Origin of the sequence: Tenacibaculum sp. SZ-18 (assembly GCF_002813915.1) — a bacterium.
Classification (GTDB): Bacteria; Bacteroidota; Bacteroidia; order Flavobacteriales; family Flavobacteriaceae; genus Polaribacter.
Genome location: NZ_CP019335.1, coordinates 835,074 through 950,416, shown reverse-complemented (window position 1 = coordinate 950,416; position 115,343 = coordinate 835,074). Strand labels below are relative to the sequence as shown.

Annotated in this window: 121 protein-coding genes and 3 tRNA genes (2 of these 124 cut by a window edge); 31 read left to right on the top strand and 93 right to left on the bottom strand. The window is 31.1% G+C overall.

Annotated features, from left to right (window positions below; genetic code table 11):
* Positions 1 to 1,038, top strand: partial view of a T9SS type A sorting domain-containing protein gene (locus BTO06_RS04360; RefSeq protein WP_100924134.1) — the 3' portion only. The gene continues 696 nt to the left of window position 1, outside the view; the window shows 1,038 of its 1,734 coding nt (coding positions 697-1,734); its start codon lies off the left edge, out of view; the stop codon is at positions 1,036 to 1,038.
* 5 nt (positions 1,039 to 1,043) lie between these two features.
* On the opposite strand, the gene BTO06_RS04355 is transcribed toward BTO06_RS04360, so the two are convergent.
* The 5 genes from BTO06_RS04355 to BTO06_RS04335 all read right to left on the bottom strand — a co-directional run bounded on the left by BTO06_RS04355 (position 1,044) and on the right by BTO06_RS04335 (position 4,059).
* On the bottom strand, positions 1,044 to 1,868 hold the full coding sequence (locus BTO06_RS04355) for a TylF/MycF/NovP-related O-methyltransferase (RefSeq protein ID WP_100924133.1): 825 nt from the start codon (positions 1,866 to 1,868) through the stop codon (positions 1,044 to 1,046).
* A 92-nt stretch (positions 1,869 to 1,960) separates the two neighbouring features.
* Positions 1,961 to 2,683: a pirin family protein gene (locus BTO06_RS04350; protein ID WP_100924132.1), complete on the bottom strand. Its 723-nt coding sequence runs from the start codon at positions 2,681 to 2,683 to the stop codon at positions 1,961 to 1,963.
* A 7-nt stretch (positions 2,684 to 2,690) separates the two neighbouring features.
* The gene (locus BTO06_RS04345; RefSeq protein WP_100924131.1) at positions 2,691 to 3,131 is read right to left on the bottom strand and encodes a MarR family winged helix-turn-helix transcriptional regulator; all 441 of its coding nucleotides are present in this window, start codon (positions 3,129 to 3,131) and stop codon (positions 2,691 to 2,693) included.
* Between the two features lie 2 nt (positions 3,132 to 3,133).
* Entirely contained in the window at positions 3,134 to 3,664 is a 531-nt protein-coding gene (locus tag BTO06_RS04340; protein ID WP_100924130.1) for an NADPH-dependent FMN reductase, read from the bottom strand.
* Entirely contained in the window at positions 3,661 to 4,059 is a 399-nt protein-coding gene (locus BTO06_RS04335; protein WP_100924129.1) for an OsmC family protein, read from the bottom strand. The genes BTO06_RS04340 and BTO06_RS04335 overlap by 4 nt, the downstream gene beginning before the upstream one ends.
* Positions 4,060 to 4,232: 173 nt before the next feature.
* Here BTO06_RS04335 and BTO06_RS18945 point away from each other — a divergent pair, with 173 nt between their 5' ends.
* Together BTO06_RS18945 and BTO06_RS04325 are read left to right on the top strand one after the other, a co-directional pair.
* Complete coding sequence (locus BTO06_RS18945) at positions 4,233 to 5,186, top strand: bifunctional helix-turn-helix transcriptional regulator/GNAT family N-acetyltransferase (protein WP_100924128.1); 954 nt, start codon at positions 4,233 to 4,235, stop codon at positions 5,184 to 5,186.
* A 125-nt stretch (positions 5,187 to 5,311) separates the two neighbouring features.
* Positions 5,312 to 6,214 carry a DMT family transporter gene (locus BTO06_RS04325; RefSeq protein ID WP_100924127.1) on the top strand — a complete coding sequence of 301 codons (903 nt, stop codon included), beginning with the start codon at positions 5,312 to 5,314 and terminating at the stop codon, positions 6,212 to 6,214.
* Positions 6,215 to 6,478: 264 nt separating this feature from the next.
* Here BTO06_RS04325 and BTO06_RS04320 read toward each other — a convergent pair whose 3' ends face one another.
* The 5 genes from BTO06_RS04320 to BTO06_RS04300 form a co-directional block, all read right to left on the bottom strand.
* Positions 6,479 to 6,829, bottom strand: coding sequence for a hypothetical protein (locus tag BTO06_RS04320; protein WP_100924126.1), 351 nt, complete (start codon positions 6,827 to 6,829; stop codon positions 6,479 to 6,481).
* 61 nt (positions 6,830 to 6,890) lie between these two features.
* On the bottom strand, positions 6,891 to 7,340 hold the full coding sequence (locus tag BTO06_RS04315) for a hypothetical protein (protein ID WP_100924125.1): 450 nt from the start codon (positions 7,338 to 7,340) through the stop codon (positions 6,891 to 6,893).
* Positions 7,341 to 7,344: 4 nt separating this feature from the next.
* Positions 7,345 to 9,045 carry a hypothetical protein gene (locus BTO06_RS04310; RefSeq protein ID WP_100924124.1) on the bottom strand — a complete coding sequence of 567 codons (1,701 nt, stop codon included), beginning with the start codon at positions 9,043 to 9,045 and terminating at the stop codon, positions 7,345 to 7,347.
* A gap of 51 nt (positions 9,046 to 9,096) precedes the next feature.
* Positions 9,097 to 9,621, bottom strand: a complete 525-nt coding sequence (locus BTO06_RS04305; protein WP_100926707.1) for a hypothetical protein — start codon at positions 9,619 to 9,621, stop codon at positions 9,097 to 9,099.
* Between the two features lie 2 nt (positions 9,622 to 9,623).
* Positions 9,624 to 10,859: a DUF6638 family protein gene (locus tag BTO06_RS04300; protein WP_100924123.1), complete on the bottom strand. Its 1,236-nt coding sequence runs from the start codon at positions 10,857 to 10,859 to the stop codon at positions 9,624 to 9,626.
* Between the two features lie 1,566 nt (positions 10,860 to 12,425).
* On the opposite strand from BTO06_RS04300, the gene BTO06_RS04295 reads away from it, so the two are divergent.
* Together BTO06_RS04295 and BTO06_RS04290 are read left to right on the top strand one after the other, a co-directional pair.
* Positions 12,426 to 13,334: a helix-turn-helix domain-containing protein gene (locus BTO06_RS04295; RefSeq protein ID WP_100924122.1), complete on the top strand. Its 909-nt coding sequence runs from the start codon at positions 12,426 to 12,428 to the stop codon at positions 13,332 to 13,334.
* A gap of 97 nt (positions 13,335 to 13,431) precedes the next feature.
* A complete protein-coding gene (locus tag BTO06_RS04290; protein ID WP_100924121.1) occupies positions 13,432 to 14,340 on the top strand; it encodes a helix-turn-helix domain-containing protein in 909 nt (302 codons plus the stop codon).
* Here BTO06_RS04290 and BTO06_RS04285 read toward each other — a convergent pair.
* The 7 genes from BTO06_RS04285 to aceB form a co-directional block, all read right to left on the bottom strand.
* Complete coding sequence (locus BTO06_RS04285) at positions 14,333 to 18,820, bottom strand: PAS domain-containing protein (protein WP_100924120.1); 4,488 nt, start codon at positions 18,818 to 18,820, stop codon at positions 14,333 to 14,335. The two genes, BTO06_RS04290 and BTO06_RS04285, sit on opposite strands and share 8 nt — an antisense overlap.
* A 249-nt stretch (positions 18,821 to 19,069) precedes the next feature.
* Positions 19,070 to 21,022, bottom strand: a complete 1,953-nt coding sequence (locus tag BTO06_RS04280) for an AAA family ATPase (RefSeq protein WP_100924119.1) — start codon at positions 21,020 to 21,022, stop codon at positions 19,070 to 19,072.
* Positions 21,023 to 21,291: 269 nt separating this feature from the next.
* Positions 21,292 to 21,642 (bottom strand): hypothetical protein, encoded by a 351-nt coding sequence (locus BTO06_RS04275; protein ID WP_157811732.1) that lies wholly within the window; start codon positions 21,640 to 21,642, stop codon positions 21,292 to 21,294.
* Positions 21,643 to 21,652: 10 nt separating this feature from the next.
* Complete coding sequence (locus tag BTO06_RS04270) at positions 21,653 to 22,699, bottom strand: hypothetical protein (protein ID WP_100924117.1); 1,047 nt, start codon at positions 22,697 to 22,699, stop codon at positions 21,653 to 21,655.
* Positions 22,700 to 22,785: 86 nt separating this feature from the next.
* Positions 22,786 to 24,126, bottom strand: a complete 1,341-nt coding sequence (locus BTO06_RS04265) for a coiled-coil domain-containing protein (protein ID WP_100924116.1) — start codon at positions 24,124 to 24,126, stop codon at positions 22,786 to 22,788.
* Positions 24,127 to 24,358: 232 nt separating this feature from the next.
* Positions 24,359 to 25,981 (bottom strand): isocitrate lyase, encoded by a 1,623-nt coding sequence (locus BTO06_RS04260; RefSeq protein ID WP_100924115.1) that lies wholly within the window; start codon positions 25,979 to 25,981, stop codon positions 24,359 to 24,361.
* A gap of 87 nt (positions 25,982 to 26,068) precedes the next feature.
* Entirely contained in the window at positions 26,069 to 27,664 is a 1,596-nt protein-coding gene (aceB, locus tag BTO06_RS04255) for a malate synthase A (RefSeq protein WP_100924114.1), read from the bottom strand.
* 126 nt (positions 27,665 to 27,790) lie between these two features.
* Here aceB and BTO06_RS04250 point away from each other — a divergent pair, with 126 nt between their 5' ends.
* From BTO06_RS04250 to BTO06_RS04235, 4 genes are all read left to right on the top strand, one after another.
* Positions 27,791 to 29,275, top strand: a complete 1,485-nt coding sequence (locus BTO06_RS04250) for a helix-turn-helix domain-containing protein (RefSeq protein WP_100924113.1) — start codon at positions 27,791 to 27,793, stop codon at positions 29,273 to 29,275.
* Between the two features lie 58 nt (positions 29,276 to 29,333).
* Positions 29,334 to 30,977 carry an acyl-CoA carboxylase subunit beta gene (locus BTO06_RS04245; protein ID WP_100924112.1) on the top strand — a complete coding sequence of 548 codons (1,644 nt, stop codon included), beginning with the start codon at positions 29,334 to 29,336 and terminating at the stop codon, positions 30,975 to 30,977.
* 41 nt (positions 30,978 to 31,018) lie between these two features.
* Positions 31,019 to 31,741: a YebC/PmpR family DNA-binding transcriptional regulator gene (locus BTO06_RS04240; RefSeq protein WP_100924111.1), complete on the top strand. Its 723-nt coding sequence runs from the start codon at positions 31,019 to 31,021 to the stop codon at positions 31,739 to 31,741.
* Between the two features lie 126 nt (positions 31,742 to 31,867).
* Entirely contained in the window at positions 31,868 to 33,058 is a 1,191-nt protein-coding gene (locus BTO06_RS04235) for a site-specific integrase (RefSeq protein WP_100924110.1), read from the top strand.
* Positions 33,059 to 33,088: 30 nt separating this feature from the next.
* Here the strand turns inward: BTO06_RS04235 and BTO06_RS04230 are convergent, their stop codons facing one another.
* Entirely contained in the window at positions 33,089 to 33,808 is a 720-nt protein-coding gene (locus BTO06_RS04230; protein ID WP_157811731.1) for an SOS response-associated peptidase, read from the bottom strand.
* 58 nt (positions 33,809 to 33,866) lie between these two features.
* On the opposite strand from BTO06_RS04230, the gene BTO06_RS04225 reads away from it, so the two are divergent.
* Positions 33,867 to 34,160 carry a hypothetical protein gene (locus tag BTO06_RS04225; RefSeq protein ID WP_100924108.1) on the top strand — a complete coding sequence of 98 codons (294 nt, stop codon included), beginning with the start codon at positions 33,867 to 33,869 and terminating at the stop codon, positions 34,158 to 34,160.
* Positions 34,161 to 34,246: 86 nt separating this feature from the next.
* Here BTO06_RS04225 and BTO06_RS04220 read toward each other — a convergent pair whose 3' ends face one another.
* From BTO06_RS04220 to BTO06_RS04140, 17 genes are all read right to left on the bottom strand, one after another.
* Positions 34,247 to 35,269 (bottom strand): hypothetical protein, encoded by a 1,023-nt coding sequence (locus BTO06_RS04220; RefSeq protein ID WP_100924107.1) that lies wholly within the window; start codon positions 35,267 to 35,269, stop codon positions 34,247 to 34,249.
* A gap of 201 nt (positions 35,270 to 35,470) precedes the next feature.
* Positions 35,471 to 36,040, bottom strand: coding sequence for a hypothetical protein (locus BTO06_RS04215; RefSeq protein ID WP_100926706.1), 570 nt, complete (start codon positions 36,038 to 36,040; stop codon positions 35,471 to 35,473).
* 80 nt (positions 36,041 to 36,120) lie between these two features.
* Positions 36,121 to 36,858, bottom strand: a complete 738-nt coding sequence (locus BTO06_RS04210) for a hypothetical protein (protein WP_100924106.1) — start codon at positions 36,856 to 36,858, stop codon at positions 36,121 to 36,123.
* Positions 36,859 to 37,004: 146 nt separating this feature from the next.
* A complete protein-coding gene (locus tag BTO06_RS04205; protein WP_100924105.1) occupies positions 37,005 to 37,577 on the bottom strand; it encodes a TlpA family protein disulfide reductase in 573 nt (190 codons plus the stop codon).
* 155 nt (positions 37,578 to 37,732) lie between these two features.
* The gene (locus BTO06_RS04200) at positions 37,733 to 38,284 is read right to left on the bottom strand and encodes a hypothetical protein (protein ID WP_100924104.1); all 552 of its coding nucleotides are present in this window, start codon (positions 38,282 to 38,284) and stop codon (positions 37,733 to 37,735) included.
* 71 nt (positions 38,285 to 38,355) lie between these two features.
* A complete protein-coding gene (locus BTO06_RS04195; RefSeq protein WP_100924103.1) occupies positions 38,356 to 38,721 on the bottom strand; it encodes an FEKKY domain-containing protein in 366 nt (121 codons plus the stop codon).
* A 210-nt stretch (positions 38,722 to 38,931) separates the two neighbouring features.
* Complete coding sequence (locus tag BTO06_RS04190; RefSeq protein ID WP_100924102.1) at positions 38,932 to 39,471, bottom strand: hypothetical protein; 540 nt, start codon at positions 39,469 to 39,471, stop codon at positions 38,932 to 38,934.
* Positions 39,472 to 39,635: 164 nt separating this feature from the next.
* A complete protein-coding gene (locus tag BTO06_RS04185; RefSeq protein ID WP_100924101.1) occupies positions 39,636 to 40,100 on the bottom strand; it encodes a hypothetical protein in 465 nt (154 codons plus the stop codon).
* Positions 40,101 to 40,283: 183 nt separating this feature from the next.
* Complete coding sequence (locus BTO06_RS04180; protein ID WP_100924100.1) at positions 40,284 to 40,757, bottom strand: hypothetical protein; 474 nt, start codon at positions 40,755 to 40,757, stop codon at positions 40,284 to 40,286.
* A gap of 148 nt (positions 40,758 to 40,905) precedes the next feature.
* Positions 40,906 to 41,526, bottom strand: coding sequence for a hypothetical protein (locus tag BTO06_RS18400; RefSeq protein ID WP_157811730.1), 621 nt, complete (start codon positions 41,524 to 41,526; stop codon positions 40,906 to 40,908).
* A gap of 1 nt (position 41,527) precedes the next feature.
* Positions 41,528 to 41,752, bottom strand: coding sequence for a hypothetical protein (locus BTO06_RS04170; protein ID WP_100924098.1), 225 nt, complete (start codon positions 41,750 to 41,752; stop codon positions 41,528 to 41,530).
* A gap of 1,364 nt (positions 41,753 to 43,116) precedes the next feature.
* Entirely contained in the window at positions 43,117 to 43,587 is a 471-nt protein-coding gene (locus BTO06_RS04165; protein WP_157811729.1) for an OmpA family protein, read from the bottom strand.
* Positions 43,588 to 43,787: 200 nt separating this feature from the next.
* Complete coding sequence (locus BTO06_RS04160; RefSeq protein ID WP_232731511.1) at positions 43,788 to 44,162, bottom strand: hypothetical protein; 375 nt, start codon at positions 44,160 to 44,162, stop codon at positions 43,788 to 43,790.
* A gap of 99 nt (positions 44,163 to 44,261) precedes the next feature.
* Positions 44,262 to 44,846, bottom strand: a complete 585-nt coding sequence (locus BTO06_RS04155; protein WP_100924095.1) for a hypothetical protein — start codon at positions 44,844 to 44,846, stop codon at positions 44,262 to 44,264.
* Positions 44,847 to 44,983: 137 nt separating this feature from the next.
* Positions 44,984 to 46,138 carry a hypothetical protein gene (locus BTO06_RS04150; RefSeq protein ID WP_157811728.1) on the bottom strand — a complete coding sequence of 385 codons (1,155 nt, stop codon included), beginning with the start codon at positions 46,136 to 46,138 and terminating at the stop codon, positions 44,984 to 44,986.
* Between the two features lie 218 nt (positions 46,139 to 46,356).
* Entirely contained in the window at positions 46,357 to 48,132 is a 1,776-nt protein-coding gene (locus BTO06_RS04145) for a zincin-like metallopeptidase domain-containing protein (RefSeq protein WP_157811727.1), read from the bottom strand.
* A 572-nt stretch (positions 48,133 to 48,704) separates the two neighbouring features.
* Positions 48,705 to 49,424 (bottom strand): SOS response-associated peptidase, encoded by a 720-nt coding sequence (locus BTO06_RS04140; RefSeq protein WP_157811726.1) that lies wholly within the window; start codon positions 49,422 to 49,424, stop codon positions 48,705 to 48,707.
* A gap of 58 nt (positions 49,425 to 49,482) precedes the next feature.
* Between BTO06_RS04140 and BTO06_RS04135 the strand changes: the two genes are divergently transcribed.
* Complete coding sequence (locus tag BTO06_RS04135; protein WP_100924091.1) at positions 49,483 to 49,776, top strand: hypothetical protein; 294 nt, start codon at positions 49,483 to 49,485, stop codon at positions 49,774 to 49,776.
* A 51-nt stretch (positions 49,777 to 49,827) separates the two neighbouring features.
* Here BTO06_RS04135 and BTO06_RS04130 read toward each other — a convergent pair whose 3' ends face one another.
* The 28 genes from BTO06_RS04130 to BTO06_RS18395 all read right to left on the bottom strand — a co-directional run bounded on the left by BTO06_RS04130 (position 49,828) and on the right by BTO06_RS18395 (position 71,910).
* Positions 49,828 to 50,433 carry a hypothetical protein gene (locus BTO06_RS04130; RefSeq protein WP_100924090.1) on the bottom strand — a complete coding sequence of 202 codons (606 nt, stop codon included), beginning with the start codon at positions 50,431 to 50,433 and terminating at the stop codon, positions 49,828 to 49,830.
* Between the two features lie 172 nt (positions 50,434 to 50,605).
* A complete protein-coding gene (locus BTO06_RS04125) occupies positions 50,606 to 51,181 on the bottom strand; it encodes a hypothetical protein (RefSeq protein WP_100924089.1) in 576 nt (191 codons plus the stop codon).
* 53 nt (positions 51,182 to 51,234) lie between these two features.
* On the bottom strand, positions 51,235 to 52,350 hold the full coding sequence (locus BTO06_RS04120; protein ID WP_100924088.1) for a restriction endonuclease subunit S: 1,116 nt from the start codon (positions 52,348 to 52,350) through the stop codon (positions 51,235 to 51,237).
* Positions 52,343 to 54,205 carry an HsdM family class I SAM-dependent methyltransferase gene (locus BTO06_RS04115; RefSeq protein WP_100924087.1) on the bottom strand — a complete coding sequence of 621 codons (1,863 nt, stop codon included), beginning with the start codon at positions 54,203 to 54,205 and terminating at the stop codon, positions 52,343 to 52,345. The genes BTO06_RS04120 and BTO06_RS04115 overlap by 8 nt, the downstream gene beginning before the upstream one ends.
* A 182-nt stretch (positions 54,206 to 54,387) precedes the next feature.
* Positions 54,388 to 55,209, bottom strand: a complete 822-nt coding sequence (locus BTO06_RS04110) for a hypothetical protein (RefSeq protein WP_100924086.1) — start codon at positions 55,207 to 55,209, stop codon at positions 54,388 to 54,390.
* A gap of 35 nt (positions 55,210 to 55,244) precedes the next feature.
* Positions 55,245 to 55,751 carry a hypothetical protein gene (locus BTO06_RS04105; RefSeq protein WP_100924085.1) on the bottom strand — a complete coding sequence of 169 codons (507 nt, stop codon included), beginning with the start codon at positions 55,749 to 55,751 and terminating at the stop codon, positions 55,245 to 55,247.
* Between the two features lie 26 nt (positions 55,752 to 55,777).
* Positions 55,778 to 56,182: a hypothetical protein gene (locus BTO06_RS04100; protein ID WP_157811725.1), complete on the bottom strand. Its 405-nt coding sequence runs from the start codon at positions 56,180 to 56,182 to the stop codon at positions 55,778 to 55,780.
* Between the two features lie 116 nt (positions 56,183 to 56,298).
* On the bottom strand, positions 56,299 to 56,973 hold the full coding sequence (locus BTO06_RS04095) for a hypothetical protein (protein WP_100924083.1): 675 nt from the start codon (positions 56,971 to 56,973) through the stop codon (positions 56,299 to 56,301).
* 224 nt (positions 56,974 to 57,197) lie between these two features.
* The gene (locus tag BTO06_RS04090) at positions 57,198 to 59,708 is read right to left on the bottom strand and encodes an ArdC family protein (RefSeq protein WP_100924082.1); all 2,511 of its coding nucleotides are present in this window, start codon (positions 59,706 to 59,708) and stop codon (positions 57,198 to 57,200) included.
* Complete coding sequence (locus tag BTO06_RS04085; RefSeq protein ID WP_100924081.1) at positions 59,708 to 60,178, bottom strand: hypothetical protein; 471 nt, start codon at positions 60,176 to 60,178, stop codon at positions 59,708 to 59,710. Before BTO06_RS04085 ends, BTO06_RS04090 begins: the two co-directional genes overlap by 1 nt.
* Before the next feature lie 7 nt (positions 60,179 to 60,185).
* Entirely contained in the window at positions 60,186 to 60,797 is a 612-nt protein-coding gene (locus BTO06_RS04080) for a hypothetical protein (protein WP_100924080.1), read from the bottom strand.
* A 30-nt stretch (positions 60,798 to 60,827) separates the two neighbouring features.
* Positions 60,828 to 61,826 (bottom strand): hypothetical protein, encoded by a 999-nt coding sequence (locus BTO06_RS04075; protein WP_100923414.1) that lies wholly within the window; start codon positions 61,824 to 61,826, stop codon positions 60,828 to 60,830.
* 2 nt (positions 61,827 to 61,828) lie between these two features.
* Positions 61,829 to 62,329 carry a hypothetical protein gene (locus BTO06_RS04070; RefSeq protein WP_100924079.1) on the bottom strand — a complete coding sequence of 167 codons (501 nt, stop codon included), beginning with the start codon at positions 62,327 to 62,329 and terminating at the stop codon, positions 61,829 to 61,831.
* 21 nt (positions 62,330 to 62,350) lie between these two features.
* Positions 62,351 to 62,638, bottom strand: coding sequence for a hypothetical protein (locus BTO06_RS04065; RefSeq protein ID WP_100924078.1), 288 nt, complete (start codon positions 62,636 to 62,638; stop codon positions 62,351 to 62,353).
* A 48-nt stretch (positions 62,639 to 62,686) separates the two neighbouring features.
* Positions 62,687 to 63,262 carry a glycoside hydrolase family 108 protein gene (locus BTO06_RS04060; protein ID WP_100924077.1) on the bottom strand — a complete coding sequence of 192 codons (576 nt, stop codon included), beginning with the start codon at positions 63,260 to 63,262 and terminating at the stop codon, positions 62,687 to 62,689.
* Positions 63,262 to 63,621, bottom strand: a complete 360-nt coding sequence (locus BTO06_RS04055; protein WP_100924076.1) for a hypothetical protein — start codon at positions 63,619 to 63,621, stop codon at positions 63,262 to 63,264. Before BTO06_RS04055 ends, BTO06_RS04060 begins: the two co-directional genes overlap by 1 nt.
* 3 nt (positions 63,622 to 63,624) lie before the next feature.
* Entirely contained in the window at positions 63,625 to 64,398 is a 774-nt protein-coding gene (locus BTO06_RS04050; RefSeq protein ID WP_100923409.1) for a hypothetical protein, read from the bottom strand.
* A gap of 2 nt (positions 64,399 to 64,400) precedes the next feature.
* Complete coding sequence (locus BTO06_RS04045; protein WP_100923408.1) at positions 64,401 to 64,589, bottom strand: hypothetical protein; 189 nt, start codon at positions 64,587 to 64,589, stop codon at positions 64,401 to 64,403.
* Positions 64,589 to 65,491, bottom strand: a complete 903-nt coding sequence (locus BTO06_RS04040) for a hypothetical protein (protein WP_100924075.1) — start codon at positions 65,489 to 65,491, stop codon at positions 64,589 to 64,591. Before BTO06_RS04040 ends, BTO06_RS04045 begins: the two co-directional genes overlap by 1 nt.
* 16 nt (positions 65,492 to 65,507) lie before the next feature.
* Entirely contained in the window at positions 65,508 to 65,783 is a 276-nt protein-coding gene (locus BTO06_RS04035) for a hypothetical protein (RefSeq protein ID WP_100924074.1), read from the bottom strand.
* 2 nt (positions 65,784 to 65,785) lie between these two features.
* A complete protein-coding gene (locus tag BTO06_RS04030) occupies positions 65,786 to 66,133 on the bottom strand; it encodes a hypothetical protein (protein ID WP_100923405.1) in 348 nt (115 codons plus the stop codon).
* Between the two features lie 70 nt (positions 66,134 to 66,203).
* Entirely contained in the window at positions 66,204 to 66,794 is a 591-nt protein-coding gene (locus BTO06_RS04025) for a hypothetical protein (protein WP_100923404.1), read from the bottom strand.
* Positions 66,795 to 66,833: 39 nt separating this feature from the next.
* Entirely contained in the window at positions 66,834 to 67,274 is a 441-nt protein-coding gene (locus BTO06_RS04020; RefSeq protein WP_100924073.1) for a hypothetical protein, read from the bottom strand.
* A gap of 25 nt (positions 67,275 to 67,299) precedes the next feature.
* A complete protein-coding gene (locus BTO06_RS04015) occupies positions 67,300 to 68,748 on the bottom strand; it encodes a transglutaminase-like domain-containing protein (RefSeq protein ID WP_100924072.1) in 1,449 nt (482 codons plus the stop codon).
* A gap of 126 nt (positions 68,749 to 68,874) precedes the next feature.
* On the bottom strand, positions 68,875 to 69,078 hold the full coding sequence (locus BTO06_RS04010) for a hypothetical protein (RefSeq protein WP_100924071.1): 204 nt from the start codon (positions 69,076 to 69,078) through the stop codon (positions 68,875 to 68,877).
* Between the two features lie 963 nt (positions 69,079 to 70,041).
* Positions 70,042 to 70,263 (bottom strand): hypothetical protein, encoded by a 222-nt coding sequence (locus BTO06_RS04005; protein ID WP_100924070.1) that lies wholly within the window; start codon positions 70,261 to 70,263, stop codon positions 70,042 to 70,044.
* A gap of 5 nt (positions 70,264 to 70,268) precedes the next feature.
* Entirely contained in the window at positions 70,269 to 71,585 is a 1,317-nt protein-coding gene (locus tag BTO06_RS04000) for a DNA cytosine methyltransferase (protein ID WP_100924069.1), read from the bottom strand.
* A 184-nt stretch (positions 71,586 to 71,769) separates the two neighbouring features.
* Positions 71,770 to 71,910: a hypothetical protein gene (locus BTO06_RS18395; RefSeq protein ID WP_157811724.1), complete on the bottom strand. Its 141-nt coding sequence runs from the start codon at positions 71,908 to 71,910 to the stop codon at positions 71,770 to 71,772.
* Positions 71,911 to 71,981: 71 nt separating this feature from the next.
* Between BTO06_RS18395 and BTO06_RS03995 the strand changes: the two genes are divergently transcribed.
* Both BTO06_RS03995 and BTO06_RS03990 read left to right on the top strand, forming a co-directional pair.
* A complete protein-coding gene (locus BTO06_RS03995) occupies positions 71,982 to 72,218 on the top strand; it encodes a hypothetical protein (RefSeq protein WP_100924068.1) in 237 nt (78 codons plus the stop codon).
* Between the two features lie 125 nt (positions 72,219 to 72,343).
* Positions 72,344 to 72,553 (top strand): hypothetical protein, encoded by a 210-nt coding sequence (locus tag BTO06_RS03990; protein ID WP_100924067.1) that lies wholly within the window; start codon positions 72,344 to 72,346, stop codon positions 72,551 to 72,553.
* Positions 72,554 to 72,562: 9 nt separating this feature from the next.
* On the opposite strand, the gene BTO06_RS03985 is transcribed toward BTO06_RS03990, so the two are convergent.
* The 11 genes from BTO06_RS03985 to BTO06_RS03930 form a co-directional block, all read right to left on the bottom strand.
* Positions 72,563 to 72,916: a hypothetical protein gene (locus BTO06_RS03985; protein WP_100924066.1), complete on the bottom strand. Its 354-nt coding sequence runs from the start codon at positions 72,914 to 72,916 to the stop codon at positions 72,563 to 72,565.
* A 2-nt stretch (positions 72,917 to 72,918) separates the two neighbouring features.
* The gene (locus tag BTO06_RS03980; protein WP_100924065.1) at positions 72,919 to 73,098 is read right to left on the bottom strand and encodes a hypothetical protein; all 180 of its coding nucleotides are present in this window, start codon (positions 73,096 to 73,098) and stop codon (positions 72,919 to 72,921) included.
* A 244-nt stretch (positions 73,099 to 73,342) separates the two neighbouring features.
* A complete protein-coding gene (locus BTO06_RS03970; RefSeq protein WP_100924063.1) occupies positions 73,343 to 73,534 on the bottom strand; it encodes a hypothetical protein in 192 nt (63 codons plus the stop codon).
* A gap of 4 nt (positions 73,535 to 73,538) precedes the next feature.
* Complete coding sequence (locus BTO06_RS03965) at positions 73,539 to 73,853, bottom strand: hypothetical protein (RefSeq protein WP_157811723.1); 315 nt, start codon at positions 73,851 to 73,853, stop codon at positions 73,539 to 73,541.
* A gap of 24 nt (positions 73,854 to 73,877) precedes the next feature.
* Positions 73,878 to 74,510, bottom strand: coding sequence for a recombinase family protein (locus BTO06_RS03960; protein ID WP_100924061.1), 633 nt, complete (start codon positions 74,508 to 74,510; stop codon positions 73,878 to 73,880).
* Positions 74,511 to 74,704: 194 nt separating this feature from the next.
* Complete coding sequence (locus BTO06_RS03955) at positions 74,705 to 75,298, bottom strand: hypothetical protein (protein ID WP_100924060.1); 594 nt, start codon at positions 75,296 to 75,298, stop codon at positions 74,705 to 74,707.
* The gene (locus BTO06_RS18390) at positions 75,285 to 75,425 is read right to left on the bottom strand and encodes a hypothetical protein (RefSeq protein WP_157811722.1); all 141 of its coding nucleotides are present in this window, start codon (positions 75,423 to 75,425) and stop codon (positions 75,285 to 75,287) included. The genes BTO06_RS03955 and BTO06_RS18390 overlap by 14 nt, the downstream gene beginning before the upstream one ends.
* Positions 75,412 to 75,741 carry a hypothetical protein gene (locus BTO06_RS03950; RefSeq protein WP_100924059.1) on the bottom strand — a complete coding sequence of 110 codons (330 nt, stop codon included), beginning with the start codon at positions 75,739 to 75,741 and terminating at the stop codon, positions 75,412 to 75,414. The genes BTO06_RS18390 and BTO06_RS03950 overlap by 14 nt, the downstream gene beginning before the upstream one ends.
* A 304-nt stretch (positions 75,742 to 76,045) precedes the next feature.
* Positions 76,046 to 77,884 (bottom strand): hypothetical protein, encoded by a 1,839-nt coding sequence (locus BTO06_RS03940; RefSeq protein ID WP_100924057.1) that lies wholly within the window; start codon positions 77,882 to 77,884, stop codon positions 76,046 to 76,048.
* Between the two features lie 92 nt (positions 77,885 to 77,976).
* Positions 77,977 to 78,288, bottom strand: coding sequence for a hypothetical protein (locus tag BTO06_RS03935; RefSeq protein ID WP_100924056.1), 312 nt, complete (start codon positions 78,286 to 78,288; stop codon positions 77,977 to 77,979).
* Positions 78,289 to 78,291: 3 nt separating this feature from the next.
* On the bottom strand, positions 78,292 to 78,477 hold the full coding sequence (locus BTO06_RS03930; RefSeq protein ID WP_100924055.1) for a hypothetical protein: 186 nt from the start codon (positions 78,475 to 78,477) through the stop codon (positions 78,292 to 78,294).
* A gap of 592 nt (positions 78,478 to 79,069) precedes the next feature.
* Between BTO06_RS03930 and BTO06_RS03920 the strand changes: the two genes are divergently transcribed.
* Complete coding sequence (locus tag BTO06_RS03920) at positions 79,070 to 79,441, top strand: helix-turn-helix domain-containing protein (RefSeq protein ID WP_100924053.1); 372 nt, start codon at positions 79,070 to 79,072, stop codon at positions 79,439 to 79,441.
* 13 nt (positions 79,442 to 79,454) lie between these two features.
* Here the strand turns inward: BTO06_RS03920 and BTO06_RS03915 are convergent, their stop codons facing one another.
* The 9 genes from BTO06_RS03915 to BTO06_RS03880 all read right to left on the bottom strand — a co-directional run bounded on the left by BTO06_RS03915 (position 79,455) and on the right by BTO06_RS03880 (position 85,254).
* The gene (locus BTO06_RS03915; protein WP_100924052.1) at positions 79,455 to 79,661 is read right to left on the bottom strand and encodes a hypothetical protein; all 207 of its coding nucleotides are present in this window, start codon (positions 79,659 to 79,661) and stop codon (positions 79,455 to 79,457) included.
* Positions 79,654 to 80,040, bottom strand: a complete 387-nt coding sequence (locus BTO06_RS03910; RefSeq protein ID WP_100924051.1) for a hypothetical protein — start codon at positions 80,038 to 80,040, stop codon at positions 79,654 to 79,656. The genes BTO06_RS03915 and BTO06_RS03910 overlap by 8 nt, the downstream gene beginning before the upstream one ends.
* A 160-nt stretch (positions 80,041 to 80,200) precedes the next feature.
* The gene (locus BTO06_RS03905; protein ID WP_100924050.1) at positions 80,201 to 80,407 is read right to left on the bottom strand and encodes a hypothetical protein; all 207 of its coding nucleotides are present in this window, start codon (positions 80,405 to 80,407) and stop codon (positions 80,201 to 80,203) included.
* 164 nt (positions 80,408 to 80,571) lie between these two features.
* Positions 80,572 to 80,748 carry a hypothetical protein gene (locus BTO06_RS18385; protein WP_157811721.1) on the bottom strand — a complete coding sequence of 59 codons (177 nt, stop codon included), beginning with the start codon at positions 80,746 to 80,748 and terminating at the stop codon, positions 80,572 to 80,574.
* Between the two features lie 432 nt (positions 80,749 to 81,180).
* Positions 81,181 to 82,620 carry a tyrosine-type recombinase/integrase gene (locus BTO06_RS03900; RefSeq protein WP_100924049.1) on the bottom strand — a complete coding sequence of 480 codons (1,440 nt, stop codon included), beginning with the start codon at positions 82,618 to 82,620 and terminating at the stop codon, positions 81,181 to 81,183.
* A 215-nt stretch (positions 82,621 to 82,835) separates the two neighbouring features.
* Positions 82,836 to 82,909 (bottom strand) — tRNA-Arg (locus tag BTO06_RS03895).
* Positions 82,910 to 82,925: 16 nt separating this feature from the next.
* A tRNA-Pro gene (locus BTO06_RS03890) sits at positions 82,926 to 83,000 on the bottom strand.
* A 24-nt stretch (positions 83,001 to 83,024) separates the two neighbouring features.
* Positions 83,025 to 83,107 (bottom strand) — tRNA-Ser (locus tag BTO06_RS03885).
* An 86-nt stretch (positions 83,108 to 83,193) separates the two neighbouring features.
* The gene (locus BTO06_RS03880; protein ID WP_100924048.1) at positions 83,194 to 85,254 is read right to left on the bottom strand and encodes an HD family phosphohydrolase; all 2,061 of its coding nucleotides are present in this window, start codon (positions 85,252 to 85,254) and stop codon (positions 83,194 to 83,196) included.
* 102 nt (positions 85,255 to 85,356) lie between these two features.
* Between BTO06_RS03880 and BTO06_RS03875 the strand changes: the two genes are divergently transcribed.
* Complete coding sequence (locus BTO06_RS03875; RefSeq protein WP_100926705.1) at positions 85,357 to 86,532, top strand: acetyl-CoA C-acyltransferase; 1,176 nt, start codon at positions 85,357 to 85,359, stop codon at positions 86,530 to 86,532.
* Between the two features lie 20 nt (positions 86,533 to 86,552).
* On the top strand, positions 86,553 to 87,320 hold the full coding sequence (locus tag BTO06_RS03870) for a C40 family peptidase (RefSeq protein ID WP_100924047.1): 768 nt from the start codon (positions 86,553 to 86,555) through the stop codon (positions 87,318 to 87,320).
* A gap of 50 nt (positions 87,321 to 87,370) precedes the next feature.
* Here the strand turns inward: BTO06_RS03870 and BTO06_RS03865 are convergent, their stop codons facing one another.
* Entirely contained in the window at positions 87,371 to 88,615 is a 1,245-nt protein-coding gene (locus BTO06_RS03865; protein WP_100924046.1) for a tetratricopeptide repeat protein, read from the bottom strand.
* 33 nt (positions 88,616 to 88,648) lie between these two features.
* Positions 88,649 to 91,135, bottom strand: coding sequence for a DNA gyrase subunit A (gene gyrA, locus BTO06_RS03860; protein WP_100924045.1), 2,487 nt, complete (start codon positions 91,133 to 91,135; stop codon positions 88,649 to 88,651).
* 302 nt (positions 91,136 to 91,437) lie between these two features.
* Between gyrA and BTO06_RS03855 the strand changes: the two genes are divergently transcribed.
* The 5 genes from BTO06_RS03855 to BTO06_RS03835 all read left to right on the top strand — a co-directional run bounded on the left by BTO06_RS03855 (position 91,438) and on the right by BTO06_RS03835 (position 98,115).
* Entirely contained in the window at positions 91,438 to 93,999 is a 2,562-nt protein-coding gene (locus BTO06_RS03855; RefSeq protein ID WP_100924044.1) for an ATP-dependent Clp protease ATP-binding subunit, read from the top strand.
* Positions 94,000 to 94,083: 84 nt separating this feature from the next.
* On the top strand, positions 94,084 to 95,043 hold the full coding sequence (locus tag BTO06_RS03850) for a septum formation inhibitor Maf (protein WP_232731510.1): 960 nt from the start codon (positions 94,084 to 94,086) through the stop codon (positions 95,041 to 95,043).
* Between the two features lie 56 nt (positions 95,044 to 95,099).
* Complete coding sequence (locus BTO06_RS03845) at positions 95,100 to 96,752, top strand: ArnT family glycosyltransferase (protein ID WP_100924043.1); 1,653 nt, start codon at positions 95,100 to 95,102, stop codon at positions 96,750 to 96,752.
* Positions 96,745 to 96,942, top strand: a complete 198-nt coding sequence (locus tag BTO06_RS03840; RefSeq protein ID WP_100924042.1) for a hypothetical protein — start codon at positions 96,745 to 96,747, stop codon at positions 96,940 to 96,942. The genes BTO06_RS03845 and BTO06_RS03840 overlap by 8 nt, the downstream gene beginning before the upstream one ends.
* Positions 96,943 to 97,005: 63 nt before the next feature.
* Positions 97,006 to 98,115, top strand: a complete 1,110-nt coding sequence (locus tag BTO06_RS03835) for an ArnT family glycosyltransferase (RefSeq protein ID WP_232731509.1) — start codon at positions 97,006 to 97,008, stop codon at positions 98,113 to 98,115.
* A 254-nt stretch (positions 98,116 to 98,369) separates the two neighbouring features.
* On the opposite strand, the gene BTO06_RS03830 is transcribed toward BTO06_RS03835, so the two are convergent.
* From BTO06_RS03830 to BTO06_RS03810, 5 genes are all read right to left on the bottom strand, one after another.
* A complete protein-coding gene (locus BTO06_RS03830; RefSeq protein WP_100924040.1) occupies positions 98,370 to 98,954 on the bottom strand; it encodes a phosphatase PAP2 family protein in 585 nt (194 codons plus the stop codon).
* Position 98,955: 1 nt separating this feature from the next.
* Positions 98,956 to 100,005 (bottom strand): peptidylprolyl isomerase, encoded by a 1,050-nt coding sequence (locus BTO06_RS03825; protein WP_100924039.1) that lies wholly within the window; start codon positions 100,003 to 100,005, stop codon positions 98,956 to 98,958.
* Positions 100,006 to 100,066: 61 nt separating this feature from the next.
* Complete coding sequence (locus BTO06_RS03820; RefSeq protein ID WP_100924038.1) at positions 100,067 to 100,864, bottom strand: FKBP-type peptidyl-prolyl cis-trans isomerase; 798 nt, start codon at positions 100,862 to 100,864, stop codon at positions 100,067 to 100,069.
* A complete protein-coding gene (gene gldI, locus BTO06_RS03815; RefSeq protein WP_100924037.1) occupies positions 100,851 to 101,396 on the bottom strand; it encodes a gliding motility-associated peptidyl-prolyl isomerase GldI in 546 nt (181 codons plus the stop codon). Before gldI ends, BTO06_RS03820 begins: the two co-directional genes overlap by 14 nt.
* Positions 101,386 to 102,414 (bottom strand): DHH family phosphoesterase, encoded by a 1,029-nt coding sequence (locus BTO06_RS03810; protein ID WP_100924036.1) that lies wholly within the window; start codon positions 102,412 to 102,414, stop codon positions 101,386 to 101,388. Before BTO06_RS03810 ends, gldI begins: the two co-directional genes overlap by 11 nt.
* 236 nt (positions 102,415 to 102,650) lie before the next feature.
* On the opposite strand from BTO06_RS03810, the gene BTO06_RS03805 reads away from it, so the two are divergent.
* Both BTO06_RS03805 and BTO06_RS03800 read left to right on the top strand, forming a co-directional pair.
* The gene (locus tag BTO06_RS03805) at positions 102,651 to 103,070 is read left to right on the top strand and encodes a nucleoside-diphosphate kinase (RefSeq protein ID WP_100924035.1); all 420 of its coding nucleotides are present in this window, start codon (positions 102,651 to 102,653) and stop codon (positions 103,068 to 103,070) included.
* 98 nt (positions 103,071 to 103,168) lie between these two features.
* Positions 103,169 to 103,570, top strand: a complete 402-nt coding sequence (locus BTO06_RS03800) for a hypothetical protein (RefSeq protein WP_100924034.1) — start codon at positions 103,169 to 103,171, stop codon at positions 103,568 to 103,570.
* On the opposite strand, the gene BTO06_RS03795 is transcribed toward BTO06_RS03800, so the two are convergent.
* Positions 103,571 to 103,867 carry a DUF721 domain-containing protein gene (locus tag BTO06_RS03795; RefSeq protein WP_100924033.1) on the bottom strand — a complete coding sequence of 99 codons (297 nt, stop codon included), beginning with the start codon at positions 103,865 to 103,867 and terminating at the stop codon, positions 103,571 to 103,573.
* A 12-nt stretch (positions 103,868 to 103,879) separates the two neighbouring features.
* Complete coding sequence (recF, locus tag BTO06_RS03790; RefSeq protein WP_100924032.1) at positions 103,880 to 104,968, bottom strand: DNA replication/repair protein RecF; 1,089 nt, start codon at positions 104,966 to 104,968, stop codon at positions 103,880 to 103,882.
* Positions 104,969 to 105,069: 101 nt separating this feature from the next.
* Between recF and BTO06_RS03785 the strand changes: the two genes are divergently transcribed.
* The 8 genes from BTO06_RS03785 to BTO06_RS03750 all read left to right on the top strand — a co-directional run bounded on the left by BTO06_RS03785 (position 105,070) and on the right by BTO06_RS03750 (position 112,577).
* Positions 105,070 to 105,855, top strand: coding sequence for a tetratricopeptide repeat protein (locus BTO06_RS03785; protein WP_100924031.1), 786 nt, complete (start codon positions 105,070 to 105,072; stop codon positions 105,853 to 105,855).
* 87 nt (positions 105,856 to 105,942) lie between these two features.
* On the top strand, positions 105,943 to 106,449 hold the full coding sequence (gene ribH / locus BTO06_RS03780; RefSeq protein ID WP_100924030.1) for a 6,7-dimethyl-8-ribityllumazine synthase: 507 nt from the start codon (positions 105,943 to 105,945) through the stop codon (positions 106,447 to 106,449).
* A 172-nt stretch (positions 106,450 to 106,621) separates the two neighbouring features.
* Positions 106,622 to 106,918: a hypothetical protein gene (locus BTO06_RS03775; RefSeq protein ID WP_100924029.1), complete on the top strand. Its 297-nt coding sequence runs from the start codon at positions 106,622 to 106,624 to the stop codon at positions 106,916 to 106,918.
* Positions 106,919 to 106,931: 13 nt separating this feature from the next.
* Positions 106,932 to 108,791, top strand: coding sequence for a DNA mismatch repair endonuclease MutL (gene mutL / locus BTO06_RS03770; RefSeq protein WP_100924028.1), 1,860 nt, complete (start codon positions 106,932 to 106,934; stop codon positions 108,789 to 108,791).
* Between the two features lie 3 nt (positions 108,792 to 108,794).
* The gene (locus tag BTO06_RS03765) at positions 108,795 to 109,514 is read left to right on the top strand and encodes a rhomboid family intramembrane serine protease (RefSeq protein WP_100924027.1); all 720 of its coding nucleotides are present in this window, start codon (positions 108,795 to 108,797) and stop codon (positions 109,512 to 109,514) included.
* 6 nt (positions 109,515 to 109,520) lie between these two features.
* Positions 109,521 to 110,372, top strand: coding sequence for a rhomboid family protein (locus BTO06_RS03760; protein WP_100924026.1), 852 nt, complete (start codon positions 109,521 to 109,523; stop codon positions 110,370 to 110,372).
* Positions 110,372 to 111,394, top strand: coding sequence for an endonuclease/exonuclease/phosphatase family protein (locus tag BTO06_RS03755; protein WP_100924025.1), 1,023 nt, complete (start codon positions 110,372 to 110,374; stop codon positions 111,392 to 111,394). The genes BTO06_RS03760 and BTO06_RS03755 overlap by 1 nt, the downstream gene beginning before the upstream one ends.
* A gap of 43 nt (positions 111,395 to 111,437) precedes the next feature.
* Positions 111,438 to 112,577 (top strand): geranylgeranyl reductase family protein, encoded by a 1,140-nt coding sequence (locus BTO06_RS03750; protein WP_100924024.1) that lies wholly within the window; start codon positions 111,438 to 111,440, stop codon positions 112,575 to 112,577.
* A gap of 86 nt (positions 112,578 to 112,663) precedes the next feature.
* On the opposite strand, the gene BTO06_RS03745 is transcribed toward BTO06_RS03750, so the two are convergent.
* On the bottom strand, positions 112,664 to 115,343 hold the 3' portion of the coding sequence (locus BTO06_RS03745) for a M36 family metallopeptidase (protein ID WP_100924023.1). Its footprint extends 1,133 nt past the window's final position; only the last 2,680 of its 3,813 coding nucleotides appear in the window; its start codon lies off the right edge, out of view; the stop codon is at positions 112,664 to 112,666.

Sequence of the window (115,343 nt, the reverse complement as noted above, 5' to 3'; positions counted from 1 at the left end):
TCAAATAAACTCGACGAATACGAACGAATAATGAAAGTTGTACAACCTGATATTGTGGGCTTTGTTGAAAGTTCTAATACTAGTACAAGTTATATTAAATCTTTATTTGATTCATGGCTTCCTTTAGGAAATTCAGATGGATGGTTTGTTAGAAAACATGGAGGTGAAGTAACTGTTTCTAAATGGGAAATAATACAAGAATGGGATTTAAGAAGACAATTTCCGGTATTAATTGATTTACCAGATAGTTATGGAGCTGATTTATTATACACAAATGCCCACCTAAATTGCTGCGGAGCTGACGATGCGAGACAAGATCAAGCTGACCAATATGCAGCGTTTATATTAGATGCTAAAGCTGCAGGAGGAAATATTACTTTACCAGAAGATACTCCGATTGTATATTCAGGAGATTTAAATTTAGTTGGTTTATCTCAGCAACTTAAAACATTATTAACTGGTGATATACAAGATACTTTTACCTATGGATCTGGTGGACCATTAGATTGGGATAATTCAGATTTAAAAGAAGAAAATGCTTTGCAAAGCGATATTAGAATGGGATATACATGGAGATCTGATGGATCTTCTTATCCTCCGGGTAAATTAGACTTCATGATTTTTTCTGATCATGTGTTAACTTCTGAAAAGTCATTTGTAATTCAAACAGAGGTGATGAGTACCGAACGATTAAACTTATATGGTTTACAAAAATTTGACACAAGTACTGCGTCCGATCATTTTCCTGTTGTAACAGATTTTTCTATTAAAAATAGTACGTTAAGTAATGCTGAAGTAAGTTTACTTAAAAATGCTATTTATCCAAATCCGAGTTTTGATGAGTTAAATATTCAACTTAATACTGAAGGAAATTATGCGATAACAATTTTCAATTCTATTGGAACAAATGTATTATCAACGAAGATTTCTTCTTCTAGTATTAAGCTAAATATTGATTCTTTTGCAACTGGTTTATATCATTTAAAAATCGGCAATGATAAGGGTGAGCAACAAATGGTAAAATTCATTAAAAAGTAAATGATTTAACTCTTTTGCCAGTAGACACCAGTCCAATCGATTGTTTTTATTTCGTCGGTAATATTGTGTTCTTTTCTAAAATCAAGAACAGCTTGTTTACAAGCTTTCACGGCACCCCAATCATCAATGATAATAAAACCTCCTTTAGAAAGTTTGTGGTACAAGTTTACCAATCCATCCATAGTTGATTCGTACATATCGCCATCTAATCTAATAATCGATAATTTTTCAATTGGAGCTACTGGTAAAGTATCTTTAAACCATCCTCTTAAGAACTTTACATTATCATCAAGTAAATTATATTTTCTAAAATTATTTTGCACCACTTCAAGAGGAATGGCTAGTTCTTCTTTTGTATCGTGCAAATCACCTTTATCAGCAGCATACTTATCTGGATTTGGTTTTGGTAAACCTTGAAAAGAGTCTGCGACCCAGACATTTCTATCTGTAATACCTGCATCAATTAAAAGTGCCTTCATAAAAATAGTGGCACCTCCGCGCCAAACTCCCGTTTCAATTAAATCACCAGGAACATTGTTTTTAACAACTTCTTCAAAACAAAATTGAATATTATCGAGCCTTTTACGACCAATCATTGTATCTGCATAAGAAGGCCAATCTTTTCCAATCTCACGAGTATCAGTATTGTTAAACTTACAAATTGCTAGATGCCATTTTCTAAGAAACAAATCTAACTTACGAACCATTGCTAACTTCCAACTGTAATTATTATCATCTAACGGAATGTATTCCCCATGTTCAAGAAGTTCTGGATTTACAGCATCTAACAATTGCTTTTTAATATGATCAATATATACTGGATTACTCATGATTTTGGCTACTTAATTTGTTGTTTAAAAAAAATACAATATAGTTCTCAAACATAACAAATATTAAGTAGGTTTTAAAATCCTACTTCCATTTAATTGATCATAGGAATCTCTATAAAAAGTAATTCTGATTTCGAATTAGAATTTACATTAAAACTAGAAGTATCGGATATACCGAGTGCGTCTCTTTGATTCAACAAATAATCGTCAATAGCGACTTCTCCGCTGATATTCATCACATAAACTCCATTTTTATCTGACTTTAAATCGTATTTAAAACTTGAATTCTTATCTAAATCTATTCGAGATAGTTTTGCATTCTGATGTATTTTTAATCCACTTTCATCTCCATCTTCTAACGAACTAACTAAGACTTGAAGTTTATTCTTTCTTTCTACTGAACTAAATGTTGCCTGATTATACCTTGGAGAAACTCCCATTTTATCAGGAATAATCCAAATTTGAAAAAGATTTAAATGATCCTCTGTCGATCCATTCATTTCAGAATGATAAATTCCAGTTCCCGCAGACATTACCTGAACTTCATTTGGTTCGACGAATAACCATTCATTTGACATACTATCTTTATGTTTTAGTTTTCCACTTAATGGAATAGTAATAATTTCCATATTCTGATGGGGATGTGTACCAAAACCAGTACCAGGAGCAATGATATCGTCATTTAAAACTCGTAATGCTCCAAAATTCATTCTTTCTGGGTTATAAAAATTTGCAAAACTAAAAGAATGACTTGCTTTTAACCATCCATGGTTTGCAAAACCTCTAGTATCTGCACTAAACTTTTCTAATTTCATGATTATACTATCTAATTTTATCTAATAAATCGCTCAAAATACCTGCTTCTTCTTCACTTAACCTTTCAATTAAATCAAAATCTGTCATCGATTTATCCAATTCTGATAATAATAAAAGTCCTTCTTCTGTAATATTTACATAAACGACTCTTCTATCACGATCACAACGCGATCTTTCAATAAGATGTTTTTCAAGAAGCTTATCCATTAATCTAGTAACATTAGGAGCTCGATCAACCATTCTATCTTTTACAATTTGAACCTTAGTTTTTTCAGCTGCTCCTCTTAAGATTCGAAGTATATTATATTGCTGTGGAGAAATACCATAAGGTTTAAAAAACTCAACTTCTCTTGCATTAATCCAACTTGCTGTATACTTTATATTTAAAAAAGCTTTTAGCTTATTATTTTCAAACTTTGTATTAATATCCTTAGATATATCTCCCATAATTAAATTGTATTTTCAAAAGCGCTTACCGCTGCTGATAATTGTGAATCTAATTCTTCATTAACAATAACTCCTTCTTTGAAGTTATCGTAAAAACTACCTAAAGAAAACTTGGTAATTCCTGCCGCTCCCATGTGCGGAAATGTTCCTTCTGCAGCTGCTAAAACTGTTGCTCCTCCTCTACCACCTGGAGAAGTTGACATTAACAATACTTGTTTGTTTCTAAAAACCTCTCTGTTCTTTCTTGAAATCCAGTCAAATAAATTTTTAAACGTGGCAGCGTAAGATCCATTATGTTCTGCTAATGAAACGATAAATCCATCGTACTTATCTAGCTCACTATTAAAGCTTTCTGCTCCTTTTGGATATTCGTTATTCTTTTCAAAATCTTCACTAAACAATGGAACCTCAAAATCGTTTAAATCTAAAACTGTTACCTCTGCAGAAGTAATTTTTGCCCCTGCATAAGTTGCTAATTGTTTATTTATCGATGTACTACTTGTACTACCTGCAAATGCTGCTATTTTTTTCATATGATATTACTTTCTATTAAATTTTCTCCTTTTATTATTCTCGCAACAGGACATTTTCCTGCTATTTCTTTTAATCTATTTTTTTGTTCCTCAGTTGGTTCTTTTTCAAAGGAAATATCTTCCACAAAAACTTGAGAGACTCCATTCTCAGTTTGTACCGATTTTTGTGTAATATTTACCGATATTTCGCCTAACTCCCAACCTTTACGCTGTGAATACATGCGTAAAGTTATAGCTACACAACTCCCTAATGCTGTAAGTAAATACTCAACAGGTGTTGGTGCGTTATCATCTCCTCCAACAGTTAAAGGTTCATCTACTACAGCAAAGTGTTTACGCATTTTTGACTCCGCTAAATAGTCGCGGTTTGATAATTTTACTTCAGCTTTATTCATTTATTTTTTTATGGAATAGTTTATTGCTTAATACAGCACAAAGTTACAAAATGTAATTTTATTTTCCAAGGAAAATAAAATTATGGAAAATAATTTAATTGCATACTTTATCTTAAAGAATAGAAATATATTTTTAATTTCGCATAACCACTTATATAAATTAAAATAATAGTATGGATGCATTACAAGGTATTGGTGAAATCGGAATAGGATCAAGACTTAAAAGATTAAGTGAATACATGATGAAAGAAACACAAGTAGTTTACGACAATCTTGGTGTAGACTTCGATCCGTATTTATTTCCAACAGTTAAAGTAATTCTTCACAAAAAAGAAGTTACCAATACTGAGATAAATAAAAGTTTAAAAACATCACAACCAGCAACAACTCAAGTTATAAACAAACTTGAGAAAAAAGGATTAATTGTATTAAACAAACATCCTAGCGACAAACGTAAAAAGGTTATTTCTTTATCTAAAAAAGGAAATGATTTAGTTGAAGATATTCAGCCTTTATGGAAAAGTATAGAGCATACAATAAAAGAGTATACTAGAATTACATCAGACTCTTTGATAGAACATATAAACTGTTTAGAGAAAAAATTTATTGAAAAAAGCTTTAGTGACGCTATTATGGAACATTACATATTAAACTACAAACAACAATTAGAAATTACAAATTTTAATAAGGAATACGCTCAGTATTTCTATGAACTAAACATAGAATGGCTAAAAACTTATTTCTATGTTGAACCTTTTGATGAAGAAGTTTTAAGTAAACCACAAAAATATATTATTGACAAAGGAGGATATATTTTCTTTGCAAAATTAAATGATGAAGTTGTTGGTACCGTCGCTTTAATGCCTTTAGACGATGACGGAACATTTGAATTAACAAAAATGGCTGTTTCTCCAAAAAATAGAGGTTACAAAATTGGTCAACAATTAATGACAAAGTGTATTAATTTCGCGAAGGAGAATAACTTCAACAAACTACTACTCTATTCTAATACCAAACTTGAAAATGCTATATATATTTATAGAAAGTTCGGTTTTATTGAAGTACAACTGGAAGAAAACTCTCCGTACAAACGAAGCGATATAAAAATGGTGTATAAAGGTTTATAATATTTTTATAACTCCTTATACAACTCAATCGGTATCGTAGAATCTTAACGATTACTTATAAATCATAAGGCCTAAATCATTCATAATAGCTAGTTTTGCAGCTTCGAAATTAAAAAACGATAATCATGTGGATGTATTTAGGTCTTTTAGCTGCACTTTTTCTAGGTTTACACAACTTATGTAAAAAACATGCAGTTCAAAATAATGAAGTATATCCTGTACTTTTAGGAACCTTAATTAGTGGACTTTTACTTTTATTACCTTTTTATATTGGTTCACATTTTTTTCCTGAAGTAACTCAAAAAGCTGGATTCATTATTCAAGATATTCCATTACAAAAACATGGCTTTATTTTCATAAAGTCGATGATTATGTGTTCTTCTTGGATTTTAGCATACCAAGCTTTAAAACATTTACCTTTAACTATTGTTGCTCCTATTCGTTCCGGAGGACCATTTTTTACTTTTTTAGGAGCCATATTCATTTATCAAGAAAGACCAAGTTTATATCAATGGATAGGTTTCTTCTTAATTATTTTTTCTGTGTACTTATATTCTCAAGTAGGAAAAAAAGAAGGAATTATTTTTAAAAGCAACAAATGGATTTATGCTATTATTGGAGCAACCTTTTTAGGAGCTTCAAGTGGTTTATATGATAAGTTTCTTATTCAGAAAATTAGTTTAAACCCACAAACATTACAGTTTTGGTTTTGTTTTTATTGTATTTTAATATTACTAATTGTTTTAAGTATTATTTGGTTTCCTAAGGTTGAGAAACGAAAAGCTTTTAAATGGCGTTGGTCAATTCCCGCTGTTGGAATTTTATTACAAACTGCCGATTACTTTTATTTCAAAGCACTTCAAGATCCTGAAGCATTGATTATGTTATTATCTGCAATTAAAAGAAGTCAACTTATAATTGCTGTGGTTCTAGGTGGAATTTTATTTAAAGAGAAAAATAAACGTAAAAAGCTCTTACCATTAGCCGGAATTATGCTTGGTGTTGCGCTGATTTTGTATTCTAGGTAATTACATATCAAAATGATCCCTTAAGTACCCTGAAACCATTTTTGAAGTATTACAGTTATTGAAGAGTGATTTATCAATATTATATTCAAGAAACTTTCTGAAATCATCTATTTTTTTTATGTCTCGTTCAGTACTAAATAAACTGAGGTTTATAATATAATCTTCAAATACCAATTTTCTGATATGACAATAATATGTATTAGAATAATCAAACTCATAAGCAAACAAAACACAGCCCTGCTTTTTATTGAAAGATTTATCTTTTCACACCAAATTTCTTCCTTGTTCTACTTCGATTAACTTATATTTCAACTTGTACAGATCAGAAAACTCCAGATAATCCTTTTCTTTCTTGTTAAACCTTCTAGCAGTAACCATAATAAAATTAGAAGAATTTTTATCTTTTAAATATAAATCTGATTTAGGTATAAAACCCCCACCATTTTGTATTTCCATCTCTTTTTCAAATCTTCTTCTATCATAACTTTCATAGTAATCAGGAAAACGAACCTCTTTTTCAAGAAAATCAAAACTTTTAGAATTTTCAATCTTCCCACCTTTACAACCTAAAAAAATGAAAAGAAGTAATACCAACGATTTATAAAATTTATTCATCCTTTTGATCTATCTTGTTTTATAAAGCTTTAATACAAAATCTTTCTCTAAAAAATCTCTTTTACTTCATCTCATCCTTTATACTTATTAAGGAATGATGGTTTAAATTAATTCCAACTAAAAATAATACAACGAAAAAATAATTTACCCAAGCTATAGCAAAAGCATAAAACAAAAACATCATTGTAATCAATTCATACATTAAATGGAGATAATCATAATTTCTTAGGTTAATCTTTTCTATCAACTCCAATCTATCATCTAAAGATTTTCTTTTCATTAAAAACAACTCATGAATCAAAAATATAATGACCACTGTTCCAATAATAAGAATGGAAAAATATTCTTGTGTTAAATCTAAAAGATTAAACCCTAACAATCTTAGTAAAGAAAATATATTCAGTGAATGAAATATTGAAATCAACGAGATAGTTGCAATATATGGATGACGCCAATTAGTTTTAGAGACATAATAATATCTTGCGCTTAATATCTTTGAATATAAATTCATCTAATTATTCCTTCTTCTCCAAAGCCTTAATAGAATCAATCTGCTTTTGAAGCTTTTCAATTACTTTATCGTTTTTATTATCATTCAACTTTATATTGATAGAATCTAGTACCGAATTCTTTTGATCTTTAAAAACGTTTGAGTTTATTTTGAAATATTCATTAGAAGTTTCACTTTCTTTCCAGGCCTCACCTAATTGTTCAAATACATTTCCATCCCATTTACTTGGGCGCTTTGCATCAATCCAAACTACATCTCTATATTCACTGTCGATTAAAGCTAAATCAGGAGTTGCTGAACCATCAAATTTACTAGATTCATCTCTTATGGCAGAAATTGTGCTTAAGAAGAACATACGTTTTCTACCAGCGATTTCTTTAATATATGGTCGAAATTCTACAGGTTTATTTACTGACCAATCAAACTCTTTACGAGATTCGATAACTTTTAACGGCATTGCAGAAACACCTGCATATCCTTGCTTCTTAGAAGCGTGATCATAATAATATAATTTATCTGTACCATCTGCAGGAATAAAAACACTATATGTTAAACTGGTTCTTTCCTCTCCAACAGGTTCTAATCCAAACCAGTGATATAATCCTGTGTACGCGTCTGATTTTGTATCAGAGAAATCAAAATCAGTTACAAAAGGTTGTTGGTTTTGATCGTCTGGTAAGTCTGGAATTTTGATAGCTGTTTCCATATTCCATGGTAATGGATCACTAAATCCTCCAAGGAACTTTAAAGATTCTGCTTGCAAACGAGAAACTTTTTCGGCCAGTGTATTTTGTTTTGTTAAATACGGATAATTACGCATTTCTTCGGGAGAAATATAAGTTCCTTTTCCAATTAAAATACGTTCGACATAATCATTAAAATCGTGAGCTCCATTTTCAATTACCATAACCCCACCAAAACTTGGATATGGAAAAAAGAATCCTTTCCATTTAATTAAACTCACTACTTGAACCCAGGCGCCTTTATCATTTTTCATGTAATAAGTGTCACTCGGTTCCATATTAAATAATTGAAAAATATTGAAACGTTGTACAACAGCGTTATATGTATTTCTACTAAACTTTAAAGATTCTCCTATAGAGAAAGTAACTGGAATTCTGTTCTCACTTGAAAAACGAGGAAACGGTGTTGTACTTGAAACTGCAAAAACTTCTTCCGTATTATCTGTTATTCCTTGCCATGCATACTTCTCTGTTGGTTGAATTGCCATTGTCCATTTATTCACAGTATCAATTCTAACTAAGTGCGGTAAAGAAACATCTTTGGTTTCTCCTACAGATTCGTTCGCCATTGAAAATATATTCATCAATGGCTGAATTCTTTCATTACGTGTTAATGGTAATTCTTTAATTTCAGCTCGATTTAAACTATTGAATACATTATAGGTTTTAATGTAATCGTACATTTTTAAATGCCATCCGATAAAATATACACTACCTAAAAACAAAATTATTCCAAATAAAGTAAGTAATCTTCCACCGGTACTCGCTGTTCTTCTGAACTTTCTTAACCCGAAAAATACTACTGTAAAACATAATAAAATGATAAAAATATATTTACGTAAAAAAAGTAAACCAGGTTGAAAATCATCTCGTAAAATGAATAGTAAGAGTAACAGTATTAGTGAAATAAAAATTACAATAAACTTTTGCTTTCCTCCTTTATTCCAATAGTTTTTAATCATTTTTTTAGGTTTTGGTTGAGCTTCTTCCTTTTTAATAGAAATTGAATTTCTTTATAGCAATCCTTTATCTTTCAAACGCTCACGAGCACTTTTTTGTTCATTCGTTGGTTTTTTATCATTTTTTATCTCTTCTAATAATTCTTCTTTCTTTTCAGGCTTTAAATCTTCAATAAAGTCTTTTCCCTTAACAATTGTTTCTTTTACAATATCTCCTAAAGAATCTGAATGTTCATCAATCACTTCTCCAGATTTAAAAATAAAACCTGCGATATATGTTCCCGCAATAGTCCCTACAATCAAAGACATAAATAGAGAAATTGTAGTAATACTTATTACTGGTAATAAAAATTGAACAATAATAATTCCTAATAAGAAAAGTGATGTTATGAACACCAAACGCAATACAAACGATTGTTGATAAACGAATCCTTTTGTATCTGTTTCTTTCATTTGTAAATCTTTCGAATATATTAATTTATTGAAAAAACGATACAATTGATTTCCGTTGGATTCTCTCCAATACAACACAATTCCAAATAATATTGCTGCTACAAAAAGTATTAATTCTAGTGTCATGTTTATATATTTTTCTTTATAGTTTCTATTACCCAATCTTTTAATGAACTACTCCATTTTTGATACAAATCATAAAAGATTTCTTTATCATACCAATATAAGAATAGTACATCTTTTGGTGAGATACTCACCAATAACTTCCATACCAAATCTTGCTCATTTGGACCTAAAGATGAATGCGGACTATGTAAAGCAATATAAATGTCTTTATCAACAAAGTCAGTTACCTTAGTTTTTGGATCGGATTTCTTTTTTTCCAAATATCTATCTAATCCCATTACTCTTTTTCTAGCTGAAATACCGATTTTATTTAAATATCCTTTAAACAACACACTGTCGTTTAAAATATTTTTCGTAACATGAGTTTCTTCATTTATAAATTCTGCTAATACATATTTCTTAATACGATCGTATCGTTGCAAAGTGACTTCGGAATGAACATTACATTCAATTATTAAATGAGATGTTAACTTTTCAATTAATTCGTAATGTGAAATATGATACATGGAAACATTATGAGTAGTATCTTGAATTGCTACTTGATAGGCATTCATATTTTCGAAAACTAAAATTGGAGACAAAAAACTTTTTAATACGTAAATACCTCCAAAAGCCTCTGTGTAAAAAGATTCAGTTTCATAGATAATATTCTCCAAACTAATCTCTCTTTCTCTAAGATCTCCATACTTGTTAGCAGAATCGAGCAAACGTTGATGAATTGTTTCATCAATAAAATTATTATCAGTATTAAATAATTCAACTAATTGTAGTTGTTCTTCCTTTGCTTTATCTAAATCATCAACTAATCTAAACTTAACTGTAATTCTCTTATACTTTAAAACATCTAATGGTTCATAGAAAACATCAATATTCTGATCAAAATCGACACATATTGCAGAATCCCGAGTTATATTCTCAATTCTACTTTGATGTTTTTTAAAAACTTGTTTCATTAATTCTCTATCGAAAGAATGATATGGATTATATACTGGTAATCCTTTTTGTAAAGGTGTAATAATTATACAATGAGGGTTTGCTTCTCCATGATTTAGATAATGTATTTCATCTTTTTCTTCAGCTATTTCTGGACTCCAACCAATTCCATCAATAAAAAAGGAAGTTAACTTGGTTGCTGTAAAACCGAGTTTGATTAAACATTTATTATATCGTTCCACTAATTTTCCATTCACCGGAATTAGTTCTCCTTTATATAAGTCTGCTTCTTTTAGTTTATGCATTGTTTTGGTAATGGATTTCAAATATAAAATAACCAATTGTTATAATATAGTAAGCCCGAAAAGAAATTTAGATTAAAACCAATTATGTAATTGTAAGAAGCTAAAATTCTTCAATAGTTACAAATTATGTCATAGAAATTTATAAAAACACATTTTAAAACACTAAAAAACAACACATAACATATTTTTGTTTTCTTTTTTGTGTAATTTGTGTTAGTAAGAAGGTAACGATTAATTTAATTTTATCTCAAAATGAAATTAAACCCCCGATTGATTTCATGTATGTATAGAGTATTAATAAATTGAAGGGATTAATACTACCAATGTTGATTAAGAAAAGACTGTTTTTTGTTCCCCCAGTAAAAACAGTCTTTTTGTTGTTTACATCTTTCTTAAAGATTTATAAATGTTAACAATAACTTAAAATTAACTTATAACTGATGTATCCTTGATTTGTATTCTTCTTTGTGAAATTTGTGTTAGTCAACAATTTAACTATCTAGTAAATTTGAATCAGAGAACAATTATTCCCCCGATTGCTCTCGAATAAAAAGAGTATTAATAAATTTAGGGATTATTATTATTACTATTACTGTTGAACAGAAAGACTGTTTTTTCCCTCACAAGAACAGTCTTTTTTTTAATGAACATATAGAATTCCCCCGATGCTATCAACCCAAAATTAAGACGTTGTCTTTTTGTTTGCCAAACTATAAATATTGTGTCTCTGAAAAGGAATTTACTATTTATTTTTTTCAAAATACGATTATATCCCCGATTGATTTAAAACATAAATAAGTGTAAACAGATTAAAAAGATTAATACTATTCATGTTGATTAAGAAAAGACTGTTTTTTGTTTCACCACAGAAAAAACGGTCTTTTTTTTATTCCCATTATTATCATTAAATATTTACAATAAATTAAAACTCATTTATAATTAAAGTGCACTTGATTTGTTTTCTCCTTTGTGAAATTAGTGTTAGTCCACAAGTGAACTATCTAGTAAATTTGAATCAGAGAACAATGATTTCCCCCGATTGATCTCAAATAAAAAAGTATTGATAAATTTAGGGATTATTTTTATTACTATTACTGTTGAACAAAGAAGACTGTTTTTCCCCCAGAAAAACAGTCTTCTACATTTATTTATCTTTTTGAAGGATGAAGAGAGAATAAAAGAAATTCCCTCAAAATTATTGCAGTTATACCCTATTGACCTATACATCCATATTTTCAAAAAAAGCAATTACAAACTGATTAGTAGTGCTTTTCGATAAATAAATTCGAACTAAATATAATGAAAATTAATCAAACAAACATTTTTTTAAAAAAACATCACAAATCAACTATGTTACCACCAACATAAAATAAACTTTTCTTTAGCCCTTTAAAATCTCATTCAACAATTAAAAGCAAACGAATTCAAATCACTCAACAAATAGGAATTTTGTTTACTACCACATATTTAACATGAATAAAGTACTGAAAAACAATTTTTTAACATCTTTTTATTTTTTTTAATCTTCACTTTTTTGTAAATTCCAAAAAAAAAGAATCTGTGAAAATGAATTATACAAATATTACTACGGTCTCTGAACTATTCGATATTTTAAGCCTAGAAAAACCTCATAATCGTAATATTGCCGTTATAGATACAAACAATATTGATTTTTCAAAACTATTTTTTCAGGAAGAATATGTTTTAAACTTTTATACAATTACATTAAAGGATTGTCATAATGGAATCTTTTTCAACAAAAGAAACTTCAACTTTGATAATGGTGTTATTGGATTTACGAAACCTAACCAAGTAGTTAATTTGTCTTGCACCTCACAATTAAACTCTTTAAACGGTTGGATTTTAGTATTTGATAAAAATTTGCTTGAAACTACTCCGCTATTCGATAAAGTAGATAATTATAAGTTTTTTGATTACCAAATTAACGAAGCTATTTCGATTTCTGAAGCTGAACAAAAAACGATAACCGACTGCGTAAACTTTATTAAAAATGAAATTCAATCGAATTTTGACAATCATTCATCAGCAGTTATTACATCAATACTTGAAGTTTTATTAAATTTATGTAAACGTTTCTTTGAAAGGCAATTCAATATTTCCACGACTCGCGATAATCATATCGTAACAAAAATTGATAATTTCTTGAAGTTTTACTACGAAAATGAATTATTTGAGGAAAAGGGTATTCCACAAGTTGAGCATATTGCAAAGTATGTTAAACTTTCACCTAACTACCTTTGTAATCTTCTAAAAAAGGAAACTGGAAAAAACACCAAAGATTATATAAACTATTTTGTAGTTGAAAAGTCTAAACACTTATTGAGAAATCAGCAAGCATATTCAATCAGTGAATTAGCACATAAACTAGGTTTTAATTATCCACATTATTTCAGTAGACTTTTCAAGGCAAAAACAGGCAAAACACCACAAGAGTATAGGAAACAAGAATTTTAAAGGTTAAATAGTTTTACAAAAATGCTAGTAATCTTCGTATTAATGTTTATAAACTTCGAATTTTATAACGATATTTGTCCAAATTAACCTTTTATATATGAGGCATAGTACCTCAAAAATTAAAACAATATCTGATTTTCATCATATCTTTAATTTATCCAAACCAAAGCATCCTTCAATAAGCTTTGTCGGTTTAGATGAATTTAAAAATGGTGTTAAGGGTCTTAAAATGAGACTGGAGGTAGACTTATTTGTTATTACCCTAAGAGATGGGAGTTGTGGTGAAATGTTTGACAGGAAACCCTATGACTTCACAGAAAGTGTTATTACATTTAGACAACCAAATAAATCGGGAAAACTTGACCAAAATTGTACAAAAGCATCAGAAGGGTGGTTTTTAGTCTTTAGCTTAGATTTTATTAGAAATACTGTTCTTTATGATAAAATCGATGACTTCAACTTTTTCTTTTACAAATACTCTGAAGCACTACATTTGTCGGCAGATGAACAAAGACTTATTGAAAATTGTGTTGGACTGATTGTAAAAGAAATCGATCAAAGAATAGATATACATAGTCATGGTGTTATTATTTCTACTTTAGTACTCTTATTTAATTTATGCTCTCGATTTTATGAGCGTCAGTTTACCACAAGATCAGTTTTTAATACTGAAATAATACACAATGTTAACTTTATTTTAAATGACTATTACAAAGAAGGGTTATTAAAAACCTTCGGTTTACCTAAGAATTCATTTATTGCCGAGAATGTTAATTTATCTTCAAACTACTTAAACGATTTACTACTTAAAGAGACAAAGAAAAACACTAAAAATTATGTGATTGAATTCGTGATTGAAAAAGCAAAAACTCTTTTAGTAAAAACGGAATCTCCAATTGAAACTATCTCACAAGATTTAGGATTTAAAATTTTAAGTTACTTTGAACGTAGCTTTAAATTAAATACAGGTATGTCACCATTAGAATTTAGACAGTTATTCAAGTAAAGTACTTTACTTCTCCATTTTTAAATCTAGTGATATCTATATGACTTCCAACTGCTCTAAGTGGCTCGCCATCTTTGCCCCATTCAATTACATTCCCTTTGAAATATATCCAAATTAACCTTCCATTTTTATGATAGTACCTTACTTCTTTTGTGTAAGGCACTTTTCCTTTTGACTTTACATGCTGATCAAATAATTCAAGTACTCCAGGAATGTCTTCAGGATGCATTTGTTGTTTCCACCAATTCGGTGAGTTCGCCACTTCTTCGTCTGAAAATCCAAACATTGATAAAAAAGATGGACTGTAATACTCATAGTTATCATTAACATGCCAATCCCAATAGCCAACAAAGCTACTATCAATGATGCTGCTATACATTTTATTTGTTTTGGAAAGTTTTTCCTCCACTTCTTTAATTTTGGTAATGTCAACGTGACTTCCAACTAGTCGAATTGGTTTTCCATTGTCCCCCCATTCCATAACTTTTCCTTTACATCGAACCCAAACTATAGAACCATTCTTATGGAAATAACGAACTTCGTTAAATAACGGTACTTTACCTTTTGATTCCATATGTGCTTGTGCATTATCAAGTACACCTTGTAAATCATCGGGATGAATTTGATTTTGCCACCATCCAAAGTCATTAGGCACTTCATGATCTTCAAAACCAAACATAGCTTTAAAAGACGGACTATAATAAGCTATGTCTTCTTGAATATACCAATCCCAATAACCAGCTAAAGTAGCTTCAATTATACTATTATACATAACATTATTTTCATACAACTTTAACTCAGCTTCCTTAATATGAGTAATATCAACATGACTCCCAATTATCCTAAGAGGTTCTTTATTTTCATCCCACTCAATGACTTTACCTTTACAATATACCCAAACTATTGATCCGTTCTTATGATAATAACGAGCCTCGCTAGAAAAAAGCCCTTCATTTTTATTCTTTACATGTTCCTCTATAACTTGGAATGTCTTACTTAAATCTTCAGGATGTATTTGTTTTTGCCACCAGTCAGGTGTATTTTCTACTTCGTTATTTTCAAAACCAAACATTGATTTGAAAGATGGACTATAGTAAATATGATCGTCTTTCGTATGCCAATCCCAATAACCCGCCAAAGTTGTTTCCAGTATAATATTATACATTAAGTTGGATTCTTTCAGCTTTTCCTCTGCTGCTTTTATTTTTGAAATATCCGTAGCTATACCGAGATACTTTACTTTTTTTGTACCCTGTATTCTTTCAAAAATAATCTCTTTTGATAAAAACCAACGATAATCTCCGTCTTTATGTCTAATTCTGTATTCAAAATCAAGAACCTCATTATCTTTTGAATTAGAAATAGCTTCATGGTGTTCTAACATTCTCTCAAAATCATCGGGATGTATAATCTCATAAATTAAACTAGACTTTAGATTTTTAATATCTTCTTTATCATAACCTAATACCTTATGCAATTTTTTATTTATATATTCATTTTCTTCTGTCAATTGATTATAAATATGTGTAATTCCTGGTAAAACTTCAACTATTTTTGACAAGAAATTAGATTTTTCCAACAATTCTTTTTCCGTATTCTTGACATGGGTAATATCACTAGCAACTCCAATAACCCTCATATTGCCAGATGGTAATCTATCAAACACTGTTTCTTTGGAAAGCAACCATCGATATTTTCCATCTTTATGCAAAACCCTGTATTCAATATCATGAGTAATATGATCGTCAGAATTTTGAATTTTAGCTAGATTTTCATACACCTTAGAAAGATCATTCGGATGAACAATTTTTGATAATAAATCCTTTCCAAATTCTTGTACTTCTTCTTTAGAATATCCTAAGACAGATGCAATATCTCTATTTGCATAATCATTTTGATTCGTTTCATGATTGTATACATATATTAGACCTGGCATTAAATTCGTTAACTCAGTTAAGAATTTTCCTTTATCTAATAATTGAAGTTCTGTAATTTTTTGTTTGTTGATATCTACAAAAGAAATTACAACTCCTTTGATTTTATTGTGATCACTAATAAAAGGATTGATTCTTTTTAAATACCAAGAATCATTAATTAGTTGAACTTCCTCTTCATAAATATCGCCTGTACTAATTACACTTGAAATATTATCTATTAAAGTCTGTTGATGTTCTTCTTTTAAATTTGATTTAAAATTAACAATTGATCTCCCTATATCAAAGTCCGTAATATTTATAAATTTTCTTAGCGAAGGCGAAAACCTTCTTATAATTAGATTTTCGTCCAAAAACAATACACCAATATCAACTGAAAGTAGCAGATTTTCCAAATCTTCATTCAACTGAACTAATTCTAATATTTTTTCTTGATGTTCGGCATTAACGGTATGTAATTCTTCATTCACACTTTGCAACTCTTCGTTTGTAGTTTGCATTTCCTCATTTGAAGCTAACAACTCTTCATTTGTTGATTGTAACTCTTCGTATGAAACTTCAATTTCATTAACTTTTGACCGAAGATTTGCCTTTGTATCTCTAAGTTCTTCCTCTAAAGAAGCGATAATATTATAATCAATATTTGGTTTTGTAGTAGTGGAAATTGATGCAATATCGCAAAATGGATCTTCTTTTTTAAATACAACTAGATATAATTTACGATAACTCGCTAATTTCTTAACGGGAGAAACAATTAAACTAACAACCACTTTTTTATTTCCTTTTTCGAAAGAAATATTATCGTATCTAACCTTTTCTTTATCTTGTTCAACTCTCGCTAAAGCAGTACTTAATGCTAAAGCTACTTCTTGTGGTAGCATTTTTAACACATTAAACGAACGGATTTTATTCTCTGGTAGTTCTATAAATTCTTTAAAATTACCGTCAGCGTTTATCAATTCATAATTGCTATCAATACAAATACTTGAAGCCGAAAACTCTTCTAATAAAAGACTGGATAAACTTTCAGATAGCTTTTGATCAATATTTCTTTTATCATTAATTGATGCCGACATTTTCTTTGTATCAACATCATCACTTCTCGTAACTCTTCTCGCAAAACGAGCTCCCTTAAAAGTTTTAATATTTTGATAAATCCTCCATTTCCTGGAAAGAACTTTAAATGAACTAGAGAGATCTCCTAAAGTTTCACTTGGACCTAAAAACAAGAACTTATTTAACCCAGTTGCATAATGAAGATTAGAGAGTAACTTTTGTTGTAAATGTGATTGTAAATAAATAAGTAAATTTCTGCAGACAATCAAATCCATATTATTAAATGGGGCATCATATGCAGTGTTATGCTGTGAGAAAATTATATTTTTCCTAATTTTTGATTTGATAACATATAAGCTACCTTCTTTTTGGAAGTACTTATCTAGATATTCTTGTTTTATATCTCCTTCAATACTCTGCGCAAAAACACCTTTATGTGCTTTATTGATAGAATCCGAGTCTAAATCAGTTGCAAAAATTTTAATCTCCTGATCAATATTATTTTTCTCTAAATATTCATTCAATAAAATCGCAATGGAAAAAGCTTCTTCACCTGAAGCACAACCAACGCTCCAAACTTTAATTGTACTATTTTTATCTTTTGATTCAAATATTTTAGGAATAATCTCCTTTTCAATAATAGAAAAAGCATCTGCATCTCTAAAAAACCTTGTAACGCCTATTAAAAATTCCTTGTGCAATATTTCGGCTTCATATTCATTCTCATAAAGATAGTTTAAGTAATCCCTAATTGTCTTTGTTTTAGTGATACTCATTCTTCTGAAAATTCTTCGATTTAAGGTTGGAGATTTATAATTAGAGAAATCAATACCTGTAATTTGATTAACGAATCGAACTATTTTCTTTAAGACATCTTCCTGAACCAATAAGTCTTCATTCTTATCTTTTTCTATATACGCAGCATGATTTATAAAAGAATTTATTTCCTCAGGAATTTCAGCTACAGGCAATACTGAATCAACAAAGCCAGACCCAATTGCACTATTAGACATACCATTAAACTCGGCTTCTATAGGGTCTTGAGCCAAAACTAATCCACCTAACTCTTTTATTTTTCTAATACCCCTTGTTCCATCTGAACCTGTCCCAGATAATATAACACCTATTGACTTTTCTTTAAACTCAAGTGCTAATGACCTAAAGAAAATATCAATTGGTAAATTCAACGCTTTTACTGTTGGTCTTTTTTCAAGAATCAACGCATTTTTTTTAATGGTCAGGTTCTTATTAGGTGGGATAAAATATACATGCCCGGGTTGAACTTTCATGCCTAATTCAGCTTGAACCACCGGTAATCTAGAATTTCTAGATAGTAATTCCACCATACGACTTTTATGGTTTGGAGCCAAATGCTGAATAATGACAAACGCATGATTAAAGCTATCTGGTACATTTTCAAGAAAGGCTTTTAAAACCTCTAATCCGCCAGCGGAAGTTCCAACACCAATTACTCGGTAGTTTATTTTCATTAGGGCATAAGATTTGATCGAGCATAAAAGGTAGTATTTCCTTTGGATAAATCAAAGAAATCATATAGGGATTTTCACCTTTTAACAAACCCAAACAACTGATATTCAAACAATGAACAATATCCTGATTAAATGATATTAGGTTTTGATAAAATAGTACGTAAATTTGATTAATAGATTTCAAACGATAATAATCGAAATAAAAATCACGATATCATAACAAGTAATTCATTTAGAAAGAAATCAGCTTTACTCAAATTTCTTACGTGCTTCTATTTCAATTTTCATTTGGTTGATACGCGCATCAACTTTCCTTTTAAAATCGGTATCAGCTATTGTGGCAACATTATCTAAATAACGAACAACTTCTTGTCTTCTGATTTCAGAAAAGTCTAATCCTTTCATATTTGTTTTCATTAACTCTTGAAGCATATTAAACTTCGTTTCGTAATCCTTCTTGAAATAACTTTCTGGATTTTCAAACCAATCTCGTTCTAAATCAAAATCGGTTAAACGTAATGAAATCGCCGACTGAATATTTCGAACATCCCTAGAAGAAAAAAATGGAAAAATCTTTTGAATTTCTTTATACAAACTTGCAAAGAACATATGCTCGTTCGTTTTATATTGGTGTTCTACTTTGTCATATACCTCATGAACCCGTTCTTCTGTAGGTTTTTCGATACTATTTAATACATCTCCCATACTTTTTACAAATCCTTGATCTCCTAAGAAGTTATAACTTGATGGATTGGACATATTCACAAACTCAGGCATTGTTTTTTCAAACTTTCGCCACCAGATGTAATCTTGATCTAAAAAGTCATTTTCTGTTCGTGCTCCATCAATTTTAAATCGACCTTGTACACGTGAAATAACTGCTTTATCTAACATTTCTGGTAGATTTGTAAATAATCCTATTGAACTATTTCCATAATTAACTGCGTAAGCACCTTCAGTGTAACGTAAAAAAACTCCAATTACTTCTTTAACTCCAGCAGAAACTCCTTGTGCTGTTCGTTCTTGTAAGTTATTTTCTGCATCATCAATTGGTGCAAAAATTAACTTCGTAGGATCTTGCATTGGTTTCATCCATTCTACCATTTTCTCAGCTGATCCACCTTGGAAGGTAGAAATTAAGGTGTCGGGCATTGGATGGAATAGAAACGGAATATCTAAATTATCTGAATGCTCCTTTAATCGAGTTGCAATTCCCGCGATCAACATACTTTTTCCTGTCCCTGGAATTCCATATCCCATAAAAACAGGCATAAATCCTCCTAACTCTTGAAACGGATTCCTTTGAGCATCGAAATCGTAACTCAACAAACGTTCTGTTAAACGACGAGCAAAATGTTTTGCATCTTTATTACCTACTATTTGCTCAAACTGAATTTTGTTAAACTCAACACTTTTCGCTGTTCCACTAAATGTGTTTTCCCAGCCTGAAACAGCAAAATCTGAATTTTCTAGTTTATACGTTCTATCGGTAATTGTTTCTGTGTACTCTAAGCTACTTTTTCTTAGAGAAATTTCATCCATTAAAGCTTCAAAATACACTACTGTAAAGTCAATAACATCTTTATCAGAACCAATAATATCTGGATGTGATAAATACTTATCATAATAAAAAAGACAACATGAAATTCCTTTTAGCGGTGAGAAAAACGACACTTCTGGAATTCCTGCAAATTTCTGCTTCATTACAGATAAATCATCAGAAGCGTGGGGCTTTAAATCGTGTAAAATTTTATACGATGAAGCAAACAATTGGAAAGCAGTTGCTGTTTGCATTTTACTTTCAAACTCTCTTTTTCCTGAAGTATCTAAAGCAGACCTCTTCTCTGCTAAACTCGATAATCCTGATGCATCATTATAACTATCTTTAATCCAAATTCCTAAAGTTAACCCCTCTTGAACCGCATATAAAGTTTGGTTCAAAAACATAGGAAGTGCAACAGAATCAGGTAATAACCTTTTCTTTAACGCCAAAATTGTTTTTGAAACTGAAGTTAACTCAGAAGCACTACCTCCTTTTGCTTTCGACAAAAACAATAAAATTGATTCATCTTTAGCATCTTTATCTTTATTCTTTGCTCGTTGACTTTGTTCCCATTGGATGCTTTTTAAATATCCACTGGCTTCGTCACGAAGCATATCTAATTCATTCTTCTTTATTGGAAATGTTGAATTGTGTTCCATAGTTTTTTAATTGCAATCTTTTAAATTAACCTTATATAATTGTCGAAATTAATGTCCTTGTAATTACTTATAAAAACTCCAAAAGTCTTTTTATTTAAGCTAATAATGTATTCGGTTTGATATTTTTTATTTCCGAATTTCTCAACAATCGATTTTATCTTAATAGCGCTAAATTTTCTAGCAGTAAGAAATTTACTATCTGTTTGAGTATAGGTGTATCCTAATTGGGCATATCTATCATTAAATTCCTGTTTATGTTGAATTGAAAATCATTTAGCAAGCTCTTTATTAAGGCTTATACATTTACCAAGAAATACCCAAATAACATTTTCAACGTTGTCTTTATCAATTAAAATCTTAAATTTCTGTAATGTAGATTCTAAGTTCAAGATTTTTTCTTTTGTTAAAGCCTTGAAAAAATGATCACCTTGTACATTACTAAGTTTCTTTTTAAAATCATCTAGAGAAACCTCAACATAACCATCGGGCATCGCTATTTTTGTTTTTAAAAAGTCTATTTGAACTTTTTTAGCATCAGTTGCTATTTTAGAATTTCCAGATTCATTAGAATTACAACTGATCAGAATAACAGAAAGAAAGAAAAGTAAAAAATTTTTCACCTTTATCAAATTACATTTCAATTTTTAAATCTGATGTTTGAATTGGCTCTTTAGCGAGTTTATTTAAAACCTCAGGTGTTTTGTTATATAACATTTGAATAATTCTATGAGGTGCAAATACATATTTCCTGTGTTCAACGTCATTCCACTTTTGTAAAATTTGCTTTGAAAAGAAACCACCTTCTTTGAAAGTACCTCCAGAAAAAACTTCATCTGTCTTAAAGGATAACGCATAAGATTCCAACGGAATTTCCTTCTTCGCAATCCCTTCAAGTATTGAGTGTGTTATTTGATTTTCATCTTTGGCGAATACATTGTGTAACGGACCTAAATCGATTCTTTTAATGTACTTAGGATGTACATCTGGCAATTTTCTATCGATATTATGAGCTAGTGTATCTAAGGCCATATTACGGTCTCCACTTTCACGAAGAACTGCATACAATTTGTCTTTATAATCTTCAATTCGTTTTCCGTCGTAATTGAAATACATAAAGCAAACATACGGTCTGTTATCGGAAACGTCATAAAAACTCCAACTTGTTAAAAATTCAGCTGGACTATTTTCAGGGGCTTTTAAAATTTTCCCTTGAACAAATCGATTGAAAATATATTGTTGTTTCACTGAATTATAATAAACTACCGAAGCAGCTTGGAATAATCTTCTTCGTTTTATTTTTTGCTTTTTCCTCAGCAAAGAGTCCAAAAATTCTTTTTTTAAATCCTCAACATTCTCCAACTTACTAGCATACTCTTTTTTAAGCTCCAAATCATTATACAAATACCTAAACTCTAAATAATTTGGGAACCCAGATTCTGTTAAATCAATTTTCATATTATCATCTTCATCATACATGTATTTTACACGCATTGCCTCTATTGAATACAATAATAAATCAGTGAACTGCTTAAAAATAACGAGCTCTTGACTACTGCATAGGTTTTGTCTTTGAATATTAACTATCAATTCTTTAAGAACAAAATCTACCATTTTATGATAAAACACATATTGTTCTTTTGAATCTAATACAGCAGAATCTAATGGAGTGACAATCATTTTAAATTATTCGTACTAAAAGTTCTTTTTTCTACAGATTAAAAAGACGGTAAAATTTACCGCCTCTAACATATTTCATTTTATAGTTATGATAACAAGTCATCATCATTAGTCTCTGTTTCTGGATCATTTGATGGTGTATCATCACCAGTTGGAGCATTTGCATCTGCTTTATAATAATCCTCAAACAATTCTTTCATATCGATACCATAACGATCAGCAAAATTCTTTTGAATTTCAGAATCCTTATTTCGAATTTCTTGTAAAGCTTCAGCATAAGAACTATATACTCCTTGCATAACTTTTTCATGAACTGGAATGTTATCCATCATTTCCTGACGAGCTTTTGCGCTTGCAGTATGCATTGCTGCTAAAGTTTCACCAATATGCTCATCTGTTTTAACACCTAAATGTTCTAAAATAGCGGCAAATTCTTGATCTGTTCTTGCTTTTAACGCTACAATATATCCATCGTAGTACTTTAAACGCTCTTCTGTATCTGACTTCAATTTTGCTCTATGTGTTTGTAAATTACTACGTAATGATGTTAACACTTTAATTGTTAAGTTGTGCTTGTGAACGAAACTGTCTTTACTAGCTGCTAATGTGGTGTACGCATTTTTAAGTCCCTCAAGTTCTTCTACTTTTTGTTCTAACTTAGTGACCTTACCAATAGCTTGAGCGTATTCAGTTGACTGTTTATCAGCAATTTCTTCTAACTCTTGACGAGCTTGTTTCAATAATGCATATTGCTCTTCTAATTGCCCTTCAACTTCTTTCTTCTTTTCAAGTGCTTTTGTGTGATTCTTTGTCGCTTCCACAATAGCAACTTGTAACTTATCTTCAACTTCTTTAATTTCGACTTCACGTTCTTTTAAACGTGTAACAGCTGCTTGAGATTTAAATGATAATTCAGAAAGTAAAGTTTGCACATCGGCGCTTTCAATTCGCTCCTGAAACATCGCCTTAGCTCTGTTATCTGCGCCTGAACGAATCTTCTCTGCTTCTTTTAATTCCTGTTCCGCTTTAACAATTTTACTCTTTCTTCCCCAAAGATTATTCCACCAAGTGTCTGGTTTATTTTGAGCATCTTCTAATTCTATCTTAGCTCTTTCTAAAGCTTTTTGTGCATCGTCAATAATTTTTTGTTCATCAGCATTTAACGAGGAGAATTTTTCAAAAATAATCCCAACTTCATCTTGATAATCCGTTAAATCTTTAATAGCATCCAAAAGAGTAGTTCTATCTTTTTCTGCCATATTTACAACATCGTCTAATGTAGCGTTTAAGATTTTCTGTCTCACCTGAGGATCGTCTTCTTGTGCTAATTTAGATTTCATGCTATCGATAGCTTTCCCCCAATTAACATCAACTTTTTCAGTTTTCTCGTTAGAATTTGTTTCTAATAAATCAAAATCATCAGACATTTTTTGTGCGTTTTTTATAGTTGTACAATTTTTAAAGTTAGCAATTTCGTTAAAAAAAAATTATTACAATAATTATTCAACAAATAATATGTAGCTCATGGTCATAAAATGTTACAACAATTTTCTAAAAAAATAAAACCACTTTTAAACAAAAGTGGTTTTTACTTCAAACTAGAAATATATGTAAACAAATAATTGACTAAAACTTTTAAAGTTTTAAAGTTTTAGTATTTTACACTGTTACTGTTGCCAGTTTTTCTTCTGTTGCTTTAGAATCAAACTGGTTAGATGTATTTTTTGCCCCGCCAGCCTTTAAAGCATTGTCACCTGAAAAGAATGTTTTATGATCATCTCCAAGATCAGATCCAGCCATTCTTTGGTGCTTTACACAGGAAACTCCTTTTCTAATTTCTTGACGCTGCACTCCTTCAACATAAGCTAACATCCCTTTCTCACCAAAATATCCTTCTGCTAAATCATTCATATGAAGTGCAGTTGTATGGTATGTTGGCAATGTAATTAAGTGGTGGAAAATCCCCGCTTCTCTTGCTCCATCCAATTGAAAAGTTCTAATTTTCTCATCGGCTCTATTACACAATACAGAACCATCATATTTAGCATCCATTAAATTCTCTCTTTCATAACCCGATACATCTTCTCCGGCCTCAACCATCGCATCATACACTTGCGAACGGAAATTTAAAGTCCAGTTAAACGATGGTGAATTGTTGTAAACCAATTTAGCATTCGGTACTACTTCTCTAATTCTGTTTACCATTGCAGCAATTTGACCAACATGCGGAGTTGGTGTTTCAATCCATAATAAATCAGCTCCATTTTGTAAACTTGTAACACAATCTAAAACAACCCTATCGATATTTGTTCCTTCTCTGAATTTATATAAACCATTAGCTAATCTTACCGGACGAACTAATTTCCCATCTCTCTTTAATAACACCTCGTTATTTGTAACCTCATTTAAAGATACCTCCTCACATTCAACGAAATCTAAATACTGAGAAGCTAAATCTCCCGGCTCTTGACTGACAGGTAATTTTTGAGTTAATCCAGCTCCTTCTGAATCCGTTCTTGCAACAATAACTCCATCTTCAACTCCTAATTCTAAGAATGCATAACGAACAGCATTTAACTTTGCAATAAAATCTTCATGTGGAACAGTTACCTTACCATCTTGGTGTCCACATTGCTTTGCATCTGATACTTGATTTTCAATTTGAATTGCACAAGCACCAGCTTGGATCATTTTTTTAGCTAATAAATAGGTAGCTTCTTCGTTTCCAAAACCTGCATCGATATCTGCAATAATCGGAACAATATGTGTTTCGAAATTATCGATTTGACCTTGCACATCTTCTCCAGCCTCTAACCTTCTGAATAAATCATTTAATTCAATAGCATCTGCTTGACGCAAAAAATCGTAAATCTCTTCAATTAACCCTGCAACTGCTGTTTTCTCGTGCATAGACTGATCTGGTAATGGTCCAAATTCAGAACGTAATGCCGCTACCATCCAACCTGATAAGTATAAATATTTTTTATCTGTAGTTTTATTATGTTTTTTAACCGCAATCATCTTTTGTTGAGCGACAAATCCATGCCAGCATCCTAAGGACTGAGTGTACTGAGAAGAATCAGCATCATAATCTGCCATATCTTTTCTCATGATTGAGGCTGTATATTTCGCAATATCTAAACCAGTTCTAAAACGGTTTTGTGTCGCCATTCTAGCAGCACTTTCTGGACTAATAGCGTTCCATGATTTACCGAACTTTTCTTTTAAGTTTCTTACCGTTTCTAATGCAGAATTGTAACTTCCTTGTGGTAAATTTTTCATAATATTGTATTTCTAAAATAAGTTGTTTATAATAATGACTTGCCCTTTAAATGTTGCCGCATTTTGGGGCATTTTTTGTTTTAAATTTTAAATGTATTGATAAGCTGGAAGTGTTAAAAACTCTTCAAAATCTTCTGACAAGACTAAATCATCAAATAATTGAATCGCTAAATCAAATCTTCTCGTTTTAAATGATTCTTCTCCTACCATTTCTTTAATCTTTTCAATCTCCTGAATTTTTAATTTTTGATACATTTCAACATCAAATTCATCTTCACTTTCTAAGCTTACACCTTTGTGTAACCATTGCCAAATTTGAGTTCTAGAAATCTCTGCCGTAGCAGCATCTTCCATTAAATTATATAAGGCTGCTGCTCCATTTCCAGCTAACCAACTTTCAATGTAAAGAATTCCAACATTAATATTTTCACGAATACCAGTTTCTGTAACAGTTCCAATAGGCATTTCAACCAATTCTTCTTCTGTAACTATTAAATCTTCTCGCTTATTACCAATTTGATTTGAAGTTGGCATATGCTCATTAAAAACATCCATTGCAACCTTAACCAATCCGGGATGTGCAACCCAAGTTCCGTCGTGACCATTTTTAACTTCTTGTAACTTATCACCTTCTACTTTAGCATAAGCTGCTTTATTCGCTTCTTCGTCATTTTTAACTGGAATTTGAGCAGCCATTCCTCCCATTGCGTGTACACGACGAACATGACAACGTTGAACTACTCTTTGAGAATATGCTTTCATAAATGGCGAGCTCATTGTTACTTGTGCACGGTTCGGCACTAAAAACCCTTCATGATTTCTAAACTTTTTAATGTAGGAGAAAATGTAATCCCATCTCCCGCAATTAAGACCCGCCATATGATCTTTTAATTCATAAATAATTTCGTCTAATTGAAAACTAGCTGTTATTGTCTCAATAAGTACAGTAGCTTTAATTGTATCTTGAGCAATGCCTAAATATTCTTGAGCAAAAACAAAAACCTCATTCCACCATCTTGCTTCTAAATAATGCTCTAATTTTGGCAAATAAAAATATGTTGCTGTTCCTTGCTCTAACAACACTTTAATGTTATGGAAGAAGTATAATCCAAAATCTACTAATGATCCTGACATTTCTTCTCCATCTAACACAAAATGTCTTTCATTTAAGTGTAAACCCCTAGGTCTAACCAACAAAACAGCTGTTTCATCATTTAAGTTATATGTTTTATCCTTTATATCATTATAAAACGAAATCGTTTTCGTGTTTGCGTCAAATAAATTTTGTTGACCATTTAAAATATTCGAAATTGTAGGAGAATTACTATCCTCAAAATCTGCCATAAATGTTTTCGCTCCTGAATTCAAAGCATTAATTACCATCTTCCTATTTACAGGACCAGTAATTTCTACCCTTCTATCTAATAAATCTTTAGGCAATGGTTTACATACCCAATCTGAATTTCTTATAGATTCTGTTTCTTTTGGAAAAGAAGGATAATTTCCTTCATCAAAATACTCTTGCATCCTTACCCTTTCCTCAAGCAACTTTAAGCGTTTATTGTTAAACTTGACATGTAACTCTATTAAAAAAGCTTTCGCCTCTGGCGTTAAAATTGACTGGTAAGACTCTACTTCAAACCCGTTAAATTGAATATCATTTAGAATTGCTTTAATTTCCATTTTATCTTTTTTAAATAATTACACTACAATGTTATGAAATATTTTTGAACTCTGCAAGCGAACGTTCGCTATTTTTATTAAAAATTCAATTTTTATAAGTTCGCTAATATTCATAACTTTGAACTTATGTTACTAGAAGAACAATATATTCGCCTTATTTTTGGGCTAAAATTGAAGCAAATTAGAACAGAGAAAAAGCTCTCTCTTTTTGGTTTAGGAAAACTGACAGGATTATCAAAATCTTATTTAAATGAGATAGAAAAGGGAAAAAAATATCCAAAAACGGATAAAATTGCCATTTTAGCAGAAAGTCTTGAAGTTCCATATGACCATTTGGTCTCTTTGAAACTAGATAAAAACCTCGCTCCAATTGGTGAGATTTTACAATCTAAGATTTTAAAAGAAATTCCACTTGATCTTTTCGGTATAAAGGAAAATAACTTAATTGATATTATTGCGAATGCACCAGCTAAAGTAAACGCATTTATTAGTACGATAATTAAAATATCACAAAACTACAATCTTACTAGAGAAAGTTTTTTCCTAGCTTCATTACGTTCTTATCAAGAAGCACACAATAATTATTTTGAAGATATTGAAGAAAGAGTTGAAAAATTTGCAAAAGCTTATCATATCAATCTTAATAAAAAAATCACTTCTGAAGATTTAAAAGAAATATTAACCGAAGAATTTGATTACAATTTTGATAATGAAGAATTAACAAAACACATCAAATTAACTGAATTAAGAAATATTTATATTCCAAAAAAAAATACACTTTTATTGAGTAAAGAAATTTCGGAAGCACAGAAAACGTTTATTTATGCCAAAGAAATAGCGTATAATTTTTTAAAAATTGAAGATCGTTTATACACGTTTCCTTGGATTAAATTTGAAAGCTTTGATCAAGTATTAAATAATTTCATTGCATCTTATTTCGCTGGAGCTCTAATCATACCGAAACAACAATTAATCAATCAACTAAAGGAATTATTCAACAAAGAAGATTGGAATCCACTTAGACTTCATAAGATACTAACGAGTTACAATTGTTCTGATGAAACTTTCTACCAACGATTAACGAATATTTTACCTACAGCTTTTAATATAAAAAACTTATTCTTTTTACGTTTTACACATAAAAAAGATTCTCCAAAATATCGCTTAAGTAAAGAATTACACATTACCCAACAGCAAGCGCCTCATGCGAATCGAAATCAAGAGCATTATTGCCGAAGATGGGTGTCCATTAAAACCATTCAAGACTTTGAATATTCAGAACAAAAGAAATCTTCATCTGGAATACAGATTTCGTCTTATGAAAACTCTAACAATGAATATTTAGTATTGTCTTCTGCCAATAAAGATCCCTTTAAAAAAGACATATACCGTAGTATCAGTATTGGGATGCTCTTATCGCCACACTTAAAACGGAAAATAAAGTTTTTCAAGGAAGATACTTTTAAGAAAAACGTGGTTGGTGTAACCTGCGAATCGTGTTCCGTAACAGACTGTAAAGAGCGTGTATCAGAACCTTGGATACTAGACAAAAAAAAACGTTATAAAGAAATTGAAAATACGGTAAAAACCATCATCGAATCGTACAATTAATTACATTGAATTGTATTGCTATTTTCTTATTTTAGCACTCGCAAACAAACAAAGATCTATGGACATTAACTTCAATAAAAACGAAGACCACAACAAGTTGTTGGCTTCGGATTTAAAACAGCGTTTAGCCAAAATAAAATTAGGAGGAGGAGAAAAAAGAATTCAAAAACATCATGAAAAAGGAAAACTAACTGCAAGAGAGCGAATTGATTACTTACTTGATAACGACTCTGACTCTATTGAAATTGGAGCTTTTGCTGGTGAAGGAATGTATAAAGAACACGGTGGATGTCCTTCTGGTGGAGTAGTAATTAAAATTGGCTATGTAAAGGGAAAACAGTGCATTGTAGTTGCAAATGATGCAACCGTAAAAGCGGGAGCTTGGTTCCCAATAACTGGAAAAAAGAACTTAAGAGCTCAAGAAATCGCTATTGAAAACAAATTACCAATTATTTATTTAGTAGATTCTGCTGGTGTATATTTACCAATGCAAGATGAGATTTTCCCAGATAAAGAACACTTTGGTCGTATTTTCAGAAATAATGCCGTAATGAGTGGTATGGGAATTACACAAATTGCTGCTGTAATGGGAAGTTGCGTTGCTGGTGGAGCATATCTACCAATCATGAGTGATGAAGCCTTAATAGTAGATAAAACTGGGAGTATATTTTTAGCAGGAAGTTATTTGGTAAAAGCTGCAATTGGAGAAGCTATCGATAATGAAACTTTAGGTGGAGCAACAACACATTGTGAAATTTCTGGGGTTACCGATTACAAAGCTAAAGATGATAAAGACGCTTTAGATCGAATTAAAAATGTGATGGATAAGATTGGAGATTTTGAAAAGGCTGGTTACAACAGATCAGAAAGCAAAGCTCCTTTGAAAGATCAAGATGAGATTTTTGGAATTTTACCAAAAGCACGTCATGAACAATATGACATGATGGAAATTATAGAGCGCTTGGTTGATCATTCTGAATTTGATGAATATAAAGCTGGATACGGACAAACCATTATTACAGGTTATGCAAGAATTGATGGTTGGGCAGTTGGTATTGTAGCGAACCAAAGAAAAATTGTAAAATCAAAAGGTGCAAAAACAAAGCCTAGTGAAATGCAATTTGGTGGTGTAATTTATTCGGATTCTGCTGACAAAGCAACTCGTTTTATTGCAAACTGTAATCAGAAAAAAATTCCTTTAGTATTCCTACAAGATGTTACTGGGTTTATGGTAGGAAGCAAGTCTGAACATGGCGGAATTATTAAAGACGGAGCTAAAATGGTAAATGCTGTTAGTAATTCAGTCGTTCCTAAGTTCACTATTATCATTGGTAATTCATACGGAGCAGGAAACTATGCCATGTGTGGAAAAGCATATGACCCAAGATTAATCGCAGCTTGGCCAAGCGCTGAATTAGCTGTTATGAGCGGTGCTTCTGCTGCAAAAGTTTTATTACAAATAGAAACTGCGGCCTTGAAGAAAAAAGGTGAAGAAATTACTAAAGACAAAGAAGAAGAATTATTTGACAAAATTAAATCTAGATACGACGAACAAATTTCTCCGTATTATGCCGCCGCTAGAATTTGGACAGATGCTGTTATTAATCCGTTAGATACAAGAAAATGGATTTCAATGGGAATTGAAGCAGCAAACCATGCTCCAATTGAAAAGCCATTTAATTTGGGAGTTATTCAAGTTTAATTATTTTTACAAGAATTTTTTATAAAATATAATATCAGGAAATGGGAAGAGCATTTGAATTTAGGAAAGCAAGAAAGATGAAACGTTGGTCTGCAATGGCGAAAACTTTTACCAGAATTGGTAAAGACATAGTTATGGCTGTAAAAGAAGGCGGACCAAATCCTGAAACCAATTCTCGTTTACGTGTTGTCATCCAAAATGCCAAGGCTGCAAACATGCCTAAGGATAACGTAGCTCGTGCAATTAAAAAAGCATCCGATAAAGATACTGCAAACTATAAAGAAGTTTTATTTGAGGGATACGCTCCTCATGGAATTGCAGTTGTAGTAGAAACTGCAACAAACAATAACAACAGAACAGTTGCTAATGTAAGAGCTGCTTTCAATAAATGTAATGGAAACTTAGGAACTTCTGGATCGGTTGTATTTATGTTTGATCATGTAGTAAACTTTAAGGTAAAAGAAGAATCTTTAGGAATGGATTTAGAAGAATTCGAAATGGAGATGATTGACTTTGAAGTTGAAGAAGTTTTTGCAGACGAAGAAGATAACAGTATTATGTTATATGCTCCGTTTGGACAGTTTGGTGCAATTCAAGGATACTTAGAAGAAAACAATATTGAAATTGTTTCTTCTGAATTTGAAAGAATTCCTACAACTACTAATAAACTTAGTGAAGAACAACAAGCAGATGTTGAAAAACTTTTAGAACGTTTAGAAGAAGACGATGACGTAAATCAAGTTTATCACTCGATGGAGATGTAAACTCAGAAAACATAGTATACTCAACGAAAGCCCACTATTTAACTAGCGGGCTTTATAATTTATAATCATTTATTTTTAATTATATTTGACTTAAAAGAGAACAAATAGAGAACAAAAAGAGAACAAATGATTTTTAGCCTTCAAATTAATACTTATGTAAAGAAAAACGGAACTCAAGCTTTAAGACTGAAGGTTTCAACCTCTAATAAAGACACTCAATATATCGATACAGGAGTTTCCATTAAAAAAACACAATGGGATTCCAACAAAGAGCTTGTTAAAAAACATACTTTAGAAGAACAATTAAATGCCAAACTAAATACTTTAAAAACAAAGGTTCAGAAAATATACTACGAAAACAAAGGAATTTCAGCCAAAAGGTTATTACAAATCTACAAAGCAAACATCAAGTACAATACTGAGTCATTTATTGATTTCTACCAATCAACAATAGATGAAGACAAGCTGAGAAAAAAGTTTAGAACCGCTAAAACGAAACAACATTATCTAGATAAATTAAAAATGTTCTCAAACTTTATCTCTTTCTCCGATATCAATCATCAATTTTTGAAAGATTACGAAATCTGGTTATTAAAAAGAGATAACAGGAAAAATACAATTGCGTCAAACCTAAGAAGTATTATAACGGTTTTAAATACTGCAGTCAGAAATGGCTTAATTAAGGAAAACCTAGCACGTGGTTACAAAATCGAAAAAGAAAACACTGTTAAACAGTCTTTGAACTTAGAAGAAATTCAAAAGATTGCCGATTTAGATATCCCGAAAAGATTTAAAGCAATGAATGTTGCAAGAGACATGTTCTTATTTTGCTTTTATTCCGCTGGTATGCGCTTCACAGATATGTGTTTATTAAAATGGAAAAATATTAAAGAGAATAATATTGTTTATACAATGAATAAGGTAAAAGACAGAATAGGTGCTACCAGAACTATTCCTCTCAACCCAAAATCTAGAGCTATTCTAGAAAAATACAAAGGATTAAATAACACTTACGTCTTCCCTCCTCTTTACAAATCCGAATTTAAAGATCAAGAGCAAATTGAATATAACATCTACATAAAAAACAACAATTTAAACCGAGCACTGAAAATTGTTGCTAACCAATGTGATATTGACAAAAGAGTTTCGATGCATATGGGAAAACACTCCTTTGCTGACTACGCTGTAAAAAGCGAAGTTAGCTTATTAATGATTTCTAAACTTTTAGGGCATACAAGACTTGAAACCACTCAACATTATCTGAAAGACTTTTATCATAAGGAAGAATCCGACACGATCAATAAGTTATTTGGTTAATTATTAAACCAAAAAATATTTTACTAATAATTAAAACAACGATTGTTGTTCGGGGTAAAAAAAAGGTTGAATTCCTTCAGCATTATTTATAGGGTGACCACTACTCTTTCTTACTGGGTAATCAACGAACTTTTTACTAGTAAAGCTATTTAATAATTCCGTTATATCACTTGTATTTAAATCATTCGATAACCAATTTGATTCATCCTCCTGATTTAATATTAGAGGCATTCTAAAAGTACCTTGCTTTTTCTTATTGTGTATCTCTGCAAAATAAGGATTAGCTTCTCTAGTTATAATTGTAGTAGTGTATAAACCATCATCTAATTCTGTATAAACTCCTGCTAATGCAAACAAACCATGATCGTGATATTTTATATAATGAGGATAACTTATATCTGATCTGTAATGTGGTTCAAATATTCCATCTGCTAGAATTATGCAGCGTTGACTCTTTATAAAATATGCAGCTCTATTTTGATTGTTAAGTATTTTATCTACTCTGGCATTATAGGTTCGATATTGACTTAAATATTCTTGCCTCTTATCAATAGTTATATTTTCTGGAAGTAATCCCCAATATGCTGGGTTAATAATTTCACTTTCGTTTTGCTTTATGATATACAAATAATCAGTAGAATAACCAGATCTTGCGTAGTATGACTGATAAATTTCTGGTGCAATAAAACTCGCCTTAAATCTTTTTTCGTTTTCTTCTGCTGATTTTGTATTTGATTTAGTAAAGCACATAGTAATAATTATGGCTGTAAAGTTACCATTTAGTTTGAATTTGGAAACACTTATTAACATGCTACAAAATCAAGCAATCATCGCTACAAATTATAACGAACTTTGCAATATGTATTCAAAGTATTTCTCCAACGTAGTTAAAAGTCAAGGTGTGCCACACTTAAACGCTGATCAGTTTGTTCGCTATCAGAATATAATAGCATTAGAATATTTTATTAATCTTATAAAAAAGATTGGAGTATCGCACTCCTTATTTGGTCATGTTTCTAAAGCTGAAAAGAACTTGGAAAGACTTACTAAAAAACTATCTCCTGAGGAATTACTACAGGAGATGATAGAATTGTCTTATTAACATAGTTGCTATTCAGACGTAATTAATTATAACTTTCTTAAGTTAAATAGATTGTTGTTGGTTTTTACCTCAGTTCTTTGTTGGGCTTAGTATTTAATTATTGTGCCATCTTTACATTCATGACCGTTTTTATTGAAGGTTTTCTTTAAAAAGTCGATTTTATTAGACTCTAAACTACCAGAACCGGTAACATAGAGAAGGAATAAGTCTAGTTCTTCGTCTATAAGATAGCTGTCTAAAATAGAATAATATGAAGTTAACTTATCGTCATAACTTTTCAAATTAGGATTATTAGTAAAACTGTCAAGTTCATTGACAATAACATGAAATGCTTTAAAATATCTTTCAAAATCCTTCCTGTATCCTTTTGTAATTTCAGCCTTTGTTTTATTTATTTCTGGACTTTCGCCAAGCACCATACCTAGTTTTACCAAAAGATCAATTTTAATATTATCGAAGTATATTTTTTCCTTATATCCTAACGGGTATCTTCCACTTTTAAAATAGAGGAATGCATCATGAAGTAAGTCATCTTTTGGGTCTAAACGTTCTAAACTACTTGACAGGGGATCTGATTCATATAATTTCTTTTTTTCTTTTGAAAATCCATACATAATATCTGTTGTATAGCCTTCCATAAAAATAGAGACAGCCATAGATAATGCATGCCTATTATGAATAGTCAAATTCGCCTGCCAAGTAATGTGATAAATATTTTCGAAAATTTGAATTGCTTTGTGAAAATCTACTTCCCGTTCTTGAATTTGAGATTGAATGCTGCTAAAGTTTTCTAAAATGTGTAAAAATTTAGTTTCAAAGCTTTGAAAATTTACTTGATCTTGAATTTTTTGATTTGCTTTATATTGGATATGAAAAGCAAGGAAAGTTAAAACTGCAACAGTAAAGCCTATAAAGGGTGCTGTTAAACCATTTATAATATTTGCTACTTCTTCAGGTGTACCCAGAGATAATAAAATTGAGTTTCTGGTAATCAGATAGGGCATAAAGCTTGTTCCTAATACAATTATTAGAATCCACGAATTTTTAAGAAACAACTTTAGTACAATGTTCCCATAGTCTTCAATTTGGCTATTTTCTTTCTCTGTCATTTTTGTATATGTGTTAAAATGTATTTGTATAACTGTTGTTACGGGATTAAAGTTACATAATTTGTTAAAAAACTAGTGTTAGTAATTACCGGGTGGATTCCAACATAGTCGAATCCGCGGTAATTGCGGTTATACATTGTTGCCCACAGTTATTTTTTCTATTCCTTTTGTTGTTTTCACAATAAACTTTTTATTCCGTTGTTATCTATTTCTGTCAGTCTCAAACATTGTGATTTCAATAGCTCTATTCGGATGGATTTCATAATCAAAATTCCGAGCAATAATGTAGTGTAATTTTCCGTAATCTATATGTTCCGCAATAATTTTAAGTCCGTTTAAATATTCGAGATAGTTTTCGGGTTTATCAATTCCGTAACTGCTTTTCTTTTCGGTTAAGTATCTAAAAATCCGACTGTCCCAAATGGCATAATCTCTTGGGTTGATAAAATGCAACAGTTTTGAAAGTCCAACAAGTGAATTATTTATCGAGTTTTTTAGAATTTCCAATTCTGATTTGTTCAAAATGTGTCCATTTTTCGCAGCGTTTAATAAAAACAGTACTTTATTTTTTTGTTCCAGATTTAGTTGAATGATTGTCGGCATCCAACCATAAACAAAATGACTTGAAATTACCAAATGATGTTCCTCAATTTGGTCAATATTAGCAAAGTATTTTAGAAATTCTGGATAAGTTCGGATGTATGAATCATTCTCCGTCAGAACGAATTTTTCCGCATCTTTTAGTATCGTTTCAAAGTTCAGATTTTTCAATTCAGTTCGGGTTTCTTTAATTGTTGGCAACGTTTTGGCTAAACTGCGTTTTAATGCAGTTTAGGTTTTGTTGTAAGTTGTTAAATAATCCTTGGTTTGACAATCAATTTTATATTCAATTCTGCATTGAATTCATCACTAGCTAAAACATTTCTTAGCGTATTCTCATTTTTATCAAAAATTCCTTCATTGTGTTCAATTTCAAGATCCTCTCCTTCATAAGTCTCATACAAGTATTCCGAAGTGCAGTCTTCTCGATGAATAAAAGGGCAATAAGGCTCAGATTCAGGTAGTTTATCAATAACTCCAAACTTAATACATTGTCTCAATACTTGGCGAGAGGATGTTAGCATTTCATTAATAGCTAGAAGCCTTACTCCATTATTTTTTCTAATTTCTAAAACTTTCATCCAACTGTAATAATAACCAGAGTCATCTTCAAATCTTACGATGGTTGGCATTTCAACTAGTTGATCTGTAGAGTTGATTACTCTACCAGCTCTGTCTATTTCCTTGTGCTTATATGCATCTGCTAAATTACATAGGGCATGAATGTTAGAATTAGATTCTTTTAGTTTGTCAATTAACTGATTGTGGAGTTTTTTTGCTTTTTTGTTTGTTTCAAAGCCATACTCTTTAATTATCTCTGATCCCTTCTCGATACACAGATATTCAATCAGAGCTTTTATGGATTCACACAATTCCAGAAAAGCTTTTTTCGATTTATCTAAACCAAAATCATTTGTCGACAGAGAAGAAATGACCCTGTTATAGTTAGGCACATAAGAGTTTAATATATAATTTCTTGTATTCTTCATTAGTGGTTTTTATAATAACGTATTTGTGTATGATTTTTTGCGGGAAAATCAGCAAGATTTTTTGCTACAACACTAAGTTAATTAATTTGCGCGAATTACCGAAGAGGAAGTTCGCCGCAATTAATTTTACGCATTGTTGGTAATAGTTATTTTATCAATTGTATGATTAATCTTTCGATTTTTTTATAGTTCTGGTTATGAGCTTCTTCTATTGACATACTATACAATTCTCCTTTTACAAGTACATCATTCATTTCTACAGCTGCTCCTATTTCAATTTTTTGAATTCTATTTTCAGTATTTATTGAATAAACTGTGGGGAATCCAAAACAATTTTCAAATTCTCCTATTTCTATACATGCAATATCATCTTTTCTTTTTTTTGATGGAATTAAAATAACTTTTGAATTATATTGATCCTTTATTTTAACCAATTCTTTTTTAGAATCCCAAAAGAGATAGATAAAGTCAATTTGATTAAAATATTTTTCTACATTCTTATTTACTGCTTCTTTTAGGTATACACATGGACCACACCAGGAAGCAGATACTACAACTATTTTGGGCTTTTTGTTTTCTTTAAAGTTATAGCTGATTCCGTTAATATCCTCAAAAACGAAATCTCCAAATTCTTTGCCAACTAGATCTTGTCCTCTATTGTCTTGAGAAAAAGATAGTTGAATGAATAAAATAGAGGTTAAAATAATAAATTTTTTCATAGTTTTTTTAAATTATTACCAACGTATTTGTGTATGATTTTTTGCGGGAAAAGGACGCGAGTCGTTTTCCGATGTTGCGGAAAGATAATTAATAAGATTGAATTTCCGTTGAGGAAATTCAGCCGCAATTGATTATACACGGTGTTGTACAATGTTTAATGTTCTTTTATTTTTTTTATATCTCCATACGGGTCATACTTAATCCATTTTCCAATTTTTTTTCCGTTTTTTCGCTTACCTTCTTTAAATAAAAACCAACCACAAATCTTGGGAGAGAATTCATACTTTTTTTCAAGTATTATGATGTCATAAGATTTATCACTATTTAAAAAGGTGTCTAAATCTTTCTCATTTGTGTCGATACTTAATGTTTGTATCTCTTCCATTAGAACTCCAAAGCTATTGTAGTGTTTCCATTTAAGAAGTATTCCAAAATTGTCATAATAAGATTCAGTCATTATTCCTCCACTATAATAATATCTTGTGTGCTTCCCTGCAGATCTCTCATATTTATAATTATCTGAAGTATAAGTGTAATAAAAACCAAATTCCTTTTTATTTCCATTTTTATGTTTTGTATTTATGAGAGTAGTATCTGACGGTTTAAAATTTGCTGTTACTCTTTTAAAGTTTTCAGAATGTTGCGCCGAGATTGATTCAACAAAAATCATTAAAATTATTGTCGCGAGTTTTAGATTCTTTTTCATTATTTAAATTTTGTACAACGGTTTGGCTAAGCTGCGTTTTAATGCAGCTTAGGTGGTGTTGTACGCTGGTTTTAATTCAGACGTTTTATTTTAATAAACGAATCGATTTTTTTTTCATACTTCTTTCGCCAATTCATTCCGTTTTTTTTCTCCAAATATCTTTCCATTACGGCGTTGTAAGCGTCAATTCCGTTTAATTCAGATTGGGTTACCATACAACCAAAATTCACATTTTTAAATCCATATTTTTCTGTAATTAAATTCAACTCAGTGTTCGAAAAGATTGGAAGTCCAACAGTAACTATTTTAGGATTCCCATTCATAACATCAATTTTTGCAGTCAAAAAATTATATCTATTGACAAATCCAAAACTCCATAGTAAAATTCCGAATAGTAGAATTCCAATTCCGATTAATATTTTCTTTTTACGTTTCATTGGTCAACTTGCGTACAACGGTTAGTATATGGCAAGTAGGGCAGTAGAAAGCGATAGACTTTCGGATTTGCACTGAGCCAAAGCGTTGTATTTTGTTTTTAATTTATTCATTTTAAAAGCCAAATCAACGATTTGGCGGTGTTTGTACATAGCACAAACTTTCTTAAACTACCGAACGCCCTATTTGCTATATACAGTGTTGTAGTTCGTTTATTTTTTTACGAATCCGATTAATTCTCCGTCCAATTTTTCTTTCCATCCAACCCCGTCCTTGGGATTTTTTTCATGGATTTGCAACCATAAAGTATCAGTCAATGCGCTTAATCTAATTTCTTTTTTCGTTTCCATTATTCCACCATTGGTCTTGTTAATGCTGCCGTTTATTACTGGACTTAAGCTAAAAAGAAATGTGCCTTCATTAGATTTGTCAAATTCAAAAACAATATTGTATCCGCTTCGCTTTTCAAGTTTTGTGTTTAGACAATTATCAGAGTTATAGAACCACTGTGACTCAACCCACACGTCCTTAAAAGTTATTTTTTCATCATGATTTTTTAAATCGACCTCTTGTTTTAATGGTTCATATTCCATTAGATAAAATCCATTCTGTTGAGACTGTTCTTTAGTATTTGAAGTCTGAGTGCAATTTTTGCATTTGACACCAACTTCACATAAAAAGTTCATAACGAAATAAATTCCAATACCTAAAACTCCAAGGACAATTAATACTATGGTTAGCTTCTTTTTCATAATGAACTACAACGGAATTGTGTATGGTTAGTTGCGTGTTTAAGCAACTAAATTAGTAAACAAATACGAACCCGAGAAAATTCCGAAGGAATTTTCCAAATAAGCACCTGCCAAAGCAATTAATTATACACGGTGTTACCATACGTATTTTATTCCGCTATTTGTTAATTCAGTATTTTGTTTTCTACAATATCAAATCCAAAAAAACCTTTTCTTGATTTAAATTTGATAGATTTATAAAAGTTCATTTTTGCATAATATTCGTTAGCGAAAACTAACTCTTTATTTTGTCCTTTGTATTTTATTGTAAATACAGGTTGTTCCTTTCCAATTCCAGATTTTTTTGTTCCACGTATTGAAGTTCGGTCAATAATTTTATAAGATTCTGTTTTCACGTTTTGGTCAGCAAAATAGTAATTCGTAAACATAAAGATTGAACACGCTATAAATCCGTATCCGACTAAATAATTTAATGTCGCATATAATTTCGTTGTTCCATAATGAAAATAAGTTTCTTTATAATTCTTATAATCTAGCAGATAAGCTATTATTCCAACTGCAATTATTAATGACGCAGGAATTATCCAGTTTATTATTGTATTCCGAAAAATTTGTATTTGAAAATACATCAAAATTATTCCTAAAAAGAAAATAATCGGATAGAATATTTTTCGTTGTTTGTGCGTCATTGTGATATGTATGGTAACGTATTTGTGTATGATTTTTTGCGGGAAAAAGACGCGAGTCATTTTCCGATGTTGCGGAAAGATAATTAATAAGATTGAATTTCCGCTGAGGAAATTCAGCCGCAATTAATTATGCGCATTGTTAGCTGACGTTTTTTTAAAAATATTATCATTTAATTTTCCATCTGCTACGTGATCAAAAAGCATTAACTTTCTTATGCTTTTCCATAATGAGTTTTTGTATAATCTTTCGTTTTTTAAAGATTCAGGATAAAGAATTTTTACATCATCATAAAAGTCAATCCGCCATTGTGTTAATTCTATTTTAAATTTTTCCTCAATCAGTGGTTTGAGTATTTCAAATCCGTCAATTTCCCATGTAACATTTAGAAAGTATTTCTTTAAATCTATATCAATAAATCCAAGAAAATAACTATCATTATCTCCATCCATACAGTTTATTCCTGCGATTGAGATTACTTTTTCTAAATCTAAAACCCAAGATTGGTCTTTATGCGTGGTCCAATACCCAGCTCTATGTCTTCCATTGAGCTCACTTTCATAAGTTATTAAGTTATTTTGAATATAGATTTTGTTCATAGCAATGGCAGCTAACGGTCTCGGCTATGAGTAGTTGCGTGGATTAACACTTAACTTAGCAAGTATACACCAAACTGAATATCCGCGAGGATTTTCAGAAGTAGGTGAGACCAAGCAATTACTTATAGCCATTGTTGCCAGTAGTTTTTTATTTTCCGATGATTGCCCTAGCTACGTTATCCATAGATTTGAAAAAAACATCAAGAGGTGTTTTTATTTCAATTTCAGTTCGTCTGTATTTACGTGCCTTTTTGATAATTTCTATAATATATTCCGTGTTTGGGTTTTCATCTATTTCTATATCTAATTCGCTTACTTTAAATTCCAATTCTCGAATTTCGTTTAACGTTCTAGTTATTTCCTTATTATTAGAAATCTGCTTATCTAAAGTCTCATAGTACCGCTCTAGCTGTTCTTTAAAAAATAGATTTAGACTTGCTTTTTTAACTAAAAATTCAAGTTCCTCTTTTTGTAATTCCAGTCTCGAAATATCACTTTCCCTAGTTTTTAATTCGGCTTCTTTTTTCTGAATCTCTTCGGCTGTTTTAGCTAAACTTTTTAATGTGTCAAGTTCTATATTTTTAATGTCAGAGGTTCTTAAACTTGGCAGAACAAAAGCCAATAAACCAACGGTAGAAGCTAAACCTCCCAAAATTGTTGCAATTTGGTTATAAAGAGTTTGTTCTAAAATGTCAAATACAACTAAAACGTAACCTGCAAGAAAAAAAAGAACAACTAATATTATAAAGAATCCTGTAATTTTTTTCATCTTATTGAGTTAAGTCTAAAGTTATTTTATCAGGATAATTTCTACATATCATCAGTAATTCAGATGTCGTTTTCGAATTACAATTTCTAATTGTTATATGGCCGTTTTTTTTTCCAATGCTTCCAATTATCATTATTAATTCGCTAGTAGTCTTACTATTTGCATCTACAATAATACTAGCTCCAGTTCCTGCGAGCATAATAATTTCAGATGTGGTTTTATTCATTTGTTCGATGTTTTTAAATTACTGGCAACGTAATTGTGTATGAAAAGTTGCGATGATTTTTAGCAGCAATTTTTCATTCGTTTTTCATGATTTAAAAGTAAATATAATTTTTGATTTATAGAGAATGCAGCAATTTTTTATACACGCTGTTAACTAATGTTGGAGAACACTAGCCAAAATTCAAAGCGTTTAGAAAATTTTACACTGAAAGCAAACGAGACAGAATGCAACTCTAAATGTTTACAAACAAGCACAATTGTCAGCCAATAAAAGATAAATAGTTAAAAGCCTTACTTGCATTTAGTTTGCGTAATTTGATTGTTGTAAAAAGCCTTTTTTTAGAAAAAGAACGGAGCAGAACGTTCAGCGAGAATTGGCTAAAAATACGATGAGGTTCTACTTAAAAGTGAAAAGTAAGCTAAGTTATCGGAACGAGTCAGAGACTTTTCAAACACAAAACAAGAACCGACAATCAAGAAATTAGGAGATTGGCAAATGATCCAAGCCATCAAACGTTTAGTTCTCTAAAAAAAGGACAAAGCTGGAATTATTGTTGAAAAGTACAATTTTGCAACTGACTTTGATTTATCAAAAAGAGAACTTCACATAATTCTCGACAATGATAGTTAACGTAATTGTGTATGAAAAGTTGCGATGATTTTAGTAACAATTTTTCATTCATTTTCATGATTTAAAAGTAAATATAATTTTTGATTTATAGAGAAAGAAGCAATTTTTTATACACGCTGTTAACTAATGTTGGAGAACACTAGCCAAAATTCAAAGCGTTTAGAAAATTTTACACTGAAAGCAAACGAGACAGAATGCAAAACTAAACGTTTTCAAACAAGAACAATTGTCAGCCAATAAAAGATAAATAGTCACAAGCCTTACTTGCATTTAGTTTGCGTATTTTAAGATTTGTATAAAGCCTTTTTTTAGAAAAAGAACGGATCAGAACGTTCAGCGAGAATTGGCTAAAAATACGATGAGGTTCTACTCAAAAATAAAAAGTAAGCTTAGTTATCGGAACGAGCCATAGACTTGTCAAACACAAAACAAGAACCGACAATCAAGAAATAATGAGATTGGCAAATGAGCCAAACCATCAAACGTTTAGTTCTCTAAAAAAAGGACAAAGCTGGAATTACTCTTGAAAAGTACAGTTTTACAACTTACTTTGATTTATCAAAAGGAGAACTTCACATAATTCTCGACAATGATAGTTAACGGTTCGTATAACCGTCAGTTACGGGATTAAAGTTACTATTTTTCGGTTAAGCAGAAACGTTAACAATTCTGAGTGGATTCTGGCGAAATCGAATCCGCCGTAATTGCGGTTATACATTGTTGTGAGAAGTATTTTATTCATTAATAATTTCAAAATCAGTTCGACGATTTTCTTTTCTCCCTTTTTCATTTAAAGGAGCGTTTGGTCGGTCGTTTTTAACATCAAGTATTTCAATCCGATTTTTTTTAATTCCATTCTTAATCATAATCATCTGAACAAATTCAGCCCGCTTGAGTGATAATTCAGGATTGTTTTTTAATTCAAATTTATCCAAGTTACCAATTATCCGAATTCTTAAATTCTCGTTTTTAAGCATAGCTCCAATTGCGCAATAAGCAAATTCTAACTTCTCTGTTGTAAAGCAATTCTGGTTGAAGTAAATATTACTCTCAAAATTAATATCACTTATAATTCCTTGCTTTTCTAATTCTGCTTTTTGTTCCCGCTCACTTTCTCTAATTGCAAAAATACTATCTGATTTTGAAACTAAATACTCGGTCGATTTTTTTTCAATTTTATTTGCATTCACGCAATTTTTTTTCATTCTAACGCAAGCTGAAATAATGGTCAAAATTAATAATGCAAAGAGTTTTTTCATATTGCTCACAACGGTCTCGTATAACCGTCAGTTACGGGTTTAAAGTTACTATTTTTCGTTCAAGCACTGACGTTTGCAATTCCGAGTGGATTCGGACGTAGTCGAATCCGCCGTAATTGCGGTTATACATTGTTGTGCATAGTTTTTTATTCATCTACGACTCCGATAAATATTAAATATTCAATTTCGGTATCATAGACTTCTAATAATTCCTCTTTAGTCAGGTCAACTTTCTCTTCATTCAGAGCGTATTCCACCATTTGGTTAATATTCAGTTCGACATTCGATTCAGGTTCGCTTTCAGGATTTGGAATGTCAGAAGTCAGTCCAGTTTTCTCCATATAATTCATTTCTGCAAGTAGAGCGTCATGAATCAAATTCAAGTCAGATTTTTTCTTTTTCAGCTTTAATGCAATGAAACAAGTCGCCTCGTCCAAATCATATATTTCTTTTCCAGCGTTATTTTCATTTACAGTACATATTGGTTCGTTTTTGCAACCGAAAAATGAGAGTAAAGTCAAGATGAATATTTTTTTCACGTTTTTGTTTGATCAAATTATGCACAACGTTTCGGCTAAGCTGCGTTTTAATGCAGTTTAGGTTTTGTTGTACCTCGTTTTTTATTCAAATATTTTATTCAATTCTTCAATTTCAGAGTCTTGAGCTAATTTCTTGCTAATCGTCCAAATCTCTTTTTCCCATATTTTCCAACTTTCCGAATTTGGATTATTAAGAGTCATCCTTATTTCAGTATTTGGTGCAAATATTAAATATTCATATCCAACTCCATCTAACGTGATTCCAAGATTTGCATCAAACATATCATAAGATGTCAGATTTCTAATCTTATCCTCGAATTCGTTAGTTTTCGTAATCATATAAAATTCATTTATTTTTCCTTGGTTGTCTATTGTGAAAAGTCCTTGAATTAATTTTTCAGGATTTTTAAATTCTCTAAATTCAGTTTTATTAAATTTTATAGAAAACAACCAACACCATCCTTTATACGACTGTGCGATATTAACTAACCAACTGTAATCGATATAGATTTCATTAGTTCTCCAATTTCGTTCGTCTCGGATTGTAATATTTCCAGCTCTTAAATCCGGAACTCCCAATTTGGAACATAAACTGGCAATTGCCTTCTGGTGAAGCTTTTGCTTATTCAATTCATTTTCTCTTATGGTCTCTGTTCTGTTCGTCATTTCGTAAATGAGGTACAACGGCCTTGTATATGAAAAGTAGCGGATTAATGCATTAATTTTTCAGGTTTACAATGACCTTTAATTTATTTCATTTTCTTTTGTTTAAGCGAATAAACCGCTATTTTTTATATACGTTGTTAGCGGCTGTGATTTTCATTCCAGTCCACTTTTAATATTTTATTTCCGTTTATTATTAAAACTGATATCTCTCTATAAAGTCCTGTTCCATAATGGTCTAAACTCATCAAAATGTAATTCCCATATTGGTTGGTAATTGGGTCGTGAGTATATAAATCACTAAAAAATAAAGGATGTACTATCTCAATTTCGTTGCCTTTTATTTCTGCAAGAAAAGTTAAGTCAGAAAGATGAACTATAAATAACTCTTTGTCTTGGTATTTAAAAGATGAGAATATTTGAACTCCATAAAAATCAAGCTTTTTCTTGTAAGCATTTGATTTGTCAACATATCCTAAAGCCTCTCCATTTAATGTTTTTCCAATTTCAATTGGTTTTGCCAAGGTCAATTTTCTCGGGTCAGCTATAGTTTTTATTTCAGTCGAACCTCCACCGTGTCCCAAATGAGCCAATACATTATATCCATTTTTGTCCTTAATAACTGAATTGGCGCAAGTGGATTCGGTAAAAAATGATTTTGAGGATTGTTTTTCGAAGAAATAAACTGTTCCACCCCATTCACCGTGACAATCTCCATAAACGATAAATTCATCGTCTTCAAATAGTTTAGGTTGATTATTTAAAGGAAAATAGTCTTTATATCTTATCCATTTATTTCCATTCCATCTATAAATTGAATTACCAGATAATGCGCCTAATTGTTTGTCGATTATCCAATGATATTTGAATTTTTTAGTATTTAGTTTATTCTCAAGTTTTGTGTCTCTTTCAAAACTGTCTAGCTTAAGACAAGTGAACTTTCCATTCTCGAAAAGGGAAACGAGTGAATTTTCATAGATTACTGAAAATGATTTGGGGAAATTTTTAACGTAATCCTTGTCTTCTTCAGCTTCTTCATATTTGTCTGCGAAATAGGGATTTTTAACGACAATGTGAGTTGTGTCGAATTCTATAAAATTTTTACTGACAGAAACATTGAATTTTTCCTTAAATGGACTTGTGTAGAGACTATCGCGAGTGATTGTTATTTCATCCCAACTTTGTTTCTGAAAATAATCCACGAGCTGTTTTTCAAATTTCAGTTGTTTGTTTTGAGCGCAAACTGAAGTCGAAAATCCGAAAATAAATAATATGTATAAAAGTTTCTTCATCATTGCCGCTGACTCGTTATATCTGTATAAATATTCCTATTTATCGATTAAATATTCCGGATAACAGGAACTTTTGTGTTTTTTTAGTGTTTCTATTTATCGGGGTGTTTTTTCAAAAGTATTGAAAATTTAATTAACTCCAAATAGTTTTTTTAAACACAAAAAAATACCCCACAGAAATTCTCAATAGGGTGTTTTAATGAATAAAAGAAAGACAAAATTTACAAATCGATAATTATATCATCCCCACTTTCTTCTTCAGGTAAAGTTGCTTTCTTTTCAAAAATATTATAGGTAACCTCCAAACTATTACCTCTATTTTTTTCTAATTCGGCAAAACGTTTTTCGTAGTTTTTATTGCTATGGCAATAAATGATTTTAGTCGGGTTATGCGCCATTTTATTTCCTCCGTACATTCTGCCATTCTCTTTTACCTGAGAAATAAAAACCCAAATCACTTCTGGAAATTGATTCCTTAACTCATTTAATTGATCTGCGGTAATCTTTAAATCGGTAACGGAATCAGCAACAATAACATCGTTAATTTGACTAATCGCCTTTAGCTCTTCCATTGGTTTTTCAACATAACCTTTAACTAAAATATTTCTTTTTCCCTGGGGAGTTGTATTTCGGTTTAAAGAATCGATAGTGTCCTTACATTCCATTCCTCCCTGTTCATAGTCAATATAAACTACTTTCTTGTTCAGTTCTCCAAAGCCATTTGCTATTTGCATAGCTAATTGACTTTTACTGGAGTGTTTATTTCCTTTGATAATGATCAGTTCTTTATACGGTTGGATATTCTGTAGAAATTTTCCAATTTCTCCTGGTAATCTATAAATTCCAGATGCTTGTTTTGGAGCCGAAGTAGCTTTTATATAACCAAGTTTTTGCATCTTCTTTTCGTATTCACTTAACTCTTCATTCTTTGTTATGTCTATAACTGGAGTAGATGAAATATTGTCAACAGTAGTTGCTAATTTGTTGTTTTGTACCTGAGTTTCTTCTTCCTTGATAACAACAGGAGCAACAACAGTTGTTGCTATTGTTGGTTGGTTGTTGGTTTCTAGATTCAAAAGAACATCACCCGCTCCTTTTAATCCTAATTCCAATTGTCTTGATTTTCTTTGTTGCTTCGGAATGGAAAAGTTTACCGCAATTTTTAAGTGTCGTTTTTCAATTTCTGTTTTCATCTTTTTAATTAAAGAAGTTTTTCCTGCTTCTGTTAATAATGATGATTTTTTATAATTAGGGTAATTTCTACTATTGCTAAGAATATGTTTTGCTAGTAAACTATACGCATAGGCTTTTGATAATAGAGCATCACTAATCTTTTCTAGATTATAGCCTTTGTTTACATGTGAGAAAATTGTTTTCTCAGAGATTAACTTTTTAAATGAAAAATCAAACTCTTTTTTAGAGAGTTCTTTTTTCATTTTCTTTAAGTACAACGGAGTTCCTTCTTTGTCTCGTTGTAAGATATAATCCGTTGCTTTTTGCGCTAATGAAGAGGCTCTTAAAATTAACTTATTATCTTTCTTTATGTCTTTTAAAGCATTTCTCCATCCTTTTAAATACTCAGCATGATTTTTATTTGTTCTCCAAATAATTCCAGCTTCAGCACTTAAAAACACAGCTCCGAATTCAGCAACTAACTCTTCTTTAGCATATTGCTCCTGATCCATTGATAATTTTCTATCCAATCTTTCTTCATGGCCCGTAGCATGAATGTACTCATGAAAAAGGGTTCTGTAATAATCGAATTCTGTATCAAACCTTTCAATTTTTGGCATTTGCACGTAATCTTTCCCAGGAGTATAAAATGCTCTATCACCACCATGTTTTAGTTCAGGAATTGGTGCCGGAAAGTTTTTAATAATAGCCTCAGCAACTTGTAACTTTTCACCATCATTTCGCACCATACTTTTTCTTAGCTCTTCCAGTTTAAAATCAATATTTTCTACATCTTCGCCATTGAAGATTTTATAGTATTTCATAATTGGAATGTATGATTGCCCTACCAATTCTTCAATACTAAACTTTGATTCACGTAACAGTCGAATTTTACTTTTATTGGCTTTTAAGAAAATGATAAATTTCCTTACATAAAACAATTTTGGAGTTAAAAAATTTCACGGATTTTTCACGGATTTTTTACGGATTTTTCACGGATTTTTCACGGATTTTTCACGGATTTTTCACGGATTTTTCACGGATTTTTAAAAAAATACAGCAAAACACACTCAAATATATGTAAATTATTTTTTTTATACTTCATGTGTGTACTCATCAAAACACGTAAAAACAAAATCAAAATAGAAGTAAAACCCTTATAAACTAGAGTATTAACAACAAAAAAGCCTTACTAAAACTAGTAAGGCTTATTGTGATCGCGACAGGATTCGAACCTGTGACCGTCTGCTTAGAAGGCAGAGGAACTTTTATCTTAAGACTCTTATTATCAATAAGTTACTAAATTTAATGTAAAAAATTTCCCAGAAATTGCACACATAAAAAAGAAATTAAATAATTATGAACTATTGAAATAATTGAGTTTCCTTATCGATTATTAAAACAACGATTGTTGTTCGGGGTAGAAAAAAGGTTGAATTCCTTCAGCTTTATTTATAGGGTGACCACTACTCTTTCTTACTGGATAATCAACGAACTTTTTACTAGTAAAGCTATTTAGTAATTCCGTTATATCACTTGTATTTAAATCATTCGATAACCAATTTGATTCATCCTCCTGATTTAATATTAGAGGCATTCTGAAGGTTCCTTGCTTTTTCTTATTGTGTATCTCTGCAAAATAAGGATTAGCTTCTCTAGTTATAATTGTAGTAGTATACAAACCATCATCCAGTTCCGTATAAACTCCTGCTAATGCAAACAAACCATGATCGTGATGTTTTATATAATGAGGATAACTTATATCTGATCTGTAATGTGGTTCAAATATTCCATCTGCTAGAATTATGCAGCGTTGACTCTTTATAAAATTTGCAGCTCTATTTTGATTGTTAAGTATTTTATCTACTCTGGCATTATAGGTTCGATATTGACTTAAATATTCTTGCCTCTTATCAATAGTTATATTTTCTGGAAGTAATCCCCAATATGCTGGGTTAATAATTTCACTTTCGTTTTGCTTTATGATGTACAAATAATCAGTAGAATAACCAGATCTTGCGTAGTATGGCTGATATACTTCTGGTGTAATAAAACTTGCGTTAAATCTTTTCTCGTTTTTTTCTACTGATTTTGTATTTGACTTAGTAAAGCACATAGTAATAATAATAGCTGTAAAGTTACTATTTAGTTTGAATTTGAAAAGACTTATTAACATGCTACAAAATCAAGCAATCAATGCTACAAATTATAACGAACTTTACAATATGTATTCAAAGTATTTCTCCAACGTAGTTAAAAGTCAAGGTGTGCCACACTTAAACGCTGATCAGTTTGTTCGCTATCAGAACATAATAGCATTAGAATATTTTATTAATCTTATAAAAAAGATTGGAGTATCTCACTCTTTATTTGGTCATGTTTCTAAAGCTGAAAAGAACTTGGAAAGACTTACTAAAAAACTATCTCCTGAAGAATTACTACAGGAGATGATAGAATTATCTTATTAACATGGTTGAAATTCAGTCATAATTAATTATATCCTTTGTAATAAGGGGGGGTTATCTCCGTTTTAAATTATAGATGTAATATTCTGTTGGATAAGGTTTATCAATTAATATTTTATCAAAAACCTCCAAGTCAGCCTTTTGAAAGGTATTCAACGTGGTTTCAATGTTCTCTTTCCATATTTCATCACTTGTTATGTATTGAGATAAATTTGGTGAAATCTTCCACTTTTTATCAAATACTTTTTTGTCTTCTTTTTTCCAGTTTGAAATGATTAAGATAAACATATCACTTTTACGGTCCTCAAAATCTTTTCGAATAACTTCCTCGTAGTTTAATAATTTTTTAAAGTCATTTGTAAATTGATACTTTAATTCAATACGAATCGGATTATCAAGGTTATCTGAATTAACTACTGATAAGTCAATTCTTGTTTTACCAAATCTAAGTTCCGCAAATGCTTTTAAATTTTCGTGATTATTTTCAATGAAATATTTATTCAATTCCTCTAAAATTATATTCCTTATCAATAATTCTTGTTTTTGATTTGAATAGTTTTCATTTAGAAAATTCAATTTATTCTCAAATATTTCAGATTTTATTATTTCTGAAATTTTATTTTCAGTCAGAGTTTTAACATTTAGTTTACTCTTTTTCATAGTATAGGCTTGTTTAAATAATTTGTGAGATTGTTATAGCAAGTTAAATTACTTCTAACTAGTTAAATCGGTATAAATATTCATGTTTATTCATTAAAGATTCCAAATAACGAGAATAATCAAATTCAGTATTATTTTATTGAAGCATTGGTATGTCAAAACTTGATCGATATTAGTCTTTTATTTTACGTTCAAATCGTCTTTTTGTTCTTCTAAAAGCTGTGGATTCCCATTCTGAATCAAAGCCATTCCAAAATACTCTTATTATTACATTTCCGTCACGATAGATTAAAAAAGTCATATCATCATATTGGAAAAACATATTATTGCTATCCGAATTTACTGAAAGATATTTTGATTCGTCGTCAATGTATTTATCTAACTTTGATAGAATTTCCAATGCATTTTTTTGAGGAAGGTTTTTAAACGCATATGCTTGATAGAGTACTCCTGTATCATTCCAACGACTACCATAAAAACCTAAAACGAGTCCGCTTAAATTCTTTTCTTCACAACTGTAAACGAGAGAAGTCAATTCTCCAGATGCTGCTGCTGCTAATGGGTCAATGTCAAATTTTATCAATTTTTTTTCAATTCCGATTACATTTGTCATAACGTAATCTTTTGCTTTATAAAGAGCTTGTTCTTTGCTAAATTCTTTTGCAAAATATATTCCAGTACTTTCCGAAACTTGAGAAAATGAAATAGTTGAAATTAAAAGACTTGTAATTAATAGTCGAATGTTCATATTTTAAATAGATTATTGTTGGTTTTTACCTCAGTTCTTTGTTGGCAGTAGTTTTATATTCTATCACCATAAGGTAAATCTGTTACAATAGACTCCATTAATTGCCAATCAGGTAAATATCCATCTTCAGAAAATACCTTTTCTTCATCTCTTACAAAACCATTTTCATCTTTAATCACAGGTAATTTAATGGTAAAATCTTTTCTTATATGTGAATTCAATTCACGGCCAAAAGCAAGGTATTTAACTTTGCATTCATGTCTTACGAGGGAAGAAATAAAAAGCTTGGTAAAAATAGATAGTGTTACTTTTTCTTTCATAACAGCTACGTTTTGTGCTGTATAAAATGGTTTCTTTTGAATAAAACAAGAGCCTAGAAAACTACCACCTAAGGCAACTGTCATTGCACCAGCTGGAAATGTTTCTTCACCCTCCATTTTGTCTATAAAACCAACAACACCATTACCTTTACTATCTCTCGATACATAATTGATTTTAGGGTCAAAATCTGTTGTTTTATTTGAATCTATACCGTTACCCATGGTAATATCAAATAATTTGTGAAGGTAAAACTCCTGCCAATCAGATGTTTCTATCTTTTGATTCCCAGAAATGTTTTTAGTTTTTAAAGTCCTGCCAATGGAGCTGTTTTCATTATCATTTAAAATAATAGCCATGTAGTCTTCCATAAATTGAAAATCTGGAACATAGCCATGGGGATTGTAATTTGAATTTATATTTAAAAGTGGATTACCGTTTTCATCAAGAGCTTTCGGTAGCTTAATAATTATTCTTTTACTATTTTGTTGACGACATTGTCTGCCATAAGTCCATTTATAATTTTCAGAGAAGTTTATTATTGAAGTAATAAAAACTCCAATATTAGGGGTCATTTTAAATTTTTTGGCAACAAAAATATTTACGTCACTAGTGGCGCAGAAAGCCTCTTTCTGGTAAAATGCTGTACACCCAACTTTACCTGTAGTGATTGCATTACCTTTAAAATCAGGTTGAAGATTTATTCTTTTTGCAATACCATTATTAATTGCTGAAGCTGTTATATAAGGTGTGACACCGCTTTCGTATTCATCAGCGTAGTAGTATTTGCCTGCGCTAATTTCAAATAAATCATTCAGACAAAAATCTGCCCAGTCATTAGTATTAAGCATTTTCCTCTCCATCTTTAATAATGTATGAATAATAATCTCTTACGGTTTGTTCAAAGTCCATTTGAGTTAGATTGCTATAATCTGTTTCCATAAAAGCTTCTGCTAACCACTCATCTTTGTGGTCAATTTTTTTCATTACTGACAAACCTGGTACTACTTTCCTGTTTTTGTATAAATCAAGCCATTCTTCTTCAGTTTTCACCCATAAACTGGCACCATTTTCGTCAGTCATTTCTATACGACCTAAACCTTTTCTTTTGGTAAACTTATCATCTCTGTAGTATCCAAAAAATGTTTCTTTATTTGCTTTAGAGTGTTTTTGTGACAAATCGAAAATCATACATACAGCAACTGCAGCTGCACCCGGATAGAAAATTTCAACGGGTAGTGAAAAAACTGCGTCTAAAGTGTACTTATCAAGCATTTTTTTCTTGAACTCCTTTACATCAGCACTTGTACCAATCGCAGCTTGCATAGGAAGTAAAACAGCCATTTTACACATAGGAGAAACGCGACTAGCAACCCATTCTACGAAATGAAATCCTTTAGATGGATCTTCTTTTTTATTACCCTTCCAATTTTTAGTGTAATTAGGATCACAGAATTTTTTTGTTGCATTGTATGGGGGGTTCATCAATACTACATTAATATTACTGTCCTCAACCCATTTCCCTCTATTAAATATCGAGTCTTGAACAACATTTGAGTTACCGTCTCCATGAATAAGCATATTAGTTGAGGATAAACCAAATGCTCCTTCTTCATATTCAATACCAAAAATTTGCTCTTGTTTTACTTTTTCTCTTTCGTCCTCAGTTTCGCAATCATCCATTGCATCTGTCATTGCTCTAACTAGAAAAGCACCACTACCACAACAAGGGTCAAGAACTCTTGAGTTTTTATTTACACCAACTACTTTACTCATAAAACCACATATATGGTCAGGAGTAAATGCTTGGTTTTTGTCCGATTTTCCTACATACTTATTAAATGTTGTAAAGAAGAGATTTAGTAAATCCTGCCCAGCTGTATTCTTATCGTTAATATATGGTACAATGTTAATGTCAATATATTTTAAAATATCTGACAATTCTTTGTATGTTAAACTTTGAACGTCTTGGTCATCTAGAACTTTGTTGTTTAAAATAGCTAATTTACTTGCCTTGTTAATGCTTCCACCTTTAGTTAGTAAACCCTCTAAAATATCTTTTATACTATTTATTACAACACCTTCTGGCTTGATGTTTTTACCTGTCTTTGGGTTTAATGTTTCTTTAACATTTTCGTAAACCAATCCATTTTTTAAAGCCAATAAACAAGTACCAACAAATTGACTTCTGAGTTTCTCGTGTACACCGTCTGAATGTAATTTTTCATTCAGTGTTTTTATAGAGTCAATTACTTTTATTTTATCATTTACTTTACCAAAACAAATTTCTTCGTATTCTTCAAAAGATTTAAGTATTGTTTCCTCTTCTATTTTATGGTCATCATCAATTATAACAGATTGACCATACCATACCCATACGTCATCACCGTCAGTTTCTGCTAAAATTGCAACAATCCTTTTATCAGAATAAGCTTTTTCATAGCGTACATAATCTTGTAGTTGTTTTTGAATTTTAGCCTTGCCCCACTTACTAAACTTATTTTTTGTTTCTACTAATATTGCTAGGCGTTCATTTTCAAATCGTATATCTAAATATTGGTGATTTTTTCCACTATTTCCTTTCTGATAATCCTTTATGTTTTTTCCTATAGATTTAAGTGCAGTAGGATAACTAAATTCACCTGATTCTGTATTTCCAGTATGGTGTTGAGCACCGATTTTTTCTATTATTTCAAATCTATTCACTGTACTTAAATATTTTATATTTTGTTGTTCTATTTTTTAATTACTGCCAACTGTGAGTATATGCAAAGTAGGCGATTGCGTGCTTCAAACTTATCAAACCGATACGATGTTGAAGCGGGCTACAGCCCCTGAATTTACTACTATTTCGCCTATTTTGTATATACATTGTTGTATGCTAACTTTTATTCATTAAAGTTCTTACAATTAAATACTTCTGTCTTAATCGACTTATCTGACAACCAATCTAAATCGAAAATATTTGCTTGAGTATCAATGGTCAATTCTTTTAGATATTTCATTTCATTAAGAATCATTAAATGTTCTTTTGTCAATTGTCTCACTCGTGTAAATGACATCTTTTCTATCACTCCAATTTCAGGTAGTTTTCCGTAATCAGTCGCACTACCTAACATAAAATTAAGTTCCGCTAATTGATTTAAAGTCGTTAAGAAGTCAAGGTTTTTAAGCGTTAGTTTTGAAACAGTCAGTTTTCTTAAATTAGTCAGCTCTCCAATCGTTTCAACATCTTTCAATTTGTCAAAAACAAACAAACTAATCAATTCGCTTTGCTCCGAAATTGGTTTAATTGACAATCCTTGTCCTCCAATTCCAAGATGCTCAAGTCGTAAGTATTTATTTATATTTTCAATCTGCTTATTCTTGAACATATCTACCGTAAGTGATTTTGTATTAGTCAAGAATTCCAAGCAATCCAAATTGTCCACAAATCCGAATCCGTTTAGCACTAACCTTAAAGTTGGTTTGGAGCTATCTGTCAATAATCTATGGTTGATTAAATCATAAGTCTTTTCGGTTACTTTGAATTTATCAGCAAACTGAATTTGTTTAATCTTCTTAGTATTTAGAATTAAGTCACAATCAGAGTCAATCAGATTTTCGTAAATATTTACAACCCCACCAGTCGTCATTATGAAATTATCAGAATGAGCAATCGTAGTCGATTTAATTGCTGGACTTCCTTCTATTATATCTTTTGTTTTCATCTTGCACTGTCATTTCCTAAGCTTGCATACAACGGTTAATGTAAAATGCGTTTCAATGCATTTTTACATATTGTTGTGGTGTCGTTTTTGTATTTTAAGTTATCAAGCTCATGTTTAAAAAATGTTTCAAAATCTCCCTTGATAGTCAATCTGTGCTGCTTAATTAAATCAAAAATTAAGTCTTTAATTGTTAATACTCTTGAATCGACTTTTGGTTTTTCATTTAACTGAAAGAAAGAAGATAAGCTCAATTTATTCCTCTCACTAACTGGCATAGGAAGCTGATTTTTTATTGCTTTATAAATTTTAAGTCTATCCGTTTGGTTAAATTTTTTGTCCAAAAAAGATTCACTGAATAATTCGTTTTCAAATAGATTTCGCATTTTCAGTGAATTTAAGATTCTAGATTTTAAAAATACGTATGCAATATCATTACGTAAAATAACATTATTATGAATAAGCTCTAATTTTTTGTTATCTAGAGGAAAACTAAAACTGTGTTTTTTTTCTAGTTCTTCGGTGTTTTCTGGATAAGTTCTCATCTATTATAATCTTCTTAACATCTTATTTAAATACACTTTACTCTTGGTTGTGATGTCGTTTTTATTTTTAATTCAGTTCCAATTTCAGGTTTTAATTTCTGTTTTTTCTTCTTAGGCTTTATTAAATACATATAAATACCATTTCTTCGCTTATCCAATTCTGTTTCCACTCCTATTCTTCTTTCTGTTAGAGTATTGAAAACACTGTCTACGTGCATAGACTCAGTTTCACATTCAAAATACTTTTCGGATTTGTCTAAAATTAAAATTCCGTTATGAACTCTTTTTTTGATAATCCAAGTTTCGTTAGAAGTCGAGTCAATTATTTCAGTATTTGGCGGAATTCCATTTTCCCTATGTTGTAGCTCTATTAAAATTCCAACTCCTGTGATAATATAACACTCAACAATTTTTACAAAATTTGATTCCATATTTTCTTTAATTTCAGTCTTATTGAGTTTGTTGAGTAAATGCACCACAACGTTTCGGCTATGATTTCGTTGTGGAATCATCAGTAGGATTATTCCACTAAAATTCTCCGTTAGATTTATAGATTAAACATCGATTTAGCTTTTTGCCACAATGAATTATAGCCATTGTTGCCATTAGTTTTTATTCCGTCAATGAAAGAATCCAATTCGGTCTGTTTGAGGTCATTCGCATTGTCATAAACTAAATAAAAAGTCAATACAAAATTCCCAACTTCGTAAGTCAATATTCTTAATCTCGAAGGAATTGGTTCAGTTCCATTTTTGATTTTATATTCAAATCCGTATTCGGTCGAAAGTGCTCCAGTCAAGTCGTTTTTCAAAATTCTTTTGGCATTCATTGGAACTTCGTTTGTCTTTTTTGCTAAATATGGTGTCCACATTAACTCAAACTTGTTTATACTCCGGATGTTCAGGTTTCTTCCACCTTTCAATGCTTTAATGTCAAATAAGTAGCACGCAATGATTGGTCTTCCATTATTTTTTTTGAGTGTGAAAACAGGTGGGTAAATCCGGTTTTCAAAGTCTTCTCTGTCTTTTTTTGAAAATTCCGAGTTTTCTGGAAAAATATAATCCGTTTTAAAACTTTCAAAAATTCCGCCGTCATCAATTGTAAATCCGTTAGGTTTTGAAATCGAAATTCCGATGTCGTTCAATTCAACAATATTTTCTAAAATTTCAACCTTTGGTTTGAATTTAAGCTCTCGGATTTTTATTTGGTCAGTTAGTTTCATTCAAATTAATGGCAACTCGTTATATCAGTAAAAATATTCCTATTTATCGATTAAATATTCCGGATAACAGGAACTATTGTGTTTTTTTAGTGTTTCTATTTATCGGGGTGTTTTTTCAAAAGTATTGAAAATTTAATTAACTCCAAATAGTTTTTTAAAACACAAAAAAACACCCCACAGAAATTCTCAATAGGGTGTTATAATGAACAAAACAAAGACAAAGTTTACAAATCGATAATTATATCATCCCCACTTTCTTCTTCAGGTAAAGTTGTTTTCTTTTCAAAGATGTTGTAGGTAACCTCCAAACTATTACCTCTATTTTTTTCTAGTTCGGCAAAACGTTTTTCGTAGTTTTTATTGCTATGGCAATAAATGATTTTAGTTGGATTATGCGCCATTTTATTTCCTCCGTACATTCTACCATTCTCTTTTACCTGAGAAATGAAAACCCAAATCACTTCTGGAAATTGATTCCTTAACTCATTTAATTGATCTGCTGTAATCTTTAAATCGGTAACGGAATCGGCAACAATAACATCGTTAATTTGACTAATCGCCTTTAGCTCTTGCAGTGGTTTTTCAACATAACCTTTAACTAAAATATTTCTTTTTCCCTGGGGAGTTGTATTTCGGTTTAAAGAATCGATAGTGTCCTTACATTCCATTCCTCCTTGTTCATAATCGATATAAACAACTTTCTTGTTCAGTTCTCCAAAACCATTTGCTATTTGCATAGCTAATTGACTTTTACTGGAGTGTTTATTTCCTTTGATAATGATCAGTTCTTTATACGGTTGGATATTCTGTAAGAATTTTCCAATTTCTCCTGGTAATCTATAAATTCCAGATGCTTGTTTTGGAGCCGAAGTAGCTTTTACATAACCAAGCTTTTGCATCTTCTTTTCGTATTCACTTAATTCTTCATTCTTTGTTATGTCTATAACCGGAGTAGATGAAATATTTTCATCAGTAGTTTCTAAATTGTTGTTTTGTACCTTAGTTTCTTCTTCCTTTATAACAACAGGAGCAACAACAGTTGTTGCTATTGTTGGTTGGTTGTTGGTTTCTAGATCCAAAAGAACATCACCCGCTCCTTTTAATCCTAATTCCAATTGTCTTGGTTTCCTTTGTTGTTTCGGAATGGAAAAGTTTACCGCAATTTTTAAGTGTCGTTTTTCAATTTCTGTTTTCATCTTTTTAATTAAAGAAGTTTTTCCTGCTTCTGTTAATAATGATGATTTTTTATAATGAGGATAATTTCTACTATTGCTAAGAATATGTTTTGCTAGTAAACTATACGCATAGGCTTTTGATAATAGAGCATCACTAATCTTTTCTAGATTATAGCCTTTGTTTACATGTGAGAAAATTGTTTTCTCAGAGATTAACTTTTTAAATGAAAAATCAAACTCTTTTTTAGAGAGTTCTTTTTTCATTTTCTTTAAGTACAACGGAGTTCCTTCTTTGTCTCGTTGCAAGATATAATCCGTTGCTTTTTGGGCTAATGAAGAAGCTCTTAAAATTAACTTATTATCTTTCTTTATGTCTTTTAAAGCATTTCTCCATCCTTTTAAATACTCAGCATGATTTTTATTTGTTCTCCAAATAATTCCAGCTTCAGCACTTAAAAACACAGCTCCGAATTCAGCAACTAATTCTTCTTTAGCATATTGTTCCTGATCCATTGATAATTTTCTATCCAATCTTTCTTCATGGCCCGTAGCATGAATGTACTCATGAAAAAGGGTTCTGTAATAATCTAATTCTGTATCAAACCTTTCAATTTTTGGCATTTGCACGTAATCTTTCCCAGGAGTATAAAATGCTCTATCACCACCATGTTTTAGTTCAGGAATTGGTGCCGGAAAGTTTTTAATAATAGCCTCAGCAACTTGTAACTTTTCACCATCATTTCGCACCATACTTTTTCTTAGCTCTTCCAGTTTAAAATCAATATTTTCTACATCTTCGCCATTGAAGATTTTATAGTATTTCATAATTGGAATGTATGATTGCCCTACCAATTCTTCAATACTAAACTTTGATTCACGTAACAGTCGAATTTTACTTTTATTGGCTTTTAAGAAAATAATAAATTTCCTGACATCATAAGTAGCAAATTTTAATCCTTCCTCAACAGATTCATAGATGAATAATCTGGTATAATAAATCACTGGATATCCCTTACTTCCTTTCTTTAATCGTCCTTTTAGTTTTTCAATTTGTTTGAAAGTTAAAAAGTACGGATTCTTAAAAGTACGAAACCCAAATATGGTTAGTAGATTGTGATTAATTCCTCTGTATGGCTTCTTAGAAATAAAATTGAGTGGTGTAATAAAAGGATTTGCCTTCCAACTTTGTACCCAGTTTTTACCTGAAGCCTCTTCAATCATCTGAATCATTTGATCCGTAATCATTTGGTAAATATCAGACTGAGACACTTTTCCATTTAAACCGATATCTTCAGGCAAATCAATCAACGGAATACCAAGCCCTTTGATTTCTGAATCATCAAGTGAAATCTTTTCTTTCAACAATTTACTTGATATGTTGATTTCAAACTTCTCAGCATCAGAATTTTCAAGAATCGTTTTGGTTTTAGTAAATAGTTCTTGGATTGTTGGAGAAACAGAAGAAAGTAATTCTGCTTTAGAATTTATAGCAACTAATTTTGCTCTCTCAACAGTTGTTTTATCGAGTGCGTTGTATTGATTGATAAAATCTGCTACCATTAGGATATAAAGTTTTCGGTATTAAGTTCGTATTGTTTCCCCATTGTATCTAGAATCAAAACAATCTTTATGTTTTCTTGCAGGTCACCTTTGAAAATGGATAAATTCTCAAAAACATTTTTTGTTTCGAGTTCAACAGGAATATTATATAGTGTTAAGGAATCATTCGCATTAATTTTCAAATCATGCACGTCAACAAAAGCAGTTGCCAAAAACTGATTGTTCTTTCTATTGAAGAATCTAATCTCTTTTATTTTCAAAAGCTTAAAGGTGGTTAATCCTAAATCATGACTACTCTCATTAGTGATTGTTAAATCCAAGGATAACTTAATCATGCTCAAAGCAAGACTTCCAACTCTCAACTTGGTAATTTTAACTTTAAGACTATTAATGATCTGTTTTGTTTTCTTGGCTTTATTAACGGTAAAGGTTGTCAGTGCAATGGCACTTCCTATTAATATTTTCTTCATTCTGATTTTAGTTTACATAATCACTACTTCCAAAAGTTATCGGATACCAGCCTGAAACATTTATAATCCCATTGGTAAATGATACTGATTTCATAAAGTTGTTAGAGCCTTGACCTATAGAATCAGATAAGGAATCAGAATATTCAAATACAATATCTTTTTTATCAAAACCAGGTGCATTACCGCCTCTTGAACGTGCTATTAAATTGTGAAAATTAACATTCGATCTTGTAAATCCACCGATTGAAAAAGGGTATGATAAAGTACTTGTAACTGAGAAAGGTAAACCTCCAATGTATAGGGTATTACTCGGTGTTCCTGTTTGATTAATATTGGTAAGGATAATGTGAAAATATACTAGATTACCGACTCTCTCGTAAAAAGATCCAGCATTGGTAAAGGAATACGTTCCTGTACCTCCTGCATCTCGTAATGTCGGATTAAAATTTCTTCGATCATTTCTTTGTAAAAGACCAGCGGTAGTTGCTGTAGGATATGGTAAAACTGCATTATTCCCAGAAGTGTTTTCAACTTCTCTTGTTTCTTTCTTGTAGTTTAAATCTACTTTTGTTTTGCTTAGTAGATATTTTAAAATCTTAAAATCTAAATTAATTTTCATTGTAGCTTTTTTTTCTGAACCAGTTAACTTTTAAAAACCGATAGGTGGACCAACAACAACTGTTGAAAAATGTGTTATTTCTCTATTTTCAAATTGTCCTAAGGAAACTTCATCACTCAAAATTATCTGCGGAAAATTTTTATACAATTTTTTATCAAAACCTTCCATGTTGTCAAACGTAATTTCTAGTTCTGATAAGTTTACAAACATGGAATTTGAGATTCCTACAAAAACTGTTTTTGGGAGATATAAGAATATTCCTTTTCTACCATCTGGAAGAAAACCAGTCTTAACTTCCAAAGGCTCTGAATTAGGATAAACGACACCAATATCAGTTACTAATGTTTCTGGAGTATCTAGCAAATCATTGTTCTTTAGTTTTTCCAGAAAATTTAAAGGACTATTTTCTAAATCTGAACTCACATCACTATAACTGACAGTTTCAAAATTGTAAGTATCTGTTTTATGAGTTAAGGCTAACCATTCATCTTTATTGATGATTGTACTATTAATGATCGCTTTAAATGGAGATACAATGGTACTAGTATTATTTTGGAATAATTTCGTAAACCCAACATGTACAACACAACGAATATTACAAATAGGATACTCAGGTAATTCTACAAAAGCAATTACTCGATTCGGTAAAAACCCATTTGGCATTCCTAATGGAGTATTATTAAAACTAGTACTAAGATTACACATTTTTAAAGTGTTATCCTTTAGATGAAAACAACCTTCATCTATTTCACTCACCCCACCACCTCCTTGTTTAAAAAAACCCAACTCAGCAAACTTTTTAACGAGTTCTGCACCATTTGAAGTACCAAAATTATCCGTTAGTTCACTGATTAATATTTTCTCATTGTTAAAGCTAGTTTCATCCTTATCCGGCATTATCTGAATACCTCCGTTAATTGCGATAATATCCCTTGACTTAGCCGTGGACTGAACAGATGTTTTACCATCTTTCACATATGTAACTACTGTAACACCATTAATTAACTCAATACTTATCTGCCTACCCATATTTATTTCTTAGAACAACCACATGTTGATACAGTATCAACAACTGTTGTTGAATTGTTGTTTTTTAAGATATTAACAGGTTTGTATAACCTTTTAAAACTGAATCCGTACAAGCTATAAGTAATAGCTAACTCTGAATTTTCGAGAATACTTTCTGTAACATCAGGAGAAAGTACGTTAAAGAGAATATCGATATTCGAATTAGCAACAATTCGGTTATTCAAATCACAACTAGAATTTGTTGCGGCTAAACTTTCCTTATTGTAAATAATATCAATTGATTTGATCGGATAGGGAACATTAAGGGAAGTTAATGGCATAATGTTTAAAATAGCTCTCCCTTTAGCTACTTGCTTAATTCTTAAGTTGAACTTAACTGTATCAATAAATTCAATTAACTTTTTTCTTTTAAAAACTGTTTTCACAGCTACAATAGTTCCAAATAAAAAAAGACCACCATATTTATTTGATGCTTCTGGTTTTTCGTTTTTCTTTTCTTCCATTACTTATATAATTACCGGTTATTATGGATGTGTTCTTTTGTAGGTATCAAACTCTTTTTTAAGAGAACTATATTTTTGCTTCCAATAAGCTTCTACTTCTTCTAACTTCTCTTTTAAAGTAAGAACCTCGGATTTCATTGCTTCAAACTTTTGATCGGAATCCTCTACATACTTATCATAGGCTGCTTGCATTCCTGATAATGCATCTGTCTTTTTCTTTTTCCTTTCTATCCAAACAGATAAAAGACCACCAGCACCAAATAGATATGCAAAAACATGATCTAAATGTTCAATTAGGTATTGTTTCATTTTTTTTTGGTCTTGTTTTTATAAAAATTAACGAGGCTATAGAAATAACTACAAATGCTCCAAGTACTTTTTTTTTTCAATGAGGATCCCAAACTTATCGGCTAAAGATTTTACTCTTTTATGCCAGATAGAAATCCAATCACTATTATTCAAAGAATTGTAATATTCCAATCTGTACTGACTTATTTTTTGAAATAGCTTAGTTGGAGCAACAGCGTTTATAGCTTTTATTGTGTTTGCTCCAATGGCTCCATCAACCACAAGGTTTTTCTTGTAATATTTATTCAATATCCCTTGTACTATTTTTGCAATAGTTCTTGGTCCAGCATTAATAGCATGATCCACAATGTTCTCGGCTACAGCTTGCGAATTAATTTCTGAAGCTCTTACAGTATCCCAATACCATGATTTATAAATCTCTGAAGCAATACTTACGGTGATTGATTTCATATCCTCTACCGTAGGAGGTCTATTCAACCATTTTTCGTAGGTCGTAGCAGCTATTCCCATATTAGTACCTACAAGATCACCTCTGGAATTATAATTACCAGGATCAGAAGAAAGCTTTTGATATCCTCCTTCAAACTTTAAAGCAGTTTGTTTGTATAGATTAAAATCAGCCATTACAAGGTTACCTTCTCAACGTTATTATTTCTACTCGCTAAATAAATTCCCCCTGCAATCAAACCAATAATTCCTAGGGCAAATAATCCATTCTTTTTCTTTTTTGAAGTGATTACAATTTCGTCTAGAAATTCATCCGATGATAACAAGGTGATAGTTCCTGTTAATTCACTCCCTTTGAGTTTTTTACCTGATTGCCCAATATGAGAAATCTCAATAATATCATTATCTGAGGCTTCTATCTTAAATTCTCCATCGAAATTGGTAAATGCTCCTTGCCTTGTTGTGGTATTAACTAGATGAACATCTGGAATTGGTGTTCCTAAATCATCAATTATTCTTGCAACTCTAATAGCCATCTTTTAAATTTTTTTATTTGTTACTTGATGCTGTAAGACAACACCTTGATCTTTCATAAACCATCCTCTTTCTATGATATAGTAGTTTTCTTTTCTACCATCATTAGAAGCCCAAACACCATGAGCAATAACTTCACCTACATCTTCTCTAAATTCAAAAGTGCCATACAATTCTCCTGTTCCTTGCCAATTACCATTGGCATCTTGTACAGCTTTATTTACAGTGATCATACTTTTTGAAGCCGAATACAAATCCGTTCCTAATGGATACAATAACTGCTGATTTTGATTATCGGAAGGAGAGTTAATAATATTCCAAAATGTTTTCAGCTCATCTGTATCAAGCCCTTTTCTGATATCAGTAAAAAGATTTCTTCTAAAGAGAATGGAATATGCTTCCGATACATCTTTTACACTAGTGACTTGACTAGCAATACTAAATAAAGCAGATTCATCGGTAGAAATATTAATCGATGGAATCAAATAACTTAATACACTAGAATCTGGAAAACCTACTCTTGTAAAGGACTCATAAATAACAGCGGCAGCAGTTAAATTTGGATTCCCAACATTTTCACGAGCAAAACGATCTGCTCTAAGGTCCTTAAACTTTGACACTCCATAACGAACAGCCGCCAAAGAACCTAGAAAAACGAGTATCATTTTAGCTGCATTAATTGATTGACCAATAGTTTTTTTCCCTTCATCAGAATTTGCTATTTCATTAGCAACTAATGCTACGGGTACGCCCTTTAAACCTTGTTTTGCATTACCCATAATTAGGAAACAAAAGATTTTAAGAAACTGTAGTTTTCTTTAAATGCACCCAATGCCTTTGGATTCTCTAAAAAGTTAGCAAACATTTGTAATCCTTCCGTATCTGTTTTTGAAAGAATAGTTTCTATTGCTTTTTTCCTGTTATGTTTATCTGCGATGTTTTTACCATCAATTTCTATTTGAAACGGCATTATATCAATTCTTTTAAATTATACTTTACAACTAAATCGCTTAATTCTTTTGCGAATTCAGTATTATGTTGTTGTCCAATTGCCAACAATACCAAATCATTGGTCTGTTGATCCGTAAACTCTTTAGAACTTACCATTGAGATTAATCCTTGCTTAATTTCTGATAAGTTTACATATGAAGCGTTCATACCAGGAGTAACCGATGCACTAGCTGATTGCTTTTGTATTATCGCTGGAACAATGTTTTTTCCTACATCTAAAAGAGCCTTTAATGTCTCTGGTTCTATAGCTGGTTTATCTTCAAGCTTTAATTTTAAAATCTCTAATTCGTTTCGCTCCTTAGAAAACATCAATTCAGTCTGAAGTTTTCTATTTTCATCGACCAGCTCTTCATTCTTACGAATTAACTTTTTAGATGTTTCTTTTAACTCTTCATTTTGCTTCTCAAGCTCTTGCAATATTCTTGCCTTGGTGTGTAATGAAATTAATTCAGATGCATTCATTCCAAATGAACCATTCATGCCCAACATTTGTTGTTGATTAACAACAGATGTTGGATAAGTAGAAACAGCTGGTGCTAAAGTAGGTTCTACTATAGCACCATTTGTTGCTGTTTCATTAACCACCAAATTTTTAGTATTCTCTAAAGCAACTTGCCTAGGTTTGTCAACACGTAGATTTGAAGTTCCGTTAGGTTTAAACTTTTGAATGAATAATCTTGATACACCTTTTGATCTATACAGTGATATTAATTCTTCTAAAGAACCGTATTTTGAAAGTAAATCAGCATACTTTAGTTTTTTCTCTAAAGCTTTGTTTAGTTCATAATCTATAACATCAATGGAATGTTTAGGGTTACTCTTTAAAAAGTATTTTATGCTTTCTATATCTTGTATATTCATAATTAAGGTGGTGGTTTTATTCTTCTCTACAAATGCATCCAGTAACTTTAATAGCTCTTAGGTATAGTTTTTTCTTGTTTCCCTTTGTAGTATCAAAACTGATTTGCAAATTCTTTTGATCAAGAGTAACATTTGAGGCAAAGGAAGTATCTTCATAACCAAGCAACTTTAATAAACCAATATCAACAGGTGTTGATTCAAGGTTTTTGAAGTACACATCTCTCAAACCTTCTAACGAAATTGATTCATCGTTTTTGATAACTCTTTCAATTAAACTTCCTTGCAATTCCATTGTTATTTAGATTGATCGATATAAAAAATCATTTGAAAAGTAAACTCATCTGTTAAAGGAGTATTAGATTTAGCGAAAATTCTAATTTCTCTTCCTCCAGAAAAATAAAGTCTTTTTCTACTGTCAAAATGATTACCATTTGTTGGCTGATATTCTTGGTAAGAGACAAAAGGATGTAACTCATCTGAGTTACTAGCTTCTATCTTAACGTTCACATTTGAACTCGGATCATTATTCTTAAATAAGGCGCAAGCAACAACATTACCCTCTTCTAATTTAAGAGTAGCATCATCAACGCTATCTCCTGAAGGAATCGTCAAATTGACAACCGTATGTTTTAACTTTATCATAAAAAATGTGTTAAAAAAGCTCATAAGGAAGCTTATGAGCTTTTGTGTTAAAAATCAACCTTTAAAGGAATTACACAGAATCCTTTCTAAATACACTAATACCCGAAGTTGCTATCTCTAAATATTCGTAATCCGTAACATTACTCTTATATCCTTTTGGAAAAATTAACTCCAATTCAAAGTCCACACCACCAACAATTACAATTGGTTGAGTTAAAACTCTAAAATCATCTTCAATGGAATTCCCAGTATATTTATTCCCTAATCGGTATAATGGAAAATCCCCTAATAATTTACTTCCTTGAGATATCTTTAATCTAGCGTTTCTAAAAATACCAGGAAGCGCTTTTTGATAGGTTGCAAATCCTTCATGATTCTCATTAGCATTAGAATCATAACCAATTTTGATTTTGTCGATAATCTCCACTCTATCATGTTGAAATTGGGTTCCTTTAAATGTAGAAACACCATCTATCATTCTTGTTTCTGAATCAATTAACTGTTGGTTTGAACCACCAACTACTGCCTTTCTTAAATAGTGATCACTATCTAAAAAACGTATATTTCCTTGGGTTGCAGATTCAACCATTTGACTGGTTAATCTTTTACCATTCTCTTCTAAAATTTCTACTAATACACGTTTTGAGCTTAAGTCTCTCATTTTTCTATATTTTATTTTTTTCGTTGATACTTTACTTAATTAAGCAACCTTAAAGTTGAATTTCTGCTCTGATAATTGAGCATTTTCACCCCATGAAGAAGCATCTGGAATCATTAAGGTCGGTGTATATTTTATTTCCCCTGGAGAATTCATACCAAACATTGCTCTCATAATCTTTTGACTTTGAGTACCTGAATCCGCTGGTAAAGATGGAGCTACAAGCTCATTTACTGCACCAAGCGTATTGTCTAATCCAACACCCATTAAAAAACCTTTCACAAGGTTTACTCCTAGTCCTTTGCCTTGTAAAGCTCCACCAACAGCAAAACCTCCAATTCCTAAAACTCCTCTGATTAATGGCTCGTTAAACTCACTCGGAGCGATAGCCATTAAAGCTCGTGAGCCATACGTTCCCGCAATTGTTCCCACTCCAACAGTAGCAGTATCCTGCATACTATTCTTATTGAATTTTAATTTCATATTTCTAATTCTAATTATTTATGTATTAAGCAAATAATAAATAGCCTCCGGTTAAAGCAGTTCCAAGAACCGCTAATACTCCTTTATTATTTTTCTTTGGTGGTATGGTATTTGAATGATCAACAGGACCAGGTGAAGGATTTGAAGTTCCGCCTCCGCTTCCTGGTGCTGCATTTTTAAACTGAATTGTTGCAATATCTTTTACAGAATAAGTTCTGGTCCAGCTCCCGCCTCTAAATTCAAAACTAATCGCTCTGCTATGAGTTTTATATTGAACATTAAAATCGCCATTTAAAGCAGTGTATAAATCCTCTAAGGCTTGATTGAAGATTTTATAAGATAATTCTTCACCTTTTTTAGTGCAATCTTGGGTGTTATCAATATTAGCCTTACGATCATTTCGACCAAATGTTAATTGAGCAATTACTTCATTTACCACATTTTTAGTAGCATTTAAATTTCTCGATTTAACAACATTCAGAAGATCGTATTTAGTAAATATGTCTTTTACTTTTTGGTTGGTTTGTGGTTCCGCTAAAGAAGGAGGAAATGATGCTCCCCAACAACTAAAATCAAAGCCGTTATCGAAAACCTGACCAAAACCACGATCAAAGATTTTACCAATACCAATATTATCTACTAAAGAAGAAATACCATCAAAGGAAACAAACCCTAATCCCGAAGCGGATGAAACAGTATAATAATGTCTTTTTCCGTTAACTTGAAAATATTTATTCGTGATGGTAACCTTAGGTTCAATTCCTTTATCAATAAAAGAACGAACATCTTGCTTAATTGAATTTGTCGTTAACTTTGAGACACCTCTTTTATTTAAATCACCTAAAAAAGCAACAAAATTTTGAACTGCTTTACTTATATCTTTTCGTGGACTACCCATTGAGGCATTCATACCATAATAAGGTAACTTTACATCTATAACACTCATGTCAAACTCTTTAACTTTATTTACTTCTGTATTAATTGACTTGGTGGCGTCGATAATCAATTCTTGATTTTTATATGGAACAACAACATATACGTGACTCCATCTGTTTGGATCGGAAGGTTGCACGACTTTTCGAAACTTATGAGCGATCCCTAAATTTGATAGTATTGATGAAGCAAAAAGTGAATACGATTTACAATCAATTCCTTCAAATCGCATGAAATAACTACAAGCTGGAGATTTTAATTTCTGTTCGTAACCATCGGCATCATACTGTAGATGATTATAAAGCCAATTGTATATGTTGTTTATGGTTTCAGGAAGTGTTTTGCCTTGTAATTTCTTGGCAATCTTTTCGGTTTGATGAGCATATTTTTTAGACCATTGTTTCATTAACTCCAATCCTCCAGTAGTAGTCGCTTCTTTCAAAAATGTAGATTGACAAGATACTTTTGGAAAGTACTTGTCATATTTTTTAGTACGACTTATCGGTCTATATAATAATTGATTTATTGCCTGTATGCTCATTTGTTAAAACTGAAATACAAGGCAAATATCAAACTGTTTTCAAAGAGGAAACTACCTTAGCCGACTTTAAGCTAGGTTAAGCTATTTTAAAAGAAGTTAGCCGACTTTAACCTACTTTAACTGAGTTTACACTTGGCCTACTTCTTTTACAAACTCTCTGAATTCATTAGGAGTTATATTTCTAACATTCTTAATCTCCTCCAATTTCTTATTCCTGCATTTAGATATTATATCATTAATAGTCTCCCTTAAAAAATCCTCTGGAAGTTTATGATATAGTCTAAACAACTGTTTCTTGGTGGCTACATAAGATGTTTGTTCTACTTTCATTTGATTGTTATTAATTTTTTATACTTTACAACAACAAATCAACAACAGTTGTTGATTTATGTTTCTTTGGATACACATAGACCTTACTTTTTTGTGAAGGTAAGAGGAGTCGAACCTCCAAGTGACTACCGTCATAGAACCATTCATTGTAGGAATCGAACCTACATACTTGCCTACTACCTTCTTATTTTTAATTCTCTTTTAACTGATAATTCTATTTGTTGATAAAACAAACAACTGTTGTTGATTTGTTATTTATCTTCAATTAATTATGCTATTGATATTTTAATGACTAATTTCGTATCATCTTAGGAGACGTCCTAAGTTTCTTTTTCATAGCAATTTTCCCGCTCAATCTTTGAGTGGGTTTCTTTTTTTATAAATGAATCAAAGCTTATTAATTAGCTCATTCAACATCTCTTTGTTAATATACTTCTCCTTTTCCAACTCTTGTTGATAATACTTTCTGTATTGTTGTTCATTCAGATATAGCTTATACATCAGAAAACATGCTAGAATTGCTAATGTGACTATTGTTATTACTAGATTATTCATTTATGTGTTTTTAATTTTTGGTTAATAAACTCGATAATAAATATTACAAGCTTGTTTTTATTATATTTGAGAATGAAAAAGAATAGAACTTATAGAATCTTCATTTACAATCTCAAGTGTGTTTTATTATTGTTTTTCCCAAATTCTAATGGAGGCAATAGATTCTGATAACTACAGTTTTAATCTGTTAAACCTCCGTATTCAAATTGGTCATAGTAGTATTGCTCTTCTACCAAACCTTGTAATTGATCTTCGTTTAAATTTGTATCTTTCATAAGACTACTATACTTTTAGTTTTTATATTTTTGATTTATGTTTGAACAAGCCTCGGGGATTATCGTATTTATCTTAATAATTTACTTCATGAATAAATATTTCGGAGAATTTAGAAATCCTGATTAACTACACTTATTTTATTATTGCTAATTCCTTAACCCAAGATTTCCCCTGGAGAAACATTCCTAGATTAAAATATCTATTCATCTTTTTATCAAAAATGATTTCAATACCGTCTTTCGATACTTTTACAATTTCAGCTTTAACTGGTTCGTTTTTTAAGGTATGACCAGTTATGATTAAAGTGTCATTCTCACTAATCTGATCTATCTTTGTTACTGGTTCTAATTTCATCTTAACTACTCTAATTTTATAATTCGTTTTAATCTTTCTGCGATTTCTTTTACTACTGGAACACTTACTGCATTACCAAGCATTTTGTATCGTTGAGTTTTACTGATTTCTTTCAAAACACCATCATAGACTCCAAATTTTGTCCAATCATCCGGAAACCCTTGAAGTCTTTCACACTCGATCTCTGTCAATCTTCTGATTTTATTATCTACATCATATAAGCCAGTTTTTGCTCCTAAACCACCACCTCCTGAGTTTAGACAAGAAGATGTTCCAGAGGTTTCGTAAATTCGTGCGCCTTGCGAATTCCCTCTAGTTACTTCTTTTTGAACTAAAATCCCTTGATTACAAGCAGTGTCTAAAGTCTGAGCTTTACCTTTTCCTACTCGTCCTCTACGAGTCTGGCTATTAGGCTGGCTATTAGGCTGGCTAAAATTTATAGTATCTTTAGTAGTAGCAATTTCATAACCCTTTTTAGTATTAGAAGTTATAAATATTCCATGTTGATCTTGACAGTTCAGAGTAAATGCTGGTTCTCCATCTTCTTTAAATCTTCGTCCATTTTGTCTTTTTTCTCTTCTATTCGGTGTTAATACAGGAATTACAGTCATGTCACTATGTAATCCTCCTGAGTTTCCTCCTCCGCTTATACATCCTGATTTCGAAGGCATTTGAACATAAGTATCATCAGCTTTCATTGCTCCACTTGATTTAAGTGTTGTACAATGTTTGGTTTGTGATTGTCTTTCTTTTGATCTTTCCGGCTTAATAAATATTTGGTCATCTTCTCCGAAAGGAAATACTCCTGGCTTACTTCTTCCTGTAAGATGTCCAATAAGATATATTCGCTCTCTATTTTGGGGTAGAAACCAGCTTGTATTAAGCAGTTGTTTTTCGAGTCTGTAACCATCAATGTTGGCAAGCCTTTCAAAGATTGCTTGAAAATCTTGGCCTTTGTTGCTGGAGTAAGCTCCTTTAACGTTTTCCCAAATAAAAATATCAGGTCTAAACCACTCGATAGCCATAATGGCATAGTGGATGAGTGAACTACTCCTTCCTTTAAGCCCTTTTCTATTACCAGCCAACGAAAAATTTTGGCAAGGCGATCCGAAGGTGAGTACGTTAATTCTACCGAGTTTACCTTTCCATTGCTGAAAATGTTTAACTGATCCGATGTGTTCTGCATTAGGTCTGTTGTATTTTGAATTAGCAATTGCGTGTTTATCTATTTCACTGTAGTAAACTTTATCAAATTTAAATCCAGCTTCTTCAAAGCCCTTACTAAACCCCATTGTTCCGCTAAATAATTCGAGTTTTTGCATTTGTTTTAACTACTCTTTTAATTTATTTTGTTTTTACTAGTTTTACTTCATGGCTCAAAAAGAAACAGAAGTAAGTATTTGGTTTGTTATTGTTATGTTATTCCTAATAACTTTTGTCATCTATAAACTAGGAGGGGGAAATGGCCCTACATCAGGTCCTGATGATGTTGATATTTTTGATTAACTACTGTTTTTTAGCTTTAGCCCATTGAAGAGCTTCTTCAACTTCTTTTAAATCTTCCTTATCTGTATCATCAATTACAAGAGTATTCATATAATGCTCTCTAACTTTATTTAAGATTTTAATGGCTTTTTCTCTGCTCACGATTTCTACACTTTTTATTTATTTTGTTTTTGTATTTTTAGACTGATTTAAAATTTTAAAACATTTATTCTATGAAAAAATCAATCTTAAATTTAGGAACACCGATTCCTAAAAAATCGCAACAATTAATTTTCGGAGGATCCGGTTGTTCATACGGTAGTTGTTATGGTGACCAAATCTGTTATCACAACCCAAACGGAGGAACATTTTGTGACAATAATGACCCGAATCAATTAGCTGTTGCACCGCCTCATAATGGCGGAAACGATGGAGGAATGCCTAGAATAGTAGATGATGTTCCAGATTAGAAAAGCAACATTATCAATTTGATAAAAACCAATTAGCGGACTTCGGTTCGCTTTTTTTATTTCTATATTCATAATTCTACTCTAATTTTATAATTCGTTTATCTTAAATTCTTTAATTTTAACTCATGAAAAAATTCCTTATAAGAAGAGCAGATCTAGATCTTTTTAAATTGATTCATGATAAATACACTACTCCAATTATTGTGAGAATAAATGGACATGACTCAGATCATTTTATTATTACAGTTGATAAAGTTGGAGGTCAAACAGATAATTCTATTGACGAATTTATATTCTGCCTTGTGAAAGAAATCCCATCTATAACTCCTTTTTAACTACTGTTTTTAAGTTCCATCTGATCCTACACATACATTCCAACCACAGAATAAATCCGTACTAACCCAGCAAGCTTCCCAATTCATTCCACACATATCTGAAGACTCATTGTAAGAAAGAATGCAAAATGTATTTTTATCTAAGTATGAGGCATTCGTCCTTTTTAAAACAAGACATATAAATGTCTTAAACCATAAAAAGCATCTTTGATATATGTTATAATCGAAGAACTCAAAATCAAAACTTGATTTTATGAAAAGTTGCTTTATCGCCTCTTTTCTTTTAAAATTCTCATAAGCTAGGTCTGCTTCACGAATTAATTCTAATTCTTCTTTAGGAATTGTATTTGATAATTTCCTCATAACTAATGTTTTAATTCAATTACTACTTCCCTCCAAAACGATACTACCTCACTTGGATAACCTCCTTTTTTAATTCCCGATTCAATCCATTTAATTGAAGACTCTTTTGCCATTTCCCGAGTAACAACTCTCTCCTCAATCATAGTTTTGGCAACTTCTTTAGGATTTGGTGATTTTTTCATAACTACTCTTTTAATTCATTTTGTTTACTATATTTACTCTATGATTAAGAAAATTCTAAAAATTATTTCCGGATTAATTGCTTTTATAATTTTAATAGTAAATTTAGCTCAACTCCCAGAAAATCTTATCATCTTATCTTCACCTAATGGAATAGGTTACAAAGCAGGTTATCTTTCGGGTACTTTAGTTTTATTTGTCCTATGTTTTTTTCTTTTTAAGTTTAGTTTCAGCGCAAAGAAGTAACTACAGTTTTTTCCCGTTAATTGTTAAAATGGTGCTTCCTTCCAAATCCGAATGAATAAGCCCTCCTTGTGCTATTGCATAAAATCCTTTTTTATCCAAAACTCGAGAATATCCAAACTTTACAGTCCAATCGAAATAATAGCCACTAATTGTGATTATATCCCCAGCTTTTAAATTTTGTGTTGTATTCATTTTATTACAGATTTAATCTTCGTTTTTGTCTCCTAGTCAAATTCTTTACAGGAATGCAAACATTACCTTCTTTGCATCCTGAATTTAATTTTATTAAATCGGATTTGGGATCTATTTTTACTGGAGAATCTGTGTTTAGCTCATTGATTTTCTTAAACTTATTTTTAATCTCCGTTTTAATATTATTTTCAATTTTTGTTGTTTCCTTGTTAATCGAAGTAATAATTATAGGTTCTAAAACCTTACTTGTATAGACTCCTAAACCTAAAAACATCACTACCATATAAATGATATTTTCAATTACGTTTTTAATATTCATTCCTTTATTTTTTATAATTAATATTCAGCTTATTTTACGTTTAGCATTCTTGTTGCCTTTGTTTTTGTGATTTTTCTTGTAATCATAATTTTTGAAGTCGAACATTTTATAAAGAGACCCTTGAGAAATTGACAATTCTTTGCATATACCTTTTATTGACATTTTTTCATCTCGATGCATAATAATAGCCTCTCTTGCTTTTCTCTTTAGTTCATCAGTCATTCCTTTTGGCCTGCCTACTTTAACACCTCTATTAATAGCAGAACGGACCCCAGCTGTTACTCTTTCAGCATTAATCTCTCTTTCCATTTGATACAAAGCGGAAAATAGGGTGAAAATGAATTTTCCGTAAGGTGAAGATGTATCTAAAAAAGGTTCTTGAATACTTTTAAAATCAATTCTATTACTTTCGAAAAATTCCATCAAATGAAGCATATGTTTCGTATTTCTGGCTATTCGACACATTTTCCAAACTATTATTGAGTCTCCCTCTCTTAACTTCATCATTAAATCGTTTAGTCCTTTTCTTTCCTCTTTTGCTCCCGATGCTTTATCGAAGAAAATATTTTTCTTCTCTACTCCAAACGACTCTAATGCATCTATTTGCATGTCATAATTTTGATGAGAAGTACTTACTCTGACATATCCAAAAACCATATTTAAGCGTTACTATTAATTAGAAAGGTTTATTATAATTTGAATTAGACTATATAATTTGTTCTGTTATTGAGCTACCTGGAACAACCTTGACTGCATATTTCAAACAAGAATTATTTATAAATAGGGGGCCTACAGTACAAAGAACATTTCCTGAATTTGTTAAACCTTGGTAAAACCGACAATCACTTTTTTTACACTTGTGGAGATACTCGTTCTTTCTCATTATTTATGTTGTTTTTGTATTTCTTATATTCTTGGCAACCATTGAGGTGACCATTTAATTGGTGCTGATTTAATTGCTCTCTTTTGCCACAATATGGGCATCGGTATTTATCTTTTAGCTTTTCGATTGCTTTAGCTTCCTTTAACTTCGCTTCTTCTTGCTTTTGTTTAGCTTCTTCCCTGCTCTTTTTCCCCTTAAAAACCTCGATTAACTCATAATAAATGAAGGATAAAAACAAGGCAATGAAAACTCTTTTAATTTGCTCAATTGAAAATAATTCAAGAGCAAAAGCATCAAGAACAAACATTAAAAGGATTGAATCCAAAAAAGCCAAAAACATGGCCAACCTTTTCTTCTCAGTTTCTACACTAACCAACATGATAATTTGAGAAACTGTAATAGAGATCAGGACAGATCCTATTATTCTAGATTCAAAATTTGATATTCTCGTTACCAAAACACTATCAAAAAAAGCGGACATTTTAATTACATAACCCACCATATATAGAATTATGGAAATTGTTATACTATCAATACTTGTAATTCTATTATGTAGTTTCATTTTGCTCATCTTTAATTAACTCTTTACCACAATTTGTACATTTTACTATCGTCATTTCCCAAATATCAAAGGCTTCAACAACAACCAATGACCAATTGGAAGTTCCTTTACAATTACAACTGTTCATCAATCTTAAATGCTAAGTTTCTTAATAGAGTTTGCTCTAATAAATTGGTAAACTCCATATGATTCTTGAGTAAAAACTCCTTTAAAAAAAATGCTTGATACTTCTTCAAAGTAAGTTTCGCATCCTTCTTATCTTTCTGTTTTATGAGTAATTGTTTGAACTTATCAATTACTTCATCCAATAAACCATATAATGCCTGGTGAAATTTTCGATCGTTTGCTTCAATCATTTGACCTTGATATACTAGTTCATCTTTCTTTGCATCATAGAGATTACATATTTGTTGAATGGTATAATATTGTACTTTAAGCTTCATAATTCTATTTCTCTAATTTGCTGTTTAGTAATGTTATCGTAAAAAATTAGCTTATTTGCCTTACCCTCATATTTACTCCCTTGGTATCTAGAAATCATCTTATTTATCAAACTTTCTAACGGTTTTTTATCCTTTGACAAAATGGAATACCAGACAGGATTAAATAATCTTCCGTCATGGGTAATAAACTTTAAGTGATTGTTCCTATTTTTTAATAGAATTACCATCTTAATCCTGCTGCAGTGAATACAAAAAATCTTATTGTTTGAGCCACATGAACATCTGCTTGATTTATTTGTTCCCATTAAGAATTGATATTTACAAGTTGTTGTAATTTTGAAAGAAATTCATCAGGAAGATTTTCCTGAACGTAGATATATAATTGCTCTATGTTTAGCTCTCCTTTGATTAATTTGTCATATTCTGCCTTGAATTTCCTCTGATTCTGAAGCTTTCTTCTTTCTTCTTTAATTCTTCTTTTTCGACTATTAGCCTCGTGTAGTAATCGTTTCCCTTCAGCTTCTTCCTTATTCTTTAACCTAATGTGGCTTTTAAAAATTCTGTGAAGTCCATAAAACCCTATTTCTTCCTTAAAAGTTCTATTTGGATCAAAGTATGAAAACGGATATAAAGCTTTTACCTCGGTTTTATTAAACCATTTTCGAGCAAATTCAATTTTCCATCTATACTGTCTTAAATGCTTGATGATTTCCTTTTTAGTATTGATGTTCTTAAAGAAATTATTTTGGATTATTCTTATAGCTTTTAACCATTCTCCCTCGAAAACATCATGATTTTTCCAAATTTTCGATGCAATTTTTATAAAATCCTGAATTACCACCTTTTTAAATTCATCTGATGTAACTTTTGTATACATTAAAATTGTCTCTAAATAGTCGTATCTCAGTCCTTTATGATTAATGAATTCATTATTGACAAGCAATTCCGAAAATTTTTTCTCATCCAAAACTTTATTCAAAAATCTCTCCTCCATTTCCAGGACTTTTTTACTTCTTTTTAGCGATGGTCCATTGAAAATTTCCTTTTTTTCGCCGGCCCTTGTTTGATTTCTTTCTATCGAATTGGTGTTCTTGTAGAAATCAGGCATCGATTCCGAAATCGAACCGGATTTTTTACCCTGTGTGCTATTTGCACACTCTTTTATTTTTTCTTCTTTTAATATACCATTTGGTGTTCTAGTATTATACTTATGAATATGAACTGCTTTCGTTTTAGATGTGTTTTTTTTAGGTTTTACGGGGGCTTTGGACTGAGGAGGATTTAAGTCCGAAAGAATTACAACTTTAGAGTTAAAGTCAGCAAAAACTGGTCTATTCTTACTGAAGAAACAGTAATTATTTATTAAACCTGCTTCTACAAATACCTGGACATGATTTTGCGCTGTTCTCTTAGATATTTGCAATCTTCTCACCCCATCTATTTTAAACGTTACTAAATCCCTGTAATTGATTCTTACCTTAGGAAGTTCATTTTTCTTTACACTAGTTGGTTTTGACAAACCAATTAATCTTTGATTACGCTTCTGGAGTTGCGAAGCATAAAAGAATATTAAGCTATGAAAAGTATCAGAATACTGTTGTTTGAGAGTTCTATATTTTAACTTAGGGTGTATATTATTCTTAAGATTTTCTTTTTCAACTAATTCATTATACCTTGAAATATGTAAACTAGAATTAGTTCTTCGAAAATCATCGATAATACTTTTCTCTTTTACAGATAATGATAGGAAGACTTTTACAGTTGAATTATATTTCTTTATCTCATCATTTTTATCTACAGCTTCCTTATTATAATCTATCATAAACTGTCTGAAATTTGTCATCGCCTTTGCAATATCCTCTTTCATTAAAACAGGAATATTCAGATAATCATAATAAGGAGTAGCTATAGATTCTTCCCCCATTTTTTTAATCATAAACCCATGTCTCGAATTAAATTCTTCAACTAGTTTGTTATATTTCTTAGGGTTTAGTCTTTGTCTTTGTGCTGAATCAGTAAATAATTTAATAGTTTGTTGATCTATTGGTGTTAACTGATTCTTTTGAAGATATTTCTTTACCTGGTGATTATACAAACCTATTTCGGTTAGTATTTTACCTTGGTTTTCTTGTAAAATTTTCATAATTTTGAAGTTCTTCGTTATAGACTTTTGTCTATATCGGATTGGTTTAAAAAGAGTCTGGGCCGACCTTACCTTGGCTCTTTTTTTTATTCTTATACAGCTCTCCTATCTAATTCCTCTTCAATACTTTTAATTGAATATTTTTTAGTGGAAGTCTTTCCTTTTCCAGGGTCCATTTTTAGTTTTGTTTCTGGATCTTCCTCGCTATCTTTAAACCAATATTTAGTTAATCCATACTTTTTTTTAGCCTCTGATCGAGTTATCCATTTAATACGTGAATCAGTTAATCTTGATGATACAGAGTCCATCATATCCAACAAATCTTTTTTCTTAACCAAAACAAAACCTTGATCTTTAAAAGCTTCTATAATCTGTTCATTTGAAATATTTTGGAGAATTGACATAGCTTAAGATATTACGTTAACAAGGACCTGAGTTTTTGAATTTAATCTCACCCATTTACGACCTTGATCTAATTGATTTTTTTCTATTCTTTTTGCAATCTCTAGAGCTTTCAAAGCTTTCTTCTTAAGAAAACTTGGATTTAACTCCATATTACCATTAACTACTTCTTTATCTTTTTTTCTTCTCATTGTAAAAACTGATTAAAATGCCCGCCCATATCTCTATGGGCAGACTGTGAACTTGAATTCCCTACATTCATGATTCACTTGATTAACTAACTATTAAAAACATTATAATGCTTGACAACTATGGAACTTACACTTGGCGACTTGCCTAGAAAATTCTCTAGAAAAAAATTCAATTTCTTTAATGAAATAGGACCCGATGAAAACCTTAAATCCAAGTCAGATTTAAAAGATATAAATTTGGCAAACTGAGTTGACCAAAATGGTTCATAGGATTCCGGAACCTGTTGATTGTGTTCAAATTTGATGAAGAATTCATTTAGTATTTCAGAATAATGAATATCAACAAACTGACTGTTTTTGACCTTAATATTTTCCATAATAAATGGGTTTAAAAAAAACCAAAACCATAGCCTAAGGTCAGTGAGCTATGGAAATGGTTTAAGAATAGACTCTTGTCTATCGAATTGGTTTTGTAATTCTTTAATATGTTGACCTTATTTAACACTATTTTTCTATATTTGTTTCGAACTATGTTTCAAATATAGGACATTTTTGGACACTAAAAAATATTTTTCCACTTTTTTCCACTTTTATGACAAAAGATAAGTTTCGACATTTCATTAATTCTATTAATTATACGCCTGAGGCTTTCGCTGAAAAAATCGGTGTTGGTAAAAGTGGTGTTTATAAAATACTTCGAGGAGATACTAAGAAAATAAGCTTCTCTTTAGCGGAAAAAATTAACCAATCGTTTCCAGAATATTCTATTGAATACTTTTTAGAAATGAATAATATTACCGAAAACGAATTTATAGTTAAAGGTGATAATAAAATCGAAGTACAAAAAGTAGTTGATATTGTACTTGACAATATTGAACTTTTTAAATTGAATGAGGATTTTAAAGCTTTCCTAGATGAAAACACATTAAAATCATTGAAGAATATTCAAGACCAGCTTAAATAAATTGTTGTAACAATCAGAAAGAGAAACTGATATTATATTGGGTTTTTAAAAAATCAACATTTTGAATCATTGATTGTTTCTTCTCTACCAATTCCTTTTGGTCGGTTTTCTCATGGACTTCTTTTATGTCGTTTAAAAGATCGTTTGCTCTCTCTTTCGCTTCATCTGAAAAAAGACTAGATTTCTTTAGCTTTTTCTTGTAGTTCTCTTTCTTACTCATTGTCTAAAGCATTTTTAACTAGTTCTAGACTTTCTTCTCTATATTCAGATATTTTTGAATCTTTTACATAGTCTTTTTCGACTGAATCTATAAGAATGAAATCAAAAAGATTTCTAATTAAATTTTTCAATTTCTCCTCGGATTTCATAAATACTTTTTGCAATGATGCAAAAATTAACCCTGACGAAACTGACAAAATAATCATCGAAGCATAATAAAAAATCCTATGAAAATCTCTTATACCAAACGAATCCAACAAAACTTTTTTAGGAAAGAAAATTAGTATTAAAAAATATGCTCCAACAAAAGAAAACATGTAACCAATTTTCCTAAGTACAGTTTGATATTCCTCCTGTTGACTTTTTGCAAAATAAATCATTAGAAGACCAGCGGAAAAAATGCATAACCTAGTACCTAATGAATTTAGAAACGAGGACATATAAGAATATCCAAAAAGGCCCTTTGTGTCACTTATCCCATAGAATACATGCCACAAAGGACCTGTTGTACCAATATAAACAAGAACCGTTAAATAAATACTATTCTTCATCGTCAGGAACTCCATTACAGTTCCTATCGTTTTCAGGACAATCTTTATGTGGCTCAATGGTTGAAATGTTTTCATTTAATATTTGTGTTGAATGTAATTGTTCTAATTCTTTTGAATCATCAGTACAACTATTGAATCCTAGAGATAAAAATAACACTGCTAATACTAAACCAAACTTCTTTAATAAATTTTTCATTTTGACTATAAATTTTATTTTAATTAAACTTATAGTAAATGTAACTTTAAAAAAGATGTTAAAGGCTCAGAAATAAACCATTTACTAACCTATTTTTCAACAGTGAAAGCTGTCAACTACTAGAGGGACTTAAATGTATCTAAATGTTAAAAGAACAAAGGACTTTATTCTTCCCCAGTCTCTTCCTCTTCCTCGGTATCAATTTTTCCATTGTTCCCTGGTGTTGTACTATATTCAACCTCACTGATTAATTCTTCGTTATTATCTGTACAGCTACTTAATGATAAAACACCATTAATTATAACCGCAATAAAAAATAATCTTCTACTTGATTTTTTCATCTTTACTTTATATCGTAATTATCAAAAAAGTAAAGCCATCAGAAATCTCCGACTTGTTCAATCTTTGATAACTGTTACTAACTGTCTTTTTTACAGCCAACAAGTTTAACATTGTAGGGAATTACAATTTTTAAGCAATTTTATAAATAAAAATAATCATATCCTATTTTCAATAAACTTTTTTCAAAGATGTAAAAGTTGAAAAATACATAAAACTATCTTATCATTAACTACTCAAATTTTAAACAATATTAAAATGAAATTTTAAAATAGTAAAATAAAAAACACCCTTGATTTAAAGTCAGGGTTTACCCTTAAAGAGTCAGGGTTTACCCTTATAAGTATTTCAAAGAAATAATAAAATACAATGTAACCACAAATAAAAACTGTGGTCGGTAACTAAAATTAACAAATCTTCTTATAATTAGTAGATTAATAAACACATGTTAACTTAATCAATACTTTGTTAGAATCATCCAATTGATTGTCCGCTTGTGAATCAGAAGGTAAATAATACGTAAATTCTTTATTCCAGGTAAAACCAGTTCTAGTTTTTACTTTACTTATTTTTTTCGAAAAGAAAACTACATTTGAACTTTCTGAAACTTCTTCAGTACTAATAATTTTGAAATGATTTAAATCTCTAATAGTTTCAGGAAAAACGTCCTTGTAAATAGTATCTACATCATCTCTCTCATGCCCCATTAAAGCCCTTAATAAATCCGGCTCGATGAATAACCTGGAACCAATAGTTCCAAAAGTATGCCTCGACACTTTTGTTGAGATTTGAGTATTATGGGGTTCTACAGTTAACTTTTGGAAAGATTCACCAGTTTGTTCAAGTATTCTAACAATATGATCATTGTAATTACTTTGTACAATTTGCAAATTTTTTTGAACTCTCCTGATAAAAGTCTTATAACCGTTATAATCTTTTCTAAATGGAAACAAAAACTCGCCTTTTTCAGTTGTCTTGTAATAATCAATAATTTTTTTCGCTTTTGCAGATATAGCTAAATCAAACTCATAACCGTTCTCATCTAACTTACCTCTTGTAAAATAAACCCTGTTATTGCTTAACTGATTCTTTTTTAAATAATAAATGTCTCTAAAATCCTGACCACCGAAGTAAAATTGTAGTAAGAAAAAATCTATTGCTAACTTTTGACCATCAGCAAGGTTCTCTAGGTTTTCTAAAATATATAAAGATGTTTTACTTAAGTGCCTCTTCTTTGTTCTGTTTTTCTTGACACTAATTCCTTTAAATATATCTTTAAAAGGTTTTTTGTCAATTATTATGTTTCTTCTTACTGCTTCATTATAGACTGCTCTAAAAGTCCTTAAATAGCTGTGTATCGTATTTTTCTTATTACCTAACTCCAATTGATACTGCTTAAAGTCATCTAACAGCGTATAATCTATCTCATCAAGGGTTATTTTAGGTTTGAATTTGTAAAGCTGTTTAGCTGCATTCCTGTAAACACCTGCATTACCCTTTTTTTGCACTCCATTATCATCTAGTATTTTTTCTTGTTTAGCAACTAATTCATCTACGAAATCATAAAAAGTCAAATCTTTGTCATTTGAACTATTATTTCCAGTTAAAACTTCTTTTACATGAGCTAATGTAATATTTCTATCCTCGATAGATTTAGTAATTAAATCAGCTAAAAGACCTTTCTTCCTTTTTATAATTAATTGTTTTCTTTTATCATTTAGAGGCAACTCTTTCTCAAAATCCCATTCTTTTTTCATGAAATTCATCTTTAAAGAAAATCGAAGTCTTTTTCTATCCTGTAAATGACAAATAACAGGATAACCATTTTTTCTTTTTTGGTGTTCTCGTGTATCTAAATAAATTCTTCCTTCCATTTATCAATTTTTGCACATAAAAATTTCCCATATTTTGCCCACTTTTTTGGAAAAATACAGCAAAATACACCCAAATATATGTAAATTATTTTTTTTTACACTTCATGTGTGTACTCATCAAAACAAGTAAAAACAAAATCAAAGGAGAAGCAAAACCCTTGTAAATAAAGGTGTTACAAACAAAAAAGCCTTACTATAACTAGTAAGGCTTATTGTGATCGCGACAGGATTCGAACCTGTGACCGTCTGCTTAGAAGGCAGATGCTCTATCCAGCTGAGCTACGCGACCAATAACTATTTTATTGTCGGGGTGGCAGGATTCGAACCTGCGACCTCCTGCTCCCAAAGCAGGCGCGATAACCGGGCTACGCTACACCCCGAAAATGGTTATCTACAACTTTTAGCGGAGAGACCGGGATTCGAACCCGGGCATCGAAAAACGATGACAGCTTAGCAGGCTGCTGCATTACCACTCTGCCACCTCTCCGTAACTCTTGAATGAGTTGAAAAATTGCGAGTGCAAATGTAACATTAGAAAAGGATTCTCACAAGTATTTTTTAGAAAAAATTTCACTATTCTGGATACTCAACCCTTAAATGATAGATATTCATCAACTTACCTTTTATAACTTTTTTTATTTTTTCTATCTCTCGAAACGTAATATTTGAATTTATAAACTGATCATTATTTTTCTGTCCCTCGACAATTTTATCAATTAATTCATCGATTGATTGTGCAGATGGATTTTGCAAACTTTTTGAAGCTGCTTCCGCTGCATCACAAATCATCAAAATAGCAGTTTCTTTTGAAAACGGAATTGGACCTTGATATCTAAACTTCTTCTCCTCTATCTCTTCCTCTGGGTTCATCTCTTGTTCTTTCTTATAGAAATAATAAACCAGACTTGTTCCATGGTGCGTGCGTATAAAATCAATAATGCGATCTGGGATATTATTTTTCTTCGCTATTTCAATTCCATTCATAACATGATCTAGAATAATACGTGCACTATCTACTGGAGCTAGATCGTTATGCGGATTTACACCTGTAATTTGATTTTCGGTAAAAAATTTAGGATTCTTCATTTTGCCAATATCATGATACAATGCTCCTGTTCTAACTAACATGGAATTCGCACCTATCTCATTTGCCGCTGCTTCAGCCAAGTTAGCAACTTGCATGGAATGTTGAAAAGTTCCTGGCGCTTTCTCATTAAGTTCTCGTAGTAACTTGGAGTTGGTATTTGATAACTCTAGTAAAGTCACATCTGAAACTAACCCAAACACCTTTTCATAAAAATAAATAAAGAAAACAGCCAAAAATGACAATAACCCATTGACGGCAAACAATCCAAAGTATTCCCATTTAATATTACTTATATTCCCTTCCTTAATAATTGAAAAAGCAAAATAAGTCACCATATAAATTAATGTAATTTGAGCGATAGAAATAAATAAACTTGCTCTTTTATATAATTCAGTAACGGATAAAATAGTTACAATTCCAGCTATGATATGCAGATAAATAAACTCGAAACTATTTGGAACTATAAAACCAAGTAATAAAATAGTTAAAACATGGGTAAATAATCCTAAACGTGCATCAAAAAAAGCTTTTAAGACTATTGGTAAAATACTCAACGGAATTACATATAACAAATCAGAATTATATTTCACCATTACCGTTTGTGCGAAAATCATTAATAACACATTGGAAAAAATGAAGGTTACCTTTGTATTATCTGCAAATATCTCTTTCCTGTAACGATCTAAAAACAACAACAACATCAATAATGCTAAAGACACAAGTAAAGTATATCCTAATACTAACCAATTATAATTCGACTTTGTCCATATCAAAGATTTTGAGGCTTCTTTAAATGATTGAAGAACATTCAAATTTTCTCCTTCTACAATATCACCCTTTTGAATGATCAAAGCATCTTTAGAAATCATTCCTTTGGTATAAGAAATATCATTCAAAATCTCATCTAATTCCTTCTGAGTATATTCGGCGTCAAAACTTACATTCGGTTGGATGAGTTCCGATAAAATCTCAAAAACAAAATTCTTTCCACTTAAACTTTCAACATCTGAAAACTGATCGCTTATTCTCCTTAGTATATCTTTTGATTGAACTAAGTTTTGAAAAGAGATATTCTCAATAACTTCACCTTTTCTAAGAATAATAATCGCGTTTTTGTTTACCTTATTCTTAGAAACATCGTCGATAAAACCAAATCTATAAATATCCTTAATTAGTTCTAAACCACTTTTTCTAAGCTTTTTAATCTCCTTTACAGACAAACTATCAGAAGGAGATAAATCATCAATTTTATTTAAAAATTCCCTCTCAATAGAAATCTTTTTTTCAATATTGAAAAGAAAATATTGTTTTGAAGAAGATGATAATTCCTTAATTTCGTCGGAAACCTCCTCCTCTGACTTTTGAATAGCAAAATCAAAAGGAGCATATAAATTATCATATTGCCAAGGTTTTCCCTGAGAAAAATCATATCGGAATTTTCCTCCTTTAGGGAAAAAGTAAACAATAGCAAAAGCTGTACTTAAAAACAATAACACCTTGTAAACAATGGAATTGTTTCTGTATAAGTAGCTTATTAATTTCTTCATATGAATGTATTTATAAACGTAAATATAACCTTTTAGTATTATTTGAGTTCTAAGCATAAAATGGTTATTTTCGCAAGACATTATTTAACAAACAAACGTAACATGAAAGAAGTAGTAATTGCATCTGTAGCAAGAACTCCGATAGGAAGTTTCTTAGGAACTTTATCAAATACTCCGGCTCCAAAATTAGGAGCAGTAGCAATTAAAGGTGCTTTAGATAAAATCAACTTAAAACCAGAATTAGTAAACGAGGTTTTTATGGGGAATGTTGTTTCTGCTGGTTTAGGACAAGCTCCTGCTAGACAAGCAGCTATTTTAGCTGGAATTCCAGACACAGTTCCATGTACTACAGTTAACAAAGTTTGTTCTTCTGGTATGAAATCAATCATGTTAGCTGCACAATCTATTGCATTAGGTGATGCTGATATTGTAGTTGCTGGTGGAATGGAAAATATGAGTATGATACCTCATTATCAACATGCAAGATCTGCAACAAAATTCGGACCAGTAAAAATGGAAGATGGAATGCAGAAAGACGGTCTAGTAGATGCCTACGAACAAGTAGCTATGGGAGTTTGCGCTGATGAGTGTGCTGTAGAATATAATTTTTCAAGAGAAGATCAAGACGCTTTCGCTATTGAATCATATAATCGTTCTGCTAAAGCTTGGAGCGAAGGAAAGTTTGCTGAAGAAGTTGTACCTGTTGAAATTCCACAAAGAAGAGGAGAGCCTATTATCTTTTCTGAAGATGAGGAATATAAAAACGTTAAAATGGAAAAGATTCCAGCCTTACGTCCTGCGTTTACAAAAGAGGGAACAGTAACAGCTGCTAACGCTTCAACAATTAATGATGGTGGGGCTGCGTTAGTATTAATGTCGGCTGAAAAGGCTAAAGAATTAGGAATTAAACCATTAGCTAAAATTAAAGGTTATGCGGATGCTGCTCATGAACCGAAATGGTTTACCACAGCTCCAGCAAAAGCGCTACCAAAAGCATTAGCTAAAGCAAATGTTGCTATTGAGGATGTAGATTATTTTGAATTAAATGAAGCTTTTTCTGTCGTAGGTTTAGCTAACACAAAAATATTAGGTATTTCGGGAGATAAAGTAAATATAAATGGTGGTGCAGTTTCTTTAGGACATCCATTAGGTGTTTCTGGAGCAAGAATTATAATTGCTTTAACATCTATTTTAAAACAAAATGATGCCAAAATTGGTGCTGCTGGTATTTGTAACGGCGGTGGTGGTGCTAGCGCAATGGTGATCGAAAGAATTTAGTCAATTAAAAACATTATTGTTTGTTCGGAATTTGTAATTTAAGTATTGTTCCCTTACGGTCAGAAGCTAGTGATGCTTCAGAAATGGTTAGTCAAGTAATTTTTGGTGAACACTTTGAAATCCTAGAAAAAACTAAAAAATGGAGTAAAATAAAACTTTCATTTGATAGTTACGAGGGTTTTATTGATAATAAACAATATGAAGAGATTACAGAATCTTTGTATGTAAAACTCCAAAATGAACACCCTATTTTTTCAGGTGAATTAATTGATTTTATTACAGATTCCGAAAACAATTTAACTACAATACCGATTGGAGCACGACTTCCATTTTTAAATGATAATTCGTTTCAAATAAATAATATTACTTATAAATATGAAGGAAAGACAGTTGGTCAAAAATTAAGTAAAAACGCTATTGTAGAAATAGCTTATTTATTTTTAAATTCTCCATATTTGTGGGGTGGAAAAACACCATTTGGAATCGATTGTTCAGGCTTTACGCAAACTGTGTATAAAATTTGTGGACATAAATTACTTAGAGATGCCAAGGAACAAGCCACTCAAGGTGAAGTATTAAGTTTTATAGAAGAATGTGAACCAGGAGATTTAGCTTTTTTCGATAATGATGAGGGTATAATCACACATGTGGGCATTATAATGAATGATTACAATATTATTCACGCTCACGGTAAAGTCCGAATTGATAAATTAGATCATAGCGGTATTTACAATATCGATACACAACAACATAGTCATCGATTAAGAGTTATTAAAAAGATGATATAAAAAAAGAGAAGCTAAATAGCTTCTCTTTTTTATTCTTTAATTTCTTTTAATTATTTCATTGATTTGTATAAGCCTCTAAATTCTTTAGATTTCCCTTCCATTTCAAGAACTTCGTAGATACTCATTAAAGACTTAACTGTATCTAAGCTTCTATTTAAGCTATCTGCCTTTTCTAAATATGGTAAAGCTTCTTTGTAAACTTCTTTTTGCTTAAGAGCTAATTCATCGTACTTCTTAAAGTTTGACAAATTCTTATTCATTTCCTCTACAATAGCCTTCTCCTTGTCTAAAATTACAACTGATAAATTCATGTAAGCATCAGCATAATCTGGCTTAATTTCAATTGCCTTCTTATAGTATTTTTCAGCCTCTTCTGTTCTACCTTGGTTAAAGTTTACTACACCCAAATTATAGTACAATGTTGGGTTATTTGGATCTAATGAAACAGCCTCCGTCATTAATTCTCCAAACTTATCCATTTTACCTAACTCGATATACAACTGAGCCTCATTCAATAATAGGTTTAAGTCTTTTGGATTTGCTTTTCTAGCTTTAGAAATAGCAACGATAGCCTCATCAGTTTTACCTTGCTCTTTTAAAATTAAACCAAAGTTTTTAATGATTGTTGCAGATCTACCCTCAGTCGTTTTTTCAGTTGGAGTAGAATATTTCCCTGACTTAACCATCGCATCTCTTTGCACTTTATTACCTAAATTTTCTTCCTTACCAGTCGCCTTATTGATAGCGAAGTATTGAACTTCTTTGCCTGTGTAACCAATTTGGATCAACTCTTTGTAATAATTAATTGCTGCATCGTAATTCTTAGCTTGAGTTGCACTTACAGCTGCGTTGTATGCAAAAGCAGTATCTCTTGGACTTAATTTATACGTTAAATAAAAGAATTTTGAAGCCTCATCATAATTCTTCTCTTTATTATATAAATTAACTGCTCTTTCAGATACAGATTGGATTAACTTATCTAGCTTCGGTCTAGCCTCACCCGAATAACGTTCTTTCCCTATTTTCTTTTCGAAATCAAATAATTGATTGAAAGCATCAGCTGCCTTTTGATATTCCTTCTTACCAGCAAAAGCCTGCCCTTTTAAGAAGTAATACTTAGATTTATACTTATCATCTGCACTTTCAATTGAAGCATCAAGTGAATTTACAATCGTCAAAGCTCCAGTAAAATCATTATTTTTAAGTGCTTTCTCAATAGATTTAAGCTCTTTTTTTTGAGCAAAAGAACCTAATGTTAGTAAACCTAAAGAAATTGCTAAAACTTGTTTTCTCATCTTAGTTAATATTAGTTATTTTATACTGTATTGTTAATTTACACTAGTTTCGTTTTCAATTTCTGTGCCATTTTCTTCATCTTCCTCGTGCATAACTTTTGCGACTGCTGCGATACTATCACTATTCTTAATATTGATTAATTTTACACCTTGCGTAGCTCTTCCCATAACTCTTAAATCCTCAACAGCCATTCTTATTGTGATTCCTGACTTATTGATGATCATTAGATCGTTAGAATCATCTACATTTTTTATGGCGACCAAATTACCGGTTTTTTCTGAGATATTCAATGTTTTGACACCTTTTCCTCCACGATTTGTAATTCGATAATCCTCAAGTTTAGATCGTTTACCATAACCTTTTTCTGAAACTACCAAGATATTACTCTCCATATCATTTACAGAAACCATTCCAACAACTTCATCTTCTTCATGCTGCAGTGTAATACCTCTAACACCAGAAGCTGTTCGACCCATTGGCCTCGTTTTCTCTTCTTCAAAACGAATTGCTTTACCAGATCTTAATGCCAGCATAACTTGACTATCTCCAGTAGTTAATTTAGCTTCTAATAATTCATCTCCTTCTTTTATAGTAATTGCGTTAATACCATTAGCTCTTGGTCTAGAATATTGTTCTAGAGGTGTTTTCTTAACCTTACCCTTCTTAGTTGCCATGATTACATAATGGTTGTTGATATAATCCTCATCTTTTAAATCATCAGTAACCAAGAATGCCTTCACTTTATCATCCTGTTCGATATTGATCAAGTTTTGAATTGCTCTACCTTTAGTATTCTTTCCTCCTTCTGGAATTTCAAATACTCTCATCCAGAAAACTTTTCCCTTTTGTGTAAAGAACAACATATGCTGATGGTTTGTACCAACAAATAAATGCTCTAAGAAATCTTCATTACGTGTAGTTACTCCTTTTTGACCTCTACCCCCTCTATTTTGAACTTTATATTCATCTAGATTGGTTCTTTTAACATATCCGGCATGAGAAATCGTAACAACAACTTTGGAATTTGGAATCATATCTTCAATTCTCATATCTCCTCCCGCATATTCAATAACTGAACGACGCTCATCACCATATTTATCACGAATTAATTCCAACTCATCCTTGATAATTTGATATCTTCTTGGCTCGTTAGCTAAAATATCTTTTAAATCAGCAATTGTTTTTATGATTTCATCATATTCACCTCTTAATTTGTCTTGTTCTAGTCCAGTTAACTGACGAAGACGCATTTCAACAATAGCTTTGGCTTGAATCTCTGTTAACTCAAATCTTTTTATCAAACTTTCTCTCGCTTCATCGGCATTAGCAGAGCCTCTAATAATTGAAATTACTTCATCAATATTATCTGAAGCAATAATTAAACCTTCTAAAATATGTGCTCTAGCCTCAGCCTTTTTGAGTTCATATTCAGTTCTTCTAACGATTACTTCATGTCTATGTTCTACGAAATAGTGAATTAACTCTTTTAAGTTTAACTGCTGAGGACGACCTTTAACAAGTGCAATATTATTAACACTAAAAGACGTTTGCAATTGCGTGTATTTAAATAATTTATTTAAAACAATATTAGGGATTGCATCACGCTTTAAGACGTAAACGATTCGCATACCCTTTCTGTCTGACTCATCGCGAATACTTGCAATACCTTCTAATTTCTTGTCGTTAACCAAATCAGCAGTTTTCTTAATCATCTCTGCCTTATTGACTTGATATGGTATTTCAGTAACTATGATACATTCACGACCTTTTACCTCTTCAATAGTAGCTTTTGCGCGCATTACGATTCGTCCACGTCCTGTGTGAAAAGCATCTCTTACACCATCATAACCGTAAATAATTCCTCCTGTTGGAAAATCTGGTGCTTTAATGTGCTGCATTAAATCATCGATTTCAATATCACGGTTATCAATATAGGCAATCGTTCCATTGATGACTTCGGTTAAATTGTGTGGCGCCATATTAGTTGCCATACCTACCGCAATACCAGAAGCTCCGTTAACTAATAAGTTCGGAATTCTAGTTGGTAATACAGTTGGCTCGTGTAAAGTATCATCGAAGTTTAACTTGTGATCTACTGTATCTTTCTCAATATCAGAAAGCATTTCTTCTGATATTTTTTGCATTCTAACCTCCGTGTAACGCATAGCTGCCGGACTATCTCCATCAACAGAACCAAAGTTTCCTTGCCCATCAATCATCATGTAACGCATGCTCCAGTTTTGTGCCATACGTACCATAGAATCATAAACCGAAGTATCTCCATGTGGATGATATTTACCTAACACCTCTCCTACTACTCTTGCCGATTTTTTATATGCTCCTGTTGATTTAATTCCTAACTCATGCATTCCGTACAAAACCCTTCTATGTACAGGCTTTAAACCATCTCTTACATCTGGTAAAGCTCTCGAAACAATTACTGACATTGAATAGTCAATGTAAGCGGATTTCATTTGTTCTTCGATATTAATTGGAATTAACTTTTCCCCGTCTGCCATATATCTCAATTTAAATCATTAATACTCATTTCGTCAAAAAAGTGAATTTTAATGTTATAAAATTCACTTTTTAAAATACAAAGTTGTATTTCTTTTTACAAACAGTGCAAGATAGACTTTTACCCATTATTTCCAAACTTTTACTCAATCGTTTTTATTGAACTTATCAACAATCAAAGAAGGTTTTTCTAACAAATAACTAATTAACATCTGAACTGCCTTTTTGTCGTATTGTTTTACTGGCATCGTTTTTGTGTTTTTCATTAAAATTCTTATTAACTTTACAAATCAAGAATATATATATGGACGAAAATTTTTCACCTGGCGTAAGAGATGTAATTACCTTCAGTAAGGAAGAGGCCTTAAGATTAGGACACGACTTTATTGGAACGGAGCATCTTTTACTTGGTTTAATAAGAAAGGGAGACGGAAAAGCGATAGAAATTTTAACCACTTTTGATATAGATTTAGATTTAGTTAGAAATAAATTAGAAAGATTAAACCCTACCTCATCTCTAATTGAAGCAAATCAAAAGAAAAATTTACACTTAACTCGTCAAGCGGAAAAGGCTATAAAAACTACATTTTTAGAAGCTAAATTATACCAAAGTGACGCTATAGACACTGCCCATTTGTTACTATGCATTTTAAGAAATGAGAATGATCCTACAACAAAACTTCTTCAGAAATATGATGTTGACTATGATCAGGCAAAAGCTTTGTATAAAGAGTTAAACATTGATGGTGGCAGCATAATTAATCCTATTGCAGAAACTAATGATGATGAATTCGCTGAGGAAAAATCCGGACCATACGGCCAACAACAATCTTCCCAAAGAAGTAAAGCTAATAAAAAATCAAAAACACCTGTTTTAGACAACTTCGGAAGAGATTTGACTGCTTTAGCTGAAAATGAAAAACTCGATCCTGTAGTCGGAAGATTGAAGGAGATAGAACGTGTTTCCCAAATTTTAAGTAGAAGAAAGAAAAACAATCCAATGCTTATTGGTGAGCCTGGTGTGGGTAAATCAGCAATTGCAGAAGGTTTAGCTCTAAGAATTGTAAATAGAAAAGTTTCAAGAATTCTTTTTGACAAAAGAATAATCTCTCTTGATTTGGCAAGTTTGGTTGCTGGTACAAAGTATAGAGGGCAATTCGAAGAAAGAATGAAAGCTTTGATGAATGAATTAGAAAAAAATGACGATATCATTCTATTTATTGACGAAATTCATACAATCGTAGGCGCAGGTGGCGCTACTGGTTCTTTAGACGCATCTAATATGCTAAAACCAGCTTTAGCTCGTGGAGAAATTCAATGTATTGGTGCGACAACTCTAGATGAATATAGAACAAACATCGAAAAAGATGGAGCATTGGAACGTCGTTTTCAAAAAGTAATGGTAGATCCTACAACTGTTGAAGAAACAATTCAGATTTTACACAATATAAAAGGTAAATACGAAGCACACCATAATGTTGAATTTACGGATGAAGCTATCGAAGCATGTGTGAAATTAACAAACCGATATATGACAGACCGTTTTCTACCAGACAAAGCTATTGATGCTTTAGATGAAGCGGGTTCACGAATTCACATTACAAATATAGTAGTACCTCAACAAATCCTAGAATTAGAATCTAAACTGGAAGAAATTAGAGAACGCAAAACAAAAGCTGTAAGCGGACAAAAATATGAGGAAGCTGCTAAGTTACGTGATGACGAAAAGAACATAGAAGCAGCATTAGATTCAGCTCAAAATCAATGGGAAGAAGATTCAAAGCTTCATAGAGAAACTGTTACTGAAGATAATGTAGCTGAAGTAGTTTCAATGATGACTGGAATTCCTGTAAATAGAGTTGCCGAAGCCGAAAGCCATAGACTGGCAGAACTTCCAAGTATGATTCAAGGAAAGGTTATTGGTCAAGACGAAGCTGTTACCAAAGTTGTGAAAGCAATCCAACGTAATAGAGTTGGTCTAAAAGATCCGAACAAACCAATTGGTTCTTTTATTTTCTTAGGATCTACTGGTGTTGGTAAAACTCAATTAGCAAAAGTATTAGCTCGAGAATTATTTGATTCGGACGAATCTTTAATCAGAATTGACATGAGTGAATACATGGAAAAATTCGCTATCTCAAGACTTATTGGAGCGCCTCCAGGATATGTTGGATACGAAGAAGGTGGACAGTTAACTGAAAAAGTTCGTCGCAAACCATATTCTGTAATTCTTCTAGACGAGATCGAAAAGGCTCATCCAGACGTATTCAATATGTTATTACAAATTCTAGATGATGGGCATGTTACAGATAGTTTAGGAAGAAAAATTGACTTTAGAAATACTATAATTATTATGACATCAAATATTGGTGTTCGTAAGTTAAAAGATTTTGGAGCTGGTGTTGGTTTTGGTACTCAAGCAAAGAAAGAGCAAGAAGATTCAAATGCGAGAGGAATTATAGAAAGCGCCTTAAAGAAATCATTTGCTCCTGAATTTTTAAATCGTATTGATGATGTTATTATTTTCAACTCTCTTGAGCGTGATGATATTCATAAAATCATCGATATTGAACTTAAAAAATTACTCGATCGAATCTCTGATCTTGGATACAAATTAAGCTTAACAGCAAAAGCAAAAGATTATATCGCAGACAAAGGTTTTGATAAGCAATATGGAGCTAGACCATTAAAAAGAGCTATTCAAAAGTTTATTGAGGATGCACTGGCAGAAGAAATTGTAAATTCAAAATTAAACGAGGGAGATTCAATTTTTATGGATCTCAACGATGAAACAAAAGAGTTAACGATAAAAATTGACAAAGGTGAAAAACCTACAGAAACTCGAACAGAAGTTGATGAAGAATAAATAACGAAAGCCCTGAGAATTTCTCGGGGTTTTTTATTATTAAATTTATATAACCATTTCACTCTATTTAAAATGAAATGAATCATGAAACTCACTTTAAAACATAAATTTATTTCTATATTTTCTTTGATCCTTATTTCATTTACACTTTTACAGTCATGCGCCCCAGGTAACGAAAAGGAAAGTTTCAAAGAAACAAATATTGATAAAAGTTCTGAAATCTTTTCGGACAGAAAAGTTAATTCTCAAACAAAAGAATATTGGTTCGATGGAAAAGCTGAAATTTCTAGTTATGAATTAAATCAAATTAGATACGGTGAAATTCATACAGGAATAGCTTCATTGATTTATGTTACAGAACCTTTTTCTAAATCCTCTAATACAAAAGCCGATTTTATTAAAGAAACTAATATTCCAGTTTTAAAACTAAACTCTACAAAAAAATTCAACACTGGAATTTATCCATATTCAATAATGAAGAGTACTTTTTTTCCCTTTGAAAAAACGAATACATCATTAAAAATGGCTTTCTCGATGCAAGAATGGTGCGGAATGATATATACTGAAATGACCAACCGAAACAACTTAATATTTAGTCAAAACTCTTATTTTGAAGGAGCTTCTTATAAAAACAAAAAACTAACGAAGAACACGCTAGAGGACGATTTTTGGTCACTAATAAGGCTCAATCCTGAATTACTTCCTCAAGGAAAGCAAGAAATAATTCCTAGTATGACATTTTTGAATTTAACCCATCAAGAATTGAAAACTTACGAAGCCATATCAAAAACGACAACAACTAGCGATAATTTTTCAAAAACATATGTCATTAAATATCCAACGTTAGACAGAACTTTATCAATTACATTTGAAGCTAAATTTCCATATAAAGTTTTGAGTTGGACCGAAAGTTATAAAAGTGGATATGGGAACCAAAGAAAAAAATTAATTACTACCGCAAAACTCATTAAATCTATAAAAATTGATTACTGGAACAAAAACAAGAATAAGGATAGTTACCTTAGAGATAGTTTAGGTTTTTAAGCTCTTTTAGGGGAAACTAATTAAAAAGCTAAAGCGAATTGTTTAGTTTTGCAATTATGAAATCAATACTACAATCGAAATACTTATTATTACTATTCTTTTTTCTTTTATTTGTAATTAACCTCACACAAAGTTATTTTACAGAATTATTGTCGGATGAAGCCTATTACTGGACTTATAGCAATGAATTAAATTGGGGATATTTTGATCATCCTCCAATGGTTGCAGTTTGGATTTCTATCTCTAAATTTTTCTTTGCCTCAGGAGAATTAAGTGTTCGTTTTTTCTCCTCTATTACACTACCTATAACATTTTATTTTGTTTGGCTTTTAATTGACCACTCAAAAAAATCAAACTACAAATGGTTATTTATTCTTCTAACGTTAACTACTTCGTTATTCAATGTATATGGATTTATTACAGTTCCAGATACGCCTTTGATGCTTTTTACAGCATTATTTTTACTTGGATATAAAAAATATTTAAAAGAAAAATCAACAACTAGTTACATAATACTTGCAATATCAATGGCATGTATGATGTATAGTAAATATCAAGCTATTTTAGTTATTAGTTTTGTATTATTATCAAACTTAAAAGTTTTACTTGACGGAAAAATTTGGCTGACTACTCTTTTAACTTTTGCTTTATTTTCACCACATTTATTTTGGCAAATTGAAAACGACTTTCCTTCTTTTAAGTATCATTTATTTGAAAGAAAAGAGAACGCCGTTTATAAATTTGAAAATACCTACATGCATATTATAAATTCTATTGCAATCATAGGTTTCACATTTCCTATAGTGTATAAATCATTTTTTAAAAATATTAAAAATACAGATTTATTTCAAAAAGCTTTGAACTTCATTGTAATAGGATTTATTAGCTTCTTTTTTATAAGTACCTTCAGTACTCATGCACAAGCACAGTGGATTGTTCCGATATCAATACCATTAATCGTAATTCCTTTTAACTACTTAGTAGAAAACCAAAAAGACATAAAACTATTCAAAATTTTAGCGATTGTAACATTAGTAGCTTCATCTTTTTTACGATTAATAATAGCTACAGACGGGTTATTTCCTAAACAATTTGAGATACATGGAAACAAAAAATGGATTGTAGCTTTGGATGAAAAAATTAAAGATAAAACACCTTTAGTATACAACTCTTATCAAACCACCTCTCTTTATTGGTTCTACTCTGGGAGAAGACCATACCAATTAAACTCTTGGGACAGTAGAAAAAATCAATATGATCTTTACACATACAATAAAAATTATACAATTGAGAATGCTGTTTTAGTTGGCATTAGTAAAAACAATTCACCTACAGATTCTTTACCTAAAAAGAATAAAGGAAAAATTTACTACAAGTACATTAATAATTCATACAGTAAAAACAATTCAATTGAAATAGATTTTTCAGATAATTTAATTTTAACAAAAAATACTAATAATTCTTTTGAAGTTTTGGCTTCAGGAAAAATGTTAAGTAAATTGAATTCATTAAAACTAGCGGTAGCATTAAGTGTTGGAAGAGTTAAAAAAGTATTCCCTGCTATGTTAATTAACGATAAAATTGAATTTAACTTCAACATATCCGATTCAAAATTTAATCCAAGTAGAATTCAATTAATTGGCACTTCTAATCCTGAAATAAACTACATACGATTAAGTCCGATTAAAAGCATTACTGTAAATGAGTAATAACAAATCATTGTTAACTATTATATTATTAATAGTTTGTGTCACATTATTAGGTTTTCCTTTAGATATGATGCCGCCTGACGCAGCTCTTTATGGTTCGATTGCTCAGGAAATGCAATTGAATAATGATTTTGTAAACTTGTATTCTTTAGATAAAGATTTGCTTGATAGGCCACACTTACCTTTCTAGCTAACAGCTTTATCTTTTAAAATTTTTGGAATCTCCAATTTTGCATTTAGATTAACTATTGTTTTGTTCTTTTTATTAGGAATCTGGGCAACTTATAAATTCACTTTAAATAACTATAATAAAGAAACGACAACTTTAGCCGCAATAATTTTAGCAACTTCATTACATAGTGTAATTTCAAATTTTGATGTTAGGGCGGAACCTTATTTAACAGGGTTTATCATAGCTAGTTTATATTGTTTTTACCTTTATATTCAAAATAAGAAATGGACTGATTTAGTAATGGCTTGTTTGGTCTGTGCTTTTGCTATTATCATAAACGAAATATTCGCTATGATTCCAATTGTTGCCGCTTTAAGAGACCATTTTATTATCACAAAAGAATGGAAAGAGATTATAAACCCGATATGGATTCTAGGATTACTATTGGTATCTGTTTTTATTCTTCCTGAGATTTACACATTATACTTGCAGTTTGACATACATCCGGAAAAAATTGTTTTTGGAAAAACCGATGTTTCAGATATAAAATTCTTTTTATGGGATAGTCAATTCGGTCGATTTTTTAATACTGGACCAATCAAAGGTCACGGAGATCCTTTCTTCTTTGTTCATACAATATTATGGGCGTTTTTACCTTGGTCTATTATATTTTATATTACGTCATTCTTAAAGATTAAGAGAAATCTGAAATCAGTAAATACGAACGAAGAATATTATACCTTGTTCGGAACATTAGCAACAATTTTAGTTTTTTCATTAAGTAAATTCAAATTAGCACATTATACCAATATTGTGTTCCCGCTTATGGCGATAATTACTGCTGACTTTATTATCAAACTTAAATCTCGCTATAGAAATCTTCAGAAAACATTTGTTATATCTCAATGGATTTTAATTTCGATTTCAATTATAGCAATTATTGGAATAAGTATTTTAATGAAACCTGATTTCAATTTCTGGATAGTACTTCTACTAAGTTTATGTGTTTTTGGAATAACTCAAGTTTTCAATAACAACAAAGACAAAATTAATAGAAGCTTTTACTTATCATCCATCTCTTTTTGCTTCTTATACGGATTTATGCTTACCCACTTCTATCCTACTCTTTTTAAATACCAAGGAGGTGTTTGTGCTGCGAGATATGTAAATAAAAACAACTTTAAAATATAAATTTACTCAATAACAACAGTCGTAATTTTGGTTTTGAATTTTATTGTATCAAACCTATTTACCGAGTAAATATAGAAGACATAGACAACATAAAAGAAGCCTCTTTTTATGCCAATGAAAAGGACCTTAAATTATTTAAGAACAAAAAAATTTCCTTTACAGTTTTGAAAGAATTCAATTATTACCGAATAACAAAACTAAAAGGAAAATTTCTTAATACGAGCACCCGTGAAGGAACTCTAGGAAAAAAATACCTAATTAGACTGAACTAGGTTTTCTTTAAATATTTTCAGATAAAGTAAACTGTATAATTTATAGAACAACGTTCCTAAAACTATCCCTGATAGATATCCTACGGTTATATCTCCTGGATAATGCACACCTAAATACACTCTACTATAACCGAAAACTAAAGGGAATAAAATCAGAAAGAAAATAAATTTGAATTTACGTCTCAACCAAAGTATTATAAATGTTGTAAATGTTGTAGACAATGAAGCATGACCAGACCAAAAACTATAACCTCTTGGTTTATATGTAAATTGTCTTAAATACTCTTGTAACTCAACAGTATTACAAGGACGAATTCTACCTGTTGTATTTTTTATCAAATTAGTAAATTGATCTGAAAATGTAACCATAAGCGCTATAAATAACAACGAAAAAAGTGTCTTTTTTAATCCAAATTGGATATAAATTAACGCTAAAATAATCACAAAAAGAGGAATCCAATTAAACTGATTTGTAACTGTTAACCAAAATGCATCCCATTTTTCACTACCTAAATTATTTAGGAAAATCAATAGCTCAGCATCTTTTGATTTTATAATATCTAACAAACTACTTACCAACTTTTAAAACGTGTATTTCAAAAATTAAATCTGTATTTGGTTTAATAACTGGCAACCTACCAACTTCACCATATCCTAAATAACTAGGAATAAATAATCTGGCTTTACCACCTTCACTCATCATCCTCGCCCCTTCTTTCCATCCTGCAATAAGTGGTAAATTTGGATCATTAATTGTAAATGTGAACGGTTCTTTTTGATCTAAACTCGATGCGATCTTATTACCTAAATCATCATATAAATGATAATGAACAGTTGTTGGTAAATCTGGATTTACTTTTTTACCAGTTCCTTTTTCAATTTGTAAAAACCTTAGACCAGAACTCGTTACAGAAGAACTATAGTAATCCATTTCTTTTCTAATTTTTTCCTTGGCAACTGCAATTTTTCTTCTTCTCTCCTTCTTTCTTTCCTCAGCGTTGTTTAACTCTTGTATAAAGACATCAGCAGCATTAAATTTTTTTGCTGATTGACCAATCCTAATGATATCTACTTTTTCAATAATATCATTTTGAGCAATCGTATCTACAATGTTCTGTCCGTATGTTACTTTTCCAAAAACTGAATGTTTACCATCTAACCAAGGAGTCGCTTTGTGCGTTATAAAAAATTGAGAAGAATTTGTAGCTGGACCAGCATTCGCCATAGAAAGAACACCTTCCGAATCGTGCTTGTAAATAAGTTGACCTGATTCATTTAAAGGAAATTCATCATCAAATTTGTACCCTACTGAACTACGACCTTGACCTTTTGGTTGACCAGCTTGAACCATAAAATCTTTTATAACTCTATGAAACTTTACGCCATCATAAAAAGGCTTTCCTTTCATTGAATCAATCATTTTCGGATTATTACCTTCAGCTAAGGATACAAAATTTGCTACCGTCATAGGTACTATATCCGCGTGAAGTTTCACCAAAATATCACCTTTATTTGTTTGAATGTCTGCATACAATCCGTCTGATAAGTCAGGATATTTAACTGTTTTACATGATACAATTACAATTGAGACTAAAAGAAAAAATTTAAAAATCTTCATACTTATATTTTAATAAACAAAAAGCACCAACATTTGTTGATGCTCTGAAATTACATTATTCTTAATCATGATGCTTGTGATCAGGACCACTATGATCAGTATGTCCGTCAGCAGCTGGTTTGGTCGAAGATTTAACTTCTAATAGCTCAACTTCAAAAATTAAAGTTGAATAAGGTTTGATAACGTTTCTACTACCTTGAAATCCGTAAGCCAACTCTTGAGGTATAAAGAACTTAAACTTTGAACCTTCTTTCATTAATTGTAAACCTTCAGTCCAACCTTTGATCACTTGTGTTACTCCAAACTCAGCGGGAGTTCCTCTATTTATAGAACTATCGAAAACATTACCATCTATAGTTGTTCCGTGATAATGAACTCTTACATAATCAGCAATCTTTGGAGAAGCTCCGTTTCCTTCTTTTAAAACGATATACTGTAAACCACTTTCTGTAGTTACAACTCCTTCTTTACCTTTATTTTCTGCTAAAAATGCTTCATTTTCTTTCTTATAATCAGCATGTTCAATTTCAGCTTTTTGTTCCATTTCCTTCTTTCTTTTCTCCATATCCTCCATTTGCTTTCTTTGGAAGTAAGACCTCATAAGTTGAACAGCTTCATCAATATTAATTTTAATATTTGTTGAATCTGCACCATTTAAAAAACCTTGAACATACAATTCTGGATCTAATTCTTTTGCATTTGGATCTGCTCTCATTCTTACTCCTGTATTCAATCCTAATGAATAACTTACTGAATCTAATTCAGTTTCTAAGCTTTTATTAGTTCCTCCTAATTGCTTACCACACGACATTACTGTTAATCCTAAAACAGCAACTGCTACAATCTTACTTACTTTCATTATTTAGTTTTTTTATTTCTATTAATGTTAATGTACTTTTTAATGTTTGATTCATTCCTACTTTGTGTCCATCACCCGTAACACCATAAGCTCGGTATGAAGGAATTACAAATGTAATAGTTTCTCCTTTTTTCATCAACTTTATTCCTTCTTGTAAACCAGGAATAAAATCCTCCTTATCTACGATATAATCTTTTGTTTGATAATCATAAAAAGAATCGTTATTAAGTTTGGTAATATTGTAACGAACCTTTACTACATCACCTTTACCAGGTGAATAGATAGAAACTGTATCTTTACTTTGATAAGAGTACCAAAAACCATGAGCCGAGGAATGATATGTATTTAATGTATCTTGCTTGAAATAACTTTTAATCTTCTCTGTCTCTAAAGCATTTAACTTTTTATTTTGAGCTATAACTTCTTTATAAAAGTTAGTAATCGAATGTTGTTTAGGTCTTCTAGGTTCTAATTCCTTACACCCTCCAAAACCTAAAATCATTACACAAATTATATATAATTTACTCTTCATATGAAACTAATAGTTCTTCTTTATAATGAGGTAATAATGATTTAAAATTCTCTACCGTATCTTCCATAGAAATTGTTGACCTTCCACCAGCAGCATTATCATGTCCCCCACCGTTAAAATGAGACCTAGCAAATTTATTTACAGAAAAACTTCCTTTTGATCTAAAGGAGATTTTAATAATTCCTTGCTCAATATCTTCAATAAAAATAACAGCAAACACAATCCCTTTTATTGAAAGAGCATAATTCACAACACCTTCGGTATCTCCTTTCTCATAATTAAATTTATTCTTCTCCTCTTGAGATAAAGTAATGAATGCCGTTTTAAACTCAGGAAGAACCTTAAGATTGGTTAGAGATTGCCCCAAAAGCTGCAACCTACTGTAAGAATTCGCATCATAAACATTACTATGAATTCTATCATTTTGAGCTCCTCTATCAATTAAATTGGCAATAATTCTGTGTGTTTTACTTGTAGTTGATCGAAATCTAAAAGACCCAGTATCTGTCATAATTCCAGTATACAAGCAAGTAGCGATATTCTTCTCAATTAAATCAAAGTCTCCCATCATATCGATAAAACTGTATATCATCTGACATGTTGAACATATTTCAGTATCTGAATACATATATGTAAATTCATCTGGTTGTTGATGATGATCAATTAATGCAAAATCGTTTTCATACTTTTCTAAAGTATTTTTCATATCATCGCCTACACGATGTAACGCATTAAAGTCAAGCAAGAATATAATTTCAGACTTTTTAAGTGCTTTTACACATTGATTATTTTGACGATCAAATCTGTAAACAGTTTCTACTCCAGGAATCCAATGCAAGAAATCAGGGAATTCATTTGGCATTAACACTTGTGCTCTATGTCCTTTTAAATCAAGATAATGTTTTAAACCAAGTGTAGAACCCACGGCATCTCCATCCGGATTTTTATGCCCTATTATTACAATATTCCGAGGCGTTTCTAGGTACGCTTTTAGCGCTTCAAAGTTCTTTAAAATCATAAAGGGCGAATATACAATTTAATATTCTTTTGAGTAAACAATATAAAAAATGTTAATTCTCTAAATAAACAACAAAAGCACTGTTACAATACATTACAAATAAAAAATCACATAGCCCATATTTGTTTTAACAGAAATTAATTACGAGACATTTATACACTCTAAACAATAGTTAACTTGTCGGTAACATTAAAAAATGTATTTTTGCGCGAAATTATAATCAGATTAAAAAACAAATGGCAACGAATAGAACTTTTACAATGATTAAACCAGATGCTGTAGAAAATGGACATACTGGTGCTATTTTAGAAAAAATTAATGCTGCTGGGTTTAGAATTGTAGCAATGAAAAAAACACACATGACTAAGCGTGATGCTGAAACTTTTTATGCTATTCATAAAGAGCGTCCGTTTTTTGGAGAATTGGTTGAGTTTATGACTGGCGGTCCTATTGTTGCTGCAATTTTAGAAAAAGAAAATGCTGTTGAAGATTTTAGAACGTTAATTGGTGCTACTAACCCTGCTGAAGCTGCTGAAGGTACAATCAGAAAGCTTTATGCTACTTCAATCGGAGAAAACGCTGTTCACGGTTCTGATTCTAATGAGAACGCTGAAATAGAAGGAAATTTCCATTTTGCTGGTAGAGAAATGTTTTAAATTTCATTTCAAAAAATAATATTTTTAAAAACTCGTTACGTAACAGTAACGAGTTTTTTATTTAAATTCGCCCGTAATATTCAATGTAATTTAACCTTATGAGAAATGCTGTAGTACTTATTTGTTTTAGTTTATTTGCCATCCAGACGATTTTTACCCAAAATACTAATCAACAAAAAACTTATGAGGTTTTTATTACCAAGCCAGAAGGAGAAAACGCGATTGCAAAAAAAGATTGGTTTAATTACATTCAAATGGATTCAAGCTTAAAATCCATTGAATCAAAAAATAAAAATTCTGATAATTCTAATATATCGTTAATACGCTATTCTTACAATGACTCAAAATTTATATTTGAATTTAATAACGGATTTATTCGAGCTAAAAATCCTACAAAAGAAATTCTATTAAAAATGTATCAGGTATCTAAACGTTTAAATGCCGTGGTAATTGATTCGAATGGAAAAGTTTTTACTGATGATGATTTTTACAAAAATTAATTAAACGAGCATTAATTTCTTAACAATATCTTCTCCCATTTCCTCATTTATCATTGTTACAATTTTCTCTTTTCCGTAACTAAGTTCTTCTCTAAGTACTGAGGAGTTTAAACGTACTACTAGAGTTCCGTTCTGAAGTTTTACTTCACTTGTATACGAAGCAACGCCAGGCCCCATTAATTTAACCCAAGCCTCTTCAATATGAATTTTACGAAAACCCTTTTCAAGTTTGTTCTCTTTGATAAAAGCCCCCATTAAATCTTTTATTGAAAAACTTTCATTTTCTCTCTTTGCCATTAGTTCGTGTACTTATGAATTACCTAAATTAAAAATTTCGTAAGGTTTATTACTCAACTTCACAACGGCTTCTGTTCTCTCAAAGTGAGTATCTGTTATAAATATCTGGCCGAACTCATCTTTATTCACCAAATCAACAATTTGCGCTACTCGATTTTCATCCAGCTTGTCAAAAATATCGTCTAATAACAGTATGGGAGTAATTTTTGACTGTTCTTTTATAAATTCAAACTGAGCTAATTTCAACGCTATTAAATATGACTTTTGTTGACCTTGTGATCCAAATTTTTTTATTGGAAAACTACCTATCTCAAAGTTCAAATCATCTTTATGAACACCAACAGAAGTGTATTGCAAGACTTTATCTTTTTCTAAATTATTTTTCAATAATTGAGCAAAAGAAATATCATTTAGTTGACTCTTGTAATGTAACGATACAATTTCATTTTCATTGGATATAATCTGATATTTTTGATTAAAAATTGGCACAAAGTCTTTTAAAAATGATTTTCTTTTCTCATGAATCTCCGTTCCAAATTGAATCAATTGATCATTATAAACACTTAAATTTAATTCATCAAATGTTCTATTCGCAGCAAAAAACTTCAATAATGCATTTCTCTGGCTTACTACTTTGTTATAAGAAATCAAGGTTTTCAAATACAACTTATCCTGTTGAGAAATAACACCATCAATAAATTTTCTTCTCGTTTCACTCCCTTCGATAATTAAATCACGATCTGCTGGAGAAATAATGACTAAAGGAAATTGACCAATATGATCGGAAAATCGATCATAAACTTTACCATTTCGTTTAAGAACTTTCTTTTGTCCCTTTTTTAATGAACAAATAATTTTTTCGATTCTTTCATTGACTAAATACTCCCCTTCGACAACAAAAAAATCTTGATCGTGACGAATATTTTGACTGGCTACGGGATTAAAATAACTTTTAGAAAAAGATAAATAATAGATCGCATCTAATACATTTGTTTTACCAATACCATTGTTTCCTACAAAACAATTAATCTTCTTTTTGAAATTAAAAGTGTGGCTTTCAATATTTTTAAAATTCACTAAGGATATTTTCTGTAAATACACGTACAAGCTGGTTTCTAAACAAGAAGTGCAAATTAACGAAAAATCAGCTTTTAAAATCCAATTAAAAAAACTATTTTTGCCCGACTAATTTTATAAGAATTATGGCAACATATAAAAAGAGAGGATATAAACCGAAGAAAGAAAAGGTTGTAGAAAATACTATTGAAGAGACATTTGACGAGTCGCAAAGTGATGTGGCTAAAGCATTTGAAGGACTAGATCAGGCCGCTAATAAATCAGAAGAATGGATTGAAAAAAATAGTAAACCTTTGTTTTTTGGTTTAATAGCTGTAGCTGCTTTAATCCTTTTATACTTAGGATACACTAAGTTTATTTCTGAGCCAACTGAAATAGATGCATCAAATGAGTTAGCTTATCCAAGGTCTTTCTTTGATAAAGCTGAAACTGCTGCAGGTGTGAAAGCTGATAGTTTGTATATGTTAGGTTTAGAAGGTGGTGATGGTAAATATGGATTTTTAGACATCGCAAAAACTTATGGAAGTACTAAGGCTGGAAACTTAGCTAACTATTACGCAGGGATTTCTTATTTAAAAATGAAGAAATATACTGAAGCTATTGAGTACTTAGAGCAATTTGATTCTGAAGATGAATTATTAGGACCAACAGCTTTAGGAGCTATAGGTGATGCTTTTGCAGATATTAACCAGCCAAAAGAAGCTTTAGAATATTATGAAAAAGCTGGATACAAAAAAGAAAACGATTTTACTTCTCCAATGTTTTTACTCAAAGCAGGTCAAACTGCTATGCAATTAAAAGAGTACAGTAAAGCGGAAGGTTTATTTAATGTCATTAAAGAAAAATACGCTACAACTCAAATTGGTAGAAACATTGATAAGTACATCAACAGTGCAAAATACGCACAATAAACAATTGTAATTCTCGACATTACGAGGAAGAATGACGAAGTAATTTCCCTAAATATTACTTCACGACATTCGCAATGACTATTTGAAATGGCTACAACGAATTTATCATATTACGATAAAAACACAATCCCAAATGCGAAGGGTTTTCGATTTGGGATTGTTGTTTCCGAATGGAACCCTGAGATCACTAAAAATTTACATCAAGGAGTAATTGACACACTCGTTGACTGTGGTGCATTAACTGAAAACATCGTTTCTTGGGACGTACCCGGAAGTTTTGAACTTGTTTACGGATGTAAAAAAATGATTGAAACTGAAAAACTAGATGCTATTATTGCAGTAGGAAACGTTATTCAAGGAGAAACAAAGCATTTTGACTTTGTTTGTGATGGAGTTACTCAAGGAATAAAGGATTTAAACCTTCAATATGATGTTCCTGTGGTTTTTTGTGTTTTAACAGATAATACGAGGCAACAATCTATCGATCGTTCAGGAGGAAAATTGGGAAATAAAGGTGTAGAATGTGCAGTTGCAGCAGTTAAAATGGCAGCTATTAAAAATATTGGAAGAAAGACCAACAGCGTTGGTTTCTAATTTTTATTCTTAGAATAGTAAATATACTTTTAAAGAAGTCAAGATTTCATGGTCTTGGCTTTTTTAATTTCATAAACTCTCTTGATAGCTTATCATTAATTCCGTAATTTTGATATACCATTTTTGGTCTGGTTTTTGAATTACTAGAAACCTAACTTTAATATTTAGTACTATGTTTGGATGGAGTAAAGTTTTAAAAGGAAGATCTTATTATACGTTTGACTACAAACCTCGTTATTATGATGAGCGAAAGGAACGATTAGAAAAGATCAAAAAGAAATATGAAAACGTAGATACAACAGTTGAAAATGTTTCAGAAGACAAAAAGGAATATGTAACTATAAAAAAAGGACAACTAAGGAATACTTGGAAAAAAACAAAAACTTCAGGAGACTATAATTCAACACTTCGAATTGCTATTATTGTTGCAATTTTATTTGGAATTGTAGCTTACATCCTTAGAGCATAATAGAAAAAAATTAATGTCAGATATTATTCAATTACTTCCTGACCACGTTGCCAATCAAATAGCAGCTGGTGAAGTTGTGCAACGCCCAGCATCTGTAGTAAAAGAACTTTTAGAAAATGCTATTGATGCGGGTTCTACAAATATCACTTTATTATTAAAAGACGCAGGAAAAACGTTAGTTCAAGTAATTGACAATGGAAAAGGGATGAGTACAACGGATGCTCGTTTATGTTTCGAGCGCCATGCTACATCAAAAATTAAAAATGCTGAAGATTTATTTAATTTAAATACAAAAGGTTTTAGAGGTGAAGCTTTAGCGTCAATAGCGGCAATTGCTCATGTAGAACTGAAAACAAAACAAATAGAAGAAGAATTAGGAACTTGCATAAAAATTGAAGGAAGTAAAGTAATTTCACAAGAGGTTACCTCAACTCCACAAGGAACAAGTTTGGCCGTAAAAAACTTATTTTATAATATTCCTGCTCGTCGAAATTTCTTAAAATCAGATACTGTAGAAACTCGTCACATTATTGATGAGTTTCAACGTATTGCATTAGCTCACCCAAATATTACTTTTATTCTTCATCATAATAACAATGAAGTTTACAATTTAAAAAGTAGTAATTTAAGAAAACGTATCGTTTCTATTTTTGGAACTAAAACAAATGAAAAATTAGTTCCTGTTAATGAGGAAACTGATATTATATCAATTCAAGGATTCGTAGCAAAACCTGAATTCGCTAAAAAGAAAAGAGGTGAACAGTTTTTCTTTGTGAACGATCGATTTATAAAAAGTTCTTATTTAAATCATGCCGTAAACAGTGCTTTCGAAGGTTTACTAGATCAAGGAGTTCATCCAACATATTTTATTTATTTCCACGTTCCACCGAATACTATTGATATAAATATTCACCCAACAAAAACTGAGGTTAAGTTCGATAATGAAAAAGCTTTATATGCAATTATTCGAGCTACCGTAAAGCACAGTTTAGGACAATACAATGTTGCTCCCTTACTAGACTTTAATAGAGATGCAACTTTAGATACGCCTTATGAGTTTAAAGATAAACAAAGGGTTTCTACACCGAAGATTATTGTTGATCCGACTTTCAATCCTTTCAATAACAATCCAATAGAAAGTAAACCGGTAAGTAGAGAAACAACTTCTTTTAGTCCAAGTAAAACAACATATCAAAGTAACTTTAAAAAGGATACGGGAAATTGGGAATCTTTATATGCAAATCTTGACATAGAAACCCAACATTCATCTAATTCACAAGAACTTTTCCAATCAGAAAAAGAAACTGAAACCACTAAAACATTTCAGATTCAAAAAAAATATATTTTAAGCTTGATTAAATCTGGAGTTGTTTTAATTCACCAAACTTTAGCACACCAACGTGTGTTATATGAAGAATATTTAGAACATATTACCGTTAAAGAGGCGAACAGTCAACAATTATTATTCCCGATAAACATTTCATTCTCTCAAACAGATATTGAAATGATTAAAGAAATGAAAGCTGACTTAGAAAGCGCTGGTTTTGTTTTTAATGAGTTTTCTGATGACACAGTTGTAATTGGAGGAATTCCAACCTCGATTTCTGAAAGCCAAATTACATTAATCTTGGAACAATTACTAGATGACGTTAAATTAGAAGTTCCAGACGCTAGTTTTAGCCATTTTGATGTTATGGCAAAATCGTTTGCGAAATCGTTAGCCATTAAAACTGGGACCATTTTATCAGGAAAAGAACAAGAAACTTTAGTAAATAACTTATTTTCATGTAAAGAGCCAAGTGTTTCTCCTTTAGGAAAACCAACTTTTAAAACCTTAACTTTACAGGAAATTGATACTATTTTTAGCAAGTAAATTATGCAAAGATTAACCGATGCTGTAAAACATTTAATAATAGTCAACATTATCTTCTTTGTTGCTACCTATTATTTTTTAAACTCTAATTATGTAATAAAGCTACTTTCTTTACATTCCACTGAAAGTCCTTTGTTTGAATACTGGCAGTTAATCACTTACATGTTTATGCATGGAAGTTTTGCACATATTTTATTCAACATGTTTGCGCTTTGGATGTTTGGTAGTGCTTTAGAACAAATATGGGGAACTAGGAAGTTTGTAACATTCTACTTTCTCACAGGTATAGGATCTGCCGTAATTTATATTTTCATTAAATACTTACAAATACAAAGTAGTGTAGATGACTTTCCTGATGAAGCAATAAATTTAATTTTAACTGAAGGTGCTGAGATAATAACTCAATCAAAAAATTATGCAGATCCTAGTTTAGGAGGATTAAATGCCTTAATAAATGGCCAAATGCTAGGAGCATCAGGAGCTATCGCTGGGTTATTAATGGCATTTGGTATTTTATTCCCTAATGTAGAGTTAATGATGATATTCCTTCCTGTTCCGATAAAAGCAAAATACTTTATTCCTCTTTTAATAGTATATGAGTTATCGATGGAGTTCGCAGGTTTCTCATGGGACAATGTTGCACATTTAGGACACTTAAGCGGAATGTTGATTGGATTTATACTAGTTAGATATTGGAAAAATAATCAGTTCAGAATGAATTAAAGTATTATGGAAAAATTAAAACAACATTTTTTAAGAGCGTCGATGTTGGAAAAAATCATCTACATTAATGTCGCTGTTTTCATATTTGAATTACTCATTTCTTCCTTTAGCGGGTTATTCAATAATCAAGTAAACTTTATAGATCAGTGGTTTGCGTTATCTTCTTCTTTGGATGCGTATATCACAAAGCCATGGTCAATTATTACTTACGGTTTTTTACACGCAGATTTCTTTCATTTATTATCAAATTGTATTTGGCTTTATATTTTCGGAAGATTATTCTCAGAATATTTTACTCCTAAACAACTATTAAACTTCTATTTATTAGGAACCATATTCGGAGGTATTTTCTTTATGATTGCTATGAACTATTTCCCTGCATTTAATTCAATTAATCATTTGTTAGTTGGAGCTTCTGCTGGAGTAAGTGCAATTATAATTGGTACCGCGACATACATTCCTAACTATGAACTAAAAATTCCTTTAATAAATGTTTTTATTAAGGTATGGCAATTAGCTGCGTTCTTTGTTTTAATGGATTTAATTAGTTTAGCTGGAAGTAATGGTGGTGGACATTTCGCTCATTTAGGTGGTGCACTATTCGGTTTTATTTACGTACAGCAATCTAGCAATAAGGAAATTAAGTTCTTATCAAGTCTTAAAAAGTGGTTCAAACGAGATAAAAAAAATTTAAAAACTGTATACAAGTCAGATAAACCTAGAAGAAACGATACTAATAGAAAATCTGATAATCAGCAAAGAATCGATGCTATTTTAGACAAAATTGGTAAATCTGGTTATGATGCCTTAACAAAAGAAGAAAAAGATTTCTTGTTCAAGCAAGGAAACCCAAAATAATGACCAAGAAAAAAGAGTTTAATTTATTCAATAAGTTGCTATGCTTTATTAACTCTATCGTTGCAACTGTATTACTACTATCCTATTTTTTAGCATTTGTTTCACCTAAGACTGTTCCTGTATTTTCGGTTGTTAGTTTGGCGGTACCTTTCCTTATTGTTCTTAATTTTTTGTTCTTTTTATATTGGATTATTAAACTTAAAAAGCACTTTTTATTATCGGGCGTCGTTTTATTCTTTGGATGGCTATTTTTTCCTCCATTTATAAAAATTTCTAAAAAAGACATTGCCTTAAATTCTGATGTTAAAGTGATGAGTTATAATGTGAGAATGTTCAATTTTTATAAATGGTCCAAAGAAAAAGACATTGATGAAAAAATCATGAACTTCATCAATGATAAAGATCCAGACATTTTAGCAATCCAAGAATTTCATAATTCGGAAAAAAGAAATTTCGATTTTAACTATAAATATTTTGTTCCAAAGTCGAAAACACAAAATTTTGGATTAGCAATTTTTTCAAAATATAAAATCATCAACAAAGGTTCACTCGATTTTAAACATAGTGCGAATAATGCAATTTTTGTTGATATTCTAAAAAATAACGATACGGTAAGAATATATAATATCCACCTTCAATCATTAAAATTAAATCCACAAAAAGAGAATTTTGGAGAAGTAAATTCGGAAAAACTAATAGATCGTCTGAAAATAGGATTTCAAAAACAAGCTTCACAGGTAGAAACATTTCTAACTCATGAGCAGCAATGGAAAGGTAAACAAGTTATTTGCGGAGATTTTAACAACACCGCGTTTTCTTGGGTGTATCGTCAAATATCAAAAAATAAAAAAGATGCTTTTGAGGTCGCAGGGAGTGGTCTTGGAAAATCTTTCAATTATTTCTTCCCCGTTCGGATTGATTTTATTTTAACAGATAAAAACACTAAAATTCATAATTTTAAAACTTACTCAGAAAAATTATCGGATCACTTTCCTATAATGTCAAGAATAAATTTTGAATAACTATCTTAGCGCACTATTTAACTGATTTTAATTACTAACTTTCATGGAACATTTTGATGTAGCTGTAATTGGTAGCGGACCATCGGGAGCCTCAACTGCTTTTCATTTAGCAAAAAAAGGAATTTCAACAGTACTTATTGAAAAAGAAAAACTACCAAGATATAAAACTTGTGGTGGCGGTTTTGTTTACAGAGGAAGAAGAAATTTACCTTTTGATATAAGTTCCGTAGTTGAACGTGAATTCCATACAGTTGATATTTTTCTTGGAAATACGTTACACTTCAAAACAGAGAGAGAAGATCCGACAATCACTATGATTATGCGTGATTCTTTTGACAACTTAATTGTTGAAGAAGCCAAAAGACAAGGAATCAAGTTATTAGAAGAAAACAAACTTACAGACATAACTTTTGACGGTGATAATGCAATCTTAACTACTGATAAAACTAAGTTGGTTGCTAAGTTCGTAGTAGCTGCAGACGGTGCTTTAAGTCCTACAGCAAAAATGGCTGGTTGGACAGAAGAGACAAGAAAGTTGATTCCTGCCTTAGAATATGAAATTGAAGTTCCTGAAGAAGATTTTAATAGATTAAAAGACCAGGTGCGCTTTGATATTGATGCAATTCCTTACGGTTATGCATGGAATTTTCCAAAAAAAAATCATTTATCAGTTGGAGTTGCTTCAACCAAAAAGACTCGTATTAATTTAAAGAAATATTATCAAGAATATCTTGAGACTATTGGAATTAAAACTATTTTGAAAGAATCTCAACATGGCTTTCAAATACCAATTGCTCCAAGAACTGACGGTTTTATCAAAAACAATGTATTCTTAATTGGAGATGCAGCTGGATTCGCTGATCCGATAACAGCCGAAGGAATTTCTAACGCAATTTACAGCGGAGTTCTGGTAGCTGAAGCAATTAGTGAAAGTGATTTAAATCTGCAAAAAGCAACTGAATTATATAACGACAAACTTAACAAAAAGTTGATTCCTGAAATTAAAACAGGTTTATGGTTAGCGAAATGGTTTTACGAACAAAAAACAATTAGGAATGTTATGTTGAAAAAATACGGTCAGCGTTTCAGTGATGCTATGGCTGATATTTTTCACGGAGATCGATCATACCCTACAGATATTAAACAAGCAATAACAAAGAAAATAAAGGAATTAGTTTTCTAATTTCGTCATGTTAAAGCATAAAAAAGCCTCTTGAAATTCAAGAGGCTTTCTAGTTTTACAATAATTCCTACTCTAAGAAACTATTGTTATTCAATTATGAAACGTTTGTTTGCTTTTGTATAAGAGTTTTCTAACCTTAAAATATATACTCCAGAATCGAAACGATCAATATTAATTGTATTTGTTGTATTTAATACTCCTCTATCTAAAACTTGACCTAGCACATTAATTACACTATACCTAGTATTTGATAAGTTATTACTTGAAGTTAAAACTTTTAATAGATTACCTTTCTTAATTGGCACAGGAGCAACAGCTACAGAAGCTAAAGCATTTTCATCTTCATCTCCTAATACATCTACTCTAGTTCCAAAACTTGCAACTTCAACAAGAGAAGCACTACATGATCCTTCATAAATTTTCACATTTGTGAATGTAGAAGTATTACCTGAACCTGCATCATTATCATTAATGAATACTAAACGATCCATAGTTCCCGTATAAGAATCACCTACTGGAATCACATACGTTTGTGTTCCTCCAGCGTAATTATCAAAATTGGTAATACCATAATTTTGAGTTCCATGTACTTTAAAATATCTAGTTGAAGTTAAAGTATTATCATCTTCGAAACCTACACCATGAATTTCTCCTTGAGAAGTACTACTAAACTCAAATTCAATTACAGTATTTGGCGTGACAACATAATCAAATGGGATATACTTCCATGTATTATTTGTTAAAGTCAAAGAGGCACCTCCATTTCCAATAGAGAAATTACCAGCAGAATCTTGATTAGAGAAAGGTGTAATTGTGAAACTATTAAAGTCTAAAGTATCACATCCAGGGTCAGGATTGCCTGTAGCCTCTTCTACAGAAATTGCATCCAAAGCGATGTCACTTTGCCAGCCACTAGCTCCTGAACCAGTAACAACAGTAAATCTAATCTGTACACTTGATTCTCCTGCATAAGCCGTTAAATCAACATTCGCAGCATTCCACTGATTTCCTTTATCTCCATTTTGACTAAAAATTGAAGTCCATGCTCCTGTATTATTTGTTCTAGCTTCGGCGGTTAAAGAGTTAATGGCACTACCAAACATATGATATTGGAATTGTAAACTTGGAGCTGTTAATGAACTAAAGTTTAAACATGGAGAATTTAGAATTGCAGTTTTATTAGGAAAACCTGTCCCCTCTCCAGAAGCTTCAACATAAATATAAGTAGATCCATCCGCACCAGAACTTGGCCCTGTATTGTTCGAAGGAGTTCCTCCAGTATCTCTTGTGAAATCAATATCATCACCTGTAGTGGCATTCGACCAATCACCAAAACTTATTTCGAAGCTTTCACTAAACGGGAAAGATGTAACTTCACCAGAACATCCGTCTCCCGGACCTGGATCTGTTGATCCATTTTGAATAGCAATTTCATCTAAAGCGATATCACTTTGCCAACCACTGTTTCCTGTACCTGTTACAACTACAAATCTTAATTGTACGCTTGCTTGACTAGCATATGCAGCTAGATCAATATTTGCTCCATTCCACTGATTACCTTGATCTCCAGATCTTGTAAATACAGAAGTCCAATCCCCAGTATTATCCGTTCTCGCTTCAACTGTTAACGAGTTAATAGCACTACCGAACATATGATATTGAAAAGATAAAGTAGGACTTGACAATGAAGAGAAATTCAAACATGGTGAATTTAACACTCCTCTTTTATTTGGGAAGCCTGTTCCATTTCCAGAAGCTTCCACATAAATATATGTAGATCCATCTGATGCCGCAGTTGGTCCTGTATTACTTGATGGTGTTCCTCCAGAATTTCTAGAAAAATCTACGTCATCTCCAGAAGACGCATTAGACCATTCTCCGAAATTAGTTTCAAAACTCTCACTAAACGGGAAAGTCGTTATATCCCCAGAACAAACATCTGGAGTTGGATCTGGACCTCCACCATCACAAGGATTTACGAAAGAAACGGTTTGATCTGAATTTGTATTTGTTCCTCCATTTGAGTTTTCATTTGCTCCATCTCCTACACCTCTTTCTGCAAAGGCTTTCCAAATTAAACATCGATACTGACCTCCATATAAATCTTGATCAGCCTGTAAAATTCCGTCACGACCAGAAACAAATCCTGGATTATTAGCTGTATTTTTCAATCCTTCGATAACTAAAGCCATCGCAATATTATTACCTCCTGTTCCATTGTAAAAATCTGGATCGAATCCTTCTTGATCTACTAATAGCCAAGTCATATCCCACAGTATTGTTGCAAAAGCATAACCAACTCCATGAGGAACAGCTAAACCGTTAATATCAGCATAATCTGTATTATTGATAGATCTATTGGTAGAGTACGGAGTTGGACGAATACCAGGACCTGCATCGTTTTGTCCTAAAACGTAGTTACCTACTCCTCTGCTATCAGTTCCTTGATCTCCAGCTTTCATTGTAAGCATAAGTCCAAACCAATCAGACCATCCTTCACCCATTTGCTCAGAACCACCTAAAGTATTACTATTTCTACCACCAACTAAACGTGTAGAAATACCATGACCGTATTCATGAGCAATAATTACGTTATCAAAAGAGCCATCTCTTCCAGGATTCGTTTGATTCCACAGGAACATTTGCATTCGAGGATTTCCTCCATCTCCAGGGGTTGCAAAATTTGCATTGTTTAGTCCGCTACCATCCTGGGAATCCGCATTTACAGAATCACTTCCTGAACCACCTTTACCGTAGTTATTTTCC

Excerpts from the sequence above, each read along its gene's own strand:
- BTO06_RS03785 (WP_100924031.1), top strand. The coding sequence starts at position 105,070 with ATGGCAACATATAAAAAGAGAGGATATAAACCGAAGAAAGAAAAGGTT.
- BTO06_RS03970 (WP_100924063.1), bottom strand. The coding sequence starts at position 73,534 with ATGAATACAACACAAAATTTAAAAGCTGGGGATATAATCACAATTAGT.
- BTO06_RS03805 (WP_100924035.1), top strand. The coding sequence starts at position 102,651 with ATGGCAACGAATAGAACTTTTACAATGATTAAACCAGATGCTGTAGAA.
- BTO06_RS04225 (WP_100924108.1), top strand. The coding sequence starts at position 33,867 with ATGCTACAAAATCAAGCAATCATCGCTACAAATTATAACGAACTTTGC.
- BTO06_RS04110 (WP_100924086.1), bottom strand. The coding sequence starts at position 55,209 with ATGAAAACAAAAGATATAATAGAAGGAAGTCCAGCAATTAAATCGACT.
- BTO06_RS03950 (WP_100924059.1), bottom strand. The coding sequence starts at position 75,741 with ATGAAGCTTAAAGTACAATATTATACCATTCAACAAATATGTAATCTC.
- BTO06_RS03845 (WP_100924043.1), top strand. The coding sequence starts at position 95,100 with ATGAAATCAATACTACAATCGAAATACTTATTATTACTATTCTTTTTT.
- BTO06_RS04170 (WP_100924098.1), bottom strand. The coding sequence starts at position 41,752 with ATGAATAAAACCACATCTGAAATTATTATGCTCGCAGGAACTGGAGCT.
- BTO06_RS04035 (WP_100924074.1), bottom strand. The coding sequence starts at position 65,783 with ATGGAATTGCAAGGAAGTTTAATTGAAAGAGTTATCAAAAACGATGAA.
- BTO06_RS03765 (WP_100924027.1), top strand. The coding sequence starts at position 108,795 with ATGCAAAGATTAACCGATGCTGTAAAACATTTAATAATAGTCAACATT.
- BTO06_RS03905 (WP_100924050.1), bottom strand. The coding sequence starts at position 80,407 with ATGAAAAATTTATTAAAGAAGTTTGGTTTAGTATTAGCAGTGTTATTT.
- mutL (WP_100924028.1), top strand. The coding sequence starts at position 106,932 with ATGTCAGATATTATTCAATTACTTCCTGACCACGTTGCCAATCAAATA.
- BTO06_RS04325 (WP_100924127.1), top strand. The coding sequence starts at position 5,312 with ATGTGGATGTATTTAGGTCTTTTAGCTGCACTTTTTCTAGGTTTACAC.
- BTO06_RS04145 (WP_157811727.1), bottom strand. The coding sequence starts at position 48,132 with ATGAAATACTATAAAATCTTCAATGGCGAAGATGTAGAAAATATTGAT.
- BTO06_RS04220 (WP_100924107.1), bottom strand. The coding sequence starts at position 35,269 with ATGACAGAGAAAGAAAATAGCCAAATTGAAGACTATGGGAACATTGTA.
- BTO06_RS04205 (WP_100924105.1), bottom strand. The coding sequence starts at position 37,577 with ATGAAAAAATTTATTATTTTAACCTCTATTTTATTCATTCAACTATCT.
- BTO06_RS04195 (WP_100924103.1), bottom strand. The coding sequence starts at position 38,721 with ATGAAACGTAAAAAGAAAATATTAATCGGAATTGGAATTCTACTATTC.
- BTO06_RS04250 (WP_100924113.1), top strand. The coding sequence starts at position 27,791 with ATGTTACTAGAAGAACAATATATTCGCCTTATTTTTGGGCTAAAATTG.
- BTO06_RS18945 (WP_100924128.1), top strand. The coding sequence starts at position 4,233 with ATGGATGCATTACAAGGTATTGGTGAAATCGGAATAGGATCAAGACTT.
- BTO06_RS04230 (WP_157811731.1), bottom strand. The coding sequence starts at position 33,808 with ATGTGCTTTACTAAATCAAATACAAAATCAGCAGAAGAAAACGAAAAA.
- BTO06_RS04280 (WP_100924119.1), bottom strand. The coding sequence starts at position 21,022 with ATGGAACACAATTCAACATTTCCAATAAAGAAGAATGAATTAGATATG.
- BTO06_RS04355 (WP_100924133.1), bottom strand. The coding sequence starts at position 1,868 with ATGAGTAATCCAGTATATATTGATCATATTAAAAAGCAATTGTTAGAT.
- BTO06_RS04100 (WP_157811725.1), bottom strand. The coding sequence starts at position 56,182 with ATGGAATCAAATTTTGTAAAAATTGTTGAGTGTTATATTATCACAGGA.
- BTO06_RS03955 (WP_100924060.1), bottom strand. The coding sequence starts at position 75,298 with ATGAAACTACATAATAGAATTACAAGTATTGATAGTATAACAATTTCC.
- BTO06_RS04075 (WP_100923414.1), bottom strand. The coding sequence starts at position 61,826 with ATGGGTAGGCAGATAAGTATTGAGTTAATTAATGGTGTTACAGTAGTT.
- BTO06_RS04010 (WP_100924071.1), bottom strand. The coding sequence starts at position 69,078 with ATGAAAGTAGAACAAACATCTTATGTAGCCACCAAGAAACAGTTGTTT.
- BTO06_RS04190 (WP_100924102.1), bottom strand. The coding sequence starts at position 39,471 with ATGAAAAAGAAGCTAACCATAGTATTAATTGTCCTTGGAGTTTTAGGT.
- BTO06_RS04345 (WP_100924131.1), bottom strand. The coding sequence starts at position 3,131 with ATGGGAGATATATCTAAGGATATTAATACAAAGTTTGAAAATAATAAG.
- BTO06_RS04290 (WP_100924121.1), top strand. The coding sequence starts at position 13,432 with ATGAGGCATAGTACCTCAAAAATTAAAACAATATCTGATTTTCATCAT.
- BTO06_RS04085 (WP_100924081.1), bottom strand. The coding sequence starts at position 60,178 with ATGAAGAAAATATTAATAGGAAGTGCCATTGCACTGACAACCTTTACC.
- gldI (WP_100924037.1), bottom strand. The coding sequence starts at position 101,396 with ATGAAGAGTAAATTATATATAATTTGTGTAATGATTTTAGGTTTTGGA.
- BTO06_RS04165 (WP_157811729.1), bottom strand. The coding sequence starts at position 43,587 with ATGAAAAAAAATTGCGTGAATGCAAATAAAATTGAAAAAAAATCGACC.
- BTO06_RS04315 (WP_100924125.1), bottom strand. The coding sequence starts at position 7,340 with ATGAATTTATATTCAAAGATATTAAGCGCAAGATATTATTATGTCTCT.
- BTO06_RS03820 (WP_100924038.1), bottom strand. The coding sequence starts at position 100,864 with ATGAAAGTAAGTAAGATTGTAGCAGTTGCTGTTTTAGGATTAACAGTA.
- BTO06_RS03960 (WP_100924061.1), bottom strand. The coding sequence starts at position 74,510 with ATGGTTTTTGGATATGTCAGAGTAAGTACTTCTCATCAAAATTATGAC.
- BTO06_RS04130 (WP_100924090.1), bottom strand. The coding sequence starts at position 50,433 with ATGAAAAAGAGTAAACTAAATGTTAAAACTCTGACTGAAAATAAAATT.
- ribH (WP_100924030.1), top strand. The coding sequence starts at position 105,943 with ATGGCTACAACGAATTTATCATATTACGATAAAAACACAATCCCAAAT.
- BTO06_RS04135 (WP_100924091.1), top strand. The coding sequence starts at position 49,483 with ATGCTACAAAATCAAGCAATCAATGCTACAAATTATAACGAACTTTAC.
- BTO06_RS03900 (WP_100924049.1), bottom strand. The coding sequence starts at position 82,620 with ATGGAAGGAAGAATTTATTTAGATACACGAGAACACCAAAAAAGAAAA.
- BTO06_RS03865 (WP_100924046.1), bottom strand. The coding sequence starts at position 88,615 with ATGAGAAAACAAGTTTTAGCAATTTCTTTAGGTTTACTAACATTAGGT.
- BTO06_RS04070 (WP_100924079.1), bottom strand. The coding sequence starts at position 62,329 with ATGGAAGAAAAGAAAAACGAAAAACCAGAAGCATCAAATAAATATGGT.
- BTO06_RS04260 (WP_100924115.1), bottom strand. The coding sequence starts at position 25,981 with ATGAAAAATTTACCACAAGGAAGTTACAATTCTGCATTAGAAACGGTA.
- BTO06_RS04120 (WP_100924088.1), bottom strand. The coding sequence starts at position 52,350 with ATGCTTAATACTAATGACTGGGCAGATTTTTGTCTGAATGATTTATTT.
- BTO06_RS04210 (WP_100924106.1), bottom strand. The coding sequence starts at position 36,858 with ATGAAGAATACAAGAAATTATATATTAAACTCTTATGTGCCTAACTAT.
- BTO06_RS04350 (WP_100924132.1), bottom strand. The coding sequence starts at position 2,683 with ATGAAATTAGAAAAGTTTAGTGCAGATACTAGAGGTTTTGCAAACCAT.
- BTO06_RS04060 (WP_100924077.1), bottom strand. The coding sequence starts at position 63,262 with ATGGCTGATTTTAATCTATACAAACAAACTGCTTTAAAGTTTGAAGGA.
- BTO06_RS04000 (WP_100924069.1), bottom strand. The coding sequence starts at position 71,585 with ATGCAAAAACTCGAATTATTTAGCGGAACAATGGGGTTTAGTAAGGGC.
- BTO06_RS03750 (WP_100924024.1), top strand. The coding sequence starts at position 111,438 with ATGGAACATTTTGATGTAGCTGTAATTGGTAGCGGACCATCGGGAGCC.
- BTO06_RS04340 (WP_100924130.1), bottom strand. The coding sequence starts at position 3,664 with ATGAAAAAAATAGCAGCATTTGCAGGTAGTACAAGTAGTACATCGATA.
- BTO06_RS03760 (WP_100924026.1), top strand. The coding sequence starts at position 109,521 with ATGGAAAAATTAAAACAACATTTTTTAAGAGCGTCGATGTTGGAAAAA.
- BTO06_RS03855 (WP_100924044.1), top strand. The coding sequence starts at position 91,438 with ATGGACGAAAATTTTTCACCTGGCGTAAGAGATGTAATTACCTTCAGT.
- BTO06_RS03755 (WP_100924025.1), top strand. The coding sequence starts at position 110,372 with ATGACCAAGAAAAAAGAGTTTAATTTATTCAATAAGTTGCTATGCTTT.
- BTO06_RS03935 (WP_100924056.1), bottom strand. The coding sequence starts at position 78,288 with ATGTCAATTCTCCAAAATATTTCAAATGAACAGATTATAGAAGCTTTT.
- BTO06_RS03800 (WP_100924034.1), top strand. The coding sequence starts at position 103,169 with ATGAGAAATGCTGTAGTACTTATTTGTTTTAGTTTATTTGCCATCCAG.
- BTO06_RS04180 (WP_100924100.1), bottom strand. The coding sequence starts at position 40,757 with ATGAACAAAATCTATATTCAAAATAACTTAATAACTTATGAAAGTGAG.
- BTO06_RS03995 (WP_100924068.1), top strand. The coding sequence starts at position 71,982 with ATGAAAAAATCAATCTTAAATTTAGGAACACCGATTCCTAAAAAATCG.
- BTO06_RS04320 (WP_100924126.1), bottom strand. The coding sequence starts at position 6,829 with ATGAATAAATTTTATAAATCGTTGGTATTACTTCTTTTCATTTTTTTA.
- BTO06_RS04285 (WP_100924120.1), bottom strand. The coding sequence starts at position 18,820 with ATGAAAATAAACTACCGAGTAATTGGTGTTGGAACTTCCGCTGGCGGA.
- BTO06_RS04295 (WP_100924122.1), top strand. The coding sequence starts at position 12,426 with ATGAATTATACAAATATTACTACGGTCTCTGAACTATTCGATATTTTA.
- BTO06_RS04235 (WP_100924110.1), top strand. The coding sequence starts at position 31,868 with ATGATTTTTAGCCTTCAAATTAATACTTATGTAAAGAAAAACGGAACT.
- BTO06_RS04270 (WP_100924117.1), bottom strand. The coding sequence starts at position 22,699 with ATGATTGTCACTCCATTAGATTCTGCTGTATTAGATTCAAAAGAACAA.
- BTO06_RS03840 (WP_100924042.1), top strand. The coding sequence starts at position 96,745 with ATGAGTAATAACAAATCATTGTTAACTATTATATTATTAATAGTTTGT.
- BTO06_RS04025 (WP_100923404.1), bottom strand. The coding sequence starts at position 66,794 with ATGAGAGACTTAAGCTCAAAACGTGTATTAGTAGAAATTTTAGAAGAG.
- BTO06_RS03915 (WP_100924052.1), bottom strand. The coding sequence starts at position 79,661 with ATGAGTAAGAAAGAGAACTACAAGAAAAAGCTAAAGAAATCTAGTCTT.
- BTO06_RS03985 (WP_100924066.1), bottom strand. The coding sequence starts at position 72,916 with ATGAGGAAATTATCAAATACAATTCCTAAAGAAGAATTAGAATTAATT.
- BTO06_RS04005 (WP_100924070.1), bottom strand. The coding sequence starts at position 70,263 with ATGAAATTAGAACCAGTAACAAAGATAGATCAGATTAGTGAGAATGAC.
- BTO06_RS04240 (WP_100924111.1), top strand. The coding sequence starts at position 31,019 with ATGGGAAGAGCATTTGAATTTAGGAAAGCAAGAAAGATGAAACGTTGG.
- BTO06_RS18390 (WP_157811722.1), bottom strand. The coding sequence starts at position 75,425 with ATGAACAGTTGTAATTGTAAAGGAACTTCCAATTGGTCATTGGTTGTT.
- BTO06_RS03875 (WP_100926705.1), top strand. The coding sequence starts at position 85,357 with ATGAAAGAAGTAGTAATTGCATCTGTAGCAAGAACTCCGATAGGAAGT.
- BTO06_RS03850 (WP_232731510.1), top strand. The coding sequence starts at position 94,084 with ATGAAACTCACTTTAAAACATAAATTTATTTCTATATTTTCTTTGATC.
- BTO06_RS04310 (WP_100924124.1), bottom strand. The coding sequence starts at position 9,045 with ATGATTAAAAACTATTGGAATAAAGGAGGAAAGCAAAAGTTTATTGTA.
- BTO06_RS03825 (WP_100924039.1), bottom strand. The coding sequence starts at position 100,005 with ATGAAGATTTTTAAATTTTTTCTTTTAGTCTCAATTGTAATTGTATCA.
- BTO06_RS04045 (WP_100923408.1), bottom strand. The coding sequence starts at position 64,589 with ATGCCGTTTCAAATAGAAATTGATGGTAAAAACATCGCAGATAAACAT.
- BTO06_RS04150 (WP_157811728.1), bottom strand. The coding sequence starts at position 46,138 with ATGATGAAGAAACTTTTATACATATTATTTATTTTCGGATTTTCGACT.
- BTO06_RS04080 (WP_100924080.1), bottom strand. The coding sequence starts at position 60,797 with ATGAAAATTAATTTAGATTTTAAGATTTTAAAATATCTACTAAGCAAA.
- BTO06_RS04265 (WP_100924116.1), bottom strand. The coding sequence starts at position 24,126 with ATGTCTGATGATTTTGATTTATTAGAAACAAATTCTAACGAGAAAACT.
- gyrA (WP_100924045.1), bottom strand. The coding sequence starts at position 91,135 with ATGGCAGACGGGGAAAAGTTAATTCCAATTAATATCGAAGAACAAATG.
- aceB (WP_100924114.1), bottom strand. The coding sequence starts at position 27,664 with ATGGAAATTAAAGCAATTCTAAATGATATTCAATTTAACGGGTTTGAA.
- BTO06_RS03910 (WP_100924051.1), bottom strand. The coding sequence starts at position 80,040 with ATGATTTATTTTGCAAAAAGTCAACAGGAGGAATATCAAACTGTACTT.
- BTO06_RS04090 (WP_100924082.1), bottom strand. The coding sequence starts at position 59,708 with ATGGTAGCAGATTTTATCAATCAATACAACGCACTCGATAAAACAACT.
- BTO06_RS04200 (WP_100924104.1), bottom strand. The coding sequence starts at position 38,284 with ATGAAAAAGAATCTAAAACTCGCGACAATAATTTTAATGATTTTTGTT.
- BTO06_RS04055 (WP_100924076.1), bottom strand. The coding sequence starts at position 63,621 with ATGGCTATTAGAGTTGCAAGAATAATTGATGATTTAGGAACACCAATT.
- BTO06_RS03775 (WP_100924029.1), top strand. The coding sequence starts at position 106,622 with ATGTTTGGATGGAGTAAAGTTTTAAAAGGAAGATCTTATTATACGTTT.
- BTO06_RS04185 (WP_100924101.1), bottom strand. The coding sequence starts at position 40,100 with ATGTATTTTCAAATACAAATTTTTCGGAATACAATAATAAACTGGATA.
- BTO06_RS04105 (WP_100924085.1), bottom strand. The coding sequence starts at position 55,751 with ATGAGAACTTATCCAGAAAACACCGAAGAACTAGAAAAAAAACACAGT.
- BTO06_RS03940 (WP_100924057.1), bottom strand. The coding sequence starts at position 77,884 with ATGAAAATTTTACAAGAAAACCAAGGTAAAATACTAACCGAAATAGGT.
- BTO06_RS03980 (WP_100924065.1), bottom strand. The coding sequence starts at position 73,098 with ATGAAAAAATCACCAAATCCTAAAGAAGTTGCCAAAACTATGATTGAG.
- BTO06_RS04015 (WP_100924072.1), bottom strand. The coding sequence starts at position 68,748 with ATGAGCATACAGGCAATAAATCAATTATTATATAGACCGATAAGTCGT.
- BTO06_RS03930 (WP_100924055.1), bottom strand. The coding sequence starts at position 78,477 with ATGAGAAGAAAAAAAGATAAAGAAGTAGTTAATGGTAATATGGAGTTA.
- BTO06_RS04335 (WP_100924129.1), bottom strand. The coding sequence starts at position 4,059 with ATGAATAAAGCTGAAGTAAAATTATCAAACCGCGACTATTTAGCGGAG.
- BTO06_RS04125 (WP_100924089.1), bottom strand. The coding sequence starts at position 51,181 with ATGAACATTCGACTATTAATTACAAGTCTTTTAATTTCAACTATTTCA.
- BTO06_RS04140 (WP_157811726.1), bottom strand. The coding sequence starts at position 49,424 with ATGTGCTTTACTAAGTCAAATACAAAATCAGTAGAAAAAAACGAGAAA.
- BTO06_RS04155 (WP_100924095.1), bottom strand. The coding sequence starts at position 44,846 with ATGACGAACAGAACAGAGACCATAAGAGAAAATGAATTGAATAAGCAA.
- BTO06_RS04030 (WP_100923405.1), bottom strand. The coding sequence starts at position 66,133 with ATGATAAAGTTAAAACATACGGTTGTCAATTTGACGATTCCTTCAGGA.
- BTO06_RS18385 (WP_157811721.1), bottom strand. The coding sequence starts at position 80,748 with ATGAAAAAATCAAGTAGAAGATTATTTTTTATTGCGGTTATAATTAAT.
- BTO06_RS04020 (WP_100924073.1), bottom strand. The coding sequence starts at position 67,274 with ATGAAATTAAAATTCAATAAGAATAGTATGCAGGATACTGCTACTGTT.
- BTO06_RS03990 (WP_100924067.1), top strand. The coding sequence starts at position 72,344 with ATGAAAAAATTCCTTATAAGAAGAGCAGATCTAGATCTTTTTAAATTG.
- BTO06_RS04050 (WP_100923409.1), bottom strand. The coding sequence starts at position 64,398 with ATGGGTAATGCAAAACAAGGTTTAAAGGGCGTACCCGTAGCATTAGTT.
- BTO06_RS03965 (WP_157811723.1), bottom strand. The coding sequence starts at position 73,853 with ATGAATATTAAAAACGTAATTGAAAATATCATTTATATGGTAGTGATG.
- BTO06_RS03920 (WP_100924053.1), top strand. The coding sequence starts at position 79,070 with ATGACAAAAGATAAGTTTCGACATTTCATTAATTCTATTAATTATACG.
- BTO06_RS03810 (WP_100924036.1), bottom strand. The coding sequence starts at position 102,414 with ATGATTTTAAAGAACTTTGAAGCGCTAAAAGCGTACCTAGAAACGCCT.
- BTO06_RS04300 (WP_100924123.1), bottom strand. The coding sequence starts at position 10,859 with ATGCATAAACTAAAAGAAGCAGACTTATATAAAGGAGAACTAATTCCG.
- BTO06_RS04040 (WP_100924075.1), bottom strand. The coding sequence starts at position 65,491 with ATGAATATACAAGATATAGAAAGCATAAAATACTTTTTAAAGAGTAAC.
- BTO06_RS04065 (WP_100924078.1), bottom strand. The coding sequence starts at position 62,638 with ATGAAACAATACCTAATTGAACATTTAGATCATGTTTTTGCATATCTA.
- BTO06_RS03795 (WP_100924033.1), bottom strand. The coding sequence starts at position 103,867 with ATGGCAAAGAGAGAAAATGAAAGTTTTTCAATAAAAGATTTAATGGGG.
- BTO06_RS03880 (WP_100924048.1), bottom strand. The coding sequence starts at position 85,254 with ATGAAGAAATTAATAAGCTACTTATACAGAAACAATTCCATTGTTTAC.
- BTO06_RS04305 (WP_100926707.1), bottom strand. The coding sequence starts at position 9,621 with ATGACACTAGAATTAATACTTTTTGTAGCAGCAATATTATTTGGAATT.
- BTO06_RS18400 (WP_157811730.1), bottom strand. The coding sequence starts at position 41,526 with ATGAAAAAAATTACAGGATTCTTTATAATATTAGTTGTTCTTTTTTTT.
- BTO06_RS04245 (WP_100924112.1), top strand. The coding sequence starts at position 29,334 with ATGGACATTAACTTCAATAAAAACGAAGACCACAACAAGTTGTTGGCT.
- BTO06_RS04095 (WP_100924083.1), bottom strand. The coding sequence starts at position 56,973 with ATGAAACTAACTGACCAAATAAAAATCCGAGAGCTTAAATTCAAACCA.